General features: G+C 68.8%; 97 protein-coding genes and 2 pseudogenes (2 of these 99 only partly in view). 41 read left to right on the forward strand and 58 right to left on the reverse strand.

Annotated features, from left to right (window positions below; all coding sequences use genetic code 11):
* Positions 1–366, reverse strand: the 5' portion of a protein-coding gene (locus OXI49_16585) for a PQQ-binding-like beta-propeller repeat protein (protein MDE2692121.1). 1,431 nt of this gene lie to the left of the window's left edge; only the first 366 of its 1,797 coding nucleotides appear in the window; it begins with the start codon at positions 364–366; its stop codon lies beyond the left edge, outside the window.
* A 90-nt stretch (positions 367–456) separates the two neighbouring features.
* Between OXI49_16585 and OXI49_16590 the strand changes: the two genes are divergently transcribed.
* From OXI49_16590 to OXI49_16610, 5 genes are read left to right on the forward strand one after another with little or no spacing between them, the layout of a single operon-like run.
* A complete protein-coding gene (locus OXI49_16590) occupies positions 457–1,209 on the forward strand; it encodes an alpha/beta hydrolase (protein ID MDE2692122.1) in 753 nt (250 codons plus the stop codon).
* The gene (locus OXI49_16595; protein ID MDE2692123.1) at positions 1,206–2,501 is read left to right on the forward strand and encodes a mandelate racemase/muconate lactonizing enzyme family protein; all 1,296 of its coding nucleotides are present in this window, start codon (positions 1,206–1,208) and stop codon (positions 2,499–2,501) included. Before OXI49_16590 ends, OXI49_16595 begins: the two co-directional genes overlap by 4 nt.
* Before the next feature lie 20 nt (positions 2,502–2,521).
* A complete protein-coding gene (locus OXI49_16600) occupies positions 2,522–4,645 on the forward strand; it encodes a PQQ-binding-like beta-propeller repeat protein (GenBank protein MDE2692124.1) in 2,124 nt (707 codons plus the stop codon).
* A gap of 60 nt (positions 4,646–4,705) precedes the next feature.
* Positions 4,706–4,981, forward strand: coding sequence for a ribbon-helix-helix domain-containing protein (locus OXI49_16605; GenBank protein MDE2692125.1), 276 nt, complete (start codon positions 4,706–4,708; stop codon positions 4,979–4,981).
* Complete coding sequence (locus OXI49_16610; protein MDE2692126.1) at positions 4,959–5,381, forward strand: PIN domain-containing protein; 423 nt, start codon at positions 4,959–4,961, stop codon at positions 5,379–5,381. The genes OXI49_16605 and OXI49_16610 overlap by 23 nt, the downstream gene beginning before the upstream one ends.
* Here OXI49_16610 and OXI49_16615 read toward each other — a convergent pair.
* Together OXI49_16615 and OXI49_16620 are read right to left on the reverse strand one after the other, a co-directional pair.
* Positions 5,368–6,795: a serine hydrolase gene (locus OXI49_16615; protein MDE2692127.1), complete on the reverse strand. Its 1,428-nt coding sequence runs from the start codon at positions 6,793–6,795 to the stop codon at positions 5,368–5,370. The two genes, OXI49_16610 and OXI49_16615, sit on opposite strands and share 14 nt — an antisense overlap.
* 206 nt (positions 6,796–7,001) lie before the next feature.
* Positions 7,002–9,011 (reverse strand): DUF3604 domain-containing protein, encoded by a 2,010-nt coding sequence (locus tag OXI49_16620; GenBank protein ID MDE2692128.1) that lies wholly within the window; start codon positions 9,009–9,011, stop codon positions 7,002–7,004.
* 107 nt (positions 9,012–9,118) lie between these two features.
* Here OXI49_16620 and OXI49_16625 point away from each other — a divergent pair, with 107 nt between their 5' ends.
* Entirely contained in the window at positions 9,119–10,459 is a 1,341-nt protein-coding gene (locus OXI49_16625; GenBank protein ID MDE2692129.1) for a M24 family metallopeptidase, read from the forward strand.
* Positions 10,460–10,461: 2 nt separating this feature from the next.
* Here OXI49_16625 and OXI49_16630 read toward each other — a convergent pair whose 3' ends face one another.
* Both OXI49_16630 and OXI49_16635 read right to left on the reverse strand, forming a co-directional pair.
* A complete protein-coding gene (locus OXI49_16630; protein ID MDE2692130.1) occupies positions 10,462–11,733 on the reverse strand; it encodes a replication-associated recombination protein A in 1,272 nt (423 codons plus the stop codon).
* Between the two features lie 80 nt (positions 11,734–11,813).
* Entirely contained in the window at positions 11,814–12,518 is a 705-nt protein-coding gene (locus OXI49_16635) for a DUF2161 family putative PD-(D/E)XK-type phosphodiesterase (protein ID MDE2692131.1), read from the reverse strand.
* A gap of 95 nt (positions 12,519–12,613) precedes the next feature.
* Between OXI49_16635 and OXI49_16640 the strand changes: the two genes are divergently transcribed.
* A complete protein-coding gene (locus OXI49_16640) occupies positions 12,614–14,023 on the forward strand; it encodes a sulfatase-like hydrolase/transferase (GenBank protein ID MDE2692132.1) in 1,410 nt (469 codons plus the stop codon).
* 214 nt (positions 14,024–14,237) lie between these two features.
* On the forward strand, positions 14,238–15,662 hold the full coding sequence (locus tag OXI49_16645) for an ATP-grasp domain-containing protein (GenBank protein MDE2692133.1): 1,425 nt from the start codon (positions 14,238–14,240) through the stop codon (positions 15,660–15,662).
* Here the strand turns inward: OXI49_16645 and OXI49_16650 are convergent.
* Genes OXI49_16650 through OXI49_16660 form a run of 3 tightly spaced genes read right to left on the reverse strand, consistent with a single transcriptional unit; the run spans position 15,659 to position 19,119 of the window.
* On the reverse strand, positions 15,659–17,446 hold the full coding sequence (locus OXI49_16650; GenBank protein MDE2692134.1) for a DUF2339 domain-containing protein: 1,788 nt from the start codon (positions 17,444–17,446) through the stop codon (positions 15,659–15,661). The genes OXI49_16645 and OXI49_16650 overlap by 4 nt on opposite strands.
* 7 nt (positions 17,447–17,453) lie before the next feature.
* Positions 17,454–17,819, reverse strand: a complete 366-nt coding sequence (locus OXI49_16655) for a hypothetical protein (GenBank protein ID MDE2692135.1) — start codon at positions 17,817–17,819, stop codon at positions 17,454–17,456.
* Between the two features lies 1 nt (position 17,820).
* Positions 17,821–19,119 (reverse strand): sulfite oxidase, encoded by a 1,299-nt coding sequence (locus tag OXI49_16660; GenBank protein MDE2692136.1) that lies wholly within the window; start codon positions 19,117–19,119, stop codon positions 17,821–17,823.
* Between the two features lie 123 nt (positions 19,120–19,242).
* On the opposite strand from OXI49_16660, the gene OXI49_16665 reads away from it, so the two are divergent.
* The 4 genes from OXI49_16665 to OXI49_16680 are packed head-to-tail and all read left to right on the forward strand — an operon-like array spanning position 19,243 to position 21,886.
* Entirely contained in the window at positions 19,243–20,634 is a 1,392-nt protein-coding gene (locus OXI49_16665) for a sulfatase (protein MDE2692137.1), read from the forward strand.
* Positions 20,631–21,296, forward strand: a complete 666-nt coding sequence (gene msrA / locus OXI49_16670) for a peptide-methionine (S)-S-oxide reductase MsrA (GenBank protein MDE2692138.1) — start codon at positions 20,631–20,633, stop codon at positions 21,294–21,296. The genes OXI49_16665 and msrA overlap by 4 nt, the downstream gene beginning before the upstream one ends.
* A gap of 22 nt (positions 21,297–21,318) precedes the next feature.
* Positions 21,319–21,555, forward strand: a complete 237-nt coding sequence (locus tag OXI49_16675) for a hypothetical protein (GenBank protein ID MDE2692139.1) — start codon at positions 21,319–21,321, stop codon at positions 21,553–21,555.
* Between the two features lie 10 nt (positions 21,556–21,565).
* Entirely contained in the window at positions 21,566–21,886 is a 321-nt protein-coding gene (locus OXI49_16680) for a YbjQ family protein (protein MDE2692140.1), read from the forward strand.
* On the opposite strand, the gene OXI49_16685 is transcribed toward OXI49_16680, so the two are convergent.
* Positions 21,887–22,996: a deoxyhypusine synthase family protein gene (locus tag OXI49_16685; GenBank protein ID MDE2692141.1), complete on the reverse strand. Its 1,110-nt coding sequence runs from the start codon at positions 22,994–22,996 to the stop codon at positions 21,887–21,889.
* A gap of 79 nt (positions 22,997–23,075) precedes the next feature.
* Here OXI49_16685 and OXI49_16690 point away from each other — a divergent pair, with 79 nt between their 5' ends.
* Together OXI49_16690 and OXI49_16695 are read left to right on the forward strand one after the other, a co-directional pair.
* Positions 23,076–24,647, forward strand: coding sequence for a sigma 54-interacting transcriptional regulator (locus OXI49_16690; protein ID MDE2692142.1), 1,572 nt, complete (start codon positions 23,076–23,078; stop codon positions 24,645–24,647).
* A 434-nt stretch (positions 24,648–25,081) separates the two neighbouring features.
* Positions 25,082–25,774 (forward strand): MltA-interacting MipA family protein, encoded by a 693-nt coding sequence (locus OXI49_16695; GenBank protein ID MDE2692143.1) that lies wholly within the window; start codon positions 25,082–25,084, stop codon positions 25,772–25,774.
* A 64-nt stretch (positions 25,775–25,838) separates the two neighbouring features.
* Here OXI49_16695 and OXI49_16700 read toward each other — a convergent pair whose 3' ends face one another.
* Positions 25,839–26,657 carry an enoyl-CoA hydratase gene (locus tag OXI49_16700; GenBank protein MDE2692144.1) on the reverse strand — a complete coding sequence of 273 codons (819 nt, stop codon included), beginning with the start codon at positions 26,655–26,657 and terminating at the stop codon, positions 25,839–25,841.
* 171 nt (positions 26,658–26,828) lie between these two features.
* On the opposite strand from OXI49_16700, the gene OXI49_16705 reads away from it, so the two are divergent.
* From OXI49_16705 to OXI49_16720, 4 genes are all read left to right on the forward strand, one after another.
* Positions 26,829–27,425 carry a sigma-70 family RNA polymerase sigma factor gene (locus tag OXI49_16705; GenBank protein ID MDE2692145.1) on the forward strand — a complete coding sequence of 199 codons (597 nt, stop codon included), beginning with the start codon at positions 26,829–26,831 and terminating at the stop codon, positions 27,423–27,425.
* Complete coding sequence (locus OXI49_16710; GenBank protein MDE2692146.1) at positions 27,422–27,835, forward strand: hypothetical protein; 414 nt, start codon at positions 27,422–27,424, stop codon at positions 27,833–27,835. The genes OXI49_16705 and OXI49_16710 overlap by 4 nt, the downstream gene beginning before the upstream one ends.
* A 12-nt stretch (positions 27,836–27,847) precedes the next feature.
* Positions 27,848–28,717, forward strand: a complete 870-nt coding sequence (locus OXI49_16715; protein MDE2692147.1) for a PDZ domain-containing protein — start codon at positions 27,848–27,850, stop codon at positions 28,715–28,717.
* Positions 28,718–28,786: 69 nt separating this feature from the next.
* Entirely contained in the window at positions 28,787–30,547 is a 1,761-nt protein-coding gene (locus tag OXI49_16720) for an FAD/NAD(P)-binding protein (GenBank protein ID MDE2692148.1), read from the forward strand.
* Positions 30,548–30,586: 39 nt separating this feature from the next.
* Here the strand turns inward: OXI49_16720 and OXI49_16725 are convergent, their stop codons facing one another.
* Together OXI49_16725 and OXI49_16730 are read right to left on the reverse strand one after the other, a co-directional pair.
* Complete coding sequence (locus tag OXI49_16725; GenBank protein ID MDE2692149.1) at positions 30,587–32,230, reverse strand: long-chain-fatty-acid--CoA ligase; 1,644 nt, start codon at positions 32,228–32,230, stop codon at positions 30,587–30,589.
* A 22-nt stretch (positions 32,231–32,252) separates the two neighbouring features.
* A complete protein-coding gene (locus OXI49_16730) occupies positions 32,253–33,608 on the reverse strand; it encodes an aminotransferase class III-fold pyridoxal phosphate-dependent enzyme (GenBank protein MDE2692150.1) in 1,356 nt (451 codons plus the stop codon).
* Between the two features lie 131 nt (positions 33,609–33,739).
* On the opposite strand from OXI49_16730, the gene OXI49_16735 reads away from it, so the two are divergent.
* Positions 33,740–35,263, forward strand: coding sequence for a glycine--tRNA ligase (locus OXI49_16735; protein MDE2692151.1), 1,524 nt, complete (start codon positions 33,740–33,742; stop codon positions 35,261–35,263).
* A gap of 365 nt (positions 35,264–35,628) precedes the next feature.
* Here the strand turns inward: OXI49_16735 and OXI49_16740 are convergent, their stop codons facing one another.
* Positions 35,629–36,888, reverse strand: a complete 1,260-nt coding sequence (locus tag OXI49_16740; protein MDE2692152.1) for an MFS transporter — start codon at positions 36,886–36,888, stop codon at positions 35,629–35,631.
* A gap of 34 nt (positions 36,889–36,922) precedes the next feature.
* On the opposite strand from OXI49_16740, the gene OXI49_16745 reads away from it, so the two are divergent.
* The 3 genes from OXI49_16745 (at position 36,923) to OXI49_16755 (ending at position 39,514) form a co-directional block, all read left to right on the forward strand.
* Positions 36,923–37,255 carry an MGMT family protein gene (locus OXI49_16745; protein ID MDE2692153.1) on the forward strand — a complete coding sequence of 111 codons (333 nt, stop codon included), beginning with the start codon at positions 36,923–36,925 and terminating at the stop codon, positions 37,253–37,255.
* The gene (locus OXI49_16750) at positions 37,252–38,151 is read left to right on the forward strand and encodes an SUMF1/EgtB/PvdO family nonheme iron enzyme (GenBank protein MDE2692154.1); all 900 of its coding nucleotides are present in this window, start codon (positions 37,252–37,254) and stop codon (positions 38,149–38,151) included. The genes OXI49_16745 and OXI49_16750 overlap by 4 nt, the downstream gene beginning before the upstream one ends.
* 259 nt (positions 38,152–38,410) lie before the next feature.
* Complete coding sequence (locus OXI49_16755) at positions 38,411–39,514, forward strand: hydroxymethylglutaryl-CoA synthase (GenBank protein ID MDE2692155.1); 1,104 nt, start codon at positions 38,411–38,413, stop codon at positions 39,512–39,514.
* Positions 39,515–39,557: 43 nt separating this feature from the next.
* On the opposite strand, the gene OXI49_16760 is transcribed toward OXI49_16755, so the two are convergent.
* From OXI49_16760 to OXI49_16780, 5 genes are read right to left on the reverse strand one after another with little or no spacing between them, the layout of a single operon-like run.
* Positions 39,558–41,786: a M28 family peptidase gene (locus OXI49_16760; GenBank protein ID MDE2692156.1), complete on the reverse strand. Its 2,229-nt coding sequence runs from the start codon at positions 41,784–41,786 to the stop codon at positions 39,558–39,560.
* A gap of 1 nt (position 41,787) precedes the next feature.
* Positions 41,788–42,645, reverse strand: a complete 858-nt coding sequence (locus tag OXI49_16765; GenBank protein MDE2692157.1) for a bifunctional 5,10-methylenetetrahydrofolate dehydrogenase/5,10-methenyltetrahydrofolate cyclohydrolase — start codon at positions 42,643–42,645, stop codon at positions 41,788–41,790.
* Positions 42,642–43,025 (reverse strand): nitrile hydratase accessory protein, encoded by a 384-nt coding sequence (locus OXI49_16770; protein ID MDE2692158.1) that lies wholly within the window; start codon positions 43,023–43,025, stop codon positions 42,642–42,644. The genes OXI49_16765 and OXI49_16770 overlap by 4 nt, the downstream gene beginning before the upstream one ends.
* Positions 43,022–43,603 carry a nitrile hydratase subunit alpha gene (nthA, locus tag OXI49_16775; GenBank protein MDE2692159.1) on the reverse strand — a complete coding sequence of 194 codons (582 nt, stop codon included), beginning with the start codon at positions 43,601–43,603 and terminating at the stop codon, positions 43,022–43,024. The genes OXI49_16770 and nthA overlap by 4 nt, the downstream gene beginning before the upstream one ends.
* Positions 43,600–44,193 carry a nitrile hydratase subunit beta gene (locus OXI49_16780; GenBank protein MDE2692160.1) on the reverse strand — a complete coding sequence of 198 codons (594 nt, stop codon included), beginning with the start codon at positions 44,191–44,193 and terminating at the stop codon, positions 43,600–43,602. Before OXI49_16780 ends, nthA begins: the two co-directional genes overlap by 4 nt.
* Positions 44,194–44,257: 64 nt before the next feature.
* Here OXI49_16780 and OXI49_16785 point away from each other — a divergent pair, with 64 nt between their 5' ends.
* The 3 genes from OXI49_16785 to OXI49_16795 all read left to right on the forward strand — a co-directional run bounded on the left by OXI49_16785 (position 44,258) and on the right by OXI49_16795 (position 47,489).
* Positions 44,258–45,673: an aminotransferase class III-fold pyridoxal phosphate-dependent enzyme gene (locus tag OXI49_16785; protein MDE2692161.1), complete on the forward strand. Its 1,416-nt coding sequence runs from the start codon at positions 44,258–44,260 to the stop codon at positions 45,671–45,673.
* Between the two features lie 103 nt (positions 45,674–45,776).
* The gene (locus OXI49_16790) at positions 45,777–46,940 is read left to right on the forward strand and encodes a Fic family protein (GenBank protein ID MDE2692162.1); all 1,164 of its coding nucleotides are present in this window, start codon (positions 45,777–45,779) and stop codon (positions 46,938–46,940) included.
* 66 nt (positions 46,941–47,006) lie between these two features.
* Positions 47,007–47,489: a hypothetical protein gene (locus tag OXI49_16795; GenBank protein MDE2692163.1), complete on the forward strand. Its 483-nt coding sequence runs from the start codon at positions 47,007–47,009 to the stop codon at positions 47,487–47,489.
* Positions 47,490–47,757: 268 nt separating this feature from the next.
* Here the strand turns inward: OXI49_16795 and OXI49_16800 are convergent.
* A pseudogene (locus tag OXI49_16800) lies at positions 47,758–49,407 on the reverse strand (thiamine pyrophosphate-requiring protein).
* Positions 49,408–49,504: 97 nt separating this feature from the next.
* On the opposite strand from OXI49_16800, the gene OXI49_16805 reads away from it, so the two are divergent.
* The gene (locus tag OXI49_16805) at positions 49,505–50,872 is read left to right on the forward strand and encodes an alpha/beta hydrolase domain-containing protein (protein MDE2692164.1); all 1,368 of its coding nucleotides are present in this window, start codon (positions 49,505–49,507) and stop codon (positions 50,870–50,872) included.
* On the opposite strand, the gene OXI49_16810 is transcribed toward OXI49_16805, so the two are convergent.
* Together OXI49_16810 and OXI49_16815 are read right to left on the reverse strand one after the other, a co-directional pair.
* A complete protein-coding gene (locus tag OXI49_16810) occupies positions 50,860–51,831 on the reverse strand; it encodes an NAD-dependent epimerase/dehydratase family protein (GenBank protein MDE2692165.1) in 972 nt (323 codons plus the stop codon). The two genes, OXI49_16805 and OXI49_16810, sit on opposite strands and share 13 nt — an antisense overlap.
* Positions 51,828–55,271 (reverse strand): SIS domain-containing protein, encoded by a 3,444-nt coding sequence (locus tag OXI49_16815; GenBank protein ID MDE2692166.1) that lies wholly within the window; start codon positions 55,269–55,271, stop codon positions 51,828–51,830. Before OXI49_16815 ends, OXI49_16810 begins: the two co-directional genes overlap by 4 nt.
* A gap of 70 nt (positions 55,272–55,341) precedes the next feature.
* Between OXI49_16815 and OXI49_16820 the strand changes: the two genes are divergently transcribed.
* Both OXI49_16820 and OXI49_16825 read left to right on the forward strand, forming a co-directional pair.
* The gene (locus OXI49_16820) at positions 55,342–56,175 is read left to right on the forward strand and encodes a carbon-nitrogen hydrolase family protein (GenBank protein ID MDE2692167.1); all 834 of its coding nucleotides are present in this window, start codon (positions 55,342–55,344) and stop codon (positions 56,173–56,175) included.
* Between the two features lie 15 nt (positions 56,176–56,190).
* Positions 56,191–57,969, forward strand: a complete 1,779-nt coding sequence (locus OXI49_16825; GenBank protein MDE2692168.1) for an SLC13 family permease — start codon at positions 56,191–56,193, stop codon at positions 57,967–57,969.
* A gap of 6 nt (positions 57,970–57,975) precedes the next feature.
* Here the strand turns inward: OXI49_16825 and mutM are convergent, their stop codons facing one another.
* The 4 genes from mutM to OXI49_16845 are packed head-to-tail and all read right to left on the reverse strand — an operon-like array spanning position 57,976 to position 62,270.
* Positions 57,976–58,800, reverse strand: coding sequence for a bifunctional DNA-formamidopyrimidine glycosylase/DNA-(apurinic or apyrimidinic site) lyase (mutM, locus tag OXI49_16830; GenBank protein MDE2692169.1), 825 nt, complete (start codon positions 58,798–58,800; stop codon positions 57,976–57,978).
* Between the two features lies 1 nt (position 58,801).
* Positions 58,802–60,289: a hypothetical protein gene (locus tag OXI49_16835; protein ID MDE2692170.1), complete on the reverse strand. Its 1,488-nt coding sequence runs from the start codon at positions 60,287–60,289 to the stop codon at positions 58,802–58,804.
* The gene (locus OXI49_16840) at positions 60,286–61,791 is read right to left on the reverse strand and encodes a TraR/DksA family transcriptional regulator (protein MDE2692171.1); all 1,506 of its coding nucleotides are present in this window, start codon (positions 61,789–61,791) and stop codon (positions 60,286–60,288) included. Before OXI49_16840 ends, OXI49_16835 begins: the two co-directional genes overlap by 4 nt.
* Before the next feature lie 5 nt (positions 61,792–61,796).
* Entirely contained in the window at positions 61,797–62,270 is a 474-nt protein-coding gene (locus OXI49_16845) for a 23S rRNA (pseudouridine(1915)-N(3))-methyltransferase RlmH (GenBank protein ID MDE2692172.1), read from the reverse strand.
* Between the two features lie 40 nt (positions 62,271–62,310).
* Between OXI49_16845 and OXI49_16850 the strand changes: the two genes are divergently transcribed.
* From OXI49_16850 to OXI49_16860, 3 genes are read left to right on the forward strand one after another with little or no spacing between them, the layout of a single operon-like run.
* The gene (locus tag OXI49_16850; protein ID MDE2692173.1) at positions 62,311–63,324 is read left to right on the forward strand and encodes an alpha/beta fold hydrolase; all 1,014 of its coding nucleotides are present in this window, start codon (positions 62,311–62,313) and stop codon (positions 63,322–63,324) included.
* A 27-nt stretch (positions 63,325–63,351) separates the two neighbouring features.
* Positions 63,352–66,711 (forward strand): isoleucine--tRNA ligase, encoded by a 3,360-nt coding sequence (gene ileS / locus OXI49_16855; protein MDE2692174.1) that lies wholly within the window; start codon positions 63,352–63,354, stop codon positions 66,709–66,711.
* 35 nt (positions 66,712–66,746) lie between these two features.
* On the forward strand, positions 66,747–68,129 hold the full coding sequence (locus OXI49_16860) for a phosphomannomutase/phosphoglucomutase (GenBank protein ID MDE2692175.1): 1,383 nt from the start codon (positions 66,747–66,749) through the stop codon (positions 68,127–68,129).
* On the opposite strand, the gene OXI49_16865 is transcribed toward OXI49_16860, so the two are convergent.
* Positions 68,126–68,815: a zinc metallopeptidase gene (locus OXI49_16865; GenBank protein ID MDE2692176.1), complete on the reverse strand. Its 690-nt coding sequence runs from the start codon at positions 68,813–68,815 to the stop codon at positions 68,126–68,128. The two genes, OXI49_16860 and OXI49_16865, sit on opposite strands and share 4 nt — an antisense overlap.
* A gap of 164 nt (positions 68,816–68,979) precedes the next feature.
* Between OXI49_16865 and OXI49_16870 the strand changes: the two genes are divergently transcribed.
* A complete protein-coding gene (locus tag OXI49_16870) occupies positions 68,980–69,621 on the forward strand; it encodes an alpha/beta hydrolase (protein MDE2692177.1) in 642 nt (213 codons plus the stop codon).
* Here OXI49_16870 and OXI49_16875 read toward each other — a convergent pair.
* Positions 69,618–70,211: a thymidine kinase gene (locus OXI49_16875; protein MDE2692178.1), complete on the reverse strand. Its 594-nt coding sequence runs from the start codon at positions 70,209–70,211 to the stop codon at positions 69,618–69,620. The genes OXI49_16870 and OXI49_16875 overlap by 4 nt on opposite strands.
* A 172-nt stretch (positions 70,212–70,383) precedes the next feature.
* On the opposite strand from OXI49_16875, the gene OXI49_16880 reads away from it, so the two are divergent.
* The gene (locus tag OXI49_16880) at positions 70,384–70,773 is read left to right on the forward strand and encodes an iron-sulfur cluster assembly accessory protein (GenBank protein MDE2692179.1); all 390 of its coding nucleotides are present in this window, start codon (positions 70,384–70,386) and stop codon (positions 70,771–70,773) included.
* Between the two features lie 1,475 nt (positions 70,774–72,248).
* Here OXI49_16880 and OXI49_16885 read toward each other — a convergent pair.
* Positions 72,249–73,436, reverse strand: coding sequence for a DUF2235 domain-containing protein (locus OXI49_16885; protein ID MDE2692180.1), 1,188 nt, complete (start codon positions 73,434–73,436; stop codon positions 72,249–72,251).
* A 534-nt stretch (positions 73,437–73,970) separates the two neighbouring features.
* Between OXI49_16885 and OXI49_16890 the strand changes: the two genes are divergently transcribed.
* Positions 73,971–76,097: a VCBS repeat-containing protein gene (locus tag OXI49_16890; protein ID MDE2692181.1), complete on the forward strand. Its 2,127-nt coding sequence runs from the start codon at positions 73,971–73,973 to the stop codon at positions 76,095–76,097.
* A 113-nt stretch (positions 76,098–76,210) separates the two neighbouring features.
* Here the strand turns inward: OXI49_16890 and OXI49_16895 are convergent.
* The 3 genes and pseudogenes from OXI49_16895 to OXI49_16905 form a co-directional block, all read right to left on the reverse strand.
* Positions 76,211–77,223, reverse strand: a pseudogene (locus tag OXI49_16895) (nucleotidyl transferase AbiEii/AbiGii toxin family protein).
* Complete coding sequence (locus OXI49_16900) at positions 77,216–77,809, reverse strand: DUF6088 family protein (GenBank protein MDE2692182.1); 594 nt, start codon at positions 77,807–77,809, stop codon at positions 77,216–77,218. Before OXI49_16900 ends, OXI49_16895 begins: the two are co-directional and overlap by 8 nt.
* A 146-nt stretch (positions 77,810–77,955) precedes the next feature.
* On the reverse strand, positions 77,956–78,645 hold the full coding sequence (locus OXI49_16905) for a molybdenum cofactor biosynthesis protein MoaE (GenBank protein ID MDE2692183.1): 690 nt from the start codon (positions 78,643–78,645) through the stop codon (positions 77,956–77,958).
* Between the two features lie 60 nt (positions 78,646–78,705).
* Here OXI49_16905 and OXI49_16910 point away from each other — a divergent pair, with 60 nt between their 5' ends.
* The gene (locus OXI49_16910; GenBank protein ID MDE2692184.1) at positions 78,706–79,410 is read left to right on the forward strand and encodes an HAD hydrolase-like protein; all 705 of its coding nucleotides are present in this window, start codon (positions 78,706–78,708) and stop codon (positions 79,408–79,410) included.
* Positions 79,407–80,381: a hypothetical protein gene (locus OXI49_16915; GenBank protein ID MDE2692185.1), complete on the forward strand. Its 975-nt coding sequence runs from the start codon at positions 79,407–79,409 to the stop codon at positions 80,379–80,381. The genes OXI49_16910 and OXI49_16915 overlap by 4 nt, the downstream gene beginning before the upstream one ends.
* A gap of 9 nt (positions 80,382–80,390) precedes the next feature.
* Here OXI49_16915 and moeB read toward each other — a convergent pair whose 3' ends face one another.
* From moeB to OXI49_16930, 3 genes are read right to left on the reverse strand one after another with little or no spacing between them, the layout of a single operon-like run.
* The gene (gene moeB / locus OXI49_16920; GenBank protein ID MDE2692186.1) at positions 80,391–81,866 is read right to left on the reverse strand and encodes a molybdopterin-synthase adenylyltransferase MoeB; all 1,476 of its coding nucleotides are present in this window, start codon (positions 81,864–81,866) and stop codon (positions 80,391–80,393) included.
* Between the two features lie 37 nt (positions 81,867–81,903).
* Entirely contained in the window at positions 81,904–82,362 is a 459-nt protein-coding gene (locus OXI49_16925) for a M67 family metallopeptidase (GenBank protein MDE2692187.1), read from the reverse strand.
* 2 nt (positions 82,363–82,364) lie between these two features.
* Entirely contained in the window at positions 82,365–83,372 is a 1,008-nt protein-coding gene (locus OXI49_16930) for a cysteine synthase family protein (GenBank protein MDE2692188.1), read from the reverse strand.
* Between the two features lie 184 nt (positions 83,373–83,556).
* Between OXI49_16930 and OXI49_16935 the strand changes: the two genes are divergently transcribed.
* A complete protein-coding gene (locus OXI49_16935) occupies positions 83,557–84,183 on the forward strand; it encodes a sulfite oxidase-like oxidoreductase (protein MDE2692189.1) in 627 nt (208 codons plus the stop codon).
* On the opposite strand, the gene OXI49_16940 is transcribed toward OXI49_16935, so the two are convergent.
* The 15 genes from OXI49_16940 to ruvX form a co-directional block, all read right to left on the reverse strand.
* Entirely contained in the window at positions 84,169–84,627 is a 459-nt protein-coding gene (locus OXI49_16940) for an arginine repressor (protein ID MDE2692190.1), read from the reverse strand. The genes OXI49_16935 and OXI49_16940 overlap by 15 nt on opposite strands.
* Complete coding sequence (gene argH / locus OXI49_16945) at positions 84,624–86,129, reverse strand: argininosuccinate lyase (GenBank protein MDE2692191.1); 1,506 nt, start codon at positions 86,127–86,129, stop codon at positions 84,624–84,626. Before argH ends, OXI49_16940 begins: the two co-directional genes overlap by 4 nt.
* Entirely contained in the window at positions 86,126–87,304 is a 1,179-nt protein-coding gene (locus tag OXI49_16950; protein ID MDE2692192.1) for an aspartate aminotransferase family protein, read from the reverse strand. Before OXI49_16950 ends, argH begins: the two co-directional genes overlap by 4 nt.
* Positions 87,301–88,182 (reverse strand): acetylglutamate kinase, encoded by an 882-nt coding sequence (argB, locus tag OXI49_16955; protein ID MDE2692193.1) that lies wholly within the window; start codon positions 88,180–88,182, stop codon positions 87,301–87,303. The genes OXI49_16950 and argB overlap by 4 nt, the downstream gene beginning before the upstream one ends.
* A gap of 14 nt (positions 88,183–88,196) precedes the next feature.
* Positions 88,197–89,399, reverse strand: a complete 1,203-nt coding sequence (gene argJ, locus OXI49_16960; protein MDE2692194.1) for a bifunctional glutamate N-acetyltransferase/amino-acid acetyltransferase ArgJ — start codon at positions 89,397–89,399, stop codon at positions 88,197–88,199.
* Positions 89,396–90,433 carry an N-acetyl-gamma-glutamyl-phosphate reductase gene (gene argC, locus OXI49_16965; GenBank protein ID MDE2692195.1) on the reverse strand — a complete coding sequence of 346 codons (1,038 nt, stop codon included), beginning with the start codon at positions 90,431–90,433 and terminating at the stop codon, positions 89,396–89,398. The genes argJ and argC overlap by 4 nt, the downstream gene beginning before the upstream one ends.
* A gap of 69 nt (positions 90,434–90,502) precedes the next feature.
* Complete coding sequence (locus OXI49_16970) at positions 90,503–91,348, reverse strand: rhomboid family intramembrane serine protease (GenBank protein ID MDE2692196.1); 846 nt, start codon at positions 91,346–91,348, stop codon at positions 90,503–90,505.
* Complete coding sequence (xseB, locus tag OXI49_16975) at positions 91,348–91,668, reverse strand: exodeoxyribonuclease VII small subunit (GenBank protein ID MDE2692197.1); 321 nt, start codon at positions 91,666–91,668, stop codon at positions 91,348–91,350. Before xseB ends, OXI49_16970 begins: the two co-directional genes overlap by 1 nt.
* A complete protein-coding gene (gene xseA / locus OXI49_16980) occupies positions 91,665–93,083 on the reverse strand; it encodes an exodeoxyribonuclease VII large subunit (GenBank protein MDE2692198.1) in 1,419 nt (472 codons plus the stop codon). The genes xseB and xseA overlap by 4 nt, the downstream gene beginning before the upstream one ends.
* Before the next feature lie 7 nt (positions 93,084–93,090).
* The gene (locus OXI49_16985; protein ID MDE2692199.1) at positions 93,091–93,639 is read right to left on the reverse strand and encodes a hypothetical protein; all 549 of its coding nucleotides are present in this window, start codon (positions 93,637–93,639) and stop codon (positions 93,091–93,093) included.
* A gap of 59 nt (positions 93,640–93,698) precedes the next feature.
* Entirely contained in the window at positions 93,699–94,400 is a 702-nt protein-coding gene (locus OXI49_16990; protein ID MDE2692200.1) for a hypothetical protein, read from the reverse strand.
* Positions 94,397–96,925 carry a VWA domain-containing protein gene (locus tag OXI49_16995; protein MDE2692201.1) on the reverse strand — a complete coding sequence of 843 codons (2,529 nt, stop codon included), beginning with the start codon at positions 96,923–96,925 and terminating at the stop codon, positions 94,397–94,399. The genes OXI49_16990 and OXI49_16995 overlap by 4 nt, the downstream gene beginning before the upstream one ends.
* Positions 96,922–97,332, reverse strand: coding sequence for a DUF420 domain-containing protein (locus tag OXI49_17000; protein ID MDE2692202.1), 411 nt, complete (start codon positions 97,330–97,332; stop codon positions 96,922–96,924). The genes OXI49_16995 and OXI49_17000 overlap by 4 nt, the downstream gene beginning before the upstream one ends.
* Positions 97,333–97,422: 90 nt before the next feature.
* Positions 97,423–98,439, reverse strand: coding sequence for an endolytic transglycosylase MltG (mltG, locus tag OXI49_17005; GenBank protein ID MDE2692203.1), 1,017 nt, complete (start codon positions 98,437–98,439; stop codon positions 97,423–97,425).
* Positions 98,440–98,483: 44 nt separating this feature from the next.
* Positions 98,484–98,897, reverse strand: coding sequence for a Holliday junction resolvase RuvX (ruvX, locus tag OXI49_17010; protein ID MDE2692204.1), 414 nt, complete (start codon positions 98,895–98,897; stop codon positions 98,484–98,486).
* A 153-nt stretch (positions 98,898–99,050) separates the two neighbouring features.
* Here ruvX and lptD point away from each other — a divergent pair, with 153 nt between their 5' ends.
* The 3 genes from lptD to OXI49_17025 are packed head-to-tail and all read left to right on the forward strand — an operon-like array spanning position 99,051 to position 103,224.
* Positions 99,051–101,411 (forward strand): LPS assembly protein LptD, encoded by a 2,361-nt coding sequence (gene lptD, locus OXI49_17015; protein MDE2692205.1) that lies wholly within the window; start codon positions 99,051–99,053, stop codon positions 101,409–101,411.
* Positions 101,408–102,286 (forward strand): dTDP-4-dehydrorhamnose reductase, encoded by an 879-nt coding sequence (rfbD, locus tag OXI49_17020; GenBank protein ID MDE2692206.1) that lies wholly within the window; start codon positions 101,408–101,410, stop codon positions 102,284–102,286. The genes lptD and rfbD overlap by 4 nt, the downstream gene beginning before the upstream one ends.
* On the forward strand, positions 102,283–103,224 hold the full coding sequence (locus OXI49_17025; protein MDE2692207.1) for a GDP-mannose 4,6-dehydratase: 942 nt from the start codon (positions 102,283–102,285) through the stop codon (positions 103,222–103,224). Before rfbD ends, OXI49_17025 begins: the two co-directional genes overlap by 4 nt.
* Here OXI49_17025 and OXI49_17030 read toward each other — a convergent pair.
* From OXI49_17030 to OXI49_17055, 6 genes are all read right to left on the reverse strand, one after another.
* On the reverse strand, positions 103,221–103,799 hold the full coding sequence (locus OXI49_17030) for a methylated-DNA--[protein]-cysteine S-methyltransferase (protein MDE2692208.1): 579 nt from the start codon (positions 103,797–103,799) through the stop codon (positions 103,221–103,223). The two genes, OXI49_17025 and OXI49_17030, sit on opposite strands and share 4 nt — an antisense overlap.
* 61 nt (positions 103,800–103,860) lie before the next feature.
* Entirely contained in the window at positions 103,861–104,751 is an 891-nt protein-coding gene (locus OXI49_17035) for a PEGA domain-containing protein (protein ID MDE2692209.1), read from the reverse strand.
* 26 nt (positions 104,752–104,777) lie between these two features.
* Entirely contained in the window at positions 104,778–105,758 is a 981-nt protein-coding gene (locus OXI49_17040) for a glycosyltransferase family 2 protein (protein ID MDE2692210.1), read from the reverse strand.
* Positions 105,755–107,098 (reverse strand): glycosyltransferase family 2 protein, encoded by a 1,344-nt coding sequence (locus OXI49_17045; protein MDE2692211.1) that lies wholly within the window; start codon positions 107,096–107,098, stop codon positions 105,755–105,757. Before OXI49_17045 ends, OXI49_17040 begins: the two co-directional genes overlap by 4 nt.
* Positions 107,095–108,372 (reverse strand): glycosyltransferase family 4 protein, encoded by a 1,278-nt coding sequence (locus OXI49_17050; protein ID MDE2692212.1) that lies wholly within the window; start codon positions 108,370–108,372, stop codon positions 107,095–107,097. The genes OXI49_17045 and OXI49_17050 overlap by 4 nt, the downstream gene beginning before the upstream one ends.
* 22 nt (positions 108,373–108,394) lie before the next feature.
* Positions 108,395–110,251: a PIG-L family deacetylase gene (locus OXI49_17055; protein MDE2692213.1), complete on the reverse strand. Its 1,857-nt coding sequence runs from the start codon at positions 110,249–110,251 to the stop codon at positions 108,395–108,397.
* 124 nt (positions 110,252–110,375) lie between these two features.
* Between OXI49_17055 and OXI49_17060 the strand changes: the two genes are divergently transcribed.
* Positions 110,376–112,343 carry an arginine--tRNA ligase gene (locus tag OXI49_17060; GenBank protein MDE2692214.1) on the forward strand — a complete coding sequence of 656 codons (1,968 nt, stop codon included), beginning with the start codon at positions 110,376–110,378 and terminating at the stop codon, positions 112,341–112,343.
* A 26-nt stretch (positions 112,344–112,369) separates the two neighbouring features.
* Here OXI49_17060 and ftsZ read toward each other — a convergent pair whose 3' ends face one another.
* The 3 genes in view from ftsZ to OXI49_17075 are tightly spaced (at most 40 nt apart) and all read right to left on the reverse strand, a layout consistent with a single transcriptional unit that may run on beyond the window.
* Positions 112,370–113,620 (reverse strand): cell division protein FtsZ, encoded by a 1,251-nt coding sequence (ftsZ, locus tag OXI49_17065; protein ID MDE2692215.1) that lies wholly within the window; start codon positions 113,618–113,620, stop codon positions 112,370–112,372.
* 40 nt (positions 113,621–113,660) lie between these two features.
* Positions 113,661–114,911, reverse strand: a complete 1,251-nt coding sequence (gene ftsA, locus OXI49_17070; GenBank protein MDE2692216.1) for a cell division protein FtsA — start codon at positions 114,909–114,911, stop codon at positions 113,661–113,663.
* A gap of 18 nt (positions 114,912–114,929) precedes the next feature.
* Positions 114,930–115,343 carry the 3' end of an FtsQ-type POTRA domain-containing protein gene (locus OXI49_17075; GenBank protein ID MDE2692217.1) on the reverse strand. 477 nt of this gene lie beyond the right edge of the window, so the window shows 414 of its 891 coding nt (coding positions 478–891); its start codon lies beyond the right edge, outside the window; it ends in the stop codon at positions 114,930–114,932.

Raw genomic sequence — 115,343 nt, forward strand, 5'->3', positions numbered from 1 at the left:
CCAGATGAAGTCCCCGGTCGTCGAGTCGACCGCCTCGATCGTGTCCTCGAACGAGGGAACGTAGAGGACCCCGTCGTAGGCCAGGGGCGTGATCTCGGAGGTTCCGACGGCGATCTCCCGTGACCAGACCAGACCGAGCTGCTGGACGTTCTCGCGGTCGACCTGGTCCAGCGGACTGTAGCCCCAACTGTCGTGCGTGCGGCGGAACATGAGCCACTCCGAGTCGGGCGGGTCCTCGAGCATTTCGTCCGTGACCGGCACGAACGTCGATGCCGCATCCTGGGCCGCCAATGCGGCGCTGAACGCGAAGCCCAGGGCCAGGGTCACAACCACCACCACGCACTCGAGCGGGCGCGCACTCTTCATGAAGCGCCTCCGTTCCTCGCTGTTCTCAACGACAAGACGCGGACTCTAGCCCACGACGACGGCCGGCAAGTGACATCATCGAGGCTTCCGATGCGAATCGAAGTCGACGGCGCGACGCTGAACGTCGAGGTCGACGGCGCCCCGACGGCGCCGGCCGTCCTCTTCTGGAACGGCGGCGGCTGCACGCTCCGCATGTGGGACTTCATCGTCGAGCGCCTGGGAAGCGGTTACCGCACCGTCCGCTTCGACATCCGCGGCACCGGCCAGAGCACGCCGGCGGCGGACCCCTCCCAGTACACGCTGGAACAGTACGCGGCGGACGCCGTCAAGATCCTCGAGGCACTCGACATCGAGCGCTCCCACGTCTGGTCCATGGCCTGGGGGTCGCGGGCGGCTCTGGCCTATGCCGAACTCCACCCCGAACGGGTCGACCTGCTTGCGCTCTACGATGCCGCGATCGACCCGCCGGACGTTCCGGCACAGCGGGAAGGCAGCCGCGAAGCCGTCCACAAGCAGGAGATCGCGGGCATCAAGCGCTTCGAACGGCCCAACGGCTGGCGCCAACACGCCCACCCGGACTCGGTCCGCCCCGCCATGCAGGCGATCTCCAGGGGCTTCGACCTCGCGGCCGCGGCGCGGGGGCTGGCGATGAAGACCCTGGTCGCCACCGGAGACCATGACCCGAACCTCCCGTCCAGCCGCGATCTGGCCGCCATGGCGCCCGACGCGGAACTCGTCGTGATGGAGAACGTCGGCCACGGCTCGGTGCTCCAACGCCCCGACCTCGCCACCGCGATCTTCACGGACTTCGTCGCAGCGAACACCTCGGAGCTTCCCCCATGAAACAGCACGACTTCGCAGCGCCAGGACGATCGAGCCGCCGTGACTTCCTGAGCCGCAGCGCCGGTCTGGCCGCGGTCGCGGCATCTGCGGGAATCGCCGGCACGGCAACCGGCGCCTGCTCCGGGCCGCAGCCCGAAGACGGAGACTCGGATCGAATCACGGTCCGCTCGGTCGACGCCTATCCCGTCTACATCAACGAGCGCTCCGAGGGCCTGCTCGATCCGCCGGTCTTCTCCGGCGACGACGATCCGCGCCGCTGGCGCTGGGGCGGACCCTTCGAGCAGCTTCCGTCCGCGATCATCGCGATCATCAAGACGAACGCCGGCATCACTGGCTTCGGCATGGGCGCCGGGGGCAGCGCCGCCGTCGAGATCATCGACGGCCATCTCAAGCACCTCCTGGTCGGCACGAACCCGCTCAACGTCGACCAGCTCTGGGACCAGATGTACAGCTCGGCCGTGCTCTACGGCCGCCGCGGCGTCTTCGCGATGGCGCTCTCCGCCGTCGACACGGCGCTCTGGGACATCAAGGGCAAGCACGCCGGCGAGTCGGTCCATGCTCTACTGGGCGGACAGCCCGGCGATCGCGTCGCCGTCTACCAGACCGGCGGCGACATCGCGGCCGGCAAGGCCCTCGGCATCCGCCACTTCAAGCGCATCCTGCCCATCGGCCCCCACAGCTCCGAGGACGAAACCAATCAGTGGATCGACGACGTGCTCGCCACCCGCGAGGCGATGGGCCCGGAAGGCAACCTGATGACGGACTGCGTCTCGCGCAACGGCACCGTCGACTGGGCGGTCGGCGTCGCGGACCGGCTGCGTCCGGCGAACCTCTACTTCATGGAGGAACTGCTGTCGCCGGACAACGTGTTCGGCTATGCAGAGCTGGTCGAGAAGATCGGCGGCGGCGGTCCCGGCTGGACGAAAGTCGCCTGCGGCGAGCACGAGTACACGGAGCACGGCTTCGAGGTCCTGGTGCGGGTCGGATCGGCCGAAGTCCTGCAGCCGGACATCACCTGGTGCGGCGGCCTCACGGCGGCGAAGCGCATCGCCGACCTGGTCGAAGCGGCAGGCCTCGAACTCATTCCCCACCGCGGCGGCAGCCTCTGGGGGCTCCCGATCTCGCTGACCGCCCAGAGCTGCACGATGGCGGAGAGCTTCGCCACCGGTTCGGTAATCCTCGACGCGATGCAGGGACCGTTCGAGAACGGCGACTTCCTGGCGCCGAGCGAGCCGGGCTTCGGCACCGGGCTGAACGAGGAGATGGTCCTCGATCACCGCCTCACACGGTGAAGTAGCATCGCGCCTTCCGCATGAAGTCGTTGACACGCCTCGCCTGCTCGCTGGCCGCGATGTCGTTCCTGAGCGCCGGCCTGGGCGCTCAGGAGACCGCCTTCGTGCCAGTCACTCAAGAGATGCTGAACGACCCGGAACCGGGCCAGTGGCTGCACTGGCGCGGCACGCAGAACGCCTGGGGCTACAGCCCGCTCGACCAGATCACGACCGCGAACGTGGGCCAGCTTCAACTGGTCTGGGCGTGGGCGATGGACGACACCGGTCCCCAGGAGGCCGCGCCGCTGATCCACAACGGGGTCATGTACCTGCCGAGTCCCGGAGCCGTGGTCCAGGCCCTCGACGCCGCCACCGGGGACCTGCTCTGGGAGTACCGGCCGGAACCCGTGGGCGACGGATCGGGCGCCTTCGGCCGCGGTGTCCAGAAGAACATCGCGATCTTCGGCGACCGCATCTTCGGCGCCAGCCCCCGGGCGACGATCTTCGCGCTGGACGCCCGTGACGGGAAGCTGATCTGGGAGACCACGACCGCCGACCCGGCTCTCGGCTACCGCTACACCGCGGGCCCGATCGTCGCCGACGGCAAGCTGGTCACCGGCATCACCGGCTGCGGCCGCTACAAGGACGACGTCTGCTTCATCACCGGCCACGATCCGGACACCGGCGAGGAGATCTGGCGGACCTCAACGGTCGCGCGGCCCGGCGAGCCGGGCGGCGACACCTGGGGCGACCTGCCGCTCCGCTTCCGTGCCGGCAGCGACGCCTGGATCGCCGGCAGCTACGACCCGGAACTCAGGATCGTCTACTGGGCCACCTCCCAGGCCAAGCCGTGGGCCCGCTCGGTCCGCGGCACGGACGGCGACGCGCTGTACACGAACTCCAGCCTCGCGCTCGATCCCGACACCGGCGAGCTGCTCTGGTACTACCAATACCTGCCCGGCGAGACCCACGACATGGACGAGGTCTTCGAGACCCTCCTGATCGATGTCGACGGCCGGAAGAAGCTCTACAAGATGGGCAAGCTCGGCATCCTGTGGGAGCTCGACCGGGAGACCGGCGAGTTCCTCGACGCCATCGACGTCGGCTACCAGAACCTCGTCGACGTCGACCGCGAGACGGGCGAGGTGACCTACCGCCCGGAACTGATCCCGGAGATCGGCGTCGAGATCAACATGTGCCCGAGCACGTCCGGGTTCAAGAGCTGGCGCGCCATGTCCTACGACCCGAACACGGGCGCCCTCTACATCCCAATGACGATGAACTGCGAGTTGGCCACCTTCGGCCCCGTGGAGCGCGTCCTCGGCGGCGGCGGGGCGGGTCCGGTCAAGCGCATCAACACGATGCACCCCTACTCCGGCGGCAACCTCGGCGAGCTGATGGTGATCGACGTCAGGGAGGGGGACATCATGTGGCGGCACCGCACGCTGTCGCCCATCAACACCGCCGCGCTGGCCACCAGCGGCGGCGTCGTCTTCGCCGGCGACTACGACCGTTACGTGTACGCCTACGAGGCGCGGACCGGCCGCATCCTCTGGCAGACGCGGCTGCCCACGTCCGCCCAGGGCTTCCCCGTGACCTACCTCGCCGGCGGCCGCCAGTACGTGGCGATTCCCGTCGGAACCGGCGGCGCCAGTTGGGCGACGATGGTGCCGCGCGACCTCATTCCCCACATCCGCCGGCCGACCAACGGCAATTCGATCCACGTGTTCGCGCTGCCTGCCGACCTGCCGGCTGCAAGCGGGCGCACCCGGACGGCGGCCACCGACCGCGACGCGGCCGGAGCGGCCGAGGCCTCCCTGACCATCTGGGACGGCGTCTACACCGCCGACCAAGCGCAGCGCGGCGTCGCGCCGTACGTCCAGAACTGCGCCACCTGCCACGGCGAGGATCTCGGCGGTGGCAGCAACTCCCCGGGCCTGGTCGGCGTCAGCTTCCAGTTCCTGTGGGGAGGCAAAACGCTGCACGAGCTCTTCGAGGCGATCCGGACCACGATGCCGACCGACAATCCGGGGAGCCTGCCGCGGGAAACGTATCTCGACATCCTCACCTACATGCTGCAGGTGAACGAGTTCCCGGCCGGCGAAGGGGAACTCGACGCAGGCGCGCTGGGCAACATCCTGATCACCGAAGAACGCGGCGCGTAGCTGGCAACGGAGACAGCGGCGGTATTGCGAACTGCGGCGTATCGCATTACGCTCCTGCGCATGCACGCACTCTCCGTCAAGCTACCGACCGAGCTCCACGCTGCCCTTGCAAGCGAAGCGCAACGACGCAACATCACGCGGTCCGCTCTGTTGCGAGAGATCGTCGGGGAAGCGCTCGATCGCGTTCCTACGCCGGCGACGCCGAGTTGCGCCGAACTGGCTGGCGATCTGATCGGCGCCGTTCGGAGCGGTCGCCGCGACCTGGCGACGAATCCCGATCTTCTCGAGCAGGCTGTCGTCTCGGACGCTCGACGTGCCGCCGACCGTCGTCGCTGATACCGGTCCGATCGTCGCGCTGCTCGACGCGGATGAGGTCCATCACGAGTGGGCCCGGGAACAGTTTCAAACGCTCGCGGCACCACTCCTCACCTGTGAAGCGGTGCTCTCCGAAGCCTCTTTTCTCCTGGCGCGCGCCGGCGAGGATCAGAGCCTGCCGGTGACGCTCGTCGAACGGGGCGTACTGAAGGTCACCCGAGTACTCGCGGCACAAGAAGACGTTCTAGCCGTCGGCCGCCTTATCCGCCGGTACCGCAACGTGCCGATGTCCTTCGCCGACGCGTGCCTGGTGCGGATCGTGGAACGCTCGGACCAGGCGTCCGTGCTAACCCTCGACTCCGACTTCCGGATCTACCGCCAGGGCAACCGCCGCGTGATTCCCGTGCTCACGCCTTCGTAGCTTCTTCCGGAATCGCCTCCACCAGCAGCGCCAGCGCGCTCTGTAACGACGCATCGGCACGCCCGCCGAACGACCCCTCGTAGAGCCCGAGCCGGACCACCACCATCTCGTGTGACGGCACGATGATCGTGCTCTGACCGCCGGCGCCCTGCATGCTGAACGCGCTGTTCGGCAGTGACGGGTAACGCTTGCTGCCTCCGCGCGGCAGGTTGTTGATCCAGAAGAAGCCGCCGTAGATCGGCCGGCCGTCGGCGACCCAGGCCGGCGCCGGGGTGCTGACGAACTCGACGAAGCCCTCGGGCAGCACGCGCTCCCCGGTAGGCGCAACGCCGTCGTCCAGGTAGAGCTGGCCCAGCCGCGCCCAGGTGCGGCCCGATCCGAAACCGTAGCCGTTCAGCAGGAAGTTGCCGTAGGGATCCGCTTCGGCGACGAAGCGCCGCACGCCGATCCGGTCGAAGAGGTGCTTCTGGGGGAACTGGTGGTAGTTCTCGCCGCGACCCTCGACCGCCAGGCGCACCAGGTGGTTGATCAGGATCGGGTCGCAGTTCCGGTAGCGGCCGATCGTGTTCGGCGGCCATTGCGGCGGCCGTTCGGTGGCCCAGAGGTGGGAGTTCACCGTGCCGGTGTAGAGGTAGAGGTGGTCCGGGTAGCCCATGGCCGCCTCGTCGTACTCGGGGTCGCCGGCGTTCACGCAGCGCAGACCGCTCGACATGCGGAGGATGTCCTGGATGCGGATCGTGCCACGGACGTCGTCCGGGTCCTCGTGCCAGGAATCGACCGGCGCCAACTGGTCGAGCGTGTACTCGCCCTGCTCGATCAGCACGCCCATCAGGGTCGCCGACAGGCTCTTGTTCATCGACCAGCTCTCAAGGGGCGTGTCCTTGTCGATGCCCTCGCGGTAGCGCTCGGCGATGAGCCGGCCGCGGTGCAACACGACAAAGGCGAGCGTCATCGCCTCCGGGTCGAAGGCGGCCTCAACGGCTGCGACCAGCTTGGCCGCGTCCACGTCGTCCGGCAGCGGCTCGTCCGGCAGCCGGTCGCCCATCGGCCAGAGTGCGCTCTCATCGAGCGTGCTGGAGACCGGAACCGTCTCGTAGAACGGCGCGTCCTCGCCCTGCGGCAGGGCAACGCAGCCCTGGTCGCCGTGGAGAATGGCGGTCCGCGTCACGCCTGTGTCCGTCGTGATGTGGACTTGCCCGTTCTCGCGGTCGAGCACCCGACCCGGCAACCGGTCGCGGTACCGGTGGCGGGAGGTGAACCCGCCGATCTGGGTCCACGCGTCCTCGAAATCGAGCCCGGTCAGGAAGACCGCCGAGCACAGGACCTTGGCGAAACCGGCGGCTTCGTGCTCGATGAAGTCGCCCGGCGGCGGCGCGCGGATCGTGTCGAGCTCATGTTCCTGGCCACGCGCCACCAAGCTCTCGCCGAGTGTCGGTTCCTGACCGGCGGCCGGCGGTGGGTTCCCGCCATTGTCGGCGCAACCGGCGAACAGCGCCGCCGCGAGGAAAGCAGGACCTGCTCGCCCGGCAGACCGGCGCTTGGCGCCGGATGCCGGCGAGGGCGCCGGCGCACCCCGTTCCGGAACTGACCCCCCTTGTGCCGTACTTGCCACGCCGTCCCCTACTCCGGCCGGTACCAGATCGGCGACGTCCAGGCCATCTCCTGGATCGTCTCGGGATAGGAGCCGTCCGAGCAGACGGCGGGACGGTCTTCCGGGGCGAGGCGCTGGCAGTCGTGCCAGCTCCAGCGCAGGCTGGGGTTCTCGACCACTCGCAGATAGTAGTAAGCGTGCAGGCCGGCATCGAACGCCTCGTCGCGGTAGACCGTGCAGAGGGTGTCGTGGCCCTCGCCGCTTCGCTCGCCGGTCGCGGGATCTACGCTCGCTCCGTTCTCCGGCGATCCGGCGATCGGGATGACCTGGGTGCGGCCCGTCCCGTCGGCGTCGACCCAGCCCTTGACGAGCTGGAGCTGCTGCAGAAGCCCGGCGCCGTCCGCCGGGTCGCGGGCGGCGAAGGCGAGGAAGGTCGGCGCCGCGCCGGCCGACGCTTCCGGCAGATCGCCGCCCATCGGCACGCCGCCGGCGTAGGCCTGCTCAAAGAGATCCGCCTGGTCGCACAGGTTCTCGGAGTAGCCCCAGCCGGCGAAGAACCGGGGCCGGATCCGCGGACCCGAGGTGCCGAACACCTCGCGCCGTTCCATCGCCTCGAAGATCGCGTCGCGGGAGTTCTCGACCGCCCAGACGCCGGCCAGACCGCCCGGGTTGCCGTCGATGCCGCTCGTGAGCAAGCCCGGCTGCAGGCGCTCTTCGGGCGTCGCTTCCAGGGTAACCGCGCCCCGCCAGTCGTCTTCCGCCACGGCCCCCGGCGTCGCCGTGTGCGTGTCGGTCGACGCGATGATGCCGAGCTTGACCGGATTGAGCCCGGTCTCCCGCTCCTCCTCCAGGCCGACGACGAGCGCCGGGCGAACGAAGTCGGTCCGGCCGACGCAGCCGGCACCGAGCATGCCCTGGTTGCCGTTCTCACCCTCCGGGCACTCCTCGGTCCGCAAGGTCGTCTCGCCCGAAAGCAGGGACTGGACCGTCTCCTCGCGGCCCAGCACGCGAACCGCCTCCATGTCGCAGAGCTCGTCCGGCTCGGCAAAGACGGTCGACAGCCCGTTGATGCACTCGGAGCCGCCCTTGTGCTGGAAGATCTCGACGATCGGTTCCCGCTCCAGCCGCTTCTCCGCGTAGGCGCGGCGCGCTTCCGGCGTTCCGTCGAGTCCACGGTACGGCGCCATCCGGCCGTTCGCGAGATTGCTGTTGTGCGGGATCGTCAGATAGTCGCAACCGGGCCGCACCGACCCGTCGCCGCAGACTTCGTCGAGGCGCTGCCAGAGCAGGCTGTCCGAGGGTGCGTCGATGTAGGAGACCGGCAGCTCCGGCGCCTCCGAGCCCCGGAAGACGACGTTCCGGTGATAGTTCGAGATCCCAGGCGTGCCGGTGTACTCGTATCCGACGAAGGAAGTGAAGCTGCATGCCTCCGTCCGGTCGTAGGCATCCTCCGCCGCTTCGATGATCTCCTGCCACGGGCTCATCGCCCATTCCCGGCACAGCGCCCCGTCCTCACCGCACATCTCCTCGGTCCTGCTCGGGGTCTCGGTCGTGATGACGGCGCCAAGCATCTGCATCCCCACGCGCTGGTCTGAGCGGAACGTGGTGCAGAACTCCGAGCCGTAGCGGGGAGACTCGGGATCCCGGCACAGGCGGCGCTCGCCGAGGAACTCCCCGTGGTCGGTCACCGCCACGAAGTCGAGCGGCCGGTCGATCGTGATGCTGCCCGCCGGCGCGCCGTCCGGCCCGATCGGCCAGAACGGGATCGCCTCGCCCTTCGCGAAGCGGTAGGCGTCCGCCGGCGTGGCGCCGGTGCTGATCGCCGCCGCGTCGAACGAGAAGCTGGTGTGAACGTGGAGGTCGCCGAACAGCGCCTGGCGGAGCGGCGTGGCGTCGAGGCAGGCGGGCCGATCTTCGGTGCGCGAGACGGTACCGCCTCGAACGGCGCCGTCCGTGGTCCCCTCGGCGCCCGGCGCCGCCCAGGCGGGCGCGGCGAACACGAGGAGCGGCAGCAAGAAGCGGATCGGCTCGGATCTCATTCAGTTCTCCAAGGCTGGGGAATAGGGGAAACCGACCATCCGAGGTCGGCGCCCGACGCTATCGCCCTCTATAGTGACTTCAACTCACTTCCAGAAGGAGAACGAAGATGAAGCCTTCGCTGCCGACCGTTCTCGCCGCTGCCCTGGCCTTCACGGCCATCGCCGCGCCCGCTTCGAGCGCCGAACCCGACGACGTGCGCTCCAGGTGGGAAACCTCCTGCATGATCCGACACGACAAGTTCGACTACGTGCTGCCGGGCGCCATGCGGCGCAACGACATCGACATGTGGATCGTGACCGACCGTGGCCGCGGCACTCAGCCGATGACGCGCGACTTCTGCATCTCGACCGTCAACGGCCAGACCTTCTTCATCTTCATCGACCGCGGCGGCGACCGCATCGAACGGATCCAGCTCGGCCGCGAGACCGATCTGGCCACGGAATGCGGCGCCTACGACCGGTTCGGACGGTTCGAAGAGCTGCGGTCGATCGTCGAGGAGCGCGATCCTCTGACCATCGGTCTCAACTACCTCGCGGTTCCCTACAGAGCCGAAGGCCTCCATGTCGCGGACGGACTCACGCACACGGACTTCAAGTTCCTCACGAGCGAACTCGGTGAGAAGTACGCGGCCCGCTTCACGTCCGCCCAGCACCTGATCGCCGACTTTCGCGGAGAGCGGGTCGCCGGCGAGATCATCGAGTTCGCGAAGGTCGGCGACCTCACGCGGCGGCTCCTGGAGCGGGCATTGTCCAACGAGGTCATCACCCCGGGCAAGACGACGCACAACGACGTCGCCCGCTGGCTGGAGCAGAAGCTGCACGACCACGACCTGCAGCGCGGCTGGTTTCCGACCGTCTACACCCACCTCCCGGACGGCAGCGAGATCGGCGGCACCGAGCGCGTGATCCAGCGCGGCGATGTCCTGCAGATCGACTGGGGCACCGGCCGGAACCACTTCTCGACCGACATCAAGCGTTTCGCCTACGTCCTGCGCGAGGGCGAGACCGAGCCGCCGGCCGGCGTGCTGAACACGTTCGCCGAATCGAAGAAGGTGCAGGAGATCATCCGCAAGCACGTCCGCTCGGGCCGCACCGGCCGCGAGCAGCTCGACGAACTGAAGCAGATCATCCGGGACGCCGGCTACGTCTACACCGAGCTGGAAGTGGCCGCCCAGGACGCCCCCGGCATCGAGGTCAACGTCGGCATGCACGGGGCCGGCAACATCGGCCACGAGATGGCCGCGAGCCTGTTCGAGATCTACCCGGAACGCACGAAGTACGTCGTCCGCCCCAACTCGATCATCTCGCTCGAGTTCATCGTCTTCATGCCGGCCGAGGAATGGGACGGCAACAAGATCCCGATCAACGTCGAGGAGAACGCGTTGATCACCGAGCGCGGCATCGAGTGGCTGCATCCGCCGCAGTCGCGGGTGCTGGTGATCCGGTAGAGCTACCCGTTGCCGTCGTCGTCGCCCCACCAGCGGCGTAGACGTTCGGCGATCGCCTTCTCGGAGCCCTGGTCGGACGGCTCGTAGTAGCGGCGGCCGGAAAGGCCGGGCGGCAGGTACTCCTGCTCTTCGAAGTGGCCTTCGAAGTCGTGGCCGTACTTGTAGTCCCTGCCGTAGCCCATGCCGCGCATCAGCCCCGTGACCGCGTTACGAAGGTGCAGCGGTACGGGTTCGTGCGGGGCGTTCCGCACGTCCTCCGTTGCCCGACCCAGGGCCACGTAGGCAGCGTTGCTCTTGGGCGAGGTCGCCAGGTACACGGTCGCCTCGGCGAGAGGAATGCGACCTTCGGGGAGGCCGATGAAATGGACCGCCTGCTGGGCAGCGACGGCGACCGGCAGGGCCCCCGGGTTGGCGAGTCCGATGTCCTCGGCCGCCAGGATGACCAGCCGGCGGGCGATGAAGAGCGGATCCTCGCCGGCTTCCAGCATCCTGGCCAGCCAGTACAAGGCGCCGTCGGGCGAGGAGCCGCGGACGGACTTGATGAAGGCCGAGATCGTGTCGTAGTGGCTGTCGCCGGCCTTGTCGTACTGGGGCGTCCGCCGCTGGAGCGCGTCCGAGATGGCCTCCATGTCGATGCGCCGTACGCCGTCCTCTCCCGGCTCGGCGGCGACGACCGCCATCTCCAGGGCGTTCAGCGCCACCCGGGCGTCCCCGTTCGCGATGTTCACCAGGTGCGCCACGGCGTCCGCTTCCAGTTCCGGGGCCAGCAACCCCAGGCCGCGGTCCTCGTCCGACAGGGCGCGCTCGACGATGCCTGTCATCGCGTCTTCGTCCAGGGCAAGAAGCGTGAAGACCCGGCAACGCGACAGCAGCGGCGCGTTGACCTCGAAGGACGGGTTCTCCGTCGTCGCGCCGATGAAGGTGATCGTGCCGTCTTCGACGTGGGGCAGGATCACGTCCTGCTGAGCCTTGTTGAAGCGGTGGATCTCGTCGACGAACAGGATCGTCGGCCGGCCGTAGAGGGATCGAAGGTCCTGCGCGCCCTTCACCGCGCGGCGCAGATCCGCCACACCGGCCGAGACGGCGCTTACCGGTTCGAAGTGGGCCCGGGTCGAGGTCGCGATCAGCCGAGCCAGGGTCGTCTTGCCGGACCCGGGCGGACCCCAGAACAGGAGCGACGGCACCCGGTCCGCCTCGATCGACCGGCGCAGCACCTTGTCCTCGCCCAGGATGTGCTGCTGGCCGACGAACTCGTCGAACGTAGCCGGGCGCATCCGTTCGGCGAGCGGCGCGGACGTCCCGGAGCCGGCCTCCGCAGCGTCGTCGAACAGGCCGGCGGTCGTCGGCTTGCTGGTCACACTCCTAGGCTACTGTCGCTCCGCTCCAGCGCCGCCACCGCGTCAGCGTACTGCTTGAGCGCCGCATGGCCCTTCGGCGTCAACCGGTAGACGCCGGGAGGTGTGTCCGCGGCGCGTTCGAACCAGCCGTAGTGGTCCGCGTACATGATCGCCCTGGCCCGGGCAACTCCCGTTCCCCTGGCGGCGACGGCAGCCTTCGTCGGACCGTGCAGACGGAGATGGACGGCGCAGCGCAGCGCGTCCTGCCGGTAGGCGGTCATGATCGGGCGGCCGGTCGAGCCACCCTGGTTCGGATCGCCCACCCGCCGCTGGAACTCCCGCAGCAACCGTCCGATCGTGTGCTTCCGCTGGCGCGGCCGGTACGGCGCCGGGTCGGCCAGCGCCTCCACGAAGGGCGTCGGCTCGAGCCTCACCGTCAGCAGACCGAGCCCGAGGCGGCGGCACAGCCCAAGGGCGTCCTTCTTTCGATTCGTCCGTCCCGAGAACGGTGGAACGGCGAGGTAGACGTTGTCGGAGAGAGCCTGTCGTGCGACTCCCTGGAACACGAGGGGCAGGGAGAAACTCGTCTTCAACTCGACGATCAAGGGCGGCTCCTCGCCCCGCACCGCGACGAGGTCGCAACCGTTGACCTCTCCCTTGACGGCGTAGCCCTGTCCCTCGAGAAACGCCTTGACCGGCGGGTAGAGCGTCTGTTCGCGCACGCTGGTTAGCCCTGTGCCATGAGCGTCTTGCGCATGAGAGCCGGACGCCGAGTATACGATCCGGGATGCGGAGACGGCGACGAGGGCTAACAGCAATGAAGGCGAACCACGGCACCCGAGCCGCTGCACTGGCCTGCGCCGTGGCCGCCTGCGCGGTCGGCTGCGGCACGCCGCCAGGCGAAGTGGATTCGGCCGCGGGCGGCGAGGACGGTCGACCGCCGAACATCGTCCTCATCATGGCGGACGACCTCGGCTACGGCGACATCAGTCCCTATGACGGCTGGATCGAGACGCCGCACCTGGATCGCCTGGCCGCCGCCGGCATGCTGCTGACCGACTTCCACACCAGCGGCGCGGTGTGCTCGCCAACCCGCGCCGGCCTGGTCACGGGCCGTTATCAGCACCGGGCGGGCGTTCCCGCCGTCCTGGTCGCGAACTCGGACAGTCCGCTCTACCACCAGGGCATCGACGCCGAGGCGCACACGATCGGCGAGGCCTTCCGGGAGCTCGGCTACACGACCGCGGTCTTCGGCAAGTGGCACCTCGGATACCTGCCGCAGTTCAAGCCGCCTCTTCACGGCTTCGACGAGTTCCGCGGCTTCGTCAGCGGCAACATCGACTACCAGTCCCACGTCGACCGGATGGGTCGGCCCGACTGGTGGAACGGCGAGACGCTCGAAGACGAAGAGGGCTACCTCTCCGACCTGATCGGCGACCACGCCGAGCGGTTCATCGCCGGGCACCGGGACGAGCCGTTCTTCCTCTATCTGGCACACCACGCTCCGCACTACCCGTACCAGGGTCCGGGCGACCCGGCCGAGCGCTACGCGGGCGAAGACACGTTTCCGGGCGTCGGCGCGGTGACCGACAGGAAGCGCGCCTACCGCGAGATGGTCGAGTCGATGGACGCGAGTGTCGGCCGCGTCCTCGACGCGCTCGAAGAGCAGGGCCTGTTTGAGAACACGCTGGTCTGGTTCTTCTCCGACAACGGGGCGACTCGCGAAGGGTCCAACGGAGCGCTGCGCGGCTTCAAGGCCAGCTACTGGGAGGGCGGCCACCGTGTCCCCTCGCTAGCGACCATGCCCGGCAGAATCGCTGCCGGGTCGACGTCCACCGCGATCACGTCGACACTCGACGTGATGCCGACCGTCCTGGCGATGGCCGGCGGCGCTGCGCATCCCGACCTGCCCTTCGACGGCACCGACATCGGCCCGGTTCTCTTCGACGGCGAAGATGCGCCGCCCCGCCAACTCTTCTGGAGCAGCCCGGCCCAGTTCTGGCGCGGCGCCGCCGTTCGGGACGGCCGCTACAAGCTGGTCATCGACCGCCGGACGCAGCGAGCCGCCGCGGCAGAAGGCGAGGAGATCACCGATCCGCTGCCCATGCTCTTCGATCTGGAAGCCGACCTCGACGAGACGACCGACCTCGCCGCCGATGAACCGCAGCGGGTCGAAGCGATGATGGCGGCGCTCGAACGCTGGCGGGAAGACGTCGGCGCCCCGTAGCCCGTGGTATGGTCCGCCGCCCATGGCTCGGACCTGTTCGACGCGGAACCTGACTACCTGCGGCGCGCTGATGCGCGGCGCTCGTGGAGAGGTCCGTCCCGTCGGCCACCGTCCGACACTCTGAACCCACAGACCGACGGACCTCTCCGCTGCCGGAGGGGCCGTCGCAGATGACTCCTCCGCCGTAGCCGGTCCGGCACCGAGGAACATCATCGTGAGCGACACTTCAACGTCAGCGCTTCTGGAAGAAGCGAGGGCCTACTACAAGGCCCTCCTGCGGCCCGTCTTCGAGGGCCGCAGGTTCGTGCTGCCCGGCAACATCGCGGTGGGGCTCGGCAACGTGGCCCTCGACCTCCGCGGACTTGGCGCGGCGCGGCCCTTCGTGGTCGCCGGGAGCCAGGGAACGGGACCGCTGCCACCCCGGGAAGATGCGGAGCTGCGCGTGCTCGATGTTCGCGGCACGGATCCGCTGGAGCACAACCGCAACGTCCAGCGCGCGCTGGCCGACCTTCCGTCCGCGGTGCGGGATGCGGTCGACGCCTGGGATCCGGACGGCTGGGCCCGGACCCTGCACACGGACCCGCTGGCCGAGCCCCGGCCGGTGGCCGGACGAGCGGCATACGCCGCTCGAGCCTCGGCATGGACCGGCCTCGAAGACAAGGTCGTCATCGACGCCTTCTGGGACACGGTCGGTGTGCCGCGCGCGCCGTCTCAAGTGGTTCCGGCCAGACACAAGGCTCTCCGAACCGCCGCCAACGCGCTGGACCGAGGCCACGGCACCGTCTGGGCGCCGGACGCCCGCGAAGGCGCCAACGCCGGCGCCGTCGCCCTGCGGTGGGTGCGACCCGACGACGACGGACGGAAGGCCGCAGCGGACCTGACCCGGATCGCTGACAGCGTCCGCGTCATGCCCTTCCTGGAGGGGATTCCGGCGAGCATCCACGGCGTCGTGTTTCCGGACGCTGTCGTCGCCTTCCGCCCAGTCGAGATGCTGGTCCTCCGGCCGGCGAGCGGCGACCGCCTCTTCTACGCCGGCTGCTCCACCTGGTTCGATCCACGACCGGACGATCGCGAGACGATGCGCGCACTCGCCCGCCGCGTTGGCACGGAGCTGCGCGAGCGGGTCGGTTTCCGCGGGTCCTTCGGCATCGACGGCATCCTGGCCGAGGAGGGCTTCCTGCCCACCGAACTCAACCCGCGGCTCGGCGCCGGAGTGAGCACCCTCGCCGGCGCGCTGGGCGACTTTCCTCTCATCCTGCTCTGTTTGGCCATCGCCGAAGGCGAAGAACTCGACTACCGGCCGGAACTCCTCGAACAGGCGGCCGTCGAGGCCGCCGACGCCAACCGCGTCTGCGGCGGCGGCAGGACGACGGAACGGACGCTCACCGACACCGGCACGTACGATCTGGTGCGAGACGGCGACGACTACCGCGAGGCCGAGCCCGGTGAGGAACCCGAGGCGACGCTTCTGTTCGGACCCGGCCCCATCGGCGGGTTCCTGCGCTTCACCCTGAATCCCGCTGCCAACGAGCCCGGGCCACCATCGGCGCCGCAGGCCGCGCGAGCTTTCCGCCTCGCGGATCGCCTGCTCGGCACGGAATTCGGTGATCTGGAGGCGGCGCGGAACGTGAAACCCTAGCCCGCCTCCTCAGCCTCCGACCCACGGCGCCGACTTCGCTGATACAGGAACGACACCGCCACCAGCAGCGCGCCGACGATCAGGAAGGCCAGGATCCGGTAGCCCTGCTCGAGGAATGACAGGTCGACGAGGAACGTCTTGCCGACCACGACGAGCAGCAGCGCCAGGCCCTGCCAGCGCAGGCCCGGGGCGCCGCGGCGAATGCCGGCGGCGATCAGGGCGGCCGCCCAGAGGAGCCAGACGGCCGACAGGACGACCTGGGCGGCCAGATCGAGGTCCAGGTCGACATCGAGACCCTGGACGAGGTCCCACGATTCCGTCGACACAGCGACGAGCGCGACGACGTTGGCGACAACGAGCGCGACGGCCCAAACGGGCGCCTCCATCCGCACTGTGGTCTTCAGCCGGGCGCGTACGTAGACGGCGGCGGCGACCAGTCCGGCCGCCACCCCGGCCAGCGTCAGGAAGCGCAGGTTGACGAAGAGCAGGTCGCGCCGCCCGCCGAAGGCGGCCGGCGTCATCAGCAGTACGACGCCGAAGAGGGCAACCGAGAAGATGCGCATCCAGATCGACGGCAGCCGCGTTCCGGCAATCGCCAGCGCGACGGCCTCCGCGGTCCACGCCAGGGTGATCCAGTCGCCCTCGAGCCGGATCGGGAAGGCGATCGTGGCCAGCAGCGCGGCGAGGACGGCGAACAGGTCCTGGAGTTGGCGGCTTCGCCGCTCTTCCCCGGCGCTCCAGCTCCCAAGCGCGCGGGACACGGCCAGGTGGACAGCCGCCAGGACCAGGACGGCTCCGGTCAGCAACCACCGATGTTCCTCGTAGAGAAGCTGCTGCAGCAGCAGAACGAAGAAGCCGAGCGCCAGAACCAGCACGCCGAGCTCGGTCGGGCGCAGCCGCCGGGCCTGACGCACCCGGGCCAGAGGAAGAGCGAAGTAGATGGCGTAGAAGAGCGTGCCGAAGAGAGCGGTCGAGAGGAGCCGCTCGCCCTCGTAGAACTCGACGTACCAGGCGATGAAGTAGCCAGCGGTCGCGACCAGGGCGGCCGGCGCCAGGACGCGGAAACCGCGCAAAAGGGCCAGCGCGAGCAGGCTGGCGCTGAGCAGGGCGAGGTAGCTGAAGAGGACGACCTGGGCGTCCGTGCCGGTGCTGAGCAGCGCCGGCGTCAGGAAGCCTCCGGCGAGCGCCAGGGCTGCCAGTCGCTGCGAGTCGCGCCGCACGGACAGGCCGATGACCGCCGCGGTGACGAGGGCGAGGAACGCGAACGCCGCCGGCTGCGGAACGAGGGCGTAGAAGTCCCAGGCCGCGTAGCCCGAAAGGTAGACGACGCCGGCGCCGAGCGCCGACATCCCCTCGGCGAAGTAGCGCGTCTTCCGTGCGGCGAGCCACTCGCCGTAGCCGGCGAGTGCGAGGCCACTCACGAGCCCGATCAGGACGCGCCCCGTCGGCCCGATCCACTCGTTCTCGAACGCGTAGCGCAGGAAGAAGGCGGCCGCGATCAGCAGCGTGAAAATGCCGATCCGGTTCAGCCAGCGGCCGCCGATCAAGGACTCGAAGTCAATGTCGCGCCAGGCGGGGCGCCGGGGTTCTCGGCCCGCCGTGGCGGTCGCGACGGGCTGAGGGCCCGGCTCGACCGAAGCCGGCGAGGCCTCGGGCGCTTCCGGGCTCAGCGACGTCGCAGCTTGCTCGCCTTCCACCTCGCCCCGCAGCGCGGCGACCTCCTCCTGCAGCTCGCGGACTCGCGCCTCAAGCGCTTGCACCCGCCGATCGAGGGACTCCGGCACGCGCTGCCTACGCCCCGTCAGCGACCGGGGGTTGTCGCAACGGCGCCCTCCTTCGCCGCAGTTCGGTCGGCTTGACCTGCGCGCCGTAGTGGACGGCGAGGTAGTCGAGGATCCGCTTCTCCAGGTCGCCCAACGGCTCGAGTCCTTCGTCCTTCTCCATGCGGCGGATCGTCCGGATCCAACCGTCGCGGTCGGTCCGGTTCTGCTGCAGCAGCGTCGCGGAGTGGCATTCGGTGCAGTGGTCGCGGGCTGTTTGCCAAACGCCGGCTTCGTCCTTGATCAGGCCGGTTTCGGTGTCGAGTGGCTGGGGCGACTTCTGAGCGCCCACCCCGCCGGCCAACAGGACCAGACCGAGCAGACTCGCTCTGAACAAACTAAGCCACATAGACCGCGATCCGGTGGCAAGCGTTGTTCAGGTAGCCCCGCGGGTTCCAGCCGGGCAGGACCACCGGCTGTACGTCGCCGTTCGCGTCGGCCGCCCGTGCCCAGACTTCGTGGTAACCAGCGTCGGGGAACGTGAGGTCGAGGTCCCAGTTCTGCCAGGCCAGGCGGTTCGCCGGCGGCTGCAACTCGGCGTGGGTCCAGGTGCGGCCGAAGTCGATTGAGACGTCCAGACGTTCGACGCGGTTGTCGCCGGTCCAGGCGTGGCCGTGGAGCGGCAGCGCCTCACCAAGCGGATGCTGGAAGCCGCTTTGCGGATTGGTAATCAAGGACTTGACCGGCATCGCCTCGATGATGCGCATGTCCTCTTCGGCGACCTCGGCCCCCGGTGCAACAGGTTCACGCGGCACCTTGTAGGACATGCCGGTCATCTTCGGTCCGTCGTGGACGACGTTCCGGATGGCGAGCCGGGTCAGCCACTTGCCGGACGTCGAGCCCGGCCAGCCGCCGAACACGAGGCGCAGCGGATGGCCGTTCATCGGGTGGAGCGGCTCGCCGTTCATGCCCCAGACGATCATCGACTCGGCTTCCAGGGCCTTGGCCATCGGCACCCCACGCGAGATGGGGACCCCCGCGCCGCCTGCCGTCGTATCGGCGCCGTAGTAGGCAACGTAGACCGCGTCGTCGCGGTAGCCGCAGTCTTCCAGGACGTCCCGCAAACGGATGCCGTCCCAGCGCGGACACCCGACGGCGCCCACCGTCCACTGGTTGCCGGAGGCCGGCGGGTCGTACTCCGACCGGCCGTTGCCGCCGCACTCCATGACGAGTTGGCGGCTGATGTTCTCGAAGCGCTCCTTCAGGTCGTTGAGGGTGTACGTCATCGAACCGGCGGCGGACTCGCCGTCGACTGTCAGGGTCCAGCCCATGGCGTCCACGTCCTCCGGCGGAAGGCCGTTATTGCGGACGAACAGCCGGCTCACGGGCGTGATGTCGTCGTTCAGCAGGTGCGCGGGAGTTTCGGCGCAGAGCGGCCGGTCGTTCAGCACGGTCAGACCGTCCTTGCCTTCGATCGTGAACGGCTCTGCCTGGTTCGCGTACGCCGCCGGAATCAGGCCGGCGGGCATGAGGTCGGAGAAGACGATCTTCGCGCCGACCAGGGCCGACATCGCGCCGAGGCCCTTGAGGAAGCCCCGCCGGGTGCGGAGATCCGAGCGGCGGCCCCACACTTCCCAGTCCGCTCGCTCCGGGTCGACTGCGAAGACCTCGTGGATTCCCCGTACCCGACCTCTCATCCTGACCCTCCCCTTGGCTGAAGTGCATCTGAACGCTAGCAGCCCGCAAGCTGGACGGTTCTCGACTTCGCTACTCTCGACGCGGTGACCGGAAAGCGACGCCCAACAGCTGCCACCGCGGCCGTGTTGCTCCTCGTGTGCGGCGCGTGTGGGCCGGACGCGGAGCCAGTCGGACCGTCGTCGCCTGCTCCACCCAACGTCGTCATCATCCTCGCCGACGATATGGGCTACGGCGACCTGTCCTCCTACGGCCACCCGCTCATCCGCACCCCGAACATCGACCGGCTGGCGGCCGAAGGCCAGCGCTGGACGTCGTTCTACGCCTCGAGCCCCCTGTGCAACCCGAGCCGCATCGCGCTGGCGACCGGCCGGATGCCGATCCGCATCCAGGGAGGCGAGCTGAACCGCTGGTCCAACCTGCCGGCGGACGAGACGACCATGGGCGACATGTTCCAGGCCGCCGGCTACGCCACCGCCTACATCGGCAAGTGGGGCATGTCGGGCCGCTTCGCGGACGGCGGGGTGCACCCCAACGACGCGGGCTTCGACTACTTCTATGGCGTCGAGGATTTCAACGACGGCGGCCGGCGGCCGGAAGTCCCGCACACCTACGAAGGGATGAAGAACGCGACCAGCGAGGACTTCGTCTTCTCGCTGTTCCGGCAGAAGGAGACCCTCGAAACGCCGACCCACCAGCCGACCCTGACGCGGCGCTACACGGAGGAATCCGTGGCCTGGCTGAAAGGGCAGGTCGAGGCCGTTACGCCGTTCTTTCTCTACCTCAGCCACACGATGCCGCATGTGCCGATCTTCCGGTCACCCGAGTTCGAGGGCCACAGCAAGGCCGGGCTCTACGGCGACGTGATCGAGGAGCTGGACTGGTCAGTCGGCGAAGTCGTCGCCGCGCTGGAGGAAGGCGGCGTCGCCGGCGACACCCTGGTCATCTTCTCGAGCGACAACGGCCCCTGGCTCACCTACTACGACCTGGGCGGCTCGCCCGGCCCGTTCCGGGACGGCAAGCACACCGCCTGGGAAGGCGGCTTTCGCGTGCCCGGCATCTTCTGGTGGCCGGGGACGATCGAGCCCGCGACGATCAACGACATCGGCGTCCAGGTCGACCTGATGGCGACCCTCGCCGCCATCACCGGCGCCGAACCGCCGGACCGCGACCTCGACTCGATCGACCTCTCCGGCACCGTGCTTCGCGGCGAGCCCAGCCCGCGCGACGAGTGGTTCTACTACGGCACAAGAGGCCGCCTGTGGGCCTACCGGGTCGGCGACCACAAGCTGGTGCTCGAATCCTGGGAGTCCCTGGGCGGCGAAGGCGAGCTCGCCTGGCGCGGCTTCGACAACGAGCAGGTCCACGATCCCCCGCTGCTGTTCGACCTCAGCACCGACCTGGGAGAACGGTTCGACCTCGCCGGCGAACACCCGGAGATCGTCGAACGGATCGAGAGTGCGATCGAGCGCCACCGCCAGGCGGTCGGCGGACCGGCGTTACAATCCGCTCCATGAGTTGGTTCTTCAACAAGGCCCGCATGCCGGAGCCCGGCGAGGCGCTTCCCGGCCGCACCGAGGGGATGCCGGTCGCGCCGCGCCACTACGTACTCGACGCGCCGATCGCGCCGCCCTACCCGGACGGCAGCGAGCTGGCGATGTTCGGCCTCGGCTGCTTCTGGGGCGCCGAGCGCAAGTTCTGGGAGGCCCCCGGGGTCATCACGACCGCGGTCGGCTACGCCGCGGGCGCCACCCCGAACCCGACCTACCAGGAGGTCTGCAGCGGGCTGACCGGACACAACGAGGTGGTCCGCGTGGTCTTTGACCCGGAGCGCATCTCGTATGAGGAGCTTCTCCGCATCTTCTGGGAGAGCCACGACCCGACCCAGGGCATGCGCCAGGGGAACGACGTCGGCACCCAGTACCGCTCCGGGATCTACGCCTGCTCCAAAGCGCAGCGACGGGCGGCGAAGGCGTCTCTCGCGGCCTACCAGCAGCGGCTCATCGCCGCCGGTTACGGGCCGATCACGACGGAGGTCCTCGACGCGCCCGACTTCTACTTCGCCGAGGACTACCACCAGCAGTACCTGGCAAAGAACCCCGCCGGCTACTGCGGCCTGGGCGGCACCGGGGTGGCCTGCCAGACCGGACTCGAGGTGCCGGCGCGGCAGGCGGTCTGAGGGCCGGAAGGAGGAAAGAGCGATGGCGGACAGGACTGCGGGCATTACCGGCGGCCTCGGCTGGCTGCTCTTCCTCGCCGGCGTCCTGGCGCTGGTCGGCTTCGCGATCTACGCCCTGGCCGTCGACGACGAGGCGCCGCTCTACATCAAGCTGGGCGTCGTCGCTCTCTACGGCGGTCTGGCGCTCCTGCTGCTGTCGGTGCTCCGGCAGCAGTTGATCGCCCGGAAGACGGACAAGTACAAGGACGTACAGCGATGAGGGCCCCTGAATGCTGATTGCAACCACCGAGACGATCGCCGGACACGACATCACGCAGACGCTGGGGCTGGTACGCGGCAACACGATCCGCGCCCGCCACGTCGGCAGGGACATCACGGCGGCGCTCCGAAACCTCGTCGGCGGCGAGGTCACGGAGTACACGAAGATGGTCGCCGAGAGCCGCGAGCAGGCCCTCGACCGCATGGTCGCGGAGGCGGAGAGCCTGGGCGCCGACGCCGTCGTCGCGGTGCGCTTCACGACCTCGGTGATCACCAGCGGCGCCGCGGAGCTGCTGGCGGTGGGGACCGCAGTCAAGCTCCAGCGGCGCTAGCTAGCGCAGGCCCATCCGCTCCAGCACTCCCGCGACGAGCAGCGGCCACACCAGCGTCGCGTCCGCGGGGACTTCGGCAAAGCGGCCGCCTTCCTCGACCGGGACGAACTTGCCCCAGGACACCCCTTCGCTGTAGCCGCAGCCGGAAAGGCCGCCCCAGTGCTCCGGCTCGGGGCAGATCCGCACGCCGTAGCGAAACCGCCTGGGCCGCGCGTCTTCGCCCTCGCGGCGCGCCGCCGCCTCCAGGTAGGGCGCCACCTGCTGCGCCCAGTTCCGCGGTACGCCGCCGCCGACGGTGAAGATGCCGAGCCGCTTCGCCCCGGCGACGAGTTCCGTGTAGTGCTCCAGGTCGAGGAACGGGTCGAACCGGATCGGCGCCTGATCCTGACGCCCTCTCGCCCGGTTGAAGAGCGCGAAGTCGAGCCCGATCTCCGAATCGGTGAACGCGGGCACGTAGACGGGCACCCCGCGGCGCCAGGCCGAGGACAGCACGCCCCGGACCGGCGAGACATCTCCCTCCGGGCCGGCCGGCTCCGAAGCGCTCTCCGCCTCGGTCAGCCACCGCCCGAACGCCTCGTTCAGCAGGCGCGAACAGGCGACCTCGCCATCAGGCCACTGCGCCAGGACCGAGTGGACGATCAACTCGACGCGGTCCAGGTTGCTCTCCAGCTCCAGGGTGTCGTAGATCCGGTCGTAGCCGGAGTAGTACGCGCTGCGGTCGTCGAGCGTGCCCGGTGGCGCCTTGAAGTGGACCATGCCGGCGGACTCGACGAAGCCGTGGACCATCAGTGCCCCGGTGCAGACGATCGCATCGAGCAACCCGTGGTCGATCATGTCGCAGAGGACCAGCCCCTGTTTGGCCGCGGTCATGGCGCCGGTGAACGTGCCGACGACCAGGCAATCCGGATCGACCGCCATCTCCTGGAGTACGTCCGCCGCCTCGCCCAGCTGACGGCCCCCGAAGGAGGTCGACTTCATCGCCGCGAGCAGGTCGGAGAAGGAACCGACGGCACTCAGATCGAGCGGCGCGAGCGGTTCCAGTCCCTGCCCGTCGCTGAACTCCGTCGTGCGCCGCGCTTCGCCCGGAGGCCTGGAAGGTCGTTCGTTCATGAAGCCAGCCCCAAGCTATCGCGGCAGGCGGAACGCATGCCGCCGCCGTTCGGCCCGATTCTTGCTGCGACGGGCAACCATGACCGACCGGACTTGGGCTGTGACAGGATCTCTCGGCTGGCCCGTTGTGAACTCACGCGAACCCAGGGAACTCGAACTCCTCTACCGCCTGAGTCAGACCCTTGGCGAGAGCCTCGAACTGCGCGATGTCACCCGGCCCGCGCTCGAGACCCTGGCCGAACACCTGAACCTCAAGCACGGCACGATCACGCTGCTCAACCGGAAGACCGGCGAGATCACGATCGAGGTCGCGCACGGACTGAGCGGCGAGCAGATCGCCGAGGCCCGTTACCGTCTCGGCGAAGGCGTGACCGGCCAGGTGATCGAGACGGGCGAGGCCCGGGTGATCCCGAAAACGAGTGAGTCCGAGACGTTCCTCGACCGCACCCGGCGCGGCAAGAGCGCGGAAGTCTCCTTCCTCTGCGTGCCCATCCGCACCGGCAACGAGACCTACGGCGCGCTGAGCGTCGACCGGACCTACGATCCGGACCACGACCTGAACGACGATGTCCGTCTGCTCCTGATCGCCGGCTCCCTGATCGCCCAGGCGGTCAAGCTCCGCCGCACCGCCGAGGAGGAGCGAGAGCAGCTCGAGGAGGAGAACGAGCGTCTGCGAGCCCAGCTCCGCGACCGCTTCCGGCCGGCCAACATCGTCGGCAACTCGCACGAGATGCAGGAGGTCTATGACCAGATCGCCACCGTCTCGAGCAGCAACACGAGCGTCCTGATCACCGGTGAGACCGGCACCGGCAAGGAACTCGTCGCCCAGGCCATCCACTACAACAGCGCCCGTTCGGACCGACCCTTCGTCAAGGTCCACTGCGCCGCGCTGCCCGAGAGCGTGATCGAGAGCGAGCTGTTCGGGCACGAACGCGGCGCTTTCACCGGCGCGATCCAGCAGCGCAAGGGCCGTTTCGAACTCGCCCACACCGGCACGATCTTCCTCGACGAGGTCGGCGACGTGCCGCTCCTGATCCAGATCAAGATGCTGCGCGTGCTGCAGGAACGCGAGTTCGAGCGGGTCGGCGGCACGCGGACGCTGCGGGCGGACGTGCGGATCATCGCCGCCACGAACAAGGACCTTTCCGCGATGACCGCGAACGGCGCGTTCCGCGAGGACCTGTTCTACCGCCTGAACGTCTTCCCGATCCACGTGCCGCCGCTGCGCAAGCGCAAGTCGGACATCGTCCAACTGGCCGACTTCTTTCTGGAGCGCTATGCCCGCGTGAACGGCGGCAACGTGCGCCGGCTGTCGAGCGCCGTGATCGACATGCTGATGAGCTACCACTGGCCCGGCAACGTCCGCGAGCTGGAGAGCTGCATCGAGCGCGCCGTTCTCGTGGCGCGGGACGACGTCATCCACCCCCACCACCTGCCGCCGACTCTCCAGACCGCGGAGAGTTCGGGCACCGAACCCGCCGGGAGCTTTCAGTACCTGGTCGAGAACTACGAGCGGGACCTGTTGCGCGACGCGCTGAAGAGCGCCCGCGGCAACATCGCCGCCGCCTCGCGCAAGCTGCGCACCACGCCCCGGATCACCGGCTACAAGATCAAGAAGTACGGCATCGACCCCAGCCGCTACGCGAACTAGGTGGCGTGCACCCGTCGGCGAAGGCGCCGGGGGAGGGTCCCAGGGGACGCTCGCCCTCACGGATTGGATGTCGGGTAGGGGCTCGCTGTTGTCGGCTGCGCTCCGGTCGGTTCTCGGTCGCTGAGAGGACCTCGACAGTCGCTTGCCTCCGACCCCCTGGGACCCTCCCCCGGCGCCTTCGCCGACTGGAAACTCGGACGACGAGGTGACCCTTCGGTGCATGTCATGTTTGTCCGTCGCCACCCCGGATTACTACAGAATTGTAGGATCGGGACCTGATCTGATTGTCTCCGCTGGCTATGAGAATGGGGTGCAATGGCCTTACCGGCAACCACTTGTCATGGAAGGGAGCGTGTGAGCCCCGTCGTTGGCACCTGTGTTGCTACTCAAGGCGCACAACCGGCAATCTGCCCTTTCAAGGAGGTTCGACCCCAATGTTCCGGAAATCAGCCATTCTTCTGACCGTAGCCGCGCTTGGCCTGGCGGCCGCGCCGGCGTCTGCCGATACCTCGTACAGCCTCGACTTCGCGTCCGCCTATGTGTGGCGGGGCATCACCTTCACTGACGGGGCCGTGTGGCAGCCTTCGGTCACGGCCTCGAACGACAGTGGCTTCGCGATCAACGTCTGGGGCAACCTCGACATCGACGACGCGAACGACATGAGCGGCGAGTTCAACGAGATCGACCTCACCGCCTCGTACGGTTTCGGCTCGGATGCCGTTTCGGCTGAGGTCGGCTTCATCGAGTACCTGTTCCCGAACACGGCCTTCGCCGGCACCCGCGAGCTCTACCTGAGCCTCGGCTTCGATGTTGCCGCGTCGCCCAGCGTTTCCGTCTACTACGACATCGACGAGGTCCAGGACTTTTACGCCAACGTCGGCGTCTCGTTCGGCGGCGACGTGAGCGACGCCCTGGCCTGGAGCGTCGACGTCTCGGCCGGCTTCGCCGGCGACGACTTCGCCGCCGCCTACGGCGGAGTCTCCGGAGGCATGTACGACGGCAACGTGACGTTCGGTCTCTCCGGCGGCGCGTGGTCGGCGTTCGTCAGCTACGTCGACGCACTGGACGACGACGCGCTGCCTGAGCAGCCGGTCGACTTCCTCGCCGGAATCGGCTTCTCCTTCTAGGAAGGTCCCAGGCGCACCCAGGGTGTGGCGCCCGAAGCTCTTCTGAGCTTCGGGCGTTTCCGCGTCAGCGGCCCGTGAACTTCGGTGCCCGCTTCTCCATGAACGCGGTGACGCCTTCCTTGTGGTCGTCGGTCTGGCCGCAACGGATGTGTGAGATGGCCTCGCGGTCGAGGATGGACCGGAAGTCCGAGTTGACCGCGAGGTTGACGTTCTCCTTCATCCAGCGGTAGCTCACCATCGGACCATGAGCGAGCCGCGAAGCGAACTCCATCGCCTCGTCGCGGAACGTGTCCGCGTCGTAGACCCGATTGACGAGCCCGATGCGGCGCGCCTCCTCAGCGTCGATGATGTCCGCGGTGAAGAAGAGCTCCTTGGCCAGCGCCGGCCCGACGAGTCGGGTCAGTTGCCAGGTCGTACCCCAGTCGCCGCCGAAGCCGACCTTGGAGTAGGCGGTTCCGAACTTCGCCGCGCTTGACGCCAGGCGCAGGTCGCAACTCGCAGCCAGGCCGAGGCCCGCGCCCATCGCGAAGCCGTTGACCATGGCGATCGTCACCTTGGGTACCGAGTGAACGAGCCAGGCGGCTTCCTGGCCGCGCCGCAGACTGTCGATGCGTTCCTCGAGGGTGGTTGGCGCGCCGCTCGACCCACCCATGCCCGAGACGTCGCCGCCGGCGCAGAAGGCGCGGCCCTCGCCGGTGAGAACGATCACGCCGACATCGGGGTCGGCCGCCAGCCGCGGCACCTCTACCTGGAGTCCGGCGGTGATCTCGGCGGACAACGCGTTCAGCTTCTTGGGACGGTTGAACGTCAGCAGGGCGACGCGGTCCTGGACATCGACCCGGAACTCGGGCTCGGGGGCGGTCTTCATCTCGGCTACTGTCATTCGGGCTCCTCCTGGTTCCTGACTTTCGAGGGAAGGGCCGGAGTTTAGCCCGTCGCACCCAGCGTGGAACAGTTCACGCGCTCAGGCGTTACAAGGGATGAGATGCCGGTGGCCGCGCTGAGGCCCGATCCGCTGGCGGCGCCGAGGAGACCCCGACGCGCCCCGGCGCAGATGACCGCCAAGCCAGAGGCGGTACGGGTGGACCGCACGCTGGAGGACGGAGCGCTCATGGCCCGCGTCAAAGAGGGCGACGAGCAGGCCTTCGCCGACCTGGTGAATCGCTACAAGGACCTCCTCGTGAACTACCTGACCAGGATGACCCGCAACCGCGAGCGCGCCGAAGACCTGGCGCAGGAAGCGTTCGTGCGCGTCTACCGCTCGGCGGACCGATACCGCGAACGGGGTCAGTTCCAGGCGTTCCTGTTCCGGATTGCCACAAATCAACTGCGCAGCGAAGAGCGCCGCGCCGCCCGCTGGCGGGGGTTGCTCCCGTCGCTCGTGGCCGAGCAGCGGCTCCGGCCGCCGGCGCCGTCACCGCAGGGCGCGGCACTTGGCGACGAGGCGGTCGACGCCGTTACCGCGGCGATCGGTCGCCTGCCCCTCCACTACCGCGCGCCCGTGGTGCTCCGCGAGATCGAGGGCTGGCCCTACGCCCGCATCGCCGAGGCTCTCGGCTGTCGCGAGGGAACCGTCAAGTCCCGGGTCCACCGCGCCAAGGATCTCCTGCGAGAAGACCTCCACGAGTACTGGAACGGAGGATCGAAGTGACCGACCAGCTCAACCTGAAACGCCTGCCCCGTGTGGAGGCTTCGGACGGCTTCACCGAAGACGTGCTGCGCCGGGTGCGGACGGACCAGGCTCGCCAGCCCGCGCCGCGTCTGAGACTGGCCGCGGCCGCCGTCGCGGTCGTTGTCGTATCGGCTGCTGCCGGCGTCTGGTGGGCGCGACAGTCCGCGCCGGCCGAACCGGCGACGTTCACCGCGGAGAGCCTTGAACAGCTCCGGTCGGAGTACCAGGAACTGAGCCGGGAACTGGAATTCCTCCACCGCCTCGCCGAGGACACGCAGCCCTTCGTTCCCGTTTCCATCGATCCCCGAACCGAGGTCCTCTTCGACCTCCGCGACATCGAACCGGTTCCCGTCAGCCTTGCGTCGACGGGGAGCCGCAGAATCCAATAGGAGCATTTGGTCATGACCACGAGCAGTTTCGTCGTCCCCAGTTTCCCCTCCCGACTCACTCTCATCACGACCCTGGCCGCGGTCGTCGCCGCGGGCGTCGGCTCCGCAGCCTTCGCGCAGGAACCCGAAGAGAAGGAACGTTCGGTCCGGGTCATGGTGCTCGGGGACGGGCAGGTCGAGGTCATCGAGAATGGCAGGAACGTCCAGGGGCTGGCGGTGAAACGCGCCGCCTCAGCCCAGGAGAACGCCCACGTGCTGCGGAAGCTGGCCGATGGGGTCCGACCGACACTCGCCCTGCACTGGGGCGGCGCCTACCTCGGGGTCGAACTCGTCAACCTGAACGAGCCCCTGAGGGCTCACTTCGGCGTGCCCGAGGGCAGTGGAGTGATGGTCTCGAACGTCGTCGACGGCAGCCCTGCAGCTCGAGGCGGCGTCCAGGTCGGCGACATCCTCACGCGCTTCGACGGCGAGGACGTAACGTCCTCACGGAAGCTGACCGCGATGGTCCGAAAGGCGGAAGCCGGAGATCCGGCCGACCTCGAGATCTGGCGCGACGGCAAGGTCGAGATGGTCAGCACGACCCTCGATGAACGTCCACGCCCTGACCTCAGGGCCAACTACTTCTCCTTCCTGCGCGGGAGCGAAGATCTGGACGGCGACGGGGAGATCGAGGTGTTCGTCAGTCCCGAGAACGTGCACGAGAAGATCCAGGAGTACTTCGACGGCGACGAGTGGAAGGAGCGCCACGAGCACATGCAGCGCTTCCTCCACGAGCGACGCCCCGACATGAAGGCGCTAGAGGATCGCCTGGCGACCCTGAAGGAGCAGTTGGAAGCGCTGGAGCGCCGCCTGGAGAAAGAGGGTCTCGCCGAAGAGAACTAGCGCCGTCCTCCCACTCGGACAAAGGGGGGTCAAGCGGGTAGGGTTGCCGGCACCCACTTGAGGCGCCCTATGAGATCGGGGTACACGGTTGCCATCATCGGCGGTGGGGCGTCGGGGGTTGCTCTGGCGGCCCGGATCGTCGAGCACCTTCCGGCCGGACTGAGCACGGCCAACCTGTCCATCGCGCTATTCGACGCCCGCGGCTGCGACGGCGGCAACGCCTACGCACCCGACGCGCCCAGCAACCTGATGAACACCACCTGCGGTGCGATCGATCGAGTCTTCGGCGGCAGCTTCGGGATTCTCCAATGGGCCGAGGAGAACCCAGCCAAATGGCAGCCCTACGTCGAGCGAGCGGACCTCGAGGCCGGCGCCTACATCCCCAGGCCGGTGGTGGGTCTGTACCTGTCGGACCTCCTCGACCATGCCCGACGACAGGCCGCCGATCGCGGGTTCTGCCTCGACCTGGTCGTCGACGAGGTCATCGATATCTCGCCTCCCGGCGATCCCGACGCCGACTACGTCGTACACAGCCGCGCCGGCGGCGACTGCAAGGCCCGCTACGTCTACCTCGCGGTCGGGCACCTGGAACGATGCCGCACAGAGGACTACCAGCATCAAGCCCGCTACCGCCACAATCCCTACCCGATTACCGGCCTCGTCGACGAGATTCCGAAGCAGGCATCCGTCGGCGTGATCGGAACCCGGCTCACCGCGATCGACGTGGCGCTCGGCCTCGCCGCCGCTGGGCATGCGGGGAGCATCCATTGCGTCTCGAGACGCGGACGCCTGCCAGCCGTGCGGGCGGACCGGGGCAAGTACCGATTCAAGGAACTCGAACGCGAGGATCTGCGGCGGCGACTTCTGGGGAAGACGCAGTCGAAGCTCCGTCTCTCCGACATCGCCGCGATGCTCGGCAGGGAGATCGAGCACGCCGAGGGGCGCCACCTGTCTCTTGGCGAGATCGTCGACGGCGATCGGTCGCCGATCGACTACTACGAGCGGGAAATCGCCCTGGCGGCCGGTAAGGCCAGACCCTGGCAGGCAGTGCTGTACGCGACGAACCGCAACATCGACCTTCTATGGCATCACCTCCACGAAGACGACAGGCAGCTCCTGATGTCCGAGTGGCTGAACGACTGGCTGACCTATCGCGCGTCCATACCACGAGAAAACGCGGAGAGAGTGCTGGCGATGATGAAGTCCGGTCAACTGACGGTCCAGGGCGGAGCCCGGAAGTTCGAGTACGACTCCGAGGCCGGTTCGTTCCGCATCCAGCTGGCCTCCGGCGGCCCCCTGCAAGTGGAGTACCTGGTGTCCGCCACCGGCTTCGCCAACCGTATCGAGCAGGCGGACAGCCGGCTGATGAAGAACCTGCTGTCCAGGGGACTCGTCGTGCCCCATCGGTACGGCGGCGTCGACTGCGTCTTCGAAACGGGACAGGTTCGCCCGCGTGCCGGCGCGGCGGCGGGTGAATCGCGGATCTTTGCCTTGGGCCCGCTCACCAGCGGCGTGTACTTCTTCACGACCGCTCTCGAGATCATCGCCAGACAGGCGGCCCAGCGGACACACGACCTGGCGTTCATGCTGGGTGTGGAATGGCTCGATCAGCCGGAAACCGAGGCGTGGGTCGATGACTTCCAGGCCGGACGCGCCGGAGACGCCGAAGGTCCCGGTCTACGACATGGCGAAGGTCCGGACCTCCTCGGACATCTGCTGTCGAGCGATCAGACGGAGTTCATCGACTTCAAGCAACTCCGGCTTCTGAACGATCAGATCCGGGACGAGGACTTCGAGACGGCGGTCGACCGCGACCCGTCCGCTCCCTGACGATCGGGGACCGGCGCCGCGGCGGATGCCTCGCTATTGCTAGCGGAGCTCCGGCAACCGGTACCCCGCGGCGCCGAGGTCGGCGCGCACGGTCTTCTTGTCCATCTTCCCGGTGGACGTGAGCGGAATCGAATCGACGACCAGGACATCATCCGGCAGTTGCCACTTCGCAAACCGTCTGGCGCAGTGCGTGAGCACCCGCTCCCGGTTGACGCTCGCGCCTTCGTCGAGAACGATGAGCGCGACCGGACGTTGCTCCCAGCGGGGATGGGGCTGTGCGACCACGCATGCCTGGGCGACGCCATCGAGCGAAAGGATGTGGTTCTCCAAGTCAACCGAGGAGATCCACTCGCCGCCGCTCCTCACGAGATCCTTCGAGCGATCCGAAATGACCAGGCACTCCCGGCGGTCGATGCTGCCCACATCGCCGGTGATGAGCCAGTCGTCATGGAACTGCTCCGGCCGCGGGCTCCGGTAGTACTCCGAGCACACCCAGGGTCCCCGGACCAGAACGTCGCCGGTCGCGCGGCCGTCGTGCGGCAGGCGATTGAAGTCCGGGTCAAAGATCTCCACCTCCACGCCGGGCAACGCCTGGCCGGCCTTCGCCACCTCCGCAAGGTACGCCTCAGGCGCCGCCGTCGCGCGCCGGCCGCTGTCGGGACGCGCGACACGACGGGAGAACGTGACCAGCGGGCTCGTCTCCGTCATGCCCCACTCCTGGATCATCTCGACGCCCAGGGCCTCCCAGTACCAGCGTGCCAGGGCCGCCGGCACGGCGGAGCCGCCGCTGACGATGCGCGACAGCCTCGACAGATCGAACGCACCGGGGCGATCCACGCAGACCGCGCGGACGTCCTGCCATACGGTTGGCACGCCGGCGGCCAGAGTGACGCCCTCCTCCGCGATCAGTCGGACGAGCCGCTCGGGGCGCGTGAAGCGATGCGGCATGACCTGCTTGCACCCAAGTGTCAGCGCGGCCCAGGGAAGGCCCCAGCCCATGACGTGGAACATGGGCACCACGCCGCAAACCGTGTCGGTTGCGGAGAGACTCATGGCGTCCGTCATGCACATCGCCGTGGTGTGCAGGTACTGCGAGCGGTGCTCATACTGCACGCCCTTGGGATGTCCGGTCGTACCGCTCGTGTAGCAGAGGCCGAGCGGCGCGGTTTCGTCGATTCGCGGCCACTCGAAGCGCCCGGACCACGGGGCGATGAAGTCTTCGTAATCGACGGCGCCCGGGAGCGACGTCGACCAGCCCTCGCCCCCTTCCTCGACCGCGACCACGACCTTTTCGACCGTGGGCAGGCGGTCCGCCAGCGGTTCGAGCCGCACAAGCAGGTCGGCGTCCGAGACGATCAGACGAGGCTCGGCATGGTTGACGATGTAGGCGATGTCCCTGCCATGCAGACGGACGTTCAGGTTGAGCAGAACGGCGCCCATTCCCGCGAGTGCGCAATAGACCTCGAGGTGGCGCGACCCGTTCCACATGAACACGCCGACCCGGTCACCTACGCCGACGCCGGCGTCCCGGAGGGCGTGGGCGAGTCGATGCGCCCGAAACAGGGTCTCACGCAAGTCCTGGCGTCGCGTGCCGTTGGCTGTTGCCGTGACGACCTCGGCGTCCGGCGCGAGCCGGGCCCCACGCTCGATCAGCCGCGACATCAGCAGCGGAGTGCGTTGCATCCCTTCCGCCGACCCACCGCCGCTACAGGACCGCGTCCTCCCACTCGGAGAGCATCGTCAGCAACCGGCCCATCATCTCGTCGACCTCGCCGGCGTTGATGGAGAGAGGCGGCGCCACCCAGATCGGCAGGCCCCGGGCCATCGCGGGATGGCGGGCGGCGCCGTAGAGCGAGCTGTACATCGCCAGACCGTTCTTGAGCGCCAGGGACTGGAAGAGCGTCTGCGCATCGACACTCTTATCGAAGAACGCCATCGTCTCCTTGTCGGCGACCAGTTCGATCGCCATCATCAGACCCCAGCCCCGCACGTCGGCGACTGTCGGATGGGAGAGCAGTTCGTCGCGGTAGGAGAAGAGCCGCGGGCTCTGCTCGTTGCAGTTCTCGATCAGCTTCTCGTCCCGGATGATGTTGATCGCCTCGCAGGCCGCCGCGCAGCCCAGAGGGTGACCGCCGAACGTGAAGCCATGCACGAACGAGTAGCCCTTCTCGAAGGGTTCGTTGAGCCTGCTGGAGACCGACACCGCGCCGAACGGCACGTAGCAGCTCGTGATGCCCTTGGCCATCGTGATGATGTCGGGATCGACGCTGAAGTGATCCATCGCGAACCACTTCCCGGTGCGGCCGAATCCGGTGACGACCTCGTCGGCGATGATCAGCACCTCGTGGCGGTCGCAGATCTCCCGGATCGTGCGCCAGTAGCTGTCCGGCGGGACGCAGGCGTAGTCCGCGCCGCACCCGTGGGGCGTCGCCAGGAAGGCGGCCACGGTCTTCGGGCCGGCGTAGTGAATCGCGGTCTCCAGCGCATGGGCGCACTGAACGCCCCACTCTTCGCGGCTCATCCCCTCCGGCCGATCGAAGTCCGAGTACTGCCGGATGCCCGGCCACTTCGGCAACATCGGCTCGAACCGCGACTGGCTGGCGGGGTTGTGCGACACGCCCAGCGTGGCCAGCGTCATGCCGTGGTACGAGTCCCGGTGGCTGACGATCTTGTACTTCGTCGGATTGCCCAGCGCGATCTGCGCCTGGCGGGCCAGCTTGATCGCGGTCTCGACGGCCTCGGAACCGCCCGAAACGAGGTAGGTGTGGTCGAGGTCGGCCGGCGTGATCTCGGCGAGCAGCCGACAGAACTCGGCCCGTTTCGCGCTGGCGAGAGAGGGATGGGTGTAGGCGTAGTCCTCGAGCTGCGCCGCGATCGCCCGCTTCATCCTGGGGTGGTTGTGCGGCAGGTTGACAGCCATCGGCCCACCCGAGGCGTCGAAGTAGCGGTTACCTTCCCGGTCGTAGATGAACACGCCTTCGGCACGCTCGATCTCCACGTCCATCGGGTGGTACGAGAAGACGTGACGCCAGTCGCCTTCCGGGCGGAGAGGGCGAGACAACGGCTGCGTTTCTGGCACGGTTGCGGGCACGGTTGCCATCGACGTTGCTCCAGGTTGGGAAGAGGGAAGAAGGCATCGTAGCAAGCTGCTACGGTTATCCGCTTCCCGGCAGAACGGGAGTTGGAGGAGCGATGTCCCAACCCACAGGCAGCGAACGGATGGAACGGATCGTGGCGCTCGCGAAGCGCCGCGGATTCGTTTTCCCGGCCTCCGAGATCTACGGCGGGATCAACGGATTCTGGGACTACGGGCCGCTCGGCGTCCAGCTCAAGAACAACCTGCGCGACGCCTGGTGGCGCGACATGGTCGAGTCCCCGCCGATCGGCCCCGACGGCACGCCGCTCTCGATCGTCGGCATCGACTCCTCGATCATCCAGAACCCGAGGGCCTGGGAGGCCAGCGGCCACGTCGGCGGCTTCTCCGACCCGATGGTCGACTGCCGCGAGACGAAGGCCCGCTTCCGGGCGGACCACCTGCACGTCCTGCGACCGAAGCGGGAGCTGGAGGCGCCCGCCTACTTCGCCTACCTGGAGGGCGAACCGGAGCCGGCGGTGAAGACCGCCCGCAAGGCGATGCGCGGCCGGCCGAGCCTCGACGACTTCGAGTCGCTTCCCCTCTCCGAACTCGACGAGTCCGAACGGGCTCACGTCTGGGCCCCCGGCGCTTCGGAGGCGGGAACGCTGACCGAAGCGCGCGACTTCAACCTGATGTTCAAGACCTTCGTCGGGGCGGCGTCCGGCGAGGAGAACACCGCCTATCTGCGCCCCGAAACCGCCCAGGGCATCTTCCTGAACTACAAGGGCGTGCTGGACACATCGCGAGTCCGCCTGCCGTTCGGCATCGCGCAGATCGGAAAGGCCTTCCGCAACGAGGTCACGCCCAGGAACTACACCTTCCGCACACGCGAGTTCGAGCAGATGGAGATGGAGTTCTTCTGCCATCCGTCCGAGGCCAGGCTCTGGTTCGAGTACTGGACGAAGCAACGGATGGACTGGTGGAGCGATCTCGGTCTGGCCGGCGACCGGCTGCGCCTGCGCCGGCACGAGGCGTCCGAGCTCGCGCACTACGCCCAGACCGGCGAGGGCACCTTTGACGTCGAGTACCGGTATCCGTTCACCGAGCCGGACTACGGCGAGCTGGAAGGCGTGGCCCACCGCGGCAGCTTCGACCTGGAGCAGCACCAGGAATGGAGCGGCGTGAAGCTGGAGACGTTCGATCCGGAGACGCGGGAACGGTTCGTGCCGCACGTGATCGAACCCGCCGCCGGCCTCACCCGCGGCGTCCTGGCCCTCCTCTGCGAGGCCTACTCGGTCGACGAGAGCCGGCCTTCCTCCGAACTGATGCGCTTCCCTCACCGCCTGGCGCCAATCCACGCCGGCGTCTTCCCTCTGGTCAACAAGGGCGGCATGCCGGAGATCGCGGAGGCCCTCTACCTCGAGCTGCGTCGCCGCTACCGCATCCAGTACGACGCGAAACAATCGATCGGCAAGCGCTATGCGCGGATGGACGAGGCCGGGACCCCTTACTGCTTCACCGTCGACGGCCAGACGCTGGAGGACCGGACGGTCACCGTGCGGGACCGCGACACGGGCGCTCAGGAAAGGCTGTCGGTCGATGCCGTGTCACGCTACCTGGACGAGCGCCTCAGCCTCTGAGCTCAGCCTCTGAAGCGTGCCATTCTGGCGCGGTGCGCCGTTGCCGCCACTCGATGGCGGCAACGGCGACCAGGAGAACAAACTGAGGAAGTGGCGCGGAGGAGGTCCGGTTGGAGGGATTCTGGAAGGGCTCGTCGCGTCTTGAACGCGCGAGCTGGAGGTTCCGAGCAGGAGGCTCTACCGGCATATGGGCACTGGCAAACGGCTGACCAAGCGTGTCGAGTAACGCGGCCGTGCCGCCGGTTCGCTCGCTGTTGGGGAAGGAATCTGTTTGAGGGGGACCTCCTCCGATGGTTTCCACATCTTCGGGATGACGCTTGCAATCCCGACACCCAAAGGAAGAAGCAAGGTCCGTGCCAGGTCCGCTAAACGGCGCGTTCGTGCGTCGCCCGCCGCGGATCCTCGATGCGGATCAACTTCCGCAGGGCCAGCAGATGCAGCACGGTCGCCACCAGGAAGACACTCTCGATCGGGGCCACCTGGCTGACCACCCCGGCGGTCAGGAACCCCGCCACGCCGCTCGCCTCGGCCAGCGAGTGGGTGGCAGCGATCCGCATGGGACGGTCCCGCTCGCGGCCGAACTCGAGGACGAGATTCTGGGACGCCAGCATCACGCCGGAGAACCCCGCCCCTACCAGCAGGAAGACCGCGTACGCGATCGGAAAGGCCGGCGCCCAGAGCACGGTCAGGCTGCCGAGAATCCAGGAACCAAGCGCCAGCACGTACACGGCGCGGTACCCGGAGCGGTCCCCAAGCAGGCCCCACATCAGCGCGCCCACGGACTGCGCCGCCGCGAAGGTGACGGTCAGACCGGCCAGACGCGTACCGCTGACGCCGAACCGCTCGCCGACCAGCAGGACGTAGAACGGCAGGGCGCCCCGGGCGGCGCCCGTCAGCAGCCGCGCCGAAAGGAAGCGGGCGTAGTGGGGGTCGGAGCGCAGGAGATCCGGCAACTTGCCGAGCCGGGCGCGCAGGTCGAGTCCCGCGTCGTGGACATCGAGGGCCGCGGGCTCGCGAATGAAACCCATGAACGCCAGCCCGGTCGCCGCCAGCAGCGCGGCGCCCAGGAAGGTCAGGCCGTAGCCGCGGGGAAAACCGTACTCGTCGAGCACCCAGCCCGCGGCCACCGAGAGCAGGATCACCGAGATGCCCGCGGCCAGGTTTCGCGTTCCCTGGAGCCGCCCGCGACGACCGACGGGTACGGACTTCGCGAACAGCAGGTTGAACGCGACCATCTGCATGCCGCTCGAGAGGCCCCACATCAGCAGCACGGGCCAGACCAGGAACACCGCGACCTCCACCGGAGCGAAGAGCGCCAGCAGGGCCAGCAGCAGCACCTGGAGCCGCATCAGGCCGCCGAACAGCAACGCCACCCACTTGACGTGGCTGCGGTGCTCGACGAACGCGGCGCTCAGAAGCGGCGACACGAACATGCCCAGGCTCTGACAGGCGGAAGCCAGGCCCACCGCCGCATTGGCGCCGGTCAGAAGGTTGATGTAGGTTGGCAGGAAGGTCGGGGCCTGGAGCAGCCGGAACCCCGTCATCCCGAGCAGGCCGTGGGCCAGGAGGGCAGCGTAGTTGCGCCGCCGGTCGAGGCGGCTGTGACCTCGGTCGGCGGAGGACATGCCTGACCCCAAGGTAACACGCAGCCGAAGCACGATGACGCTCCCACATCAGAGCCCCGACGGTCTGCAGGAGACCTTCCGTCGCATCGTCCGGTTGATTCCCGAGGGCCGCGTGGCGACCTACGGCCAGATCGCCGCGCTGGCGAACCGCCCGCGCAACGCCCGGCAGGTGGGTTATGCGCTGGCCCGACTGAACGGCCACGACGTGCCCTGGCACCGCGTGGTCAACGTCAGGGGCTCGATCAGCGAACGCGGACTCGATCCGCTCGAGAGCGTGGAACGGCAGCGCTTCCTGCTCCAGGAAGAGGGCGTCGTCTTCGACCGCCGGGGCCGCATCGACCTGGACCGCTTCGGGTGGAGACCATGAGGGCAACGCGGCTCTCAACTCGCTACGGCGGGCTGCTGGCGATCGCACTGCTCACCGCCGCGGCATGCGGCGACGCGGGACAGGACGTCCCGGAAGCGTCGACTCCCGGCCAGGCGACTCCGCCCGAAGGGATGGTCCGCGTGCCAGCGGGAGCCGTTCCCCGTCCCGGTGGGGATCAGCGGGTCGCGGCCTTCGATCTGGACACCCACGAAGTGACGAACCGCGACTTCGCCGCGTTCGTCGACGCGACCGGGTTCGAGACGGAAGCCGAGCGCTGGGGCTGGTCCCTCGTCTTCCACCCCGAGGACACCGTGAACCCGGATCTCGAACAGCGCGTAGCCGGAACTCCCTGGTGGCTGGCCGTCGAAGGCACCTACTGGCGTCATCCCCGCGGACCCGATTCCGAGGCGGAAGCCGACCTCCCGGTCGTCCACGTGAGCTGGGGAGACGCCAGGGCCTACTGCGACTGGCGCGGCAAGCGCCTGCCGACCGAGGCCGAATGGGACCTCGCCGCCGGCGCCGGCAACGACGGCGAAGGCCGGGCCCACTATCCCTGGGGCGACGAGCCGGCCCCGGAAGGCCAATGGGTAGCGAACGTCTGGCAGGGCGACTTTCCCCGCCGGGACGACGCCGCCGACGGCCACACCTACCTGGCACCGGTCGGCTCCTACCCGTCGAATGCGCTGGGCGTCTTCGACCTCGGCGGCAACGTCTGGGAGTGGGTCGACGACTGGTATCGGCCCGGCGGCGCCAGCGGCGAGAAGGTCCTGAAAGGCGGTTCCTGGCTCTGCGCCGCCAGCTACTGCGAGGGCTACCGGAACGCGAACCGGAACCAGTCGGCGCCCGACTCCGGTCTCGACAACACCGGCTTCCGCTGCGCCCGCAGTCCACGCTGAGCCTCCCCACGCGCTGATCGTCGCCGCTTCGCGACGCGTTGTCCTCCGCGGGTCAGAGGACCCGCGGTTACAGGGACTTTCACGGATTCCTGAAAGTTCCAATAGTTCAGTCATATTTCGAAAAGAAAAATCTCCAGCGCGGCACATTTCCGTGCTACCGTCCTTTTCTCTTCTTTTCGTACCGGCCGGACCGGCGACACATTGAACCCGTCGCCAGCGCGCCCGGAAACGACCCTCAGGTTCAGCGAGGAAGGACGAAATGACGAAAATCGATACGGGCATCGCCTCCATAGGACTCCACCTGCCGCCACTGGCCATGCCGGTGGAAGAACTCGCGTCGCTCCGCGGCGTCGACCCGGACAAGTACCGCATCGGGCTGGGCTGCTCCGAGATCTCCCTCTGCCCGCCGGAGTTCAGCATCGTCGATCTGGCCTCCGAGGCCGCCCGGCGCGCCCTTTCCCGATGGGACGGCGGCCTGGAGGACATCGGCATGATCGCCGTCGGCACGGAGACCGCGGTCGACATGAGCCGGCCGCTCTCCGCCTTCGTGGCTGACGAACTCGGCCTGGTCGGGAACATCCGCTCCTACGAAGTCAAGCATGCCTGCTACGGCGGCACCCTGGCCCTGCGCCAGGCCTGCGAGTGGCGCATGTCCGGCGCGGCCCGGGAGAAGGCCGCCCTGGTGGTCGCCGCCGACATCGCGCTCTACGAACAGGGTGACCCGGGAGAACCGACCCAGGGCGCCGGGGCCGTGGCCTTCGTCGTCGACCGGCCCGAGATCGCACAGGTGGGTCTCGACACCCACGCCTGGAGCGAGCCGGCCTTCGACTTCTACCGCCCGGTGGGCGAGTCCTACCCGAGGGTCGACGGCAAGCTGAGTCTCGAGTGCTACAAGAAGGCGGCCGTGGAGTGCTTCAACGCACTCGCCGACGGTCGAAACCCGGCCGACGTGATGGAACGGTTTTCCGCGATCTGTTTCCACGTCCCGTTCCCGAAGATGGTCAAGAAGGCGTTCCACCTCGTCGGCGAAGTGGCGGGCTGGTCCGCCGAACGGATCCAGCAGATCTACAGCGACAAGGTCGAACCGTCGATGCTCTGGAACAGGCTCTCCGGGAACTCGTACACGGCCTCGCTCTGGATCGCTGTGGCGAATGCCCTCCAGGGGCTGAAGACCGGCGAGCAGGTGGCCGCCTTCTCCTACGGTTCCGGCTTCGGTTCCGAGATCCTCTCTCTGGTCGCGGGCCCGCGCGCCAGGGACGCCGCATGGGCGCAGGACATCGAACACGACGTTTCCAGTCGCCGACAGGTAGACGCAAGCGGCTACAGCCTCCTGCGCGCGGCAGTTCGTACGGCGGCCGCGTAAGTCGACCCGCGGACGCCGGCCCCCAGGTAGCCGGGCTACGTTTCTACGGATTCCGTAGCCCGGCTACCTGTTTCAACTGCTCAGCGTAAGCGGCCAGGACGCCGGCCGCGATGTCGATCTGCTCCTGGGCCTCGTCCCACTCGCGCTGCTCGATCGCCTCCCGCACTCCCGGCAACGTCTTCACGCCGTAGCCGGTGTACATGCCCGGCGCGTAGAGGTGGTGCCGGAACCAGGGCCGACGCGGCAGGCCCTCGCTCCGCGTGAGCCGTCGCTCGCTCTGGGTGACCAGCCGGTCGAGCGCCGCCTGGGTGGCAGCGTCCCCGCTCCGGGCGGCCTCCGCCAGGGCGCGGTCGGCGGCCTTCGCCGCCCGCCCGAGACGATCGTGCGCGTTCCTTAACGGCGCGAAGTTCAGGTGCGGCGCCGGCGGATCAGCCTCCGGCTCGACGAACGGTTTCGTCGGATCGGCCGCCAGGCGCAGGGCGCCGCTGCCCTGAAGCTCGTTCTCGCGCTCGATCTTCCGGCGCTCCTCGTCGGCCAGGTCCGCCACCTCGTTGATGTAGCGGCCGGCGGTGGCGGCCGTCGTGCCGAACTCGAACGGGAGCACGTCGGCGTTGGCGAGCCGCAGCGTCAGACGCAGCCCGGTGCGGGCAAGCACGGCGCCGTAGACCGCACCGGGATCGACGAACCGACGGAAGAAGTCGAACGTGTCGAAAGCGGTGTGGTACTCGCCGCCTGAACCTTCGCCGCCGTAGCCGACATTTAGCGACGACACGCCGAGGTGCTGCAGGAACGGAGAGTAGTCCGAGCCCGATCCCAGGGCCGCGATCCGCAGTCGTCCCGAGGACTGGAGCCGCTCGTACTCCGTGCGGTTGCCGTTGACCCGCCGGAACGCGAGCAGACGTTCGCCCACGCTGACACCCGTCTGCGGATCCTCGACTTCGCCGGCGACCTGATTGACCAGGGTCTCGAGGGCGTGCGAGCCGCCCGCGCGCAGGAAACCGCGGCTGTTCGAGTCCGAGTTGATGTAGACGGCCGCGTGCTCGCGCAGGGCCTCGGCGTGGTGCTCGGCCCACTCGGTCGAACCGAGCAGGCCCGGTTCCTCGGCATCCCAGGCGGCGTAGACGACCGTGCGCCGCGGCGGGAGGCCTTCCCGGGCCAGCCGTCCGAGCGCCTTCGCCTCGGCCATCAGGCCAGTCAGACCGCTGATCGGATCCCGGGCGCCGATCACCCAGGCGTCGTGGTGGTTGCCCCGCAGGATCCACTGGTCCGGCCTCTCCGTGCCCGGCATGCGGGCGATCACGTTGTGCGCCGGCGCCAGACTCCAGTCGAACTCGAGCTGGAGCCGCACCCGGGCGGGACCCGGACCGATCCGGTAGGTGATCGGCAGACCGCCCCGCCACGCGCCCGGCGCGGTTTCGCCCCCCAGTGCCTCTAGCAGCGGCTGAGCGTCCCGCCAGGCGATCGGCAGGACCGGGATCCGCATCAACGTGTCCGCGTCCTCCCGCGTGAGCCGCGGCTCGCCTTCGACGGCGCCCCGCATCGGCGTCAGCGGATCGCCCGGACGGAGCGGAAGGTCGAGCACCGAACCCCGCTGCACGGCGGTCGAGTGCTTGAACGAGCCGTCCGGATACCCGGCGCCCTGGCTGTAGCCGTCGTCGCCCGGGTCGTTGAAGATGAGGCATCCGATCGCACCGCGCTCGTAGGCGACCTTCGGCTTGATCCCGCGCCAGGAGCCTCCGTAGCGGACGATCACGATCTTCCCGCGGACGTCGATGCCGAGCCGTTCGAGCACCTCGTAGTCCTCGGGCACGCCCCGGTTCACGTAGACCAGCTCCCCCGTGACGTCGCCGTCGGCCGAGAAGGCGTTGAAGGGCGGCAACCCTTCGGCCACCGCGACCGCCGCGGTGCCGTCGCCCGCCGCCGGCTCCTCGACGAGCGAGGCGTCGAACTGTGTCGGCTCCAGCAGGGTCAGCGACCGCAGCCGCGGGGTCGGGAAGAGAACGTCGAAGGTCTCGATCTCCGCTTCGAAGCCCCACTCCCTGAACCGCTCGACCATCCAGCGCGCGTTCGCTTCCGTCTGCGGCGCCCCGGCATGATGCGGCCGCGGGGTCATCAGCCGGTTCCACTCGAGCAGCTCGTCCGCGACGATCCAATCGTCGGCCCGCTGCTCCATCTCGCGCTGCGCCTCGACGCGGTCGGGATGGAATCCGATCAGCTCCTGGGCGCCGGCCGGAGCCGCGACAAGGATGAAGGCCAGCAGCAACTGTCTCACTTCACGCCCCCCGATCCGACGCCGCCAGCACCGTGTTTCGCAGCAGCATCGCCACCGTCGTCGGACCGACTCCGCCGAGCCGCGGAGTGATCCAGCTCGCCACCTCGCCAACGGACTCGTCCACGTCGGGCAGGAGCTTCCTGCCCTCCCAACTGATGCCGCCGCTGACGACGACGGCGCCCGGCTTGATCATCTCCGGCTTCACGAAGCGCGGCACGCCGAGCGCCGCTACCACGATGTCGGCGCGGCGCGTGAACGGGGTCACGTCCCTGGCGCCGGTGTGCACGACCGTGATCACGGCGTTCGCGCCCGGCTGCTTGAGGGTGAGCAGCAGCGCGAGCGGCCGACCCAGAGTGGGCCCCCGGCCCAGGACGACCACCTCACGGCCGCCGATGTCGATCCCGTAGTGCATCAGCATCGCCTGAATGCCGGCCGGTGTGCACGGCACCGGGCCCTTCTCCTGTAGCACCAGCTTGCCGAGGTTCACCGGATGCAGACCATCCGCGTCCTTCTTCGGGTCCATGCGGGCGAGAGCTTCGTTGAAGTCGAAGCCGGAAGGCACCGGGTGCTGAATGATGTAGGCGTCGACCTCCGGGTCCGCGTTGAACCGGTCAACCGCGGCAAGGAGTTCCCGCTGGCCCGCGTCCGCCGGCACCTGTTCGTGGAGTGAAGCGACGCCGACCTCTTCGCAGGTTTCGTGCTTCTTGCGCACGTAGCCCGCCGAGGCCGCGTCGTCGCCAACGAGAATCGTGCCCAGGCCCGGCTTGATGCCCGCGGAAGCGAGTTCCTCGACCCGTTCCGCGACTTCCGCCAGCACGGCCTCGGCCACCGGTTGGCCTGCGAGAAGTTGAGCCGTCATTCGTCGTTCTCCATCGAGTGTTCGTGGTGATGGTCGCGGTCGTGGCGGTGATCGTGGCCGTGCGGCCGGGCCGCGAACTGTCCGGTCAGGCGGTCGATCTCCGGCGCCGCGACAAGTCCCGCCGCTTCGAGCGAGTCCTCGAGAGCCTCCTGCCAGCGCTGCCAGTAGCTCCACTCTTCGTCGCGACCGGTTGCTTCCCAGGCAGCGATGGCGCCGATCAGGCGGCCGCGGAACGCTTCCCAGTCGAGGCGGCCGGCCTCCACCAGGGCCATCGTCAGCCCGAACAGGCGGCTCTCCCAGGGCGCGCTGAACGCCAGTTCCCCGTTTTCGCGCGGTGGCGCGGCGGCACCGTCTTCGTCGAGGCGGACAGGCAGGTTCATCCCGTCCGCTGGAGTCGCTCGACGCCGATCATCGAGTCGCGGGTGACGAGGTCGGTCAGCTCCTCCGCGCCCAGGCCGTCCGTGCCCTCCGGCCGCTGCGGCAGGACCATGTAGCGGACCTCGGCGCTGGAATCCCAGACCCGCACTTCGACGTCCGGGGAAAGGTCGAGCCCCAACTCCGCGAGAAGCCGACGCGGTTCCCGCACCGCGCGCGACCGGTAGGCGGGCGACTTGTACCAGGCCGGCGGCAGTCCGAGCACCGCCCACGGGTAGCACGAACAGAGCGTGCAGACGATCAGGTTGTGGACGGACTCCGTGTTCTCCTTGACCACCAGACGGGCGACGTGGGCGTCCGTGTTGTCGCCGAAGCCCAGTTCCCTGATGGCGGGCATCCCGTCCTCAAGCAGCCGCGCCCTGAACGCCGGATCGGTCCAGGCCTCAGCCACCACCCGCGCGCCGCGCAGCGGCCCGATGTCCTGCTCGTAGCGTTCGACCAAGGCGTCGACGGCCGCGGACTTGACCAGCCCCTTCTCCACCAGCAGCGCCTCGATCGCCTCGGTGCGTAGTGCCATCGTCATTCGAGAACCTCCAGGTACGGCTCGAACAGATCGATGTAGACGGTGGCGCCGGCTTCCGCCTCCTCGCCCCAGAGCTCCCGGCTGTCGAAGGCGACGGTGTAGAGGTACTCCGGCGACTCGCCCCGGCCGTCCGCGTTCGTGTCGGGATAGACGCAGGCCGGATGGACCTCGGCGATCAGTCCCCTCCGGTCGCGGGCGTAGCCGGGCAGCCGCGTGTGCCCCTGCGGGTGCCGGTTCCAGGTGCGCACCGCGTCGCCGACCGCGAACCGGGCCTCGCGGTCGACCTCGCGCACAACCGAGCCCACGTGATCGGGCCGCTCGACCGCCGCGTCGCCGCCCAGCCGCTCGACCGCCAGCGTCTCGAGCGCGTAGAGCCAGCGGCCGTAGTAGCCGTCCGCAAGGTAGCGGTCCGCCGGCATCCGCTCGACCGCATGACGGAAGGCGTCGAGGTTCGCCAGGCCGGCCCCGATGGCGTAGCCCGCCAAGGCGCAGACCCGGCCCTGCCAGGCCTCCGGGAACAAGGCCTCGTCCGGACGCCGGTCCACGGCGCCGAAGCCGTGCATGCCGCCCATGTCGTGGATTCCGTTCATGCTCCGACGGCCGCCGCGCCGCGCGCGCCAGTCTACAAGCCAGCCAAGGGGCTATTCTCAAGCCATGGACACCGCCGACTCCCGATCGACCGCGCGCACGGGCCTGGCGCACGCCAACGACTACCCGTTCCTCGGTCAGGGCAGAGCACCCCTTGAGGTGGCGGCCGCCGAGGGCTGCTACATGATCACGCCGACCGGCCGGCGGATCCTCGACGCCGCAGGAGGCGCGATCGTCTCGAACATCGGGCACGGGCGGCGGGAGGTGGGGGAGGCCTACGCGCAGGCCGCGGCGCAGACCGACTACATCGTGCCTCCCTTCGCGACCCCTGCGCGAGCGGAGCTGGTCCACCGCATGCGGACCCGCTGGCTGCCCGGCGACATCAACCGCGTCCTGTTCGCGAGCGGCGGTTCCGAGGCAATGGATCTGGCGATCCGATTCGCCCGCCAGCACCACCTGTCGGCCGGGCGTCCCGAGCGCTGGCGGGTGTTCGGGCGTGAGCTCTCCTACCACGGCGCCACGATGGCGACGCTGGCGGTGGGCGGACACCAGGGACGCCGGGCCGGCTTCGAGCCCTGGCTGGTCGACGAGCAGACCGACCAGCCGCGCCCGCCCGCCCACTACTGCATGCGGTGCCCGCTGGGGAAGACGTTTCCCAGTTGCGACATCGCCTGCGCCGACGAGGTGGAGCGGGTGTTCGAGGAGATCGGCCCGGAAGAGATCGCGGCCTTCGTCGTCGAGCCGATCGTCGGCTCGAATGCCGGCGCGCTCGTGCCTCCCGGCGACTACCTGGAGCGGGTCGCCCGGATCTGCAGGCGGCACGGCATCCTGCTGATCGCCGACGAGGTGATGACCGGCTACGGCCGGACCGGGCGCAAGTTCGGCGTCGACCACTGGGACGTGGTGCCCGACATCCTGGTCGGCGGCAAGGGGTTGACCGGCGGCTACGCGCCCCTGGTCGCGATCTGCGCCCGCGAGGAGGTCACGGCGCCCATCGCCGAGGCGGGAGACTCCGTGATGTTCTTCACCTACGGCGCTCACTCGCCCGCCTGCGCGGCCGCCACCGAGGTGCTGCGCATTCTCGAGGACGAGGAACTCGTCGAACGCGCCGCCACCGTCGGCGCAGTGCTCGGCGAGCGCCTGCGGGAGACCTTCGCCGACCATCCCCACATCGCCGAGGTCCGCGGCCGCGGCCTGCTCTACGGCATCGAGATCGTCCAGGACCGCGAGACGCTCGAGCCGTTCCCGGCCGAACTCTCGCTGGTCAACGCCGTCGTGGCGGCCGGGCTGTCGATGGACGTCTTCTTCTACCCCGGCGGCAACGACCCGGCCCGCGACGTGGTCTGCCTCGGTCCGCCCTTCATCCTCGGCGAGGAGGAGATCGAGAAGATCGTCACCGTGCTACCCAAGGCGATCGACAGCGCCATCGCCCGCAAGGCGCCGGCGCCCTCGCTGCTGGGACCGCCGGTGTGCTGCGACTAGCCAGCCGCAGGCCCCTCAAGCGCCTGGGGTGATGGGATTCCAACGGAAAATCAAATCAAAAATACGCAACTCTTGAGGTGATTTGCGAGTAGAATCGCCTCAAATGTGGATCTGGCAACACCCCGATTGGCCGAACTTCGTCTTCGACCCGGCCGCGTTCCCGGAACGCGTCGAAGCGTTTCATCGTGCGGCCGAACGCCTTTCCGGGCGCGTCGAAGCGCTGTCGAACGCCTACCAGACCGACGCGCACATCGCACTGATGCTCTCCGAAGTAATCGCCACGAGCGCGATCGAGGGCGAACGCCTCGACCGCGACTCGGTGCGTTCGTCCTTGCTCAGGCATTTCGGCGAGATCGTCGGCGCCCAGCACGAGGATGACCGGGCAGCCGGCGCCACCGAACTGATCCTCGATGTTCGCCGGAACTGGCATCGCCCGCTGTCGCACGACACGCTGGGCCGTTGGCAGTCGCTGATCGTCGTCGACCGATTGACGAGCACCATCATGCGCGGGGCCTACCGCAACAACCCCGATCCGATGCAGATCGTCAGCGGTCGACATGTGGGCCGACCGCGTACCGTTCACTACGAAGCGCCGCCTGCCGTTCAGGTGCCCGCCGAGATGGAGCGTTTCCTGGACTGGTACAACGGCGACAGTGGAGAGCTCGCCGGACCGGTCCGCGCCGCCGTTGCGCACGTCTGGTTCGAGAAGATCCATCCGTTCGACGACGGCAACGGGCGGGTGGGCCGCGCGATCTCGGATCACGCGCTTTCACAGTCCCTTGGCCGACCTACGCTCGCGTGTCTGGCGACCGCCATTGGTGCAAGCCGGGACGGCTACTACGATGCGCTCGAAGCGGTCGGCCGGGGCAACCTCGACCTCGGCAGCTTCCTTGACTACTTCACTGCCGCCATCGTCCACGCACAGGAGATCGCCCTGGCCGAAGTGGCGTTCGTTCTGGACAAGACCCGGTTCCACGACCGCTACGGCGACCGGTTGAATGAGCGTCAGCGCAAGGTCATCGCCAGGGTCTTCGCCCAGGGGCGGACCGGATTCGCGGGCGGGCTGTCCGCCAGGAACTACGTATCGATAGCCAAGTGCTCGCCGGCGACCGCCACCCGTGATCTGGCCGCCCTACGCGACATGGGCGCGGTCGCTTCTTCCGGCCGGGGACGCGCACTTCGTTACGAGATCTCGTGCCCTGGACCGACTTCCGGCTGGTCTGAGTCGGCCACGAACTGGACGGCTGGCGCGCAGGGTTCCGGTTGACGGTGCACTAGCCGATCGCGTCCACAACGGAGCGGGCGCGGGTCCGCCAGGGGCTATTCTCAAGCCATGGAACCTGCCGCGCAGGCTCTCCTCGTCGGTCCGACCGGGAAGCTGATGGCCGAGATCGTCGAACCCCAGTTGGGGCGGCAGGCGGTGGGGGCCGATCCGAGAGTGGTCGCCCTGCTCAGGATGACGATTGACGACGTGGCCAAGGAAGTCGGCCTGACCCACCTGCTCAAGGGCAACGTGATCGTCATCGTGACGACGGGGACCGTGGACGCTCAAGCGCGTCGCTACGCCAACAGGGTCATGGCCGACTCCAACCTGGCGATCGTCCTGATCGACGGACGGGACCTGAAGACCATCGCCAGCAGACCGACCCGCATCGTCGACATCTTCGAGCGAGATCGCGAAACTGGGGCTCAGACACTCGTCGATCAGGAACTTCAACGCGAAGCGGACAGATCGTCCATGGCGGCCTCTCCCGTCATGGTCGGCTCGCGGGCGCGCCAGACAGGCGCCCGGCGGGGTCGTCCGCGCCGGGGATAGGCCCGCGCATAGATGGCCGCTAGCTCGATCTTCCTCTTCGTGAGCCGCGGAAACTCTTCGTGAATGGCTCGGGCACTGTCGCCGTTGGCCAGCATGTCGGCGATGTCGTGAACCGGAATGCGGGTCCCCTTGAAACAAGGTGCCCCTGACAACACGGCCTCATCGCACTCGACCGCATCGCGAGCGCTCGAAAGCACGGAGAGGCCTCTGCGCACCTCGCTCTTCATCGCGGCTCCTCCCGTTATCTTCCCCAGCACCGCAAAGAAGATCAATAGCTGGAGATGCCGATCTCCTTCTCGGTGATGAACTCGAGCAGCGCCGGCGTCCCGGACTCGGTCGCCGCGATGCCGCGGCGGATCGCGGGCACGATCTCCGCCGCGTCGGTGACCCGTTCGCCGTAGCCGCCGAAGGCCTTCGCCATGTCGGCGTAGTGGCCGGAGATGTCCGTGCTGCGGTACTTCTCGGTTGCCACCTGCATGATCGGCAGTTCGATCGCCATCGAGAAGTTGTTGAACAGGATCGAGAGGATCGGCAGGCGTTCGCGCACCGCGGTCTCGAAGTCCATGCCGGTGAAGCCGATCGCGGCGTCGCCCCAGACGTTGATGCAGAGCTTGTCGGGCTGGGCCAGCTTGGCGCCCATCGCCAGGCCGAGGCCGTAGCCGAGCTGGGTCGTCTTTCCCCAGCCGATGTAGGAGAGCGGCGTCGTGCTGCGCCAGAACGGTGAGATCTGGTCCCGCGGCGAGCCGGCGTCGTGGGTGATGATCACGTTGTCGCGGTCGACCGTGTGCATCAGGTCCCAGAGCACCCGGTAGGGCGACAACGGCGCCGAGTCGGAAGTCAGCTTCGGCATCCACTCGTCGAGCCAGCCGGAGCGGATCCGCTCGATCTCGGCCGGCACGGAGTCGGCCCGCGAGGCCGCGTGCGGCAGCGAGCGGCCCTCCAGCTCGGCGATCAGGGCCGCCAGCGTCAGCTTCGCGTCGCCCGCCACCACGCAGTCCGAGGCGACGTTCTTGTTCAGGTCGACCGGATCGAGCGTGGCGTGGACGTACTTCGCCTGCGGGTACTTGCCGAAGTAGAGGCCGAACGCGGTGGTCGTGAAGCTGCAGCCGATGCCGAAGATCACGTCGGCCGCGCCCAGGAATTCGTGGACCGTCTTGGGCACCGCGCGGCCGCCCGAGCCGAGCGCAAGCGGATGGTCCTCGTTGAAGGCGCTCTTGCCGCCGAGGCTGGTCGTCACCGGCGCGTTCAGGAGTTCGGCCAGGCGCTGCAGCTCGTACCAGGCCTCGGCGTAGTGGACGCCCTGTCCCGCGTAGATCACCGGCCGCTCCGCCGCCGCCAGCATTTCCGCCGCGCGGCTCACCAGGTCCGGATCGGGACCCACGCGCACGGTGCCGCTCGGCCGGGGACCGAGGTCGTCCGGCACGTCCTCGCCGAACACGTCCGCCGGCACCTCGACCATCACCGGTCCCGGTCGGCCCGAGCGGAGCTGGGTGAAGGCGCGGCGCATCACTTCGGGCAGCGCCCTGCCCATGCTGAGCGGCTCGCACCACTTCGTCACGTGCTGGAAGTTGGCCACCGCGTTGAAGTTCGGCGCCACGTGCATCGCCCGGCGGCTGTAACCCATCGGCATGACGAGGATGGGCGCCGACTCGCCGTAGGCCTGGGCCACGCCGCCGAAGGCGTTCTCGGTGCCCGGCCCGCTCTGCATCGTGAAGACGCCGAGCTGCCGGCCGGAGCTCAGCCGGCTGACGGCGTCGGCCATGTGCAGGCCGATCCGCTCCTGGCGGACGATCACGGTGCGGATGTCGGCCACCGCCGCGGCCTCGATAATCGGGTTGACCGGGTAGGCGAGGATGAACTCCACGCCCTCCCGCTTGAGGTACTCGGCGACGCCCTGGGCTACCTTCACGCTGGAACTCCTGTTGTCAACGGGCGGCTACGATACCCGGAACCAGGAACGTTCCAGAAGCTGGAGGACACAAGAGATGGAAGACACCGCGAAGAGGATCAGCCAGATGACGATTGCAGCGGTCCTGCTGGCGCTCGGCGCGGCCTTCGCCGTCACCCCGAACGCGCCAACCCTTTCCGGGCCCATCGCGGGCGGGGAACGCGGCACGCCGTTCGCCGCCGTGAACGTGGCGGATCGCGGCTATCTGACCGAGGAGTACTTCCTCGAGGGCGAGGCGACCGCGTACGAGCTCGCCTCTGGCGCTCAGGGAGCGGACGGCCAGTGGAGGACCCGGGCGTCCACCGACAAGGCCGATTTCAAGACACGCCTGCTGGTGGTCCGGCCGCAAGACGCGTCGGCATTCAACGGCACGGTCATCGTCTTCTGGCTGAACGTCACCGCCGGCTTCGAACTGGGTTCCGCCAGTGACGAGGCCCTGCGCGGCTATGCCTGGGTGGGCGTATCCGCGCAAAAGGTCGGTGTCCACGGCTTCCCCCAGAATCCCGGCGGACTCAAGGCGTGGGACCCGAAACGCTACGGCTCGCTCGAGCATCCCGGGGACGCCTACTCCTACGACATCTTCACCCAGGTCGCGAGAGCCATCGGTCCGGAGCGCGACCGGCAAGGCCTGGACCCGATGGGCGGCCTCGAGGTCGAGCGCCTGATCGCCGCCGGCGCTTCCCAGTCGGCCGCGCGGTTGCGCACGTACATCAACGGCGTCCACCCGCTGACCGAGATGTTCGATGGCTACCTGCCGTTCATCGACTTCGGCGGCGTGGTGCCGTTCGCGTCCGAGCGTGGCGGCGGACGGCGGGGACGCAGTCTCGCGTCGATCCGATCCGACCTGGACGTCCCGGTGATCGTCGTGAACTCGGAAACCGAGTTGACCAGCTACCACCCCATCCGCGAGGCGGACTCGGCCCGCTTCCGTCTCTGGGAGGTGCCGGGGACGTCGCACGTATCCGCGGCGCGACCGAAGGAACGCACGGTCGAAGGCTCCAACTGGCTGTCCTACACGCCGGTGTACCAGGCCGCGATCAGGCATCTGCACCGCTGGATCAGGGACGGTGTCGAACCACCGACCATGCCGCGCGTGGAGATGAAGGCCGGCGATCCGAATCCCGAGGTCGTCCGGGACGAACACGGCAACGGCAAGGGCGGCATTCGGCTGCCGGAGCTCGAGGCGCCGACCGCCTCGCACAGCGGATTCGGCACGCAGAGGGAGGGGACGCGGTTCGGCTTCCTGTACGGCACGGCGACCGATTTCGACAGCGAACAGCTAGCGGCCCTGTACCCGGACAGCAAGCACTATCTCGATGCCTGGAACGCGGCACTGGACCGTTCGATCGAGCAGGGCATGATCCTGCCCGAGGACGCGCCAGCGATGCGGCAGCGGACCGCGGCCTGGGCGGCGCGGCTGGATCAGAGGCCGTAGTAGCCGCGGTACCAATCGACGAAACGGGGGATGCCGACGGCGATCGCGGTCGTCGGCTCGTAGCCGAGGTACTCCCTGGCGCGCGTCAGGTCGGCTGACGTCCGCACGACGTCGCCCGGCTGCATCGGCAGGAACTCCTTGTCGGCCTCGCGACCGCAACTGCGTTCGATCTGCCGGATGAACTCCATCAGTTCCTCGGTGCGGCCGGCGGCGAGGTTGCAGACGAGGTCCTCGTGGTTGCGGTCGATCGCCGAGACGACGCCGGCGACGATGTCGTCGATGTAGGTGAAGTCCCGGTGCATCCGGCCGTGCCCGAAGACGTTGATCGGCTCCCCGCGGAGCAGGGCGCCGGTGAAGAGAAACAGGGCCATGTCGGGCCGGCCCCAGGGGCCGTAAACGGTGAAGAAGCGCAGACCGGTCACGCGCACGCCGTAGAGGTGGTGGTACACGGACGCCATCAGCTCGTTCATCTTCTTCGTCGCGCCGTAGAGCGAGCGCTGGGAAGACGTGCTGTCCGTTTCACTCAGCCGATCGCGCGTGCTGTCGCCGTAGACCGAGCTGCTCGAGGCGTAGATCAGGCCGCCGACCTCGTGGTCGCGGCACAGTTCGAGGACGTACGTGAAGGCCTGCACGTTGTCGCGCACGAACTGGTTCGGATGGTCGATCGAGTGCCGCACACCGGCCTGGGCCGCGAGGTGGCAGACCCTGGTCTCCGTGCCGGAGACGCCGCGGACGAGGTCGTCGAAGGCGTCCTGCAGGGCCTCCCGGTCGCCGACGTCGGCACGCACCAGGCGGAAGTTGGGTTGCTCCTCGAGGATCGCGTTGCGCCGCTCCTTGAGCTGGGGGTCGTAGTACGGATTGAAGTTGTCGTAGCCGATCACCTCGTCGCCACGCTCAAGCAGGGCCCTGGCCACGTTGAAGCCGATGAATCCGGCGCTGCCGGTCAGCAGGACCTTCACGAGACGCCTCCGGTCGGGGCACTCCGCCAGCGCTCAGCGAGCTGGGCCACGGGGTCGATCAACAGGTCCTCGACGGGGAGTTCGGCGAGCAGCCGGTCGTCGAAGTCGGGCGCTTTCCTGAGCACGTGGTCCCGGAGACCGTCGTATCGCTCGCGGTAGTCCGACAGCAGGCGCCGCATCGCGGGAGCTTCCGCCCGTTCCCGGAAGCGCACGTGGATCAGGACGAGGGCCGAGACTCCGCCGTCCGTGAACTCCGGCACGACGATGAAGACCCGTCCGTCGGTCCGCCCTCGGGCCGCCATCAGCCGGCCTTCGACCGCCACCGCGTACTTGGTGCCCTGGAGCAGCGGTTGCCGGACCGTCCGCGACTGGAGGTCGCGGCAGAGGCCGCCGGCGCGCAGGACCCGAATCGTGGCGTCGTCGCCAGGCGGCGGGCCGTCGCCGCCCGCCCGGAGCCGGTAGCGGACGTAGCCGAGAACCTGGTCGACGAAGGGGTCGAGCGCGTTCATCGTCCGCCGATCCTCGACCGAGATCGACTCCTCCGGTGAACCGGCCTGGTGGGTCGCCGCCGCCAGGGACATCCGGCCGAGAGTCTGGTCGTGCCGCGAGATGCCCACGGTGACCGTCTTCGCCTGGTGCTTGATCGTGTCGATGTGCCGGGTGAGGTCGTCGATCGCCGGAGTGAGAGCACCTCGCAACGCCCCCAGTGCGTTCTCTTCGCCGCCGTCGGCAGCGCCACGCAGCCCGTCGAGGGCCACCGCCAGCCGCACCGCCCTGCCGACGTGCAGGTTGCCGTCGTACCGGTCGCCGGCCAGGCCTTCGCCGACGGCGTCGATGTCGGCGCCGGCGACCTCGCGCAGTCGAGCCACCGGCCGCGCCTTGCCCCCGGCGACCACGTCGTCCACCGCCGTGCGAATCGCCCGCAGCGGCCTGGCGAGGTCGTCGATGGCGAGGGCCGCGTAGTAGCCGAACAGGTGACCGACGACTGTCGCCAGCACGAAGGACAGCTCGGGCGGCACCTCGGGCACTTCGATCGCCGCAGCCGCGGACGGGAACGCCGCGCCCTCGGAGGCGATGACGATCGGCGTCGCCCGGTGCGCGCGGTAGACGTCGATCTCCTTGCGCGTGTCAGCCGCCGTCGAGCCCTGGACTCCGGTCGCGCAGACCAGGATGAGGGGCTCGGACGACAGGTCGATGTGCTTCTTGTCTTCCGTGGCGTCGCAGGCGATCGCCTTGTAGCAGAGCTCGGAGAGCTTGATCCGGATCTCCTCCGCGGCGATCCGGTCAAGGCCGTTACCGACAACCGACCAGTCCCGCAATCGCGGCGCGTACTCCCTGGCGGCAGCGGCGATCGCGGGTCGCAGGGTCAGAGTGCGCTCCATCGCGCCGGGCAGGTTCCGCAGTTCCCGCAGAAGGCGGTCGGCGGCGGGGCGTTCGTCCGGCCCGCCCGCGACCTGGTCGGCGATTGCCACGGCGAGCAGCATCCCCGCTGCGATCTGGGAGTAGAAGGCCTTGGTGGACGCAACACTCATCTCGACGTCCCGCCCGTCCGAGGTGTAGAGCACACCGTCCGCCCGGTCCGCCAGATCCGAGTTGCGGCGGTTCACGATCGCGATCGCGCGGGCGCCCCGCCGCTGCGCCAGGTTGACCGTGCGCAGCGTGTCCGTCGTCGTGCCGGACTGGCTGACCGCGACGACCAGGGTGTCGCGCATGTCAGGCGCCAGGTGGAAGCCCGAGAGCTCGGTGGCCGGCATCGCGTCGACCCGGGGGCGGCTGAGGCCACGCTCGCGCAGACGTCCCTCGATCGCCACGGCGATGCCCTGACCGGCGACGGCCGCTGTGCCCTGACCGGTGACGACGATGCGCGCAACCGCCCCCTCCCGCAGGCCGCGCGCAACCACCTCCGGCAACGTCGGCTCACCGACCGAAACCCGCAGGCGCCCGGTCGCGTCCTCCCGCAGCTTGCCGCGCACCGTGTTGCGCACGGAACGCGGCGCCTCGCTGATCTCCTTGAGCAGGAAGTGAGGGAACTCGCCCCGGTCGATGTCGCGGGTCGTGATTTCGGCATGATCGAGCTCTTCCGGCACCAACGGCAGCGGCGAGCCTCCGGCCGAGTACCGCTCGATGCCCTCGAGTTCGCCGGCGCGATCGGCGTCGAGTACGGCGATCTGGCCCCAACCGGCGCCGGCGCGGTCCGGTTCCGCCTCGCCGTCCAGACGCAGCCAGGTCGAGCTCTCCTCGACCAGGCCGTAGGGTTCGCTGGCGACCACGAAGGCGTGATCGGCCAGCCCGACGTAGAGACCCTGGCCGCTGCCCTGGGTCGCCAGGTAGAGCCGTGACGGATCGTCCCAGGTGAGCGCACCGAGAGCGAGCGAACCCTCGAACGCGGCCACGGTCGCGCGGAAGGCGTCGAAGGCCGTGTCGCCGCCGGCCAGCCGGCGCGACATGAGAACCGGCATCACCTTCGCGTCCGTGGTGATGCGCGAGTCGAACTCCAGGCTCTCGAGCACCGTCAGGTCGGCGTGGTTGTCGATGTCGCCGTTGATCGCCGCGATCACCTGGGGCGGCCGCTCCGCGTCGTTCAGCGGATGCGCGTTCGCCTCGTTGATCCGGCCGACGCTGGCCCAGCGCGTGTGCCCGAGCACGGCCGCCTCGACGTCCGGGCTCCCGACCGCCGCCGCCAGCAACGGATCGGAGGCGACCGCGTCGCGCAGAAAACGGACGTTGTCGCCCAGTTCCCCGATCTCCTCCGCGCACTTGTAGACCAGGCCGATCCGTGCTCCACTCAACAGAACCGCGCGATGACCGAACAACGGATCCCCGGCGCGGCCGTCGAGTTCGGCACGGATCGCCGGATCGTCCGGGTCGACGCCGTGCCCGGAGAGCAGGAGGAACAGCCCGGCCGAGTCCCGGCCGCGGATCTCGAGCCGGTCGAGCGAGGAGAAGGCCTGCTGAACGGCGATCAGAACGTCGAGCCCGGCGTCGCTGACACCGGCCGGCACCAGTGCGTCCACTTCAACCGCGGTCCGTAGCCGGTCGCGGCGAATCGCCCACTCTGCGTCGGCCAACGCCGCCGCGGCCCGATTCACCGCCTCCAGGCCGGCATCGCCGAAGCGCGCAGCACCGGCATCGAGGCTGACTTGCAGCCGGCTCACCGCCGCGGAGCAGGGCGCCAGGGCATCGGCGATCGCGGCCCGCAGCGATTCGTCGCGCACGAGGGACCGAACAGCCGGGCGGGCCCGCAACCGCCGGTCCCAGTCGGCCAGTCCGGATGCCGCGGCCGAAAGGGACGAGGCCAGCTCCTGCGCCTCGGCGCGGCCGCTATCGCGAACCGCGGCCCCGGCGGCTCGGCCGGCGGCCGCGAGGCCCTCCAGCAGCTCGCGCGAGTCGATCGCCGGTCCGGGGTGGGGGCGCATCAGGATGCCGACGATCCCGCACATGGGTTCCCGAAGCTTAGCCCGGATCCCATCCAGCGACGCTAAGCTCGCACCCTCGGGAGATCCGACCGGAATGCAGGACACATCGACATTCCTCGCCGCGGTGGTCCAGATGGGCTCCACCTCGGACGAGCAGGCGAACTGGGAAGCCGCCCGGCACTGGATCGAGACAGCCGCGGACCGCGGAGCCACGTTCGTGTCCACGCCCGAGAACACGAACTACCTCGGGCCGCACAAGGAGAAAGTCGAGCTGGCCGAGCCGACCTCGGGCGCCACCTGCGCCCGCTTCGCCGGCCTGGCCCGGGACCGCGGCATCTACCTCCTGCTCGGCTCCTACAACGAGAAGGCGCCGGACGAGAGCGAGCGCTGCTACAACACGAGCGTCCTGTTCGACCCGCAGGGGGAGATCGTCGCCACCTACCGCAAGATCCACCTCTTCGACGTCGACGTCTCCCCGGAGGTCCGGTTCCTGGAGTCGAAGACGGCCGTACCCGGCGAGGACGTCGTGACGGTCGACACGCCGTTTGCGCGGCTCGGCCTCACGATCTGCTACGACATGCGCTTCCCCGAGCTCTACCTGAAGCTGGCCCGGAACGGCGCCGAGGTCCTGACCGTCCCTTCGGCCTTCACCCTGATGACCGGCAAGGATCACTGGTTCCCGCTGCTGCGGGCCCGGGCGATCGAAACCCAGTGCTACGTGCTGGCTGCGGCGCAGACCGGCCGCCACGACGACCGCGGGCTGCGCCACAGCTACGGCCACTCCGTGATCATCGACCCGTGGGGCCACGTCCTGGCCGATGCCGGCGACGGGCCCGGCATCGCGATCGCGGAGATCGACCGCAGCCGCGTCGCCGAGGTGCGGCGCTCGATGCCGGTCGCCTCGCACCGCAGGCTGCCGATCGGCTGAGCTCCGAGTCGGGCGATGGACATCTGGATCCTCATCGCGATCATCGTCTTCACGTTCCTGGCGTTCAGCTTCGAATGGCTACGGATCGACGCGGTCGCCCTCTCCAGCCTGGGGCTGCTGCTCCTGTTCGGACTGGTGACGCCCCAGGAGGCAATCCGCGGTTTCAGCAACGACGCCGTCATCACGGTGATGATGATGTTCATCCTGAGCTACGGGCTGACCCATACCGGTCTGATCGACCGCTTCGGCCAGAAGCTCGCGCAGATGTCCGGCCACACGCACTGGGCCGCCGCGATCACCCTGATCCTGGTCTGCGGAGTGCTCTCGGCCTTCATCAACAACACCGCCGCGCTGGCGATCCTGATGCCGGTCGCCATACAGATCGGGAAGCACTACGGCGTGTCGCCGTCGCGGATCCTGCTCCCTCTCTCCTACCTCTCGATCCTGGGCGGCACCTGCACCCTGATCGGCACGTCGACGAACCTGCTGGTCGCCTCCATATCGGCGGAGTACGGCTACGGAGCTTTCAGCATGTTCGAGTTCCTGGCGCTCGGACTGATCCTTCTGGTCGGCGGCTTCGCGTACATCGTCTTCGTGCCGATGCGCCGCCTCCCGGACCGCGCCGGCGCCTCCGACCTGACCACCAAGTACCGACTGTCCTCGTTCCTGACCGAGGTCCAGGTGCCGAAGGGGAGCTCGCTCGTCGGCAGCAACGTGGTCGACGCGCACATCAACGAACGTTTCCGCCTCACGGTGCTCGAGATCCTGCGCGGCGAGGAGCGGATCGCCGTCGAGCTCCGCTCCACGCCGATGCAGGGCGGCGACCTCCTGATCGTCGAAGGCCGGATGGACGACATCGTCAGCTTCCGCGACCACTACGGCCTGCGCCTTCGCACGGAGACGAAGATCGGCGACCGCGACCTCTCCGACAAGAACAACATCATGGCGGAGATCCAGCTCTCGCCGGTCTCCCGGGTCACCGGTTCGACCATTCGCGACCTTGACTTCCGCCGCCGCTTCGGCTGCTTCGTGCTGGCGCTCAACCGCACGGGCGACCCGATCCGCGAGAAGCTGGCCCACATCGTCCTCCACAACTGGGACACGCTGCTTGTCTTCGGCCCCCGTTCCCGGATCGAGGCCCTCTACGAGACGGAGGACTTCATCCCGTTGCAGCAGGACGTCAAGCTACGCCTCGTCACCCCGCGGCGCTGGTGGCTCGCCGTGGTGATCGTCCCGATCGTCGTCATCGTCGCGGCCACCGGCGTCACCTCGATCCTGAAGGCCTCGATCCTGGGCGCCGTGGCGCTGATCGCCTTCGGCGGCATCTCGGTGCAGCAGGCATACGAGGCGATCAACTGGACGGTCATCTTCCTGCTCGTCGGCACTCTGCCGCTGGGAATCGCGATGGAGAAGACCGGCCTCGCGGCAATGATCGGAGAGACGATCGCGAACGCCGGCGCCGACTACGGGCCCTGGGTGGTCATCGCGCTCATCTACGTAGCGACGGCCTTGCTCTCGGAGATCATCTCGAACAACTCGACCGCCGTGCTCATGGTGCCCATCGCCGGCACCGCCGCGGCGTCGATGGGACTCGACCCGAAGCCGTTCATGATGACCGTCGCCTTCGCCGCCTCCGCCAGCTTCCTGACCCCGATGGGCTACAAGACCAACGCCATGGTCTTCGGCCCCGGCGGCTACCGCTTCATGGACTACGTGAAGTTTGGTACACCGATCAAGATCCTCTGCTGCGTCCTGTCGGTGTGGCTGATTCCCGTGTTCTGGCCGCTGACCTAGGACCGCCTACCGCTGGCAGCGCGGGCAGTAGTACGTGCTGCGGTTGGAGATCACGATGCGGCGGATGCCCATCCCGCAGCCGGCCGGGCAAGCCTGCCCTTCCCGGTCGTACACGTCGAGCGAGACCTGGAAGTAGCCCGAGTTGCCTTCGCCGTCGGCGAAGTCGTTCAGCGTCGTCCCGCCCTGCTCGATTGCCTCGCCCAGCACCGCCCGCACCGCCGCGGCGAGAACGTCGAACCGTCGCCGGGCGATCCGCGCCACCGAACGGCGAGGATGAATGCGCGCCCGGTACAGCGCCTCGGAGGCGTAGATGTTGCCCACGCCGACGACGACCGAAGCGTCCATCAGGAAGCTCTTGACCGGGGCCGTCCGGCCGCGCGCGAGGCCGGCGATCCGGGCGCCGTCGAACCCGGGCGCCAGAGGTTCGACGCCGAGATGGCGAAAGTGCCGGTCCCGGTCCAGGCCCTCCGTCGAGGCAACGAAGGCGACGCCGAAACGACGCGGGTCACGGAAGCGCAGCCGGCGGCCGGAAGCGAGTTCGAAGCCCAGGTGCTCGTGGTCCGCGAGCGGTTCCATTCGATCGACCAGGGTCAGCCGGCCACTCATCCCGAGATGCACCACCAGGGTCTCGCCGCCGGAGGCGTCGATCCACAGGTACTTCGCGCGCCGGCGCAAACCGACGATCCTGCGGCCTTCCAGCCGGCGCAGCCGCCGTTCGCAGAGCGGCTCGCGCAGGGTCGGGAAGTGGACGCGGACCGCCTCGAAGCGATCGCCGACGAGCGGCTGTTTCAGGCTCCGCCGCAGGACCTCGACTTCGGGCAGCTCGGGCACGTCAGCGCCGGCTGCCCGGCGAGCCTCCCCCGGCAACCGCCAAGACCAGAGCCTCAAGCGCGGCGGTGCCTTCACCGCTGCCGCCCCGCAAGCGAATCTCCGCCTCGAGGACCTTCCAGGGAAGCTCACCCATCGCGGAGACGGCCTCCGGACCGCGGCGGGCCATGGCCGCCTTGTACATCTGGAAAAGGGGCCACGGGCCGGGCTTTCTCACCGCGCCCGGCCACTCCGCCATCAGTTTCGGCAACACTCGGGCCTTGAAGCCGTTGTAGTTCCCCGCCTCCGGCAGATTGTGAGCCATGGCGAGACCGTGGACAGCGGCCAACTGCTGACAGCGGCCGGCCAGCAGACTCAGGAACCGGAACCGCTCACCCTGTTCGTCTGCCGCGCTGTGGAGGTAGCGACGAAGTGCCGCCAACGCCGCGCCGGGCTTCCCGCTCTCCATCGCGTTGAAGACATCCCACACGTCCTGCTCGCCCCGGTCCACGACCGACTCTTCCACCGTGGCGAGGTCGATGCGGCTGGTGCCCTCCGGCACACCGGCGGCGATCTTTCGATACTCGGCCGCGAAGCGTGCCGCCGAGGCTTCATCCGCCGCCGAGGGGCCCCAGCCCTCCTTGCGCAACGTACGGCGCGCCAACTCCCGGGCCGCGACCGGTTCGATTCGCACGCCCGTCTCCCGCTCCAACTCGGCCACCACCGGGTCGAGGCCAGTCATCCTGCCACCGCGATCGAAAGCAAGTTGCTCGACCTCAAAAGCCGCGTTTCGTTCAAACAGACGGAGTACGAGAGGGTGCTTGCGATCCACGCTGCGTTCGGCGAACACCAGGGCGTGGCCTTCCGGCAGGCCGCCTTCCGCGGTCCGGTCGAGTTCCGCCAGGTTGCTTGTCGACCAACCGGTGAGATCTTCCGCTCGCGCAGCCTCCAGTAGTGCCGAGAGTCCCCGGAAAAGCTGGTCCCGTTCCTTCTTCGGCCGACCTCGGCGGCCGCCCTTTCGCTGTCCCTTGCCGCCCGCGAGAGCCGAGTCGGGCAGCGCGGCGATCGCCTCCTCGGCGGCGCCCGCAGTCGGGTCGATACCGAACAGCCGCAACGTCTGAAGAAGAGGACCCGCCGCCCTTCTCTCGGGCACCGAGAGCCCTTCGCCTGCTACGCCAACCAGGCCGTAGTCATCGCCCAGGACCTCAGCCGCCTCGTCGATCAGCTCGGCCGCGGCATCCTTGTCGGCAAACTCCGCACTGGCCACGACCAACGCGACCTTGGCCGGCTCGAACAGGGAAAAGGTGAACAGGTCAGCGAGAACCGTTCCCAGTTCCTCACCGGCCGCGCCCGTGTGGACCGCCACCTCACAACCAGCCGCGGTAGCCAAGGCCTCCGCGACTCGACTCGCTTCTCGCGTGGCCAGCACCTGCTCACCGATCACCAGGTAGAGCGGCTGGCGTTCGCCGCCTTCGATTCGCTCGACGGCGGCGTCGATTTCGGGTGCCTTCACTCGTCTGCGGGGAGCCGGCCCTTCTCTTCGAGTTCCTGACAGTCGACGCAGTAGGGCGCCCACGGCACCGCCTCCAGCCTGGCGCGGCCCAACTCGTTGCTGCAGTGGACGCAGATGCCGAACGTGCCGTCGTCCAGCCGGGCCGTCGCTTCGACGATCCGGTTGAGCAGAATGCCGTCGCTGTCCGAGAGCGAGAAGTTCAACTCCCGGCTGTAGGCATGATTCGCCCGGTCGACGAGGTCCTCCGCGCCCTCGCCGGTCGACGCCTTGAGGCCGGCGGTGAGATCGCGGTTGTAGCGGCCGAAGAGCTCCCGCCGCTTCTCTTCGAGCCGTTCGCGCACCCAATCGAAGTCGACAGCCGCGTTCCTTCTCCGAGCGCCCGAGGCGCCATCGCCATTGGCGCGCTGCGGCCGCAGCAGCAGCGTCGGCGGCTTTCTCGGCTGCGGCTTCCTGCGCGCGGCCTTCTTCCGGGCGGGCTGTCTCTTCGCCGGCTTTGTCGCGGATTCGACCTGGACTTCCTCGGGCGGCGCCGCCTCGTGCTCGGCTGCCTTCTCCGCGGCCGCCTTCTCGGCGGCCTCTGCCTTCGCCACCAGTTTCTCCGCCGCCGCGGCGGCCCGAGCGGCGTCCCTGAAAGCGGCCTTCGCCGCTTGCGCTGCCTTCGCGGCCTTCTCTGAGGCCGCCGCCCTGGAGACGGAGGTTCGGGCCAGCTTCCTGGCGGCGACGCCCTTGGCGGAAGCATCCCTGACAGCCGCCTGCGCCGCGGACTTGCGATCGGCCAGAAGTTTGGCGGCCCTGGCCGCGGCACTGCCGGTCGTGGCCGCCAGCCGGCCGGACTGCCCGGCGGCCTTCTTCCTGGCGGCCGCTTCCTCACGGCCCCTGGCCGCGGCTTCGGCGGTCGCCCCGGCCTCGCGATCAGCCTTGGCGGCTTCCCGCTCGCGAAGCGCGGCCTCGCTCGCGGCCTTGCCGGCCTTCTCCTTCGACTCCGCCGCCTTCTTGACCGCCAACTCGTTGGCGGCCTTCGCCGCTTCTGCCTCTTTCGCCGTCTTCACGGCGAGCGCGGCGGTGCTCTTCCTGTCGGCTGCCGCCTGCTTCGCCGCGGCAACGCGCGCAGCGGCGACTTCGGCCGCCCTGGTCGCCGCTGCCCGTTCAGCAACCGCCGTCCGCTCGGCCTTCTTTGCCGCCGCACGCCGCGCCGACGCCTCTTTCTCCGCGGCAGCGGCCGCATCCTTCCTGGTCGCGGCGGTCTTTCCGGCTCTGGCCGCGGCAGCGGCGCCGGCTTTCTCTTCCCGAGCCGCCCGCTGCGCCGCCGCCTTCTTCTCCGACGCAGCTTTCGCAGCCCGCTCCGCCGAGGCGGCCTTGCGGGACGCAGCAGCCTTCGCCTTCCTGGCCGCCGACCGGGCCGCCGCGAGCTCTCGCGCCGCGGCAGCGGCCGCCTCCCTGATGTCGTTCGATCCGTCGGTTCGAGAAGCCTCGTCCGCGTTTGCCACCTGAATCCTCCGCACGCGGCTCAGTAAAACGGGCGCCGATGATAGTTGATTCCCTCGAGGATGGTGAACGCTCTGTAAATCTGCTCATAAAGAGTCAGTCGGGCGAGTTCGTGAGCGAGCGTGAGCGGCCCCAGAGAGAGCCGGAGACGGCACGAACTCAGGAGGTTGCGGTCGAGTCCCAGGTCCGACCCCACGATCCACACGACGGGGCGCCGCCATTCCGAGCGCAGTCGCCCCACCTCGGTCGCGAGGCTCGTCGAACTGAGTCGCCGTCCGGTCCGATCGAGACAGACCGTCCAGGCGTCCGCCGGCAGAGCGGAGCGGATTGCCTTCCCTTCGAGCCGCAGTCGAGTCCGGTCGTCCCCGCGGGCGGGGCGAACGACCAGTTCCCGCACCGGCACGAACCTCTCGATCCTCTGCCGATAGTCGCCGCAGAGCGTCTCCCAGGGCTCCCGCCGGCGACCCACCCAGGCAACCACTATCTCGAACGGCACGGACCGATTATGCACAGCCCTCACTGTTATTCTCCGCCTCATGGCGCGCTCCGCCAACCAGGAATCCCGGCGCTTGATCAGGAAGCGTCTGACGAACGGCCTCGTGATCGGCGGCATCGCGCTAGGGGCCCCGGCCCTGTTCAACGCGATCGTGGCGCGCAAGGCGGGTCGCCTGCCTCGGCCCCGATGGGGTTCCACCCGCCACATCGAGGTCGACGGCCGCCGCGTGGCCTTCGTCCACCTTGAGTCACCAAGCCGCGGCGGCAAGCCGCCAATGGTCCTGCTCCACACGTTCGGCCCCGGGCACACCGGCCTGCTATGGCGCGAGACCGCCGAACGCCTGGCCCGAAGCCACGACTGCTTCGTGCCCGACTGGCTCGGCTGGGGCGACTCGGAACGGACGAACCGGCGTTACACCGCCGAGCTCTACATCGACCTGCTCGGCCGGTTCCTTCAGGAAGTCGTCGGCGAACGCGCCGTGCTCGTCGCCCCTCACCGCGCCGCCGCCTACGCTGTCGAGGCCGCCCTGAACGTCCCGGACCTGGTCGCCGCCCTGGCCCTCGTCGGGCCTCAGGGCATCGGCGCCGAGGTCACCGACGAACGCAGCGACCCGGTGATTCACGCGCTGCTCCGGGCGCCGGTACTCGGCAGGTCGGCGCTCAACCTGGTGACCGGCGAGCGGGCGCTCGAGACCCACCTCCGACGCGAGACCCTGTTCGGCGCCGAGGGCCTGGGAGAGTCCATGGTCGAGCAGCTCTACCGTGCGAGCCACCTCCCCGGCGCCAGCCACGCCCTGATCGACTCGCTCTGCGGCCGGCTCGGTCACCGCCTGCAGGCCGGCTTCGGCGAGAAGGTCAACCAGCCGGCATGGCTGGCGTGGGGCCGCCAGGCGACCAACCCACCGCTCGAGAACGCCGACCTCTGGCTACAGGAAATGCCGAACGCCCACCTGGACGTTTTCGACGGCTGCCGCAACCTGCCCCACGTCGAACGACCGGCCAAGTTCGCGGCGGCGCTGACGGCGTTCATCGAGCGCCAGCGCTTCGCCGCCTGAGCGGGCGCCGCGCCCAAGGCCTTCGCCGTGTCCAGGGATCCCGCTTTTCCGCCCGTTCCCGGCGGCTATCCCTTCCCCGAGCTCGAGCGCGAGACGCTGGAGTTCTGGCGTCGCGAGCGCGTGTTCGAAACCTCTCTTGAATCTCGCGACGAGAGCGGGCAAAAGGAGTTCTCCTTCTACGAGGGGCCGCCGACCGCGAACAACGTGCCCCACGTCGGCCACGTCGTCACCCGGGTGGTGAAGGACCTCTATCCGCGCTTTCGCACCATGACCGGGCGGCGCGTTCCGCGCAAGGGCGGCTGGGACACGCATGGCCTACCCGTCGAGATCGAGGTCGAGAAGCAGCTCGGCTTCTCCGGCAAGCAGCAGATCGAGGACTACGGGATCGAGAAGTTCAACAGCGCCTGCCTCGAGAGCGTCAGCGCCTACGAGCGGCAGTGGCGGCGGATGACCGAGCGAGTCGGCTACTGGCTCGACATGGACGGCGCCTACCTGACCTACAGGAACGCCTACATCGAGTCGGAGTGGTGGGCGCTGGCCGAACTCTGGAAGAAGGATCTGCTCTACGAAGGCCGGAAGATCCAGCCCTACTGCGCCCGCTGCGGCACCACCCTGTCGAGCCATGAAGTGGCGCAGAACTACCGCGACACCGAGGATCCTTCGATCTGGGTGCGCTTCCCGCTGCGACCCGGCCAGTCCATCGCGGGCGAGTTCAGCACCGACCGGCCGGTCGACATCGTCGCCTGGACGACGACGCCGTGGACCCTGCTTTCCCACGCCGGCATCGCGGTGCATCCCGACCTGACCTACCGCGCCGTGGAAGACCCGACGGATCCGGAACGGCTGCTGCTCATCGCCGACGGCCTCGAGCAACCGGTCCCCGTGCTTCTGCCCGGCGACGGCAAGCCGACGCGAGTCGATCTCCGGGAAGCCGGCACCGTCGCGCGTTTCTCCGGCCGGTCCCTGGAAGGCCTGCTCTACGACCGGCCCTTCGCGGTCGAACCGCACCGCTCCTACCGGCCCGCCGAGGTGTCGGACAGCGCCGGCTTCCGCATCCTGCTCGCCGACTACGTGACCCTCGCCGAGGGTACGGGCGCCGTGCACAGTGCGCCGCTGTTCGGCGAGGACGACCTCCGCAGCGGTCGCGAGTACGGCCTGCCCGAGTTCCAGGCCATCGACGTGGAGGGAAGGGTCGCGCTCGACTCGGCCGGAAGCGCCCAGGACCCGGCGACTCAGGACCTGATCGACGAGATCAACGGCGAGTGGTTCAAGGACGCCGACCGGGCGATTGTCCGTGCGTTGCGGCAACGGGGCCGGCTCCTCCACGGCGAGCGCCGCGGTCACAGCTACCCCTTCTGCTGGCGCTGCGACCAGCCGCTCCTGTACTACGCGACGACGAGCTGGTTCGTCCGCACCACCGCCGCCCGCGACCGGTTGATCGAGAAGAACCGTCAGGTCAACTGGCATCCGGAGCATGTCGGCCAGGGCCGGTTCGGCGACTGGCTCGAGAACGTCGTCGACTGGGCCCTGTCGCGCAGCCGCTACTGGGGCACGCCGTTGCCGGTCTGGAAGTGCGCGAACTGCAATGCTGTGGACGTCGTCGGCTCGTTCGAGGAGCTCTTCCGCAAGGTGGGCCGGCCCCTGCCGGAGGACCCCTACGACCGCGTCTGCTTCGACCCGCACCGGCCCTTCATCGACAACGACTTCCAGTGGCCGTGCACGACGTCGGGCTGCACCGGCACAAGGAAGCGGGTCGAGTACGTGATCGACGCCTGGTTCGACTCGGGCGCCATGCCCTTCGCTCAGTACCACTACCCGTTCGAGAACGAGGAGATCTTCCGCTCGCGCTTCCCGGCGGACTTCATCTCCGAGGCGGTCGACCAGACCCGGGGCTGGTTCTACACCCTGCACGTCCTGGGCTGCCTGCTGTTCGACAGCCCCGCCTACCGCAACTGCATCGTTCTCGGTCACGTGAACGACGAGAACGGCCGCAAGATGTCCAAGCGCCTCGGCAACGTGGTCGAGCCGATGGAGGTGCTGGCCGAGACCGGCGCCGACGCGCTCCGCTGGTACTTCTGCGTCAACAACCCCGAGCAGCCGTCGCGGTTCTCGGCGCGCCTGGTGCGCGAGGCGGCCCAGACTTTCCTGCTGCCGCTGTGGAACGCCCTGTCGTTCTTCGTGATCTACGCGAACCTCGACGGCTGGCGACCCGGGCGCGCGGAGATTCCGTTCGACGAGCGAGGGTCGCTGGACCGCTGGATCCTGCTCCGGCTCTACCGGCTGGTCCGCACCACCACCAATCACCTCCAGGCCTACCGCACGGCGCCCGCCGCGCGCGGCATCGAGACCTTCCTGGACGAGTTGACGAACTGGTACATCCGGCGCAGCCGCGACCGCTTCTGGGCGGCCAGTGAGGACGAAGGGACCGGCGCCGGCGGAGCGGGCGCGGACAAGGAAAGCGCCTACGAAACCCTCTACGAGGTGCTGACGACGATCCGCCTGCTGATCGCGCCGTTCGTGCCCTTCGTCGCCGAGGAGCTCCACCGGCGCCTCGTCTCGAGCCAGGGCGAGGGTAGCGTCAGTTGCCACCTCGAGTCCTGGCCCGAACCGCCCGCGGACCGCAGCGACGAGCGCCTCGAGGCGGCGATGGCCACCGTGCTCCAGGTTGCCCGCAACGGCCGCTCCGCACGAAACGCGAACGGCATCAAGGTCCGCCAGCCGCTTCGCACCGTCACCCTGGTCAGCGCCGACCCGGAACTCGAAGGACTCGTCGCGCCTTACGTCGACCTGCTCCAGGACGAGCTGAACGTGCACGAGGTTCGCTGGGCGGCGGACAGTTCGGAGTACGTGTCCTTCGATGTCGTGCCGCACTACCCGAAGTGCGGGCCCCGGTTCGGCCGCGCCATGCCGGCGGTGCGATCGGCCCTCGCCGCCCGCGGCGGCCTGGAGCTGAAGCGGGAACTCGATCAGTCCGGGCGCATCGCGATCGCGGTCGACGGCGAGACGGTTCACCTGGAACCCGACGAAGTCGAGGTGCGGCTTGAGGAGCGGCCCGGCGTGGCCGTCCACGGCGACAGCGAGCTGCTGGTCGCCATCGACGTCGAGCTGGACGAAGAACTGATCGCCGAGGGCCTGGCGCGGGAAGTCGTGCACCGGGTCCAGAGCCGGCGGCGCGCCGCGGACCTCGACTACGCGGACCGCATCGCCGTTCACTACCGGGCCGCCGAGGACGTCGAAGCGGCGATCGACGTGCACCGCGAGTGGATCTGCGGCGAGACGCTCGCCGTCACCCTGCAGGCGGTGAACGGCGACAGCCCCGACGGCCTGGAAGAAGCGCCGATCGAAGGGCGTGCCTTCGCCCTGGCGATCGAAGTGCGGCCCCAGTGAGCAGGAGCGGCTGAACAAGGAGCCAAAGGGACGACATGGCAGGGATCTTCAAGGCGTACGACGTGCGCGGCCTCTACCCAGGGCAGTTGAACGAGGAGCTGGCGCGGCGGATCGGCATGGCGTTCGAGCGCCTGGTCACGCTCGAGGGCGACCAGGGCGCGGCCCTGCCGCGCACCGTCGTGGTCAGCCGCGACATGCGCGACCACAGCGTGCCGCTCTCCGCCGCGCTCTGCGCCGGACTCACCTCAGCCGGTCTCGACGTACTCGACATCGGCCTCGCCACGACGCCCATGAACTACTTCGCCACCGGCCACCTGGGCGCCGCGGGCGGCATTCAGGTCACGGCCAGCCACAACGCCGCCGAGTACAACGGCCTCAAGTTCAGCCTCGCCGGCGCCGTGCCGGTGTCCGGCGACCACGGCATCCCGATCATCGAGCGGCACGCGCTGGGCGAGGAGCCGGCGCCGGCCGCTGGCCCCGGCCGGGTCGAGACGAGAAGCATCGAGACGGAGTACGCCGAACACGTCCTCTCCTTCCTCGACCGCTCGTTCGAGGCAACCGGCGCTCCGAAGCTGCGGTTAGCCGCGGACGCCGCGAACGGCATGGGCACGATCTACCGGCCCCTGCTCGAGGCCTGCGGCGTGGAGCTGTTGCCGCTCTACTTCGAGCTCGACGGTACCTTCCCGAACCACGAAGCGAACCCGCTGCTGCCCGAGAACCTCCGCGACCTCAGCCATCTCGTCGTCAAACGGAAGGCCGACCTGGGCGTCAGCTTCGACGGCGACGGCGACCGCGCCGCCTTCGTCGACGAACGCGGCGAACCGATCGGCTCCGACCTGATCACCGCCCTGATCGCCGGCCAGATGCTCCAGCGCGAGTCGGGCGGCGCCGTGATCCACGACATCCGCTCCTCCCGAGCGGTTCCCGAGTACATCCGCGAGCACGGCGGCACGCCACTGCCGGAACGGGTCGGCCACTCCTTCGTCAAGGCGACGATGCGGCGCACGGGCGCGATCTTCGGCGGCGAGCTCGCCGGCCACTACTACTTCCGCCAGAACTACTGCGCCGACAGCTCGATCCTGGCCGTGGTCGCGGTCCTCAACCTGCTCCGCCGCTCCGGCAGGTCCTTGTCCGAGATCACCGCACCCCTTCGCCGCTACGCCAAGAGCAGCGAGATCAACTTCGAGGTCGAGGACAAGGACGGCACGATGGAAGCCCTGGTCCAGCGCTACGCCACCGAAGGCGGCGGCGCGCTCGACCGCCTCGACGGCATCCGGATCGACTTCGACGACTGGTGGTTCAACGTCCGCCCCTCGAACACCGAACCCCTGCTGCGGCTCGTCCTGGAGGCCTCGACCCCTGAAGAACTTGCCGCCCGCCAGGCCGAACTGACGGCGCAGCTAGGCGATCCGATCTAGTCCCGCCCGCCCAGCAGCCCGGCCCGCATCAGGAAGTACAGCAGGGTCAGCAACGAGGAAACGGCCGCGGCGACGTAGGTCAGGGCGGCAGCGTTCAGCACCCGGTCCATCCCCACCCGCTCCGTCTGCAGGATCAGTCCCTGGTCCACGGCCAGGCGCTTCGCGCGCGCCGTGGCGTCGAACTCCACCGGCAACGTGACGAGCTGGAAGAGGACGACCGCCGAGAACATGACGACGCCGACCAGAAACATCCCCATCGAGCCGAGGATCAGGCCGAAGAACATGACGAAGTAGCCGATGTTGCTGCCGATGCCGGCCATCGGCACGAGAGTCGACCGCAGCCACAGCGGCGCGTAGTTCTTGGCGTGCTGGATCGCGTGTCCGGCCTCGTGGCAGGCGATGCCGATCGCGGCCACCGAGTTCGAGCCGTACACCTGCTCGGACAGGGCGAGCTTCTTCGTCACGGGGTTGTAGTGGTCGGACAGCCGGCCACGGGTGGCGACCACCTGGACGTCTGTGATGCCGGCGTAGGCAAGCAGGCGCTGCGCCGCCTGCGCCCCGGTCATGCCGGTCACCGAGCGCACCTTGGAGTACTTCTTGAACGCCCGCTTGACCCGGAAGCTGGCCCACAGGGACAGCAGCAGGCCCGGCGCCAGAAAGACGAAGTACATGGGATCGAAGATCATCGAACGGACTCCTTGATGCGTGTCCGGACTGAGTTACGGGCCGTGGAGGGCAGTGTTCTCGTGGCGTCCAGAGCGACCCGGCGCCGCGACAGGGCTGCGGGAAGGTCAATCCGGGACCGCGAAGAGTATATTCCGCGCTTCCCCGCGGACCTGACGCCAGACCAATGCCTCCCATCACACCTCTCGAACTGAAGGGCACCGCCGGGGCGCTCCAGGCCGAACTGCTCGAGCCGGATGCGACGCCGTCCTTCGTCGCGACGGTGGCGCATCCCCATCCGCTCTACGGCGGTGACATGGACAACCACGTCGTCGCAAGCGCCGCCAACGCCGTGGTCGAACTCGGGGGCGCAGCGCTTCGTTTCAACTTCCGGGGCACCGGCGGCAGCGAGGGACGCCACGACGCCGGCCGCGGCGAAACCGACGACCTGGCCGCCTGCGAGCAGGAGCTCCGCAGCCGCTTCCCGCGGCTGCCACGCATCGGCATCGGCTATTCCTTCGGGGCCGTCGTCACGATGGCGCGCCTGCCGCAGGCGAAGGAGGCGCAGGATCTGCCCGGCGGGCTCCTGTTGATCGCGCCGCCGCTGACGCACTACGACTTCGAGGCTGCCGCCAGCGCCTCGGTGCCCGTCGCCGTGGTCTACGGCCAGCTCGACACGTTCACGACGGACGCGATGATCCGCCGGCTGCCGAAGCGCTGGCCCACCCTGGGTGCATGCCTGGAAGTCTCCGGCGCCGGCCACGACCTCTCCTCGCCGGATCTGGGTGCGACGATCCGGCAGGCGCTGCAGAGCCTGCTTCCCGGCTAGCTGGCTCGGACTTCGCCGATCTCCTCGGACGAGCTGTAACAACGGCGACAGCGGGCCTCGTAGGTCTCCACGTCCCCGACCAGGACCTGCTGGTCACCGCCAGCGATCCGCAGCGAGTACTGGGCGGCGGCCCCGCAGCGGACGCACACCGCGTGCATCTTGTCGACGTACTCGGCAATCGCCATCAGTTCGGGAATCGGCCCGAACGGGCGGCGCCGGAAGTCGAGGTCGAGCCCGGCGACGATCACCCGCACGCCCAGGTCGGCCAGTTCCGTCGCCAGCCCGACCAGGCCAGCGTCGAAGAACTGAGCCTCGTCGATGCCGACGACTTCCACGCCCAGTGTCAGCTTCTCGCGCATCTCGTCGCTCGAAGCCACCGTCTCCGCGGACAGGCTCCGATTGTCCCGGGTGGTCAGCACGTCGACCTCGCCATCCCGGGTGTCCGTCACGATCCGGAACACCTGGACGCGCTGGCGGGCGATCAGCGCGCGGCGGAGCCGGCGCAGCAGTTCCTCGCTCTTGCCCGAGAACATGCCGCCGGTGATGACTTCGATGCAGCCGCCGTCGCTGGCGCCCTGTTCCCGGATCATGCCGATGCCCCCGCGGCACGGCGAACCTGGTCGTGACTACCTCCGGCGGGCCGCGTCGAACCGTCCGAAGTCCTTGTCAACACCGTTCGATGATACCCTCGGGCACCAGAGTTGCCGCCGCGTTGCAGCCGCGCACGCGCCTCTGTCAAGGGTCTCAGGAGGCCCTCAGCCGATGCCAGAGATCGACTTTCCGTCCCCACCCGCTCCCACCCCGGCGCCTTCCCAGGTGCCGGGGACACTGCACGTGACCGCCAAGGCGGTGCGGATGATCAAGCTCACCCGCGAGGACGAGGGTCTGTCTTCGGACCACGGCCTGCGAGTCGCGGTCCGGGGCGGCGGCTGCAGCGGTTTCGAGTACGCGCTCGACTTCGAGACGAACCAGCGCGAGACGGACGAGGTCTTCGAGTACGAGGGCCTGCAGGTCTACGTCGACCCGATCAGCGCCCGCTACCTCAAGGGCACGACGATCGACTACCAGCTCGGCGTCGCGGGTACCGGGTTCAAGTTCTCGAACCCCAAGGCCGTCGGCACCTGCGGCTGCGGGTCGTCGTTCGCGGTTTAGCGGCGTCGCAGCGGAGGTCGTGACCGTCCGCCCGGTGATCGTAGGGGAGGAACTGTGCGCCCCCGCTAGTAGCACGCTCGAGGAGGGTCGTGTGGACTGGTTCGCGGTTGGCGCGGATCGCACCACGCGGGTCGGCGCTTTGATCAGGGAACGGCCGTCGGCGCTCAGTCCTTCCGAATCGGAGCGAGAGTAGTGAACATAGGGACTTGTCGCGAAGGGCAGTCAGGTGCGGACCCTTAGCGCGGCCGCGCCGAATCATGCGAGGATCTACCGCCCACAGCCAAAGCGGAACCTAGTATGGTGATGTCGCGGAAGGTAATCGAGATGAACAGACAGAAGCCTGAGGGACGAGGTACTGCACTGCGAAAAAGGCTCACCGATGTCTTGAGTGCCAGGTGGTGGATCGGAATCGGTGTTTGCATCACAGCCATCGGTCTGGTGCCGCTGTTCTGTAGCGACGGTAGACAAGATCCCGAGTGGCAGCGGAAGCTGCGGACAGATCTTGAACAACTCCCGGACGAACCCGCGAACCACTTGAGGGTCGCTCGGGGCGGCGTGCTTGAACTCGGACCGGTCGACAGGTTCCTCTTCCACAGCCTGATACTTGAACAAGACAGCACGTTGAAGCTCACTGATGGACTTCCAGTTCAAGAACTACGCGCAGAGAGGGTTGAACTGCGTCCAGGTGCTTCCATCCAGGGCGTGGGGCGCCCTGGTCTTCCGGGCGAATCAGGTTCGCCCGGTGCTAAGGGCGGCAAGTGCACAAGAGGGCAAGATGGGACGGACGGGACCTCCGGCAAGCCAGGTGGCGATGGCCTTGACATTCGCATCGAGACGCTTGAACTAGTTCTTGATGGCTCTGTCACGATAGACACATCTGCGGGTGCCGGCGGTTCGGGTGGAGCTGGTGGGGCAGGCGGCCGTGGGGGTCGTGGCGACAGAAGCGACCTCTGCGACGGTGGCGACGGTGGCAGCGGAGGCAGTGGCGGCGACGGCGGTTCCGGCGGAAGCGCTGGCGACTTGCACATTCGTTTCGCGGAAGTCCTGCGATCCTCCGGCAAGAAGCTCAGTCCAAACGACTTGGCTCGGATGGTTGCCCACGTTGCCCGTCTAGGGAAGGGTGGCGAGAAGGGCGAAGGTGGAGCAGGAGGGGCCGGTGGACCGGGGCAAGGTGCCAACATTCTCGGTGTCTCAGCCGATGCGGGTTCCCGCGGCAGCAACGGGGAATCGGGCGACCGCGGCAACGACGGTGACCGCGGGCGAACAACGCTTGGAGATACTCCGGCCGAGCAAGTCCCGTGACGAGTTCTGACCCGGACCACTGCTGGGACGAGCCGCAGAGCCCATACGGGCTGAAGTCGATCTCAAGCTGTTCAGTGAGCGGCCAACCACCACTACCCGGCCTGAGCTTGGCCCGGTTTCGGGGACACCAGATCCTTGGAGGAGGAGGTAGCCACGACGCCGGGCCAAGCTCACTACTCACCCGGCATCCGCGGAACTCGGCGAACCGAGCGTGCCGCAACCACTGGTCTCAGCGTCCTGCCAGCCGTCCATTCCTGATAGTGGCCGGTCCTCGCGAGGCGTTTGACGGCGCTGAAGTGGATTCCCTCACCCGTAACGTTGATTCCGCCAATGGGGCGGCGGTGGCGCCCAAAGAGACGGTACGGCCATTTCATGGAGTCTCTCAGGAATCCGAACTCATCGGGCGCGATGGCGGGGCGGCACAAGAACAGGCCGGCGTTCTGCGCCTGGAGCCATATCCAGAGTAGCGCGCGGTCCGAGAGGCCAGTCTCGGGAACGCCTCCGCCGACGTTCGCATGTACACCGGGGAACCAGAGTTGTTGAACGGTCTGCCCGTCAGCCGCCGGGCCGGTCCAGAGCGTAGGCTTGAAGTGTCGCCGGTTCTCGTCGATCGCGATGGCGTGATAGGCGTAGCGGACGTGGGCACCGAGCCTTGCATCATGGAACTGATGGCGCCGGTGAGCGCTAAACAGCACGCCGCCGGGCACACCGAGAGAACCAACCGTGTCCCAGACCCCGATAAACCAGACCTGGTGTAGCGGTTCGCGAGTTTCTGCTTCGAGGTGGCCGCGCCGTGTCGAGAACCTTCGCGCTTTCTCCTCGCGAGCCTGACCTGTCTGTCGGTAGATCCTGAGGCCCTCGCGTACTACAGGCTCGGGCTCTAGCCCAGGCCATCGCGCGGGGTTAGGAACACCGCAGAGGCCAACAAGCCCCGCCAAGCGTCGGGCTGTATAGGCACCACGGCTGAACCCGAAGAAGAAGAGACGATCCCCAGGCCGGTAGTTCTGGGCGAGCCACACGTACGCCTGCTCGACGTTCTTCAACAGGCCGGTCCCAAGGGCGCCGCCGCGCAATCGATCCAGGCGTCCAGTGCCGACGCCACGATCGTAGTAAGGAACTTGCCTAGTGGGTCCAGCTTTCCTCCTTATCGCTTGAAACGTCTTGACGACGTTTGTCGGGTGTGGCTGATCCTCTCTCTTCCAGGTGCCGTCGAAGCAGAGAACGAGATTTCGCACTTGACTCCCCTTGAACCGTCTGGTTTCGGCTAGGGCAGCAGGATAGCGGGCCGCCGTCTCGTCGTACCGTCGCTCGTTCTCACTTGACGCGGTACGCCGAAGCGACCGGGCGATGCGCTTGGTCATCTGCAAGCGGGCCACCGAAGTCGCGGCAAGGGAACGAGAAGGCACCGTCGGGAGAGCGCCTCACCGAGGGGTCAACTTGACAACCCTCATTGAGAGCGAGGTCGCGACCGCAACGGATGTAACGGAGTACCACAACTTCCTCACGACCCTCTCCCTTGGCGTCTGGTTGCTGGGGGCTGGCATCGTCGCCTCGCTCTTAGGCTTGACTGCTGCTTGGCTCAGACGTCGGAGACGGTAACTAAAGTCGCGGGCCGTGGACCGACATCGGCCACCGGCCGCCTTCCCGGCGAAAGATGCAGACGGAGTCGTGTCTCACCACGGTCCGCCGTACGGGGAACCCTGACAGTAGCTGTATCGCCCCGTTACTCGGTTCGACCACTCAGTCCTGCCAGAGCCGTCCTCCCGGCTACGCGGTCCGCCGGCCCAACCGACCGGCGCTTTACGGCCAACCGCGCCCCGCGTAGGCTCAAGAGCATTGTGAGTACGTACCTCATCGGTCGCCGGTCTCTTAGAGCGGGTGGATGGGTCGTGGCCATGATGGCCGTGACCGGGCCGGCAGCCGCCCAACCTTCCGCTACCGGCCCGTGCGAGCCGAACTCGGAGACTCTCTGTCTCCACGACGGCCGCTATGAGCTACAGGCGACCTGGTTGACCGGCGACGGGGGAAGCGGTGCGGCCAAAGTGGTGCCCGTAGGCACGAGCGACTCCGGGCTATTCAGGTTCTTTGACGCCGACAACTGGGAGATCCTGATCAAGGTGCTGGATGGTTGCGCAGCCAATGGGCATCACTGGGTGTACGGCGCCTCGACCACGGACTTGGGCTACTCCATCCACGTAACGGACACCAAGACAGGCGCTTTCAAGGAGTATGGGAACGAGCCCGGCCAACCGGCGCTGGCGATCACGGACGCGAAGGCGTTTCCGGCGGCCTGTGAGGAAGGTGTCGCGGCCGCGACTGCCTCCCTCGATTGGAAGCGCCGTGGTGGAGCCGGCATCGAGTTGGTCCCCCTTTCGACGGTCGACGAATCCGAATCAGGATGTACCGGAACCAGTACATCGTTGTGCCTCGCGAACAACCGCTTCGCGGTAGCCGTCGACTGGTCCACGACAGGTGGTCGCGAGGGCACCGCGAGCGCGGTGCCCGGAGGAACCAACAACTCCGGCCTCTTCTACTTCTTCGAGCCAAACAACTGGGAGATGCTGATCAAGGTGCTGGACGGCTGCGCGATCAACGGTCACTACTGGGTGTACTCCGCGGCCGCCACGGACCTTGGGCTCGACATCACAGTAACGGATACAGTTACCGGTGCGACCTGGACGTATGAGAAGAAGCCCGGTCCGCCTGCCCCAGCAGTTACGGAGAGCGCGGCGTTCCCCAGCAGCTGCGGAGCCCTCCCGCCCGCGCTGGTTAATCCGGGGTCCATCGGCGTCGAGTGGGGTATCTGGAGGACAGACGTAGCGTACGACAGCGTAGGTGGCGGCAGCTTCGTCGCTGACTTCGATCACGACGGCGACGACGACGTGTTACTTGTGCCCTCAGCCGCACCAGCCGAATCCGACCCCTCTCACGCTAGGGCCGGTGTCATCCTCACCAACAACGGGGACTACACCTTCACGGTTGCTCCGGGCGATCGGCCACGCGGAGTGCATCCCCGGGAAGTCGTTATGGCGGACCTGGACGGCGACGGCAAGAACGACTTCTTCATCGCGGACCACGGCTACGACTTTCCGCCGTTCCCTGGTTGGCACAACCAACTGCTGCTGTGGACCGCCAACGGATACGTGGACGCGACCGACCGCCTCCCGGTGGACCCGACGGGTTTCACACACGCCGCCGCGGTCGGGGACATCGACGGAGACGGCGATGTAGACATCCTGGTGGCCAACAACCACGGCGAATGGATTCCTGGACCGTACTTTCTGATGAACGACGGCACAGGCAACTTCGAAGCTGATCCACGCAGGCTGCCCGACGCGCTCGACACCGATCATCGACGTTGGCCTTGGGCTGTCGAACTAGCGGATTTTGATGGTGATGGTCACCTGGATCTGCTAGCAGGCGCGAAGGAGTTCTTTGACGGCGGCTCCTTTGTGTACTGGGGTTCTAGCGAAGGGGAGTACCGAGACGAACATGTAACGGTCTTGCCGACATCGGACTTTTTCGCGGCTTTCGGAGGAGCCGTGGTTATCTCTTCCGCCGTACACGACTTCAACGGGGATGGCCTGTTGGACGTCCTGTTCGGCGGATACGACCTGAGCTTCTCAGGCCGCGGGGTGCAACTGCTGGTGAACTCAGGTGATCGCACGTTCGTCGACGAGACGCCACGTCGGCTCGGGCCAAGCGCATGGTCCGCCAAGGAAGGTTGGCAGCCGGGACATCTCTTCTTCGATTTCAACGGCGACGGCACGGTGGACATCGTGCCGCAGGACTATGCCGAGGGCGCGAATGTGCTCGCGTGGCTAAACGACGGTACGGGGCACTACGCGGTTCTAAGAACCAGCGAGTTCGACGACCCCGATGCGCTGCGGCGCTTCGCGTGGGGTGTGGCCGTTCGCGTCGGCCGCCGGTTCAAATTCGTCGAGTTCTACGGCGACGGCACCTACTTGGGGGCGAACGCGGCGGTCGTCGTTGAAGGTGCCGCCATACGGCCCCGGTTCTGAAGGCGCTCGACAGCCGCTTGCGGCTCGGCTCAGGACTGCCTCGCCAACAGCGGTCGGCAGGACGGGCACCGCAGGAGGCCAGAACGGACCTTCCCGGGACCGCAAGCGCAAGTTCAGTCCCGCCCGTTGGCCCGATCCTCAATGGCCTGACAGGCATCCATCAACACGCCAAACGGCTCCGCTTCGTCGAGTAGCCACCCACCCTCCACCATCCGCGCGTAGTCGTCGGCCAAGGCCGACAGCGCGCCTCCAGCGGGAACGAGCCGCAAGCCGCCGGTCACTGCCGCTCCGTAGTCCACCCAGTTGCCCGACGCGTCCTTCGCTCGGAAGAACGCGGCCTTGTGTGCCGCAACCTCCTCCGCGATCCTGCGGTCCGCCAGGGCGCTGGTCACGACACCGGACTCGTCGAGCCGCACGAGATCGTGCCAATGCCGGGCGAACCCATCGCCGCGCCCCCGCCGCTGCACACAGTACACATGCGCCGCCGTTGCCTTCTCCCAGAACGTACGCTCCGCCTGCAAGACCCGGGGCTTCGCCGTCGGAAACTCCACGCCCGGCACATGGTCCGCCGCGTCGCAGCGAACCCCCATCGCCGCATTGGGCTCCCCGGTCGCCCGGCCACCGAACTCGAGCTTCACTTCCGGCCGCCCGTAGTCCGTACCTCCTGCAACGCGGCGTACCGGATGACCACGTCGCCGCCTTCAACCGCGACCTTTCCGCCCGGCTCGACGACCTGCAACGACCGAGCGAGCGTCGGCGCGGCGACTTCGTGTAACCAGGTGCTCAGAGCACGACCCACGGCCTTGGTCCACCGCTTCTCCTGACTCCGGCTTGGCGGCAGCGCATCCGGGTGATCGCGGACCAACTCCGGCGCAAGCGCTCGAATGTCGTAGCTGAGGTCGATGTCCTGCGAGAAACGGCGAATGGCGCCGTAGGCCTTGGACAGGGACGTACCGCCCTTGAAGACGAGCGGCGCCCCGAGCGGGCCGGCGAACAGGGTTTTGAGCGACCACACGACCCAGATGTCCTTCTCCAGCAGATAGGCGGGCCGGCCCGATGCGCTTGCCGCGACATCGAGCACTTCCCGGCGATCGTCGAAGGTCAGCTCCAGATACCGCTCAGCCATGGGCCACTGCGTTCACCGGCCCGGCCAACCACCCCGGCATCTGCGCGCTCACGCTGCCGAGTTCCCGGCGCTCCTCCTCGCTCAACCGTTCCCGCACCAGCCCCGTCGCTTCACCAGCCCGGTCGCGCCCGAGCCAGGCGAGCGCCCGGACCGCCTCACCGGCACGCCGGCCGGCCAGCGCCAATTGCCACGGCGGCGCATGGCGCAACTCGACCCGCTCGCGGCCAAGCGTCAGCGTTCGGCTGGGCCCCGACGTCAGAAAGACGCGCCTGACGGGCACCTGCCCGGTGAGGCCGAGCACGTTCGCCGCCATCGCGCCGCTGTTCGCGATCCGCTCCCCGCGCGCGGCCGCGAGTGCCGTGACTGTCTTCTCGACAGACGGCGCGCGGCGGCCGAAACGGCTCTCTACGGGTAGAACATACACACCACGCCCCGCCCGCAGCAGCGCGCCGCGCCGCACCAGACGCGACAGGGCCTGGTCGATCGCCGCCCGACTGCCGAGGTGCAACAGCCCCTTCGCCAGCACCGGGGCACCTTCCGGCTGTTCTTCCGCGTACCGCAGTACCGTTTCGCTCAATCGTTCCATGGCGAACACCTCTCGACTGTCGGAACTTTATCTCTTTTTCTGACAGTCTTCAAAGAGTCGGCGAACGAGGAATCACGCCGGAGTCATCGCTTCGAGACGCGTCGGCCGTCAGGGCGGCCGCGCTTCGGCGTACGCCGGACAGGCCTCTAGTCCAGCGGCTCCTCTTCCCGCCATGCCGACTTGCCGTCCGCGTAGTGCTCTCGCTTCCAGATCGGCACTTCTGCCTTGAGACGCTCCAGGGCGAGGCGGTTCACCTCGTAGGCCTGACGCCGGTGGGCAGAAGCAGTCGCGATGACTACGCTCGCATCGCCTACTTCGAGCGTGCCCAAGCCGTGGACGATCTCTACCCGAGTTCCCGGCTCCGCCGCCTCGAGCTCGCTAACGATCCGTTCGAGGCGCCTCTCCGCCATCGCCGGGTACGCGGAGTAGTTGATCCGCTCGACCGGCCGTCCGCCGAAGGAGTTGCGGACGTTGCCGACGAATACGACCACCGCTCCCTTGCGCGCGTCCTCTACGCCGGCGCGTACCGCCGACACCGTGGCCGCGTCGACGGCGCCGTCCCGCAGCCGGCGGGCGCCGGCGCCGCATGAGCCGCCGGAAACCGGGGGCAGGAGAGCCACTTCCGCGCCGTCGTGAAGCGGGACCGTCCGGTCCCCGGCGACTTCCCCGTCGACGGCGACCGCCAGCCGCGGCCAAAGGGCTTCCAGACCCGGATACGCCGCCGTCAGGCGCTCGACCAGGTCGGCGACCGTGCTGCCGTCCGGGAGGTCGTGTTCCGTCTCGGCGCTGCCTACAGCGTCCAGCGCGGTGGCGAAGCTCAGCACCCGTACGATCAAGATGGGAAAGGCTAACAGGGCGGATAGTCTCCGCGCCTACGCTGGAACTCCGGCTACATGATGCGGCTCCTGCTCTTCGACATCGACGGCACCCTGGTACGGTGCGGCCCTCAGATCGGGCCCATCTTCATGGGCGCGCTCAAGCGCACCTTCGGCCAGACGGGCAACGTCCGCGCCTACGACTTCGGCGGCAGAACGGACACGGAGGCGGTGATCGACCTGATGACCGAGGCCGGCCTGCCGCGCGACGAGGTCGAAGGCCGCCTGGGCGAGGTGCGTTCCCACTACAGCCACCTGCTCGAGCGGCTCGACCCGGACCAGATGAGGCTACTGCCCGGCGTCGTCGAGCTGCTCGAGGAGTTGGCAGCCGCCGAGGACACCTGCGTTGCCCTGCTCACCGGCAACTGGGAGATCGGCGCGCGGGCCAAGCTCGAACCCTTCGGCCTGAACCGCTTCTTCGACTTCGGCGCGTTCGGCGAGGACGGCGTCCGGCGCAATGAGCTGGTGCCTGTCGCCGTCGAACGGGCCGCCCGGCGTATCGGCGCCGCACCGGAGCCGAGCAACGTCGTCATCATCGGCGACACGGTCCGCGACATCGCCTGCGGCGATGCCCATGGCGTCCCGGTGCTGGCCGTGGCAACCGGCTTCACGCCCGACCACCGACTGGAAGAAGCAGGCGCCCGCTGGGTCGTGCCGGACCTCCGCCACGCCTCGGTGCGGGAGATTCTCCTCGACGGGCACGGCCGCGCGCGGCGGACGCCATGAGCTTCGAACGCGACGTCGAACTGCTCACCACCGAAGCCGCCCTGTGCGAGCCCGTCCCGGCTTCCCGGCTGGAACTCATGGGTCCCGACCGCGAGCGGTTCTTCGGCGGCATGGTGACCGCGGCCATCGAAGGCCTCGAACCCGGCACCGGCCGCTTCGGCTTCATCACCGACGTCCGCGGCCGCATTCTCGCCAGCGCCGCCGTGCTGACACTCGATGACCGTCTGTGGCTGGAGATCCCGAAGGGCCGGGGCAGGACGATCATCGAGCACCTGGAGAAGTACATCGTCACCGACCAGGTCGAGATCCTGCCGCTCGGCGACATGGCCTCCGTCAGGGTCGCCGGGCCGAAGAGCGCTGAGGCTCTGGCCGATCTCGGCGCCTCGGCGGCCCGCGACCTGACCGAGCCCTGGAGCCACACCCAGGCAGAACTCCTCGACCATCAGGCTCGCCTCGTCCGCGAGGGCAATAGCCCGGCGCCCGCCTTCTCCCTATGGCAGTCCTCGGCGATCGCACCCTTGATGGCGGACGACCTGGCCGAAGCAGGCCTGCAGCGGGTCGGCCGCGAGGCGACCGAGGCCCTCCGCATCGAACACGGCCACCCGCTATGGGGCGTCGACTACGACGACGCCAACCTGCCCCCGGAGACCGGCATCGAAGACGCCGTCGACTTCGAGAAGGGCTGCTACCTCGGCCAGGAGATCGTCGCCCGCATCCACTATCGCGGCCAGCCTGCCCGCCGCATGTGTCGGCTCGTCTTCGAGCCCGGGCACATTCCGGCCGCAGGGACCGAGATCGAGTTCGACGGCCGAAGCGCCGGTACGGTCACCAGCATCTCCCCGTCGCCGCGCCACGACGCCGCCATCGGCCTCGCCCTGCTGCCGCGACGGGTCATGGAGGCCCAGCCCGACGCGAGGGTGAAGGTCGACGGTCGGAACGTCTCGTTCGAACCGTTGGCGCCCGAAACCTAGGCCGTTCCCTCAGTACCGCGGCAACGACGGATCCACCTCCACCGCCCACGCATCAATCCCGCCGGCCAGGTTGTAAGCCTGCGGGAAGCCGTTGTCGCGGAGGATGTTCGTCGCCCGGGTCGACCGCGGGCCGTGGTGGCAGTGGACGACCCAGAGCTTCGAAGGGTCGAGTTCGGCGAGCCGGCCTTCGAGTTCGGCAACCGGGATCAGGGTCGAGCCGTCGATCCGGCAGATCGCGTACTCCTGCGGGCCCCGGACGTCGAGGATGCTGAAGTTGCGGCCATCGTTCATCCAGGACTGGACCTGGGTCGGAGTCACGTCAATCAGGTCGTTGAGCGCCGGTTCCTCGGCGACGGCGGGAACGCCGCAGAACTGCTCGTAGTCGATCAGCTCGGTCTGGGTCGGGTTCTCGGAGCAAATGGGGCAGTCCGGGTTCTTGCGCAGCTTCAGTTCGCGGAAGCTCATGCGCAGGGCGTCGAACAGGAGCAGACGGCCGATCAGGGGATCGCCCTGGCCGATGATCAGCTTGATCACCTCGTTCGCCTGCAGGCTGCCGATGATGCCGGGCAGCACGCCGAGGACGCCGCCCTCGGCGCATGAGGGGACGAGTCCCGGCGGCGGCGGCTCGGCGAACAGGCAGCGGTAGCAGGGACCCTTGGCGCCCCAGAACACGGACACCTGGCCCTCGAAGCGGAAGATCGACCCGTAGACGTTCGGCTTGCCGAGCAGGACGCATGCGTCGTTGACCAGGTAGCGGGTCGGGAAGTTGTCCGTGCCGTCGACGATCACGTCGTAGTCCTCGAAGATCTCGAGCGCGTTGCTCGAGTCGAGCAGCACCGGGTGCGGCGTGAGTTCGATGTGAGGGTTCACCTCGTGCAGGCGCTCGACCGCGGCGTCGAGCTTGGGCCGGCCGACGTCCGCGTTGCTGTACAGCAACTGCCGGTGCAGGTTCGATTCGTCGACGACGTCGAAGTCGACCAGGCCGAGGCGGCCGACGCCCGCCGCGGCCAGGTACATGCCGACCGGCGAGCCGAGCCCGCCGGTGCCGATCATCAGCACCTTGGCCTGCTTGAGCTTCAACTGCCCCTCGGAACCGACCTCGGGCATGATGAGGTGGCGGCTGTAGCGGAGGATCTCCTCCGGGTTCAGCTCGGTCGCGGTCGATTGCGTCGCGGTCGACTCCGCCGCGGCCGGCGGCGGTTCCGCCACCGCACCGCCGGCGATCGACGGGATGATCGCAAGCGTCGCGTCGCCGTTGATCGGCGTCGCCTCGCGCTCCAGGTAGCGCACGTCCTCGTCGTTCAGGAACAGGTTGACGAAGGTGCGCAGCTTGCCGTCGTCACCGAACAGGTGGGGCCGCAGCCCTTCGTAGCGGGTGACGAGCTGTTCCATCGCCTCGCCGACCGTCGCGGCGGCCACCGCCACCTCGGACTGTTCGTCGGCGAAGCCCCGCAGGGGCGTGGGAATCTGTATGAGTACGGTCATCGTCGGTCTCCGTGGGACTCTTCGGTTCTAGTCGTGTTCAGGTCGGGGGCGGTTCAGGAACGCGGATCGGTTCCTCGTCGAAGCGGGAACGGTCGTTGCTGAGCCGCCAACTCCGCTCGTCCCTGGCGCGGCCCTCGCGCACCGAGACGATCAGGTAACTGTAGCCCGGCCAGGCGTGGTCCCGGTCGAAGTCGCTGGGCCGCGACGGGTGATCCGGGTGCGAGTGGTAGTAGCCGACCACGTCCAGGCCGTCCGCGCGCGCCTCCCGCTCGGTCCGCAGGATGACCTCGGGCGGGATCAGGTAGCGGTTGTGGCGGCTCTCGTCCTCGCGCGTGTTCTCGGCGCCCACCAGCCGCGCCACCCGGGCCAAAGACGCCCCATCATCGCCGGCAGCCTTCTCGCTGCTGCCGACCAGGATGCCGCAGCACTCCTCCGGGTACGTCGCCTCGCCGTGGGCGCGGATGCGGGCCAGGTCGCCCTGGGACAGCTCGATCATCCTCAGTCCTCGTCCCAGAACGGTTCGGACAGGTACTTGTCGGCGCCGTCGCAGAGGATGGTCACCACCACGGCGCGCTCCCCGGCCTCGGCCGCGCGCTCGGCGATCCGCCGCCCGGCGACCACGTTCGCGGCCGCCGAGATGCCGACGAGCAGGCCGTTTCCGCGGGCGAGCGCCTTGATCTCGGCGTAGGCGTCCTCGGTGCTGACTTCCGTCTCCTCGCTGGCGATCGAATCGTCGTAGATCGCCGGCACAAGGGCGCTCGGCATGTGCTTCATGCCCTCCAGCCCGTGGAAGGGACCGTCCGGCTGCATCGAGATGAGCCGGACCCCGGGAGCGCGTTCGGCCAGGTACCGGGCCGTGCCGCAGAAGGTGCCGCTGGTGCCAAGACCCGCGACGAAATGGGTGAGCCGGCCCTCCGTCTGCATCCAGATCTCGGGGCCGGTGGTCTCGAAGTGAGCCCGCCAGTTGGCGGTGTTGCTGTACTGGTCGACGTAGCAGAACGCCTCCGGATCCGCCTCGATCATCCGGCGCGCCTCGCGGATCGCGCCGTCCGAGCCTTCCATCGGATCGGTCAGGACGAGTTCGGCGCCGAACGCGCCGAGAGTGCGGCGGCGCTCGATCGAGGCGTTCTCCGGCAGGCAGAGCGTCACGCCTACATCCATCGCCGCGCCGATCATGGCGAGCGCGATACCGGTGTTGCCCGAGGTCGCGTCCAGGACCCGCCGGCCGCCGTCGAGCTGGCCGGCGTCCCGGGCTGCCAGCATCATGTGACGCGCCGGCCGGTCCTTGACCGAGCCGCCGGGATTCGCCATCTCCGCCTTGGCCAGAAGCTCCGATCCGAGTTCCCGAGCGGCCGGTCCGAGGACGTGGCTCAGGTCGAGCAGAGGCGTGTTGCCGATCCGCGACAGGAGACGCCGCGCGCCGTCGGCGAGCCCCTCCGGAATCGGCGGGCCGGCCAGCTCCACAACGGCTGCTGCGTACTCGCTGGAAGCGGATTCGGCGATCATCAACGTTTCCCTACCAAGACGATTGCCCCCGTTCCACCAGAGCCGCCGAAGACAACTCGCAACGGACTCCGGCGGGCGGCTCCGGGCAAGCCGCGGCGCGGGGACCGGGAATTGTTGACCACATCGCTCACATTTACAACCGGCGGGCTGCATGGCGCCGCGCGTGTCGATAGTCTTCCCCGCCATGAACGATGTCCCGAGGCGCGGCGACGACCGGATCCCTCCCGGCCAGTACGTCACGAAGAAGTGGCCGGTGCTGTCCGTCGGCGACACGCCGGAGGTCGATCTGGCCGGCTTCGAACTGCGGCTGTTCGGCCGCGTCGAGGCCGAGCACGCGTTCGACTGGCGAACGCTTCAGTCGCTGCCGCGGCGCGAGGTGACGGCGGACTTCCACTGCGTCACCCGCTTCTCGACGCTTGACAACCCGTGGTCCGGGTTCGCGACCCGGGACGTGCTGGGGGCGGTTGCGCTGTCTCCGGACGCTACACACGCGATGATCCACTGCTACGGCGGCTACACGACGAACCTGCCGCTCGACGACCTGCTCTCCGAGCACGCGTTGTTCGCGGACCTTCACGGCGGCGAACCGCTGGCGCCGGATCATGGCGGGCCGCTCCGGCTCGTGGTGCCGCATCTCTACGCCTGGAAGAGCGCGAAGTGGGTTTCGGGCGTCGAGTTCCTCAACGCCGATGAGCGGGGCTTCTGGGAGGAGAACGGGTACCACACCTACGGAGACCCGTGGGCCGAGCAGCGGTTCTCGTCGCAGGAGACGCGGCAGGCGTGGCAGGTGCGGAGATCAGTCGGTCTCTAGCAACGCTGCAAGGGACTCGCGGATGCGGTCGCGGGCGGCGGCGCTCTTGAGGACCAGGAGAACGGTGTCGTCGCCGGCGATCGTGCCGGCGACGTCGGGCCAGTCGGCCTGGTCGATCACGACGGCCAGCGCGTTCGCGTTGCCGCTGCGCGTCTTCAGCACGAGGAGCGCCTCGCCTTCGCTGACGCCGGTCACGAACATCCGCATGGCGCGCTCGACATCGGGTCGGACCGGTCCCGCGGCCTGCTCCGCCGGCGCGTAGCGGAAACCGCCGCCCGCCAGGGGCACCTTCAACAGGCCGAGCCGGCGCACGTCGCGCGACACGGTGGCCTGGGACACCTGGAAGCCGCGGCGGCCGAGGGCGCGCACCAGGTCTTTCTGGCTCGACACCGGCCGACGGCCGATGATGTCCAGGATGGCGCCGTGACGGATCGCGGTGGTCATGAGCCGGCTCCGGGAATCGTCTCCGCAAGGAGCGCGCCCTCCACGTGGGCCCGGTAGATCGGCGGCGGCTCCTGCGACTCCAACCACCGTCGATCCGCCGCGAGCCGCTCGTCCATCTCGTCGATCTGCTCGCGGACCCGTTCCGGCGCCGGCCCGCCGTAGCTTCGATGGGCGGCGAGCGAGGCCTCCGGCCGTAGCGCGGCCAGCAACCCCTCCCGGTCCTCGATCTCCGGCACGAGCTCCTCGAGATCCGAGGCCGGAAGCTGCCACAGCTCCACACCACGCTCGCCGGCGGCGCGGACCACGGCGCCGGTGCGCTCATGGGCGCTGCGGAACGGCACGCCCGCCGCGGCCAGGAGATCGGCCAGATCGGTGGCGGTGATGTACGCACCCTCCAGCGCCGCCGCCATCGCCTCGCGGTCGAACTCGAGACTCTCGCCCAGCACCCGGGCCACGTCGAACGAGGCGGTCACCGTGTCGAAGGCGTCGAACAGGGCCTCCTTGTCCTCCTGCAGATCGCTGTTGTACGTCAGCGGCAGGCCCTTCACCGTCACCAGCAGGGAGACCAGGTCGCCCACCGCGCGGCCCGATTTCCCGCGCAGGATCTCCGCGGGTTCCGGGTTCTTCTTCTGCGGCATGATGCTCGAGCCCTTGGCGGCCCGGTCCTGGAGCCGGGCGAAGGAGAACTCGCTCGACGTCCAGAGCACGACTTCTTCGGCCCAGCGGGACAGGTGGACCATGGCGAGCGCGCAGGCGAAGAGCGCTTCGGCGACGTAGTCGCGGTCCGCCACGGCCCACATGCTGTTCGGATAGGCGGCGTCCATGCCGAGCAGTTCGGCGCTGCGGACGGGGTCGATCCGGTGGGGCGAGCCGGCCATCGCCCCGGCGCCGAGCGGGCTCAAACCAGCCGACCGGTGGGCCCGCCGGAGCCTTCCGGCGTCCGCCAGGACCGACCAGGCGTGGGCGAGCAGGTGCTGCGCCAGTGTCGTCGGCTGGGCGCGCTGCATGTGGGTGTAACCGGGAAGAGCCGTGTCCACGTGCTGCCGCCCCTGAGCGAGCAGGGCCTCGACGAGGCCCAGGGCCGCGGCGACCGCGCGCTCGGCCTCCGCCCGCTGCCACAGCCGGAAGGCGACCGCCGTCTGGTCGTTGCGGCTGCGGGCGGTGTGCAGCCGCCGGCCCGCGTCGCCGATCTCCTCGGTGAGCTGCCGCTCGATCCAGGTGTGAACGTCCTCGTCCACGCCCTCTACCTCGAGCTCGCCCGCCTCGACGCGCCGGAGCATTGAGCTCAGGCCGGAGAGGACGGCGGCGGCCGAGTCCCGGTCGATCACCCCGGTCTCCAGCAGCATCCGGGCGTGCGCCAGCGAGCCAATCAGATCCGCGGCGGCGAGCCGGTGGTCGAACGGCAGCGACCGCGTGTAGGCGTCGATGACCGGATCGACCTCCGCGTCGAACGCGCCGCCCCACAGGCGGGGCGTAGCGGGCCCCCCGGCCTTCCCGCTCAAGCCGCAGCTTCCTCCAGGCAATGCGCGAGGATCCCGACCGCTCGCTCGATCTCCGGGTCGTGGACCACGAGGGGCGGCAGCATCCGGATGCTGTGCGGACGGGGCGCGTTGACGATCAGGCCATTCTCCAGGCAACGGGTCGCGACATCGGCCGCGTCCGGCGTGCACTCGATCGCCGTCATCAGCCCCTGGCCCCGCACTTCGGTGACCAGGCCGCCGGCCTTGAGTTGACCGAGCAAGGCGCGAAGGTACTCACCCGCGCGGACCACCCGCTCGAGGAAGTCCGGCTCGAACACCGTCTCGAGCACGGCCCGGACGGCGGCGCTGGCGAGAGGGTTGCCGCCGAAAGTCGTGCCGTGGGTGCCCGGCACCAGCGCCGAAGCGACCTCGCTCCGCGCCAGCACGGCGCCCACAGGAACGCCGCCGCCGAGACCCTTGGCGAGAGTCACGACGTCCGGTTCAAGGCCGTAGTGCTGAAAGCCGTAGGCCCGGCCGAGGCGGCCGATCCCGGTCTGCACCTCGTCGAGGATGAACAGGGCGCCACGTTCGCGGCAGAGCGCCTGCACACCATCGAGATAGCCCTCCGGCGGTTCGATCACGCCGGCCTCGCCCTGGATCGCCTCGATGAGGACCGCGCAGGTGCTGCCGTCGATCTCGGCGGTCGCCGCCTCCAGATCGCCGAAGGGTACCGAGGCGAACCCTCCCGGGAGGGGGCCGAAGCCGACCTGGTAGGCGGGCGTGGCCGTCGCCGCCAGAGCTCCCAGGGTACGGCCGTGGAAGCCGCCCTCCGCGGTGAGGATCCGATGCCGGTCGCCCGAGCCGTCGCGGTCGTAGGCGTAGCGCCGCGCCAGCTTGATCGCGGCTTCGACCGCCTCGGCGCCGCTGTTGCAGAAGAAGGCGCTTTGGAGCAAACCGTTCGTCGCCTCCACCAGCAACTCGCCCGCCCGCTCCTGTTCGCGGATCCTGAAGAGGTTCGAGACGTGCAGGTAGCGCCCGGCCTGGCGCGTGATCGCCTCGGTCAGAGCCGGGTGGCTGTGGCCCAGGGACGAGACCGCGATACCTGCCAGAAAGTCGAGGTACTCGCGGCCTTGGGTGTCCCACAGGCGCACTCCGTCGCCGTGGCTGAACGCCACCGGCGCCCGCTTGTAGTTTGCGAACAGGCTGTCCTCGGTCATGACAGGTCTACTCCCTGAATCAGGCTCTGCTGGGTTGCGGGCTTGATCATCGTTCCGATGCCGCCTTCGGTGAAGAGTTCCACCAGGAGCCCGTGCGGTTCGCCGGCGGCGACGATGTGGGCGCTCCCGACTCCGGCCTCGATGGCGCTGAGGCAGGCGCGCACCTTCGGCACCATGCCCGCGGACACGACGCCGGAGTCGATCAGCTCCTTGGCCTCGCCGGGGGTGAGCCGCGACCGGAACGCGCCGTTGTCGTTGATCCCGCGCACGTCGGTCAGGAGCAGCAGCTTCTCCGCCGCCACCTCGGCCGCGAGCGCCGCCGCCGCGGTATCGGCGTTGACGTTGTAGGTGTCACCGCCCGGCCCCACGCCGAGCGAGCCGATCACCGGCACGTACCCCGAGTTCGTGAGCTGGTCGAGGAGGGAGGTGTCGACCCTCTCGATCTCGCCGACGAAGCCGAGTTCGTCCGCCCGCGCGTGGGGACGCACCCGCAGCAGATCGCCGTCCTTGCCGGTGAGTCCGACGGCCCGTCCGCCAGCGCGCTGGATCATGCCGACCAGGCGCTTGTTCACCGAACCGCCGAGGACCATCTCGACCACACGCATCGTGTCCTTGTCCGTGACCCGCAGGCCGTCGACGAAGCGCGGCTCGATGCCCATTGTCTGGAGCGTCGTCGAGATCTCGGCCCCGCCGCCGTGAACCAGCATCGGGCGCAAGCCGGCCGTGCGCAACAGCACCAGGTCCTCGATCAGGGTGCCGAACTTCTCGCCCGCCATCGCGCGGCCGCCGTACTTGATGACGACGCGCTTGCCACGCCACGCCGAGGCATAGCGTAGCGCTGCCGCCATTTCCTGACCGAGATCCCGCTCTGCTTTCATTGCCGCGCCCGTCCTCAAGTGATGTAGCTGGCGTTGATCTCGATGTAGCCCTCGGACAGGTCGCAGGTCCACACCGTCCAGCGGCCGGTACCGAGGCCGAGATCGACCTCGAGAACCGTGTGGTCCGCGACCATCGTCCGGGCCAGACCCTCGAGGTTGTCGCTCACGCCCAGACCGCCCCGCACGACCTCGACCCGCTCACCCTCGGCCAGCACCGCGATGCCGATCCGCTGCTCGACGATGTCGACTCCCGCGCGCCCGATCGCTCCCATGAACCGGCCCCAGTTCGGCTGGCCGGAGCGATAAGCCGTCTTGACCAGGGGCGAGTTGGCGATCGTGTTCGCGACCTGCCGGGCGGCCGCGTCGGTGCGCGCGCCCGTCACCCGGATCTCGATCACGCGGTTCGCTCCCTCGGCGTCGGCGATCAGGGCGACCGCGAGCCGGCCGAGCACACGCTGCAGACCGGCCGTGAAGCCCTCCAGGTCGTCCGCGGACTCGGCCTCGACGCCGGCCGCGCCGTTGGCAAGCAACAGGATGCAGTCGTTCGTGCTCGTGTCGCCGTCGACCGTGATGCTGTTGAAGGTCGGCTCCACCGCCGTTCGCAAGGCGAGGTCGAGCGCCTCCGGCGACGCCTTCACGTCCGTCGTGACGAAGGCCAGGGTGGTCGCCATGTCCGGCGCCATCATCCCGGCCCCCTTCGCGATACCGCCGATTGTCACCTCGCCTCCCGCGAGACCTACCTTCTCAACCTTGATCTTCGGCCGGGTGTCCGTCGTCAGGATCCCCTCCGCCGCCGACACGCCGCCGCCCGGCCCGAGCTCGGTCGCCGCCTGGTCGATGCCGGCGAGCACGGTCGGCATCGGTAGAGGGACCCCGATCACGCCGGTCGAGGCCACCAGGACGTGACCCGGGTCCATGTCGAGCACCGCGCCGGCCCGCTCCGCCATCGCCCGGGCGTCGGCCAGGCCCGGCTCACCCGTACAGGCGTTCGCGTTGCCGCTGTTGGCCACGATCGCCCGCGCCCGGCCGCCCGCCAGAACCTCGCGGCAGTAGAGCACGGGCGCGGCCTGGACCTGGTTGCGCGTAAACACGGCCGCCAGGGTCGACGGCTCGTCGGCGGTCGAGGCGATGATCGAGAGGTCGAGCCGCCTCTTCTTCAGGCCGCAGTGCACGCCGGCGGCAACGAAGCCCCGCGGGGCGGTGACGCCGCAGCTCACGGGAACACCGGAACGGCCGAAAGGCCGGTCGTTTCTTCGAAACTAAACATCACATTCATGTTCTGCACCGCCTGACCGGCGGCTCCCTTGACGAGGTTGTCGAGCGCCGCGAACACGATCGCGAGCCCGCGCTCGCTGTCGACGCGGACGGCGAGGTCGCAGTAGTTGGAGCCCAGGGTGGCCTTCGTCTGGGGCAAGACCGACCCGGTCAGCACCCGCACGAAGGGTTCGCTGGCATAGCGATCAAGGTACGCCGCCTCGAGTTCGTCGCGGCTCGGCGGCGGGGTCATCGGCACGTAGCAGGCGGCGAGGATGCCCCGGGTCATCGGCACGAGATGGGGCGAGAAGAACACCCGGGGCGCTCCGCCGGAGGCGGCCAGTTCCTGCTCGATCTCGGGCTGGTGGCGATGAGTGCCCGAACCGTAGGGCTTCAGGTTCTCGTTCAGCTCCGAGTACTGGTAGCCGTCCCGCGCGTTTCTGCCCGCTCCCGAGACGCCGGACTTCGCATCGATGACCACCGCGCCGGTGACGCGATCGCCGAACCGTTCGAAGAGCGGCTTGAGCGCCAGCGCGGAGGCGGTCGGGTAGCAGCCGGGGTTGGCGACCAGGCGCGCACCGGCCACCGCGGAACGCCGCCACTCCGTCAGGCCGTAGACAGCTTCCGCGAGAAGGCCGGTCGCCGTGTGCTCGCCGCCGTACCAGCGCCGGTAGGCGGACGGGCTCCGGAGCCGGAAGTCCGCGCCGATGTCGACGACCCTGGCTCCGGCCGCGAGCAGCCGGCCCGCGGCGCCGAGCGCCTCGCCGTGCGGCAGAGCCAGGAAGACGACATCGGCGGCACCCAGGCGATCCCAGTCCGTCTCCACCAGATCGGCGGTGACGGCGTCGCCCAGGTGGGGGAACACGTCACTCGCGGAACGGCCCGCCTGGCGGCCTGCCGCCAGCGCACCAAGCTCCACCTCCGGGTGGCCCTGAAGCCACCGGACGAGTTCCGCTCCACTGTAGCCGGACGCCCCGGCGATCGCAGCCCGAATCACAAGGCCGCGAATAGTACACCACTTTGACGAAAAGTTATTCGCCGACCGGCAGAGTCGCCTCCTGGTCGATCAGAACGACCAGGAGATGAACGAGATCGGCACCGCCAGCAGCGATACGACGAGCAGCACGAGAGCGGTCAGAACCTGCCCGGGGCGCTCCTCCGTGTTCGGACCGTAGCGGCTCGCCAGCAGGTATCCCCCGGCCAGCCCGCCGAGATGAGCCCAGTTGTCGATTCCGGGGATCAGCAGGCCGAACAGCACCAGGGGTATCGCCATGCCGAGCACCTGCCTCATGAACATTCTCCCGCCACTCTGGCGCGAGTAGCAGATCAGCGCTCCCAGCCAGCCGAACACGGCCGCCGAAGCGCCGAGGGTCACGCTGGCGCGGTGAGTGAACGGCATCCAGGGCGCCAGGATCGGCATGGCGCTGGTCACCAGGAAGCCCATCGCCGAAGAGAGGAGATAGATGATCGCCGCGCGGGGAACGCCGTAGAGCCGGGCCATGACCGGCCCGAGCTGATGCACCCAGTACATGTTGAAGGCAATGTGCAGCAGACCGCCGTGCAGCCAGCCGGCGCTCAGGATGGTCCACCAGCGGCCGTAGTCGAAGACGATCAGCGCGCCGCTGGCGCCGAGCCGGACTCCGACCTCGAGGTCCGGCGCCAGGAAACCGAAGCCGAGCTGCGTGTTGACCCGGCCAGGGGCCATCAGGAGTTCCAGCAAGTAGATGACGACGCAGAGGCCGATCACGACGGTGGAGAACACCGCCTCGTTGCCGAGGTTCTGCAGGGCGCGCGAGAAGCCGAACAGGCTGGGCCGGGTTCGGCCGCAGTTCCAGCAGCGTTCGTCCTGCACGCCGACGAGCCGGCCGCAGCCGGGGCAGACGACGGAGCCTGTTTTCTGGCGCTCGAACATCAGAAGGGGATGTCGTCCTGGTCGTCAGGCGACGCGGGCTGCTCGGCGAGCGATTCGGCCTCCGGCGCCTCCGGCGTCGCGGCTCCCGAGTCCGCCACGTCCTCCTCGATCTGATCGACGATCTGCCGGACCTCGACCTCGGCCCGGCGGATCTTCTTGCGGCAGATCTCGAGCAACTCCGCCGCCCGGCCCAGTTCCCGGCCCAGTTGATCGACATCGATCTCGTCGCCCTCGATCCGCCGGAGCACGCTCTCGAGTTCTTCCATGGCTTCGCTGAAGCCCAGTTCGGCCACGTCACCGCCGGTCCGGTCGTCGCTCATGCCGTCTCCTTGCTGGCCGCGGCGCCCGAGCCGACGGTACTCGCCACCGTGCCGTCGGCGAGCCGCGTACGAAGTTCGTCGCCCGCCGCCACGTCTGACGCCCGCCGCACGAGTCCGCCGTCGGCGCGGCGCGTGATGCTGAAGCCGCGGGCGAGCGTCCGTTCCGGGGAGAGTTGCTCGCACAGCCGACCGTGCGCCTCCAAGCGCTCGGCCGCCCGGCCAATCGGCTTGAGCGCGCCGCGGACCAGGCCGTAGCGCTGAATCTCCTCCTGCTTCCTGGCGGCCGCCACGAGCCGCTGGGCGGCAGTCCGCGCCCGGCTGGCCGCCAGCCGGCACTCGGCGGTACGGTCCGACAGCGCTCTCCCGGCCGCCCGCCCCAGGTCGCGCCGGAGGGCCCCGCAGTCACGGACGCGGTTCCTGAGCAAGGCGCGGCTCGGCGACGCCAGCCGCGGCGGGACGGAAGAGACGCGTTGCCGAGCGGCGCGCAGGAGGTCCGTGGCCTGCCGCGCGAGGGCACGGCCCGCCTCCTCCACCCGGTACGCCGCCTCTCCGACCCTGCCGGCCAGGAACTCGGCCGCTTCCGTCGGCGTCTTGCAGGAGGTGTGGGCGACGACGTCCGCGATCGATACGTCGATCTGGTGGCCGATGCCGCAAATCGTCGGCACCGGCGACCGGGCCACCGCGCGGGCCACCCGGCGGCTATCGAACGTGGCCAGGTCGGAGCGCGAGCCGCCGCCCCGGATCAGGGCGATTGCATCGAGCCGCCGGCCGCCGCGCGCGTAGGCGCCGAGCAGGTCGAAGGCTCGGCCGATCTCCGCCTCGGCCGCCGCTCCCTGGACCGCGGAGTGGACGAGGTACACGCGAAAGCCCAGGCCGGAGTTGACCAGGGTGTCGAGGAAGTCGTGGTAGGCGGCGCTCCCCTCGGACGTGATGAGCCCGATCTCGAGCGGCGCCGCCGGCAGCGGCAGCTTCTTGTTGCGCTCGAGCAAGCCCTCGGCCTCCAGCGCCCGGAGCGTCTCCCGGCGCCTTTTCTCGAGCGCGCCGAGCGAGAACAGTGGATCGACCTCGCGGACCGTGAACTGGAGTCGGCCGCCGCCCGGCCAGAACTCGGGGCGGCCGCTGCAACGCAGCACGACGCCCTCGGCCAGTTCGACACCGGCCTCGCGCAGCTGAACCTCGGTGACGGCGCGCTCGTCAGCCCAGAGCACGCAGTCGATCTTCGCCCGGATCCGGTCGCCGCGGCCCTTCTCGATCAGCTCGAAGTAGAGCTGGCCCCTGGCCGCCGACCGCAGCCGCTGGACTTCCCCCGCGACCCATACGGCAGGGTACGCGTCGGCGAGCAGGCCTTTCATCTCCCAGGCGAACTCGGAGACGGTGTAGGTGCCGGCCGGCAGTTCGGAATCGAGGCGGCTCAACTGCGGCTCAGTGAAAGCCGGTGAGTTCGGCCATGGATTCCATCGGAATCGCCTCGGCCCACTCCAGGGCGTTCTTGTCGCCGATCGTCAGCTTGTCCAGGAACTGGCGCGCCTCGTCGCGGTGCGTGAACAGCCGCCAGATGAAGGTGTGGCCGGCCGGCGCGGTGAAGTAGGTGTAGTTGCGCATCCCCTCGCTCAGGTCGAAGCCGAGATCCGATTCGCCGTTCACGCCGACGCAGGCCATGGCGATCGCCCGGTACGCCAACGCGAGCGCCTTCAGGGGCTCCTCGAAGTCCGACAGCTCCTCGCGCGAGAGCGGGGAGTGGAAGAGGGCGATCTTCGAACCGTCCTCCTCGGCGAGCAGGTTGTACGGCACGTCCGACCGGTCCAGCGCGTCCCGCGTCTCGCTGGTCATGACGAAGACATCGTCCGTGTCCTCGACCTTGTAGGCGATCGCGAAGGTGTCCGAGTCCAGCCCCCCGAACGACTCGGCGAGGATGCCCTCGTCTTCGATCGTGAAGTAGAAGAGGCGCGAGATCATCCGACGGGTAGCCATGGGTACTCCTGGTCAGCCGTAGCGGCCAAGCGGCGCGAATCCTACCGGATGCCGGTCGTTCAGGGCTCCCGGCTCTGGCGCAGAAACCGGTCGAGTTCCCCTCTTTCTTCCGGGGTCGTGTCCTCCAGGGCGATCAGGTACTCGTCGCCCGCCTCGGGCAGCGGAACGTTGATCAGGGTGACGGCGCGCTCGATCGCTTCGCAGTCCAGACTGACCAGGACCAGGGCCATCTGCCGGCAGACCGTGAAGAGCTGGGTGCCGAGCTCGCTCTCGATCCGCACCTGGGTCGTCGCCGGCATGCGTTCCGTGCGAATCCAGTAGCCCTCGTCGCCGCGCCGGATGGCGATCGCGCCCTCCAGACGCAATGTCTGGGCAGGTACGACGAGTTCCTGGGTCAACTGGCTCTCCAGGCTGCCGATGACCACGTCCGCAGCGATCCGTCCCGAACCGGAGATGTCCAGCTCGAGCTCGGCCTCGAAGACGCCGTCGCCGCCGGCGGCAAGCGTCGCCGCGTGGCGACTGACGGTCAGGGAGTGCTCGGGAGAGCGCAGGGCCACCTCGGCCGGGCCGATCCGGATGAGGGAGAGGTCCTCGATCAACTGCTCGTAGACCCGGTTCAGCCGCTCGAACGAGACCGTCCGCACGCCGTCCTTGTCCTGTGCCGCGACCGGCGCGGAGACGGCGAGCAGCAGCGCAAGCGCGTTCCACGCGCTGGCGCGAATGGCGATCGCGAGCCGCCGGCGGCCAGCGCGCCCGGTCACGGGTAGTAGCCGCTGATCGTCCGCGCCTTGAGGCGCCCCTTCACGCGCACTTCGACCTCGCGGTACTCGTCGCTTTCGCCGCCACGGTCGGAGGTGTAGGCGAGCAGGTACTGGGAGCGCAGTTCGCGTTCGATGTCGTCGTAGACCGGCGCGAGGTCCTCGGCCTTGGAGATGAAGAACGAGCGCCCTCCGGTGGCCTTGGCCAGATCGTTCAGCTTGTTGCGCAGGATCATCTGGGTGCGGCCGACGCCGAGGCCGATCGTGTAGATCGCGACGCCCGAGCGCCGCGCGTACTCCTCGACGTCCCGGAACTCGACCGTGCTCGAGGTGTCCTCCCCGTCCGACAGGAGCACGAGCGCGCGGCGGCCCCGAACGCCCCGGAAGTAGTAGAGGCTGGTGATCACCGCGTCGTGCAGGGCCGTGGCGCCCGCGGCCCGCAGTCTCTGAATCACCGAGGCCACCGCGCTGACGTCCGAGGTCCGCCCGATCAACAACGCCGGCCGCGAGGCGAACGCCACGGCGAAGGACCGGTCTCGCGGCGTGATCATGTTCGTCAGGAACTGCGAGGCGGTCCGACGCGCCTCGCCCAGGGACGTCTCCATCGAGCCCGAGGTGTCGATCACCACCCCCAGGGTGAGCGGCAGGTCCTCGACCAGCTCGAACTTCGCGAGTTCCTGGCGCCGCTTGTCCTCGAAGACGGTGAAGTCGCTCTCGGCCAGGCTGGTCACCGGCCGGTTCTGACCGTCCACCACCGTGGTGTAGAGCTCGACGAGATCGACCTCCAGCGACTCGGTGAAGGCGGGCGCGTTCAGGAAGCGGACATCCTCTGCGCGGCTTCCGTCGTCGAGCGTCGCCGCGACCGTCAGGTAAACGAGATCCTGCTCGCCCGTCCCGGGGGGCACTTCGACCTCGGCCCGCCAGGGCGGCTGGCTCAGGACGGTCTGAACCTCCCCGCCGACGCTGAACTCGACTTCCTCGACAATGCGCTCCTCGGGCACGACGATCGTCGCCGACGCCTCCACGCTGCCCGAGACGCGGGCGCCCCGGCGCGGTTCGTTGATCGTCACGCGGAGTTCGCCCCGCTGCTGGTTCAGCACGATCTCGTCGGCGTCCACCACCTCGCGCTCCGCGTTCAGGCCCTCGACGCGGACCACCTGTTCCTCCGGGTACTTGGCCAGCCGGACCTCGGCGGTGAACGGCGGCCGGCGGCGGGTCACCTGGACCCTGCCGTCGACCAGAAAGCGCACGGCGACGATGTTCTCGCCCGTGATCAGCGTATCGGCCCGCCAGAGACCGAGCACCACCTCGCTCTCGGGCGGCACCAGCATGATCGCGTTCCGCGCGTCGAGGACGGTCTCCGGCAGATCCTCGCTCGCCATGACCAGCCGCAACTGGTCCTCCGGTTCCGCGGGGGCGGCCGTCGGCATCAGCGGCACTTCGACCGGCACCGAGGTGAAGGCCGCCGCGCCGCCGACCTCGTCACGGACGAAGAGTCGGAGCAGGAAGACCGAACCCGGCCGGAAGAGCTGCTCTACCGGCAGCGCCAGAGAGCGGTCCGGTTCCGGCGCGCCGCCGACGAAGCGCATCTTGAAGGTGTCGAAGACCCGGCCCGGCAGTTCGACCATGCCCTCCACGTTGATCCGCGTCTGCTGCCTGCCGGCGTCGTCGACGAAGGGCTCGACCGGAGCGCCCGGGGGCAGCGAGAGGAGAATCCGCGTCACGATCCGCTGCCCCCGCTCCTCTGGAAAGGTGAGGATCGGATCCTCCAGTTCCAGCGGCGCCGGCCCGGGCACGACATCGACTGCGGCCTCTCCCGCCCACGCCTCGACATCCGCGGGCGGCGCCACCCAGGCCAGGAAGTCCTCGTCGCTGCGGCGGTCGCGGCGGAAGCCGAACAGGCCGCGGATACCCGTGATCTCGTCGACCCGGCGTGCCTTCTCGCAGACCTGCAGATCGAAGCGGCGGGCCCGCAGCAGGCCGCGGAGTTCCTCGTACTGTTCGAGGAAGTACTCCATCTCCGGCATGTAGAGGGCGCGCTTGGTGTCCTCCGGCAACCACAGCCGGAAAACCTCGGCCGGCTTCGGCTGGTAGATGACGAGATTCGTGTGCTCGCCGTCCTCCGGCCCGTAGCGCCAGAGCTGGAGCGGCCGGAAGGTCTGGTCGCAGTCGACCGGGTCGATGGCGTCCGGCTCGCCGTGGAGGAACAGCAACCGGGCGCGGACATCGAAGAAGGGCAGACCGGCCATGCGCACCCGCTGCCGCCGATGCTCGACCGCCTCGGCCACCCTGGCGCGGTCCAGGAAGGTGTCGATGTACTCCAAGCGGGTCAGCGGATCCAGATTCCGCACTCGCTCCAGTTCGGCCGGCGCGAGCAGGAACTGGGGCCCGTCGAGAAAGAACTCCCGCTCATCGCTGGTCCACTCGGCGAGCCGCCACTCGGGTTCCTGGGCGGCGGCAGGCGCCGCGAGGAGGCCTGCCGCCAGGAGCAGCACGCCGACGCGCACATGGTTTGCCGCGAACGTCACCACGACATGCGATACAGCATCCAGTACACGACGACCCCGGTCACCGACACGTAGAGCCAGATCGGCAGCGTCACGCGGGCGATCTTCCTGTGCCGTTCGTACCGGCCCCGAAGACCCAGGACGACCGTGATGATCGCCAGCGGCGGCACCGCCGCCGCAAGCACCGTATGGGTCAGCAGAATGCCGAGATAGACGGTCCGCACGGTCCCTTCGCCCTCGAAGTGAACCGAGCCGACCTGGTAGTGGTAGTAGAGATAGGAGATCAGGAACGCCGCCGAACACCCGAGCGCCGACAGCATGACCTGCTTGTGCCGCTCCCGGTTGCCACGCCGGATCAGCACGTAGCCGATGACCAGCAGCGTCGCCGCGGTGGCGTTGAGGATGGCGTTGAGAGTCGGCAGGTGCATCGGGCATGGAGCTTAGCCGGGTGCGATGCACAGGTTGTGCCGGACTGGGAACCGACGCGCCGGAGACTGGGTGCCTTGTCGACGACCCGCCTAGCGGCGCTCCCTCCAGTACCGGACCTGCCAGCGGGCGACGTTGCGGTTGTGCTCGGCGAGGGTCTCGGCAAAGACGTGGGTGCCGTCGTTGCGGCTGACGAAGTAGAGATAGGAGACGTCGGCCGGCTCCGCCGCGGCGCGGAGGCTGTGCTCACCGGGTGAGCAGATCGGGCCTGGCGGGAGGCCCGGATGGACATAGGTGTTGTAGGGCGAGTCGAGCTCGAGGTCGCGCCGGCGCAGGTTGCCGTCCCAGGTGCCGGCCATCTTCAGCGCATAGATGATCGTCGGGTCGGCGTAGAGGCCGATGCCGCGATCGAGGCGGTTGTGGAAGACGGCCGAGACCAGAGGGCGCTCCTCGATCGCGCCGGCCTCTTTCTCGACGATGCTCGCCAGCGTCACGAGGCCCCGCGGATCGAGACCATGGTCGGCAGCGGCGTCCAGGTGACCCTCGACGCGGCGGCGGAAGTTGCGGACCATGGCCTCCACGATCTCGGTTTCGCCGGTGTCTCGCGGGAAAGCGTAGGTGTCCGGGAACAGATAGCCCTCCAGGGATTCGGCGGCCGGATCGAGATCGGCGATCAGGCCAGGCAAGGACATCGCCGCGAGGAACGCGTCCAGCTCTCCGAAGCCCTCTGAGGCCAGGTGCTCCGCCGTTTCCTGTAGCGTCAGGCCCTCGATCACGGTCACCGGGTAGGTCACGACATCGCCCCGAATCACCCGGTCGAGCGCCGCCACCGTGCTCATCGGCTGCTCGAAGCGGTACTCGCCGGCCTGCAACACGTCGTCGGGACGCCGGTAGTCGAGGTAGAGACGCGCCAGCAGCGGATCGCCGATGACCCCTGCCGCGGACAACTGGTCGAGGATCGACACCAGGGGAGCACCGCGCTCGATAGCCAACTCCACGTTGCCCGAACCCAGCGGCCGCTCGACTTCCCGTTCCGCCCAGGCGACAAGACCGGCCGCCGCGGCGGCAAGGGCCGCCAGCGCAGCAACCGCGCCGACCGCGAGCCACAAAAGCAGACGCCGCCTGCGGCGACGTCGCGGCGGCGTCCTCCGCTTCACACCGTCTCCCGGCCCAGCTCCTCCTCGAGGAGGATCTGAGCCGCCACCGCGTCGACCCGCTCCGGGTGCCGCCGCGGATCGACACCCGCCGCCCGCAGCCGGCGCTCCGCCTCCACCGAGGTCAGGGACTCGTTCACGGTTCGCACCGGCAGATCGCAGGCCTCGCCCAGCTTCCGGGCGAAGGCGCGGGCGCGCTCGGCCGCCGGCCCGACGGAGCCGTCCAGCCTCCGCGGCTCGCCGACCACGAGTACCTCGGCTTCGGAATCGGCCGCCAGCGCCCTTAGCTCCGCGATCAGCTGCCGGTCCCCGGTGCGCCGGATCGTCGAGTGCGGCACCGCGATCCCCACATGCGAATCCCCCGTCGCCACCCCGACGCGTTTCTCGCCGAGATCGATGCCGAGAAGACGCACAGCGCGATCACTCTGAAACGGGCCAGCGGGACTGTCAACCGACCGGGACCGATGTCTGGAGTTGGCCCGGCAATTGCTACCATCACCACCATGCGCAGGGCGTCCCGGATGGCAGAGCCGTCATCGCGATCCTGACAGTGGTCCATAGCCGAGATGTCTAGCGCTGACCAACCGGTCGCTGCCCTGTTGCTGGCCCTGACCATCACGGCCGCCGCCGTGGCTCAGGAGCCAGAAACCGCCCAGGCGACCCCCGAAGACGCTACGGCCGCGGTCGAAGAACCCGCCCCCGACGCACGAGAAGTTGTGGAGGAGGAACCCGCCGATACTGGTCCGCCACCGCCTCCCGGCGCCAACACCTTCAGCTTCGCGGTCGAGGACGAGTCCGGCCCTGGACGGGTGGAAGGTTGGGCCGGCGCCATGGAAGGCACGTTCGAGGAGCAGCACACGCTGTCGAACGGATTCTGGATCCGGCTCCGCGACTACCAGGTCTCCGGCGACCGGGCGGTGTACGACCACGCGAACGAACGCTTTGAGGCCGAGGGGCCGGTTGTCCTGATGCGAGGCAACGAAGTGCTGCGGGGTTCGCGACTCGAATTCGACGTGGCGGCCGAAACGGCCTCGATCTTCGACGCGGACGGCAACATCGGGACCGACTACTTCTTCACCGGCGCGGCGGTCCACATGCTGAGCGAGGACCGCTTCACGATCCTCGACGCCCAGTTCACGGCCTGCGAAGTCGAGGACGACGGCCGGGCGCCGGACTGGAGCTTCCGCGCGAAACGGGTCGACGTGAACGCCAACGGCTACGCGAAGACGCGCGGCGTCTCCTTCCGGACCAGGAAGGTGCCGCTCGTCTACCTGCCCTACATGCTGTGGCCGGTCCAGAGTTCCAGGGTGAGCGGGTTCCTGACGCCGAAGCCGGGTTTCTCCACCAGGCGCGGCCCATCGCTCGGCCTCGCCTACTACTGGGCGATCAACAGGAGCTACGACGCGACCTTCAACGTCGATCTCTACGCCGGCGCCCCGAGCGGCAGCACTCAGGCCTTCTCCACGGAGCCCTTCTGGGGGCTCGGTACCGAGTTCCGCTACCGGCCGACCGAAGGGACGGCGGGCGAGTTCGACGGCTACCTGATCGACGACACGGAACGCGGCGAGCGCCGCTGGCGTATGCGCTGGAATCACCAGTCGCGGGATCTTCCCGGAGGCTTCCGCGGCGTCATCCGCTTCGAGGACGTGTCCGACTTCGATTTCTTCCGCGACTTCGAACGCCGGGTCGACCGCAACAGTCTGCGTCAGCTCTACTCGACGGCCTTCGCTTCGCGAAACTGGGGTAGCCAGTCGCTCAACGTCCAGCTCGATCAGCGCAAGACCTTCATTTCAGCCAGTCGCGAGGTCCAGCTCCGCCAGCTTCCCGAGATCGAGTACAAGCTCCGCTCCACGCGACTGGGACGTTCGCCTCTCTACTTCCAGGTGAAGAGCTCGCTCCACTACCTCGACACGAACCGGTCGGCGCGACGCATCGGCCGCTACGGACGCGCCCATCTCGAGCCGGAGATCAGCGTCCCGATTCCGCTGGCGAGCTGGTTCTCACTGTCGCTTACCGCGGGCGGACACCTGACCTGGTACGAAGACAGCCTGATCAGCGCCCAGGAACGTCGGGAGACGATGACCACCACGGACTTTCGGGGAGAAGACCTGATGCGCGTGGTGCCGACGGCGCGCGCCGAGATCGTCGGCCCCGGTTTCTCGCGCATCTTCGAACTGGGCGAGGGAGGGCGCTTCTCCAGACTCAAGCACGTCATCGAACCCCGAATCGCCTACGGCTACTTCGAGGACTACGACGAACGCTTTCGCATTCCGCTCTTCGACGAGATTGACAACCTCCGCGGCCGGAACGTCGCCCGCGCCAGTATCTACAACCGCCTGCTGGCCAAACCCGCCGATCCAGAGCAAGGCGGCGCCTTCGAGATCCTGTCGGTCCAGTTCTTCCGGGACTTCTCGCTCGACAGCGAGAAGGCCCTGCTGCGCTCCGCGGATCGTTCGCTCACGAGCCCGAACGGTCCGATCGGAACCCTGCTCCGGTTCAATCCGTCCCGGCGTACGGGCCTCCGCTTCGACGCGCTCTACGACACGCTCTTTTCTCAGGTTTCCTCCACCAGCGTTTCCGCGACGCTGGGCGTCGGCGCGACCGGTTCGGTCGGCCTCCGCTGGGCGGTCCGCCGCAACGCGGAACTCGACCGGACGCGCCGCCACCACGTCCAGGTTTCGACCGGTCTCGACCTGATCCCGAACAAGCTGCGGGTGAACAGCATGGTGAGCTACGACATCGAACGGAAGCTCCTGCAGATCCAGCGTCACATCCTCGACTTCAAGGCCTGCTGCTACGGCCTGCGATTCGAGGTGGCCGACTTCCGCACCGCGCTCCGCCGCGACACACAGTACCGGCTGCTGGTGACGCTGAAGAGCGTCGGCGCCTTCTTCGACATCACCGGCGGCCAGAGCGAAGCGTTGTGACCCTCGACGCCTCCGGCGCCGGCGGGCGGGCCGTGGTGCTCGGCGCCGCGGGTCAACTCGGAAGGGAGGTCGCCGACGAACTCCGGCGGCGAGGCATCGACGCGCTCGCCGCCGACCGGCGGCGCGCGGACCTCACCGACACGGAAGCGATCATGGCGCTGGCCGCCCGCTTCGGCGCCGCCGCCGTCTACAACTGCGCCGCCTGCACCGACGTCGACGGCTGCGAGACCGATCCCGAGGCCGCGCTGGAGATCAACGGCAGGGCACCCGCCCGGCTGGCGGCCGCCCTCCCGCGGACCTGCCGCCTGATCCACGTCTCGACCGACTACGTGTTCGACGGCCGCGGCCGGAGGCCCTACCGCGAAGACGACCCGACGGCGCCCGGCACCGCCTACGGACGCTCGAAGCTCGACGCCGAGCAGGCCGTGGCCGACGCGGGCGGACTCGTGGTCCGCACGAGCTGGGTGTTCGGGCCGGAGGGCAGGAACTTCGTCTCCGCGATCGCCGCCAGCCTCCGCCGCGGCGAGCCGCTCCGGGTCGTCTCCGACCAGATCGGCTGCCCGACCTACGCGCCCTACCTCGCCCGCGCTCTCGTCGATCTTCACGCGGCCGGCGCCGCCGGCATCGTCCACTACTGCAACGTACCCGCCACCTCCTGGCACGACTTCGCGATCGCCATCGTCGATGCCCTCGGCCTGAACGCCGAGGTGGAGCCGATCGCGACCGCCGACCTGCCCCGTCCCGCCGTCCGGCCGGCCTACTCGGTGCTTGATGTGGCCCGCTTCGAGTCCATCACCAATCGGCGGGTCGAAGAGTGGACGTCAGGCCTCGACGACTACTTCGAGCGACTCGGACAGGGGAAGGCGGAAGCGTGACGCGCGTCCTGGTCACCGGCGCCGAGGGGTTCGTCGGCGGCCGCCTGGTACCGCGACTGGTCTCACGGGGGGCCGCCGTCATCGCCTGCCATGCCCCGGGGATGGCCATCTCCAACGACGACGACACCGGCGCTCGCGTCCCGGTCGAGCAGGTCGCCCTCGACATCCGCGATCGCGACACGGTCGACCGCGTGTTCAGGGATACGGCGCCGGATGCGGTCGTCCACCTGGCGGGCCTGTCCGACGTACAGGCCTCCTGGCGGCGAATCGACGACTACTACCGGGTCAACGTCGAGGGCTCCGGGAACATCGTCTCCGCGGCACGTGACCTGTCCGCAACGTGCCGCCTGGTCGTCGCCTCGAGCGCCGAGGTTTATGGTCCGGTGCCGGAAGCGGAACTGCCGGTGCGCGAGACCCGCGGCCTCGAACCGGGCTCGCCATACGCGGTGACGAAGGCCGCGGCCGAACGACTGAGCCTTCCCCTGGGAGCCATCGTGGTCCGTTCCTTCAACCTGATCGGGCCCGGACAGGGCGCCAACTTCGCGCTCCCGTCGTTCGCAACCCAGCTCGCGGCGATCGGAGCGGGCCGCGAGGAACCCGTGCTTCACGTAGGCAATCTGACCCCGCGGCGGGACTTCGTTCATGTCGACGACGGCGCCGATGCCTACACGCTCCTGGTCGAGCGCGGCGAACCGGGAAACGTCTACAACGTCGCCCGGGGGGAGGCGATCGAACTCGAGGCGGCACTCACACGACTCATCCGGCTGAGCGGCCTGGAGGTCGAGATCCGGCAGGACCCGGACCGCATCAGACCCGCGGACGTTCCCGTGATGTGCGGCGACGCCAGCCGCCTGCGCGCTCTGGGCTGGCGCCCGAAACGCAGCTTCGATCAGGCCCTGGAGGCGATCTGGGAGGACGCCCGCCGCAGGCTCCCCTAGTCCTCGGCGTGCTTGCGTTCCAGGGCGAGCAGGTGCGCCTTGCGCTTCTCCCCGCCGATGTAGGACCCGGGACCGCTCCGGCGCGGCACCACCCGGTGGCACGGAACGAGGATCGGCAACGGGTTGGCCATCAGCCTGGAACGGATCAGGCGGTAGGCACCCGCCTGACCCGATGAGGTGGCCACGTTGCGGTACGTGCGCGTAGTCCCGTAGGGAATCCGGGCCGTCTCCTCGAAGATGCGCCGGGACAGGGCATCGATCCCGGTCCGATCGAGGTCGTAAGGCAGATCGAGGTTCCGCCGCGCGCCGGCGAAGTACTCCGACAGGCGGCCCAGAGCCTCGTCCACGAAGTCGGTTGTCTCCACCGACCCCAGGGAAGTGAACAGCGCCTTCTCGGCGCCCTTCGGCGCGATGACCAACCGGGTGATCAGCCGACCGATGAACTCCAGCCCCAGAGAACCGAGCGGCGAGGCAACCAGCACTCGCAAGGGCTCGGCGCCGCGCGGCGCGGGCCAGGCGGGCGCACCGGCGCGCGCCCCGGCACGGCTCGCGAGTTCATGCACCACGGGAGTCATGGTAGCATGGCTACTTTTCTATGTCGACGCGAAGCGAAGGTTCACTTCTCCCGGCAGGAGTTCACTCCTCCCGGAGCACGATGCGCAGGGCCACGTCCTCTCCCCGCGCGGCTTCGAACGCCCGTACTTCGGCTACGTAGCCGGGACGCGTCACCTCCAGCCGGTGGGCGCCTGCATCGACGATCAGCGCCGAGTGGAGACTCGCCAGATCCGCGCCGCTCCCCAGCAGACGGCCGTCCAGGTAGACGACGGCGTCGGCGGGTTCGACCTCCACCCGCAGCCGGGCCGGGTCCTGCCGCTGGTCCTGCTCGATCGGACGGCCGCGGTTCTCGACCCTCCACGACTCGCCCTCCGGCGCCGCGGGCGCCCGGGCCGGCCTCGGCGGCGCGGGCCGCGGCCGTTCCGCGGTCCCCGGGACGAGATCCTCGTCGATCCGGATGACCACACCCGGTTGCACGCGGATCCGGCGCTCGAGGGTCTCGTAGCCCTCCATGAAGATCGCGATCCGGTAGCTGCCGTCGCGCAACCAGAGGTAGCGCGGGAAGCCGTCGAAGCCGTCGGCCCGCCCGACCAGTTCGCCGTCGACGTAGACCGAGGCCTTCTTGGGCCGGGTGTTGATGTCGAGCGCACCGGCGTCCGCATAGCCGACCGGTCCCGCGCCCCAGCCGTAGGGTCCGTAGCCGTAGTAGTACGGCGACCAGGCGTAGGGCCAGAAGGAACCGAAACCGCCGTACCAGCCGAACGACCCGTAGTACGGTCGCACGTAGGTCCGGGAACGACGGCCCTTGCGGTCGCCGCCCCCGCGCCGACCCCGATCGCCAGCCTCGACCGCGACGGGGGCCTGAACCGCGAGGGTTCGAACGACCGGCACCGTACCGGCATGTCCGCCGGCGGCGGCTTCCGCGCCGCCCGCCAGGCCGAGGCCCAGCAGAGCGGCCAGGGGCAGGACCATCCGACTCACCGCATGTGCCTTCGAACTCACGACACACCTCCCCGGTCCAGGCCGACGCCGTCGGACCAGCCGTTTCTGAGACCTTCCAGATAGTGATATCGCATCGTGTTCTCCCACAGCCGGGGCAACCTGACAGGTAGTCCCTGCAACGTCCGCGCCAATCGTTCCTGCAGCCACTGGCCAGCCCGACCGCGAAGGCCGCCGACCGGAGGCGGCTCGCCGTCGCGGAACCCCAGGAAGGGGCCGAGCTGTTCATGCCGCCGGAAGAAGACCACCGCGGAATACCCGGCGCGGTACTGCCGCTTCGCGAACCGCCGAAGACCGGTCGGATGGTCGTGAGCGACGCGGGCATCCGGCCGGTACAGGAGGCGCAAGCCGCGTGCGGCCAGGCGGTATCCGGCTTCGATGTCCTCCCAGGCGGCGAACGGAAACGCCGCGTCGAAGGGTTCCGCCGCCATCGCCTCGCGGTCGATCGAGAGGTTCGACGTGTAGAAGAAGTTGAACGGCACGTCGTCCTCGTTCTCGATCAGGGCGAAGCCGAATTGCAGCCCGTTCTCGTTGATGTAGTCGAGGAAGGGCGTACGCCGCATGCGCGGGTGCCAGTCGGTTCGTCCGATGACGCCGACGCAACCGCCCTCCTCGCGAATCGACCGCGCCAGCGGCTCCTCCTGGGCGTGGTGGTGCGCCGCCAACCATCCCGAAGCGGGGACGGTGTCGTCCCCGAGGAAGGCCACCCAACGGCCGCGGGCCGCCGCGACACCGCGGTTTCGGGCCACGGCGGGTCCCTGGTTCTCCTGATGAAGGATCCGCAACTCCGGCTCACAGGCGTTCCTTCCCGCGGCGCGTTCATCGAGCCAGGACCCGGTTCCGTCCGTGCTGCCGTCGTTGACCACGAGGATCTCGAATCCCGGCCCGTCCTGGTCGTCCAGGGCCTCAAGGACTTCCTCCAGGGCCGGCAAGCGGTCGAACGTCGGTATCACGATGCTCCAGTCCGGCGACCCGGTCACCGCTCCACCTCCATCACGTCGTCCAGCAGCCGGCGAAGCGGCGTCAGGTCCTCCGGCCACAGGGACTCGAAGCCTGCGCTAGCGAACAGCTCTTCGTCGCCGGGATAGGTCGGCACCACGTACAGCGGAAAGCGCTCCAGGATCTCGCGGTCGGACCGCCGCCGCCGGGCCTGCACCTGACGCCGCCGCTCCGAGGCGCCGTCCAGGCCGCGGACGATCGCCGACAGCGCCCGCACCTGAGCCACGGTCTGGTCATCGACGACGGCCGGTGCCCCGGCGGGCACGCCGCCAAGACGGCGGGCGAGCCTTCTCAGGCGGGTCCGCAGGGCAACGACGTCGCGCGCCCGCTGCCAGAGACCGCGCGGAGCCGCGCCCGGGTTGGTCCGCGGCGCCGCGCTCCGGTCGCCGGAGACAGCCTCGCTCGCCTCCCCAGCCGTGGGGAAGGGATCGAGCGCCAGTACGTCGCCGTTCGGATTGCAGCGGGTGAGCAGGTGCTGCGTACGGGCGAGCAGCGTCAACTGGACCGCCGGCATTAGTTGCGGCCAAAGCTCGGCGTCGTAGTTCTTGAAGGCGGTGAAGTAGGCGTTGCGCTCGAACAGCAGGCCCCGGTTGGCGTTGCCCAGCAGATCGCTCGTCGCCTTCGAACGGTGGTGGACGACGGCCCGCGGCGCCGACAGCACCCGTTCGCCCCCCGACCAGAACCGCCACCCGAGATCGACGTCCTCGAGGTACGCGAAGTAGCTCTCGTCGAAGCCCCCGGCCGCACGAAAGGCGTCGCGGCGCGCGATCATGTTGCCGCCGCAGGGAAAGAGCAGCTCGGTGCCTTCGGCCGGGATCTCCACCTCCTCCAGGAGGCGGCCGTAGTCGAGCTGGAAGGCGTGACCGTCGAAGGCCATGACGCCGCGTCCGAAGTCCAGGCGCTCCCCCTCCCAGTCGACGATGCAGCCGGACAGCGCGGCCACATCCGGAGGCGACGCCCGCAGCGCCGCGACGAGTTCGGAGAGCCAGTCCGGCCGCGGCCGCGTGTCGTTGTTGACCAGCACCAGCGCGTCGGCCGAACTGCCCTCCGCGAGCCGGTTGTTCGCGGCGGAGAAGCCGAGGTTGACCGGATGCTCGACGACTTCGACCTCCGGGTGTTCGGCGCCGACCCAGGCCGCCGTCCCGTCCGTCGACCCGTTGTCGAACAGCCGGATCCCAACCACGGCGCCGGGATCGCGCTGCGCTGCGAGCGCCGGCAGCAGCGTCTCCAGGTGGCGGCGGCCGTTCCAGCTCACCACCAGGATGTCGACGCTGTCTACCCGCAGGCCATGGCCGCCTCCGCCGGAACCCCCGTCGCTCATGGTCCGCCTGCCGGGAGCGAGCCAGCCAACCGGCGCCGCAGCCAGCGCCGCAGGCGGAATCCCGGTTCGTCGGCCGGCGCCGCCGTCTCCGGCCGGAACGCAAACCCGGCCTTGGTCGGATCGACGTGCGCGGACGAAAGGAAGGCCACCAGCGGGGCCAGCGTGCGCTCCCAGGAGTAGTCGACCAGCGTCCGCTCACGGCCCCGGCGCGCCCGCTCTTCGACCTTGCCGCCGCCCGCGACCAAGTCGGCGAGGCCCGCCCGGAGCGCCTCGACGTCGCCGCAGGGAACGACGAGCCCCGCGTCCCACTCCCGCAGCAGCCGCGGCACGGTTCCGCCCTCCGTGGTGAGCACCGGGCAGCCGACGGCGAGCGCATCGAGAAACCGCGTGCGCAGGGACAGGTCGGTCTCCAGCCCCGGCCGGTGGCAGGCGGCCAATGCGTCGACGTCCCGCAACAGGTCGTAGCGGCGTTCGAAGGGCACCCAGTCGAGAAAGCCGATGCGATTCGGATCTTCCCTCCGGCTGCGCGCTTCCACCTCCGCCAGCAGCCGCTGAGGCGCCTGGGCCCCGGGCGGCTGCCTCACGAACAGAAGTCTCGCGTTCGGTTCGGACAAGGCGGCGAACGCCTCGAGAAGAGGCTCCGGGTCGTACCAGTCGTACAGCCCGCCGAACAGCACGCGGCGCTCGCCGTCCGCGCGCGGCGGCAACAGCGGCCGGTGTTCGGGCAACGGGTCCGGCACGCCCAGCGGCGCCTCGGCGATCAGCCCGGACAGGCACGGATCGTCCCGGTAGCGATGCGGGTTCACCCGTCCGAGAGCGGTCAGGAAGCCGAGGTAGTAGGCGCGCTGCTCAGGCGAGGAACAGAGGAAGAAGTCGCCGCGGGACAGTTGGTGGACCCAGCTCCGGTGATCGTTCCGGTAAGGGTCGAGCCCCAGCGTCTCGAGATGGGTCAGGTTCTCGACCAGAAAGGGGTCGTAAAGATCGATCACTGCGGGCAGATCGGGCAACTGGTGGAGCACGTCGTTCGCCAACTGTCCCTGGGCGACGACCGCGTCGCAGTCCCTCAACAGCTCCGGCAGCGGCGCGGAGTTGAACCGGCGCGCCGCGACCGACCCGGCCGGCACGTCCGGCGGCTCGCCCGTGCGCCAGGGCGAAACCAGGGCGACCTCGAATCCGAATCCGGGCAACCGCCGCGCCATCTCCAGGTAGCGGATGCCGATGCCGGCGGCGCGCTCCCCGAGCGCCTCGCTGCAGACCAGACCGACCCGAGTCACCGGCGTCCTCCCGCGGTCTTCCTCACCCGGAACCGCGCAGGGATTGCAGGGCTTCGTGCAGCCGCCAGGCCCGAGTGGCCTTCATCTTCTCGATCTCGGCCATGAGATCGCGTTCGCGGTCGTGAAGACGCTCGACCTCCGCCCCGCGGGCCCGGTTCGAGGCCTGGACGAGTTCGAGCTCCCCTCGCGTCTCGTGCAACATCGCCCGCGTTTCGCGCAGTGTCGCCCGTGTTTCGCGCAGCATCGCGCGCGCCGCCTCAGCCGCCAGCACCGCTTCGCGCCGCATCCGGATCACGGCGCCCGCCAACACATCCGGCTCGAGTTCATCCGCGTACTTGGCCATCACCCGGGCCTTCAACGCCTCGAAGTCCTGTCGCTCGGCGGCCGCTCCGCCCAGGGCATGCCCTCCGGACGACCTGTCGTCGCTCCCACCCAGGAAGTGCCGGTACTCACACGTCGTCCGCGACAGGTGGACGAAGGTCGACCTCCGCGACAGCCGGATCAACAGGTCCCAGTCCTCGAACGCCGGCAGCCCGAGGTCGAACGAACCGGCCCGCTCCAGGGCCTCCCTGGTCATCAGTACCGTGTGAAAGGGAATGTAGTTGTCGAGCAGGAGGATCCCGCGATCAAAGTCCCGGCTGTACGGCAGGCCCCGGCTCGACTCTCTCCAGCCGTCAACGCTCGGCTCGTAGCTGACCACGGCGGCGTCGCTGTAGGCGACGTCAACATCGCCTCGAAGCATGGCGGTCAGGCTCTCCAGGTGCTCCGGCGCCAACAGGTCGTCGTCGTCAAGAAACCCGATGCAGTCTCCGGTTGCCGCCTCGACGCCGGACTGCGCCGCCGCGGCGCGCCCTCGGTTGCTCTCGTGGTCGACGCGACGCAGCGCGAAGGGGAAGTCCTCCGACACCACGGGCGGGCGGCCACCGTCGTTCACCAGCACCGCCTCGACGTTACGGTAGGTGCTCCGCGCCAGGCTCTCCAGAGCCTCGGCCAGCCGGCGCGGCCGGTTGAACGTGCGCACCACGATCGAGACCCGGCGGGGCGAATCCACTTCGACCAGCGCCGGCGCTCCGCCCAGATGGGCTATCAGTTGGGCCGGACTCCGGGTGGTGAAGTCGCTGGCCTTCAACTGGCAGTAGCCCTCAACGAACCGGCAGTCCCGCGGCAGGCTGTGCGCTCGGAAGCGCCGCAGGCCAAGGCACGATTCGAGGTAGTCGTGCCGCTCCTGCTGGCTCCGATAGTGGGACATCGCCGCGGAGATTCCGTCGACCTCGGCGGAGACGTCCACCAGGAGATCCGGGTAGAAGGGGTGGTTTACCTCGTAACAGAGGATCTGGATTGGCAGGCTCTCGAGCGAGGAGTCGTCCGGCAACGCCGCCGAAGAACTCCCATCCACCCCTTGCATGCGGCGGTCGATCAACGCCTCGTGGAGGGCTCGGAACGTGGCCTGGTGATCCGTAGTCACTTCGAGCGGCGAAGGGACGAGGACCAGATCCGGCCGGAAGTCGTCGAGCAAGGCCCCGATCTGCCCGGTCAGTTCGCCCACCGAAGAGACCAGGCCACCGTCCGGCAGGCTCTCACGATGGCCGACGTGCTCGACGCGGGCAACGCCGAGGTCCGCGGCGGCTGCCTCCGATTCGACCCGCCGCAACGCCGAGTACTGCTCTCCGCTCAGTCCTTCCGGCGGTCCTTCGGCGCCTCCCGATCCGTCGCTCAGGAAGGCGCACACGATTTCCGCCTCGCTGGCGGCGAGCTGCAGCAGCAGCCCGCCGCAGCCGAGCACCTCGTCGTCGTAGTGAGGCGCCAGGACGAGAACCCGCCGGGCGACCACCGAGCCCGGCACGGTCGGCGGCTGCGGCCGCTCGCGTTCAGCCCGCATGTGGCCGGTCTCCTGCGGCGGCCACGGACCCCGGCCAAACACGCGGGCTGGTCATGGCGGCAATCCTCGCACGTCCGTATTCTGGCGCAAGCCGTCCCACGAGCTCTTATAGGCTGCGCCCCCGATGCTGCAGCGCGAAAGAACCCTCGTCGCCGGCGCGCTGCGGACCGCCCTCTCGCGAGCCTTCGGCCTCGCTCACGATCCGGTGGTCGAGGTGCCGCCCCAGCGCCGCCTCGGCGACCTCGCGAGTCCCTGCGCCCTGCACCTCGCGCGGGAGCTGCGTCAGGCGCCGCGGGCGATCGCGGAGCGCCTCGTCGAGTGCCTCGAGCTGCCGGAGGGTTTCGATCGGGTGACGGTCGAAGGCCCGGGCTACGTGAACTTCCACTTCGCCAGGAGCCGGTTCGCGGCCGTGATGATCGACGCGGTTCCGGTGACGGAGTCCGGGGCCACCGACGCGCCGGCCAAGGTGATCGTCGAGCACACGAACATCAATCCGAACAAGGCGGCGCACATCGGCCACCTGCGCAACGCCGTGCTCGGCGACGTTCTCTCGCGCGCGCTCCGCCGACTCGGTCAGCCGACCGAGGTCCAGAACTACATCGACGACACCGGCGTGCAGGTCGCCGACGTCGTCGTCGGCTTCCTCGACCTGCGCGGCTGCTCCGTCGCCGACATCGACGCCCTGCCCGAGCCGTTCGACTACGTCTGCTGGGACCTCTACAGCGAGGTCGGTCGCTGGTACGAAGGCGATTCGCAGCGGCTTGAACTCCGCCGGCGCACTCTCCACGCACTGGAAGCGGGAGAGGGCCGCCGGGCCGAGGCCGGCCGGCTGGTCGCCCGGCGAATCGTCGTGCGGCATCTCGCCACGATGGCCCGCATCGACATCGACTACGACCTGCTGACCCGCGAGAGCGAGATCCTACGTCTCGATTTCTTCGTCGCCGCCTTCGAACAGTTGAAGGAGACGGGCGCCGTCCGGTTCGAAGAGAGCGGCAAGAACGCCGGCTGCTGGGTCATGCCGCTGGCCGACAGCGAGGAGTTCCAGGGGCTGGAGGACCCCGACAAGGTGATCGTCCGCTCCGACGGCACGGTGACCTACGTCGGCAAGGACATCGCCTACCAGCTCTGGAAGTTCGGCCTGCTGGGCCGCGACTTCGAGTACGCCCCCTTCCGGGATACAACCCGCCGCGGCGGTCCTCTCTGGGAGACCGCGCCGGCAGAACCGGATGCCGGCGACGGAAAGCGGCGTCCCGACTTCGGAACGGGCGCCCGCGTGATCAACGTGATCGACGCCCGGCAGGCCTACCTGCAGCGCATCGTCCGCGCCGGCCTGGAAGCGCTCGGACACGAGGACGAGGCCCGGGACAGCATCCACTTCGCCTACGAGATGGTCGCCCTGTCGGCGAAGACTGCGGAGCGTCTCGGATTCGCCGGCGACTCGCAGCTCGAGATGTCTGGCCGCAAGGGCATCGGCGTCAAGGCGGACGACCTGCTCGACCAGCTGGAGGCGAAGAGCCGGGACGAGATCATGGAGCGGCGCGGCCCCGACGGCAACGACCGCCACGACGAGGCGGCCAGCGAGGACATAGGCGTCCTGGCGCGCCAGATCGCGGTCGCCGCGCTCCGCTTTTTCATGGCCCGCGCCACGACCACGCGCGTGATCGCCTTCGACATCGACGACGCCACCTCGTTCGAAGGCGAGTCAGGCCCCTATCTCCAGTACTCCATCGTGCGCGCCAGGAACATCCGCCGACGCCTGCGTGAAGAAGGGCTGGCGCAGGAGGTCCCCGGGAGCCGCGTCGCGACGCTGCCCGCCGACGTCTGGTCCGACGACCTTTGGGACCTCGTGCTGTTCGCGTCGCAGTGCCAGGAAGTCGTCGAGCGGGCGGCGGCGACGCTCGAGCTCTCCCTCATCGCCCGGCACGCCGTCGACCTGGCGCAGAAGTTCCACGCGATCTACCACCGTCATCCCATCCTGCACGAACAGGACGCGGACCTCCGGGACGCACGCCTCGCTGTAACCCAGGTCTTCGAGCGATCGCTGGAAGCCCTCGCGGAGATTCTGGGCGTGCCGCTGCCCGAGCGGATGTAGAAGCAGCCCGCGCGCGGCGCGGGCGGTCAGTCCATCTGCTTGCGTAGCACCGTCGGAATGTCGTAGTCGTCGACGTTCCTCCAATTCGGTCCGTAACCGCCCGGATCGATCTTGTGGTGCTCGGCCAGAACGCGATCCCGGAACTCGGCCTTGCCGCCTTCCTCCTTGCCGGCCTCCTCGTCCGCGGGAATGGCCTCGGCCAGGTTCGGATCGGCCGCCGCCGCTCCGGCCTCGGCGGCCTTGACGTCGCCGCCCTCGCGCGGCTGCCGGTCCTCGGAGAATCCGGTGGCGATCACCGTCACCTTCACCTCTTCGTCCATCGATCCGTCGACCACGAGACCCGAAATGATCGTCGCGTCCGGGTCGACCGCGTCGGAGATCGTGCTGGCCGCTTCCGCCACCTCGTGGAGGGTCAGCGAACCGCCGCCGGTGATGTTGATCAGGCACCCCGTAGCGCCCTCGATCGAAGCGTCCTCGAGCAGGGGCGACGACACGGCCCGCTGCGCCGCTTCGAGAGCCCGGCTGTCGCCCGACGCCACGCCCGTGCCCATCACCGCGATGCCCTGGCCGCACATGATCGCCCGCACGTCGGCGAAGTCGGCGTTCACCTCGCCCGGCATCGTGATCAGGTCGCTGATGCCCTGGACCGACTGCCGCAGGACATCGTCCGCGGTCACGAAGGCGTCGGCGAGCGACGTGCCCCGGTCCACGAAGCTCAACAGCCGCTCGTTCGGGATCGCGATCACGGTGTCGACCGCCCGGTGCAGCTCTTCGAGCCCACGTTCCGCCAGCAGCATCCGTCGCCGGCCCTCGAACGCGAAGGGCTTCGTGACCACGGCGACCGTCAGGGCGCCGACTTCGGCCGAAAGGGAGCCGATGATGGGCGCCGCGCCTGTGCCCGTGCCCCCGCCAAGGCCGGCTGCCAGGAAGACCATGTCCGCCCCGTTCAGCATGTCCAGGATCTTGTCCGTGTCCTCGAGCGCCGAGTTGCGGCCGACCTCCGGATCAGCGCCGGCACCCAGGCCGCGGGTGATCTTGCGGCCAAGCTGCAGCTTCGTCGGCGCTTCGCAGCGCCGCAAAGCCTGCAAGTCGGTGTTGGCGGCAATGAACTCGATGCCGCCCAGATTGGCGGCGATCATCCGGTTGACGGCGTTTCCGCCGCCTCCGCCTACACCGACGACCACGATCTTCGCCGGCCCGAAACTGTCCTCGGACGAGACCTCCTCGTCGATCGTCGGCTTGACCTCGGTCGGCTGCTGCTCTTCCATCAGAATCATGGTTCCCTCCATTTCGAACCCTTGGTTCATCAAACTCAAATCAGACAAGATCGCTGAACATCTGGCGCAGATTGCCCATCACCGAGCGCACGCCGCCCAGAGAGCGACGGCGCGCAATGGGCAGGCGAGCCTCCTCGGAGGCGACCGCATAGCGAAGAAGACCCGCGGCTGTTGCCCAGGTCGGGTCGGTGAGACCTTCGATCTCGCTGACGAGACCGAGCGGCACTCCGTAACGAACGTCGCAGGAGAAGACCTGCTGGGCCAGTTCGGGCAGACCGAGCAGCTTCGAACCGCCCCCGCTCAGGACGAGTCCTCCGCGAAGCTGATTTGCCCAGCCGGCCTTCTCCAGCTCGGCCTCTATCAGGTGGAACATCTCCTCGGCGCGCGCCTGCAGGATCTCGGCGAGGTCCCCGCGCGCGATCGTCTTGCTGCTGCCGCCCGCGACGCTCGGCACCACCAGACCGTCGTCGCCGTCGACCAGGCCGACCAGGCAGCAGCCGTCCCGCAGCTTGAGCGTCTCGGCGCCGGCGAACGACGTCCGGAGCACGGAAGCCAGGTCGGCCGTGAAGTGACTGGCGCCGAACGGAAGAACCCCGCTGTGCTGCACTTCGGCGTGCTGGAAGAAGGCGAAGCCGCAGGTTCCTGACCCGATGTCCAGCAACAGGACGCCCAGTTGGCGCTCGTCGGGAAGAAGGACCGCTTCCGCGGTGGCGAGCGGTTCGAAGACGATCTCCCGGGCCTCCACGCCGGCGCGGTTCAGACATCGCACCAGCGTCCTGGTTCGTGGAGCGTGGCCCATGACCAGGTGAACCTTGGCTTCCAGCCGGCTGCCCAGCATCCCGTGCGGATCCGCGATGCCGCCGTGGTCGTCGACCGCGAACTCCTGCGGAATTGCGTGCAGGATCTCCCGGTCGGGCGGAAGCGGCACGTCCCGAGCGGCGTTCAGAACCAGGTCGATGTCGGCACGGGCGATCCCCCGGTCGCCGCAGTCGACGTAGGCAGTGCCGTGGCTGTTCGCCGACCGCAGGTCGGATCCGCCGATGCCGACGAAGGCGCGGGAGATCTCGACGCCCGCCATGGTCTCCGCCTCCTCGGTGGCCCGCTTGAGCGCGCTCACCGTCGCGTCGAGATGCACGATATGGCCCCTCAGCGTCCCGCGGTTGGGTGCCCGCCCGACGCCGACGATCTCGAGGGCCGGTTCTCCGTCGACCTCGGTGCGCTCGGCGATCAACACGGCGACCTTCGCCGACCCCACGTCGATGGCGACCACATGCGTATCCGTCTTCGGCATCCTCTTCGTCCTCTTTCGCTATGAAGGGGCTTGAACTCCGTCCCCGGTGGCCGCAGCGTCCTCCGTGTCCGTAGCGATCCCCGCACCCGGCGCTTCCATCGACAGAACGATCCGATCCCTGAACCGCAGGTCCACGACTTCCGGATCGTTGTGTTCCGTGATCGCGCCGTGCAGCAGCTCGAACACCGAGGCCTTGGCCGTCAGATCGCTGCCGCGAACGAGCACGGTGGCCGGACGGCCGCTGCAGGAGAGCAGGTAGTCGTCCTCAACGATCCCGAAACTGATGACCTCCACCGCCCGGACCTGACGTCCCCACTCGAACGCCCCGACTTCGGTCGCCACGTCGAGCGCCCGCTTCAGCGTTCGAGCGAGAACCTCACCCGGCACGTCCCTGGATGCGACACCGCCAGCCCCCGGATTCCGCGCCGGGCC

This window comes from Acidobacteriota bacterium (genome assembly GCA_028875725.1).
Taxonomy (GTDB): Bacteria; Acidobacteriota; Thermoanaerobaculia; order Multivoradales; family Multivoraceae; genus Multivorans.

Bases quoted from the DNA above. Each gene is read 5' to 3' on its own strand.
- OXI49_16950 (MDE2692192.1), bottom strand. From the start codon at position 87,304: ATGACCGAGGACAGCCTGTTCGCAAACTACAAGCGGGCGCCGGTGGCG.
- OXI49_16785 (MDE2692161.1), top strand. From the start codon at position 44,258: ATGGACACCGCCGACTCCCGATCGACCGCGCGCACGGGCCTGGCGCAC.
- OXI49_16700 (MDE2692144.1), bottom strand. From the start codon at position 26,657: ATGACAGTAGCCGAGATGAAGACCGCCCCCGAGCCCGAGTTCCGGGTC.
- OXI49_16825 (MDE2692168.1), top strand. From the start codon at position 56,191: ATGGACATCTGGATCCTCATCGCGATCATCGTCTTCACGTTCCTGGCG.
- OXI49_17030 (MDE2692208.1), bottom strand. From the start codon at position 103,799: ATGACTCCCGTGGTGCATGAACTCGCGAGCCGTGCCGGGGCGCGCGCC.
- OXI49_16725 (MDE2692149.1), bottom strand. From the start codon at position 32,230: ATGCAACGCACTCCGCTGCTGATGTCGCGGCTGATCGAGCGTGGGGCC.
- OXI49_16600 (MDE2692124.1), top strand. From the start codon at position 2,522: ATGAAGTCGTTGACACGCCTCGCCTGCTCGCTGGCCGCGATGTCGTTC.
- msrA (MDE2692138.1), top strand. From the start codon at position 20,631: ATGAGTTGGTTCTTCAACAAGGCCCGCATGCCGGAGCCCGGCGAGGCG.
- OXI49_16605 (MDE2692125.1), top strand. From the start codon at position 4,706: ATGCACGCACTCTCCGTCAAGCTACCGACCGAGCTCCACGCTGCCCTT.
- OXI49_17035 (MDE2692209.1), bottom strand. From the start codon at position 104,751: ATGGTCCTGCCCCTGGCCGCTCTGCTGGGCCTCGGCCTGGCGGGCGGC.
- OXI49_16910 (MDE2692184.1), top strand. From the start codon at position 78,706: ATGCGGCTCCTGCTCTTCGACATCGACGGCACCCTGGTACGGTGCGGC.
- OXI49_16780 (MDE2692160.1), bottom strand. From the start codon at position 44,193: ATGAACGGAATCCACGACATGGGCGGCATGCACGGCTTCGGCGCCGTG.
- OXI49_16750 (MDE2692154.1), top strand. From the start codon at position 37,252: ATGAGGGCAACGCGGCTCTCAACTCGCTACGGCGGGCTGCTGGCGATC.
- OXI49_16805 (MDE2692164.1), top strand. From the start codon at position 49,505: ATGACGATTGCAGCGGTCCTGCTGGCGCTCGGCGCGGCCTTCGCCGTC.
- OXI49_16940 (MDE2692190.1), bottom strand. From the start codon at position 84,627: ATGACCACCGCGATCCGTCACGGCGCCATCCTGGACATCATCGGCCGT.
- OXI49_17045 (MDE2692211.1), bottom strand. From the start codon at position 107,098: ATGAGCGACGGGGGTTCCGGCGGAGGCGGCCATGGCCTGCGGGTAGAC.
- OXI49_16625 (MDE2692129.1), top strand. From the start codon at position 9,119: ATGAAGCCTTCGCTGCCGACCGTTCTCGCCGCTGCCCTGGCCTTCACG.
- OXI49_16630 (MDE2692130.1), bottom strand. From the start codon at position 11,733: ATGCGCCCGGCTACGTTCGACGAGTTCGTCGGCCAGCAGCACATCCTG.
- ftsA (MDE2692216.1), bottom strand. From the start codon at position 114,911: ATGCCGAAGACGGATACGCATGTGGTCGCCATCGACGTGGGGTCGGCG.
- OXI49_16860 (MDE2692175.1), top strand. From the start codon at position 66,747: ATGGCAGGGATCTTCAAGGCGTACGACGTGCGCGGCCTCTACCCAGGG.
- OXI49_16675 (MDE2692139.1), top strand. From the start codon at position 21,319: ATGGCGGACAGGACTGCGGGCATTACCGGCGGCCTCGGCTGGCTGCTC.
- OXI49_16720 (MDE2692148.1), top strand. From the start codon at position 28,787: ATGAGATCGGGGTACACGGTTGCCATCATCGGCGGTGGGGCGTCGGGG.
- argB (MDE2692193.1), bottom strand. From the start codon at position 88,182: ATGAAAGCAGAGCGGGATCTCGGTCAGGAAATGGCGGCAGCGCTACGC.
- OXI49_16915 (MDE2692185.1), top strand. From the start codon at position 79,407: ATGAGCTTCGAACGCGACGTCGAACTGCTCACCACCGAAGCCGCCCTG.
- OXI49_16795 (MDE2692163.1), top strand. From the start codon at position 47,007: ATGGAACCTGCCGCGCAGGCTCTCCTCGTCGGTCCGACCGGGAAGCTG.
- OXI49_16705 (MDE2692145.1), top strand. From the start codon at position 26,829: ATGACCGCCAAGCCAGAGGCGGTACGGGTGGACCGCACGCTGGAGGAC.
- OXI49_16790 (MDE2692162.1), top strand. From the start codon at position 45,777: ATGTGGATCTGGCAACACCCCGATTGGCCGAACTTCGTCTTCGACCCG.
- OXI49_16740 (MDE2692152.1), bottom strand. From the start codon at position 36,888: ATGTCCTCCGCCGACCGAGGTCACAGCCGCCTCGACCGGCGGCGCAAC.
- OXI49_16890 (MDE2692181.1), top strand. From the start codon at position 73,971: ATGATGGCCGTGACCGGGCCGGCAGCCGCCCAACCTTCCGCTACCGGC.
- OXI49_16770 (MDE2692158.1), bottom strand. From the start codon at position 43,025: ATGAACCTGCCTGTCCGCCTCGACGAAGACGGTGCCGCCGCGCCACCG.
- OXI49_16900 (MDE2692182.1), bottom strand. From the start codon at position 77,809: ATGGAACGATTGAGCGAAACGGTACTGCGGTACGCGGAAGAACAGCCG.
- lptD (MDE2692205.1), top strand. From the start codon at position 99,051: ATGTCTAGCGCTGACCAACCGGTCGCTGCCCTGTTGCTGGCCCTGACC.
- OXI49_16660 (MDE2692136.1), bottom strand. From the start codon at position 19,119: ATGAGAGGTCGGGTACGGGGAATCCACGAGGTCTTCGCAGTCGACCCG.
- OXI49_16620 (MDE2692128.1), bottom strand. From the start codon at position 9,011: ATGAGATCCGAGCCGATCCGCTTCTTGCTGCCGCTCCTCGTGTTCGCC.
- ftsZ (MDE2692215.1), bottom strand. From the start codon at position 113,620: ATGATTCTGATGGAAGAGCAGCAGCCGACCGAGGTCAAGCCGACGATC.
- OXI49_17060 (MDE2692214.1), top strand. From the start codon at position 110,376: ATGCTGCAGCGCGAAAGAACCCTCGTCGCCGGCGCGCTGCGGACCGCC.
- OXI49_16870 (MDE2692177.1), top strand. From the start codon at position 68,980: ATGCCTCCCATCACACCTCTCGAACTGAAGGGCACCGCCGGGGCGCTC.
- OXI49_16985 (MDE2692199.1), bottom strand. From the start codon at position 93,639: ATGGCTACCCGTCGGATGATCTCGCGCCTCTTCTACTTCACGATCGAA.
- OXI49_16935 (MDE2692189.1), top strand. From the start codon at position 83,557: ATGAACGATGTCCCGAGGCGCGGCGACGACCGGATCCCTCCCGGCCAG.
- OXI49_16685 (MDE2692141.1), bottom strand. From the start codon at position 22,996: ATGAACGAACGACCTTCCAGGCCTCCGGGCGAAGCGCGGCGCACGACG.
- OXI49_16815 (MDE2692166.1), bottom strand. From the start codon at position 55,271: ATGTGCGGGATCGTCGGCATCCTGATGCGCCCCCACCCCGGACCGGCG.
- OXI49_16690 (MDE2692142.1), top strand. From the start codon at position 23,076: ATGACCGACCGGACTTGGGCTGTGACAGGATCTCTCGGCTGGCCCGTT.
- OXI49_17055 (MDE2692213.1), bottom strand. From the start codon at position 110,251: ATGCGGGCTGAACGCGAGCGGCCGCAGCCGCCGACCGTGCCGGGCTCG.
- OXI49_16745 (MDE2692153.1), top strand. From the start codon at position 36,923: ATGACGCTCCCACATCAGAGCCCCGACGGTCTGCAGGAGACCTTCCGT.
- OXI49_16680 (MDE2692140.1), top strand. From the start codon at position 21,566: ATGCTGATTGCAACCACCGAGACGATCGCCGGACACGACATCACGCAG.
- OXI49_16590 (MDE2692122.1), top strand. From the start codon at position 457: ATGCGAATCGAAGTCGACGGCGCGACGCTGAACGTCGAGGTCGACGGC.
- OXI49_16755 (MDE2692155.1), top strand. From the start codon at position 38,411: ATGACGAAAATCGATACGGGCATCGCCTCCATAGGACTCCACCTGCCG.
- moeB (MDE2692186.1), bottom strand. From the start codon at position 81,866: ATGACCGTACTCATACAGATTCCCACGCCCCTGCGGGGCTTCGCCGAC.
- OXI49_16865 (MDE2692176.1), bottom strand. From the start codon at position 68,815: ATGATCTTCGATCCCATGTACTTCGTCTTTCTGGCGCCGGGCCTGCTG.
- OXI49_16925 (MDE2692187.1), bottom strand. From the start codon at position 82,362: ATGATCGAGCTGTCCCAGGGCGACCTGGCCCGCATCCGCGCCCACGGC.
- OXI49_16820 (MDE2692167.1), top strand. From the start codon at position 55,342: ATGCAGGACACATCGACATTCCTCGCCGCGGTGGTCCAGATGGGCTCC.
- OXI49_16970 (MDE2692196.1), bottom strand. From the start codon at position 91,348: ATGTTCGAGCGCCAGAAAACAGGCTCCGTCGTCTGCCCCGGCTGCGGC.
- OXI49_16930 (MDE2692188.1), bottom strand. From the start codon at position 83,372: ATGATCGCCGAATCCGCTTCCAGCGAGTACGCAGCAGCCGTTGTGGAG.
- xseB (MDE2692197.1), bottom strand. From the start codon at position 91,668: ATGAGCGACGACCGGACCGGCGGTGACGTGGCCGAACTGGGCTTCAGC.
- OXI49_16875 (MDE2692178.1), bottom strand. From the start codon at position 70,211: ATGATCCGGGAACAGGGCGCCAGCGACGGCGGCTGCATCGAAGTCATC.
- OXI49_16880 (MDE2692179.1), top strand. From the start codon at position 70,384: ATGCCAGAGATCGACTTTCCGTCCCCACCCGCTCCCACCCCGGCGCCT.
- OXI49_16640 (MDE2692132.1), top strand. From the start codon at position 12,614: ATGAAGGCGAACCACGGCACCCGAGCCGCTGCACTGGCCTGCGCCGTG.
- OXI49_17000 (MDE2692202.1), bottom strand. From the start codon at position 97,332: ATGCACCTGCCGACTCTCAACGCCATCCTCAACGCCACCGCGGCGACG.
- OXI49_16765 (MDE2692157.1), bottom strand. From the start codon at position 42,645: ATGACGGCTCAACTTCTCGCAGGCCAACCGGTGGCCGAGGCCGTGCTG.
- nthA (MDE2692159.1), bottom strand. From the start codon at position 43,603: ATGACGATGGCACTACGCACCGAGGCGATCGAGGCGCTGCTGGTGGAG.
- OXI49_16715 (MDE2692147.1), top strand. From the start codon at position 27,848: ATGACCACGAGCAGTTTCGTCGTCCCCAGTTTCCCCTCCCGACTCACT.
- OXI49_16850 (MDE2692173.1), top strand. From the start codon at position 62,311: ATGGCGCGCTCCGCCAACCAGGAATCCCGGCGCTTGATCAGGAAGCGT.
- OXI49_16595 (MDE2692123.1), top strand. From the start codon at position 1,206: ATGAAACAGCACGACTTCGCAGCGCCAGGACGATCGAGCCGCCGTGAC.
- OXI49_16885 (MDE2692180.1), bottom strand. From the start codon at position 73,436: ATGACCAAGCGCATCGCCCGGTCGCTTCGGCGTACCGCGTCAAGTGAG.
- OXI49_16735 (MDE2692151.1), top strand. From the start codon at position 33,740: ATGTCCCAACCCACAGGCAGCGAACGGATGGAACGGATCGTGGCGCTC.
- OXI49_16695 (MDE2692143.1), top strand. From the start codon at position 25,082: ATGTTCCGGAAATCAGCCATTCTTCTGACCGTAGCCGCGCTTGGCCTG.